We start from the raw sequence: 112,890 nt of genomic DNA on the forward strand, positions 1-112,890 counted from the left end.
GTGACCGACAACCTGTTCGGCGACATGCTGTCCGACATCGCGGCGATGCTGACCGGCTCGCTCGGCATGCTGCCGTCGGCCTCGCTCGGCGAAGTCGACTCGAAGACGAAGAAGCGGCGCTCGCTGTTCGAGCCGGTGCACGGCTCGGCGCCCGACATCGCCGGCCAAGGCCTCGCCAACCCGATCGCGATGATCTCGTCGTTCGGCATGGCGCTGCGCTATTCCTTCGACATGGGCGAACTCGCCGACAAGGTCGATGCCGCGATCGCGGCGGTGCTCGCCAGCGGCCTGCGCACCGCCGATATCAAGTCGGAAGGCGCCACGCCGGCCAGCACGAGCCAGATGGGCGAGGCGATCCTGAAGGAATTGCAGAAGCTGCACGCGTGACAGCTCTGCCGTCATTCCGGAGCGATGCGAAAGCATCGAACCCGGAATCTTGAGATTCTCAGATGCGCAATTGCGCATCTGAGGTCTGGTCCTTCGGACCATCCCGGAATGACAGCGAATAAAAAATGCCCGGCCGGAGCCGGGCATTTTCGTATCGGCTGCTCGCCGAAATTCTCAGTACAACGGGAAATTCCGCGGATAGCCGCCGAGATCGGCCGGCGGGCTGAGCGGCTGGCGATCGATCGGGCGGTTGTTGTTCTCGCGCGCGAACGTGGGATAACCGATCTCCGGCGGATAGGCGTAGTCGTTGAACTTGCGGTCGCCCGGCAGCACTTCGGTGCCGGCGTCGAGCCAGGAGCGCGTGGTGACGTAAACGCGGGTGCGCGGACCCTGCTGATAGACACGGTTCGGACCTTGGGCGCCGTAATAGCGGCGGCCGTCGCGGTCATACTGCTCCTGCTGCTTGCGCTTGGCCGGGCTCTGCGCGCTGGCCGCGGTCATGCCGAACGCGGTTGCGGTGACGGCAGCCGCGGCAAGCAACACCACGAGCTTGTTCGCGGCAGGGAATTTCAAGGTCATCGCATCCTCGTCATTACGGCCCCATCGGGGCTGGCGCGTCCGCCAAAATCACTCGGAACACATTGTAGCCATGGTGGGGAGGTCGTCACTAGGTCAATTGCGCCACACCGGCTGAGATAATGCGTGTCCAAGCGCAAAAGTTTCATGAAAACCAGTGCCTTGCCACGGTCTCGCCATCAAAGGGCGCCGCGCAGGCGTGGGTTCTCGCTGCCCATGACCCAGTCGGCCGACAGGGCGGGCGCGCCGGAGGTAACGCAGTCGGTGCGCTTGAGCTCGGCATGCGCGAACAGGGCGGCGAGCCGCGGATCGTTGCCCGCGGCCAGCAGGGTCAGGCGGTTCAGCATGCAGACGATCGCGGCGCGCCGGGCCGGCAGGCTGGCGCCCTGGCAGGTCCAGCCGGAGATCCGGAGGTCAGGCGCGTCGGCCTGCTTGAGGAAGCCGAGGCAGGCGCGGTCGCCGTCCTGCCGCGCCGGGCGCAGCAGGGTGACGCTGCCGAACTTGCTGTCGACGATGCCTGCAGCCTCAAGCTCGCGGACGCCGCTCGGGTCGAGCCGCTCGGCAATCTCGGTGACCGCGGGCCCCATGGCCTCGCCGCCGGGGCGGTAGATTTCCAGCTCGGCGACCGCTGCACCGGTGGCATCGGCCCAGCGGAAGACGTCCTTGCGGCCGCCCTCGGGGTGCCGGAGGATCTCGTAAATCTCTGTTTTATCTCGAAGATCGAGCCGGCTCACGGCAAACGCTGGGGCGGTGCGGCCGGCCGGGCTCCAGCCTGCGGCGGCAGGGGCCACCATCGCCGTTGCGTCGGGCAGCTGCTGCCATAGATAGTTGCCGAGGACGACGAACAGCGCGAGAACGGCGACATAGGCGAACAGCCGGGAGAGCGTGGCGTACACCTCGTCGACGAAGCTCGTCAGTGCTGACGGAATTCTCGTATGATGGGGCGCGGCCGGATCGGCCCGAAATAAACGCATCAAAACGCTCAAAAGCTACGCAACGTTGTCTTGACGGGGTTTCTCGCATAGAAGCGCTGCCTCTTCCCTTTCCGCAGCTGGCGGGGGAACGGGCATTTTTCGTCGGAGAGTGAACGATGGGTTACAAAGTCGCGGTGGTCGGAGCGACCGGCAATGTCGGGCGCGAAATGCTCAACATTCTCGACGAGCGCAAATTCCCCGCCGACGAGGTCGTCGTGCTGGCCTCGCGCCGCAGCGTCGGCATCGAGGTTTCCTATGGCGACCGTACGCTGAAGGTGAAGGCGCTCGAGCACTATGACTTCTCCGACATTGACATCTGCCTGATGTCGGCTGGCGGCTCGGTCTCCAAGGAATGGTCGCCCAAGATCGGCGCCGCCGGCGCGGTCGTGATCGACAACTCCTCGGCCTGGCGCATGGACCCGGACGTGCCGCTGATCGTGCCGGAGGTCAACGCGGATGCGACCGCCGGCTTCACCAAGAAGAACATCATCGCCAACCCGAACTGCTCGACCGCGCAGCTCGTGGTCGCGCTGAAGCCGCTGCACGACAAGGCGACGATCACGCGCGTCGTGGTCTCGACCTATCAATCGGTGTCGGGCGCCGGCAAGGACGCGATGGACGAATTGTTCTCGCAGACCAAGGCCGTCTACACCAATGACGAGCTGGTCAATAAGAAGTTTCCGAAGCGCATCGCCTTCAACGTCATTCCTCAGATCGACGTCTTCATGGAAGACGGCTACACCAAGGAAGAGTGGAAGATGATGGCGGAGACCAAGAAGATCCTCGATCCGAAGATCAAGCTCGCCGCGACCTGCGTGCGCGTGCCGGTCTTCGTCGGTCACTCCGAAGCCGTCAATGTCGAGTTCGCCAATCCGATCACGCCGGACGAGGCGCGCGACATCCTGCGCCGCGCGCCAGGCTGCCTCGTGATCGACAAGCACGAGCCGGGCGGCTACGTCACGCCCTATGAGGCGGCCGGCGAGGACGCGACCTATATCAGCCGCATCCGCGAGGACGCGACGGTGGAGAACGGCCTGTCGTTCTGGTGCGTGTCGGACAACCTGCGCAAGGGCGCGGCGCTCAATGCCGTGCAGATCGCCGAAGTCCTGATCAACCGCAAGCTGATCACCGCCAAGCAGAAGGCGGCATAAAAGCTGCCGCGGGAATACGGTGTCAGGAAGCGCGTGGCATGGCGGAAGCGGAACAACCGGGGACCTATCGGCCCAATCCGACGCTGAAGCGGATTGAACGTCGTTTCGAGAACCTGCTGTTCAACAGCCGCTGGCTGATGGCGCCGTTCTATTTCGGCCTCGTCATCAGCCTCGCGGCGTTGCTGTTCAAGTTCTGCATGGAGCTGTGGCACTTCATCCTGCATGTGCCGGATGCCAAGGAATCCGACATCATTCTCGGCGTGCTGGCGCTGATCGACATCTCGCTGACCGGCAATCTGATCCTGATCGTGGTGTTCTCGGGCTACGAGAACTTCGTCTCGAAAATCGATCCGGAAGGGCATCCGGATTGGCCGGACTGGATGACCAAGGTCGATTTCGGCGGCTTGAAGCAAAAACTGCTCGCCTCGATCGTCGCCATCTCGGCGATTCAGGTGCTGAAGGCGTTCATGAACCTCGATACCGCGTTCGATCCCAGCAAGCTCGCCTGGCTGGTCGGCGTGCACCTGGTATTCGTGGTGTCGTCTTTCATGCTCGCGATCTCCGACCGCTGGGGCAGCGGCCATCACGGCAACGAGTAGATCTACTCGCCCGATTTCAGCTCGTCGCGGACGCTGATGAATTCCTTCGCGACCCGGTCGAGCACGAACAGCGAGCCCTCGGCGACGCCGAAATAGGCGCCGTGCAGCTGCATCTCGCCGCTCTCGACGCGTTCGCGCACGAACGGGAAGGTCATCAGGTTCTCCAGCGAGCGGAACACCGCGGCCTTCTCGATGCGGGTGACGAAGTCCTGCATGGTCTCATGGTCGCGCTGCTCGACGACCTCGCCTGGCTTGATGAACATCTGCATCCATTTGCCGATGAAGTCGCCCGGCGTGAGCGGCTTGATCTTGTCGACGAAGGCGCGGATGCCGCCGCACTGGGCGTGGCCAAGCACCACGATGTTCTTCACCTTCAAAACGGTCACGGCATATTCCAGCGCGGCCGAGACGCCGTGGGCGTTGCTGTCGGGCTGATAGACCGGAACCAGATTGGCGATGTTGCGGACCACGAACAATTCACCGGGGCCGGCGTCGAAGATCACCTCCGGCGAGACGCGGGAGTCGCAGCAGCCGATCACCATGGTCTCGGGAAACTGGCCGCGCTCCGACAGGTCCCGGTAGCGCGACTGCTCGGTCGGCAGTCGCTGGGTCGCGAACGTCCGGTAGCCGTCGATCAATTGTTTCGGAAAGAATTTCATGGCCTCTGGCTAACCACATGCGGGTAACGGGAACAAGACTTTCGGCGCGTGGCCTGAGATGATACGGCAGCCTTGAAGAATGGTTCCCGCCCGATGCCCAAACAATGGACACCGGCGGAGCCCGAGCCCCCAAGGAGAATGTCGATGACCCGTCCGCGCCGCAGCCTGTTGTTCATGCCGGGATCGAATGCACGGGCGCTGGAAAAGGCCCGGACGCTGCCGGCTGACGGCATTATCCTCGACCTTGAGGATTCGGTCGCCCCCGACGCCAAGGCCACAGCCCGCGAGCAGATCGCCACGGCGGTCGCGGCCAAGGGCTTTGGCAAGCGCGAGGTCCTGATCCGCATCAACGCGCTCGACACGCCCTGGTGGGTCGACGACATCGGCATGGCCGGCAAGGCGCAGCCCGACGGCATCCTGGTTCCCAAGATCTCGACGGTCGACGATCTCAACGCCGTCGCCGATCGTCTCAGCGACATCAATGCGCCTGCCTCGATCCGGGTTTGGGCGATGATCGAGACCGCGCGCGCGGTGCTCGACGCCGACAAGCTGGCCGCGGCATCGAAGGATTCCGAAACCAGGCTCGCCGGCTTCGTGTTCGGGCCGAACGACATTGCGCGTGAGACCCGGATCCGGATGAAGCCGGGCCGCGCGGCGATGATCCCGATGATCACGCATTGCATCCTGGCGACCCGCGCGCACGGCCTCGAGATCCTCGACGGGCCCTACAGCGACATCAGCAATGTCGACGGCTTCGCCGAGGAATGCGCGCAGGGCCGCGATCTCGGCTTCGACGGCAAGACGCTGATCCATCCGAGCCACATCGATGCCTGCAACGCGATCTTCACGCCGCCGGAGGCCGAGGTCGCCGAGGCGCGCAAGATCATCGCCGCCTTCGAAAAGCCGGAGAACGCCTCGCGCGGCGCGATCCAGCTCGACGGCCGCATGGTCGAGCGCCTGCACGCCGAGATGGCCAGGCGCACGATCGCGATCGCCGACGCGATCGCGGCGATGGGGCATTAATTCCACCCTCCCCTGGAGGGGGAGGGTCGGATCGCGTCGAGCGTAGCGAAATGCGAGCCGGGGTGGCGTGATCTCTCAACACGAGCAGAGTATGCGTGGAGAGACTGTCACCCACCCCGCCGCTCACTTCATTCGCGTCGACCCTTCCCTTCCAGGGGAGGGTGATTATCGCGCCCCAAACCTCTCCGCCGCCCACGCGTAGAGACTGCCCGGGATCGGCGCCTCCTTGCCGCGTCCTTTCGGCGAGATGTGCAGGCCGATGATCCCGGGATCGTTCAGGTGGCGCGAAAAATCCGACGGCTCGAAGAACAGCTTTGGCTCGGCATGCACGGCGTAGAACGATCGCTTCGGCAGCGCGTGCTGCAATTCGCCTGCGCGGCGCGCCAGCGCGGTGAGCGCCGCCGGGCCGTAGATCGCGACACGGATGTCGGCGAGGCGGTTGGATTTGCCGCGCAGCCGGCGCATCGCAAAGGTCAGGCGGTGGCGCAGCGCCAGCCAGTCCGGGATCAGCTCGTCCTGCTGCATCAGCGCCTCGAAGGCGCGCACGATCGGATCGTCGGGCGGCAGATACAGCACGGAGTTGCCGAGCTGCCGCGGCCGCTCCCAGGCAAAGTAGGGCTTTGCCAGGTCGAGCTGGACGCCCTTCAGCAGCAGCACGTCGGCGTCGAGCCAGAGACCGGCGCGCCGCGCCATCAGCCGCATGCGGAAGAAGTCGCTGAACTGCAGCATGGTCCAGTCGCGCCACGAGCCGTCGGGCTGCGCCGGGCGCAGCTTCTCCGCGAACGAGTGCGGCAGCACGGCTTCGGCTTCGGCATTGCCGATACCGTCGGGCAGGCCGGGAATCGGATCGAAGCTGTAGACGGTGACCTTGTGCCCCGCCGCCGCCTGCGAGCGCAGGCAGGTCTGGCGCAGCGCGTCCATCGAGCCGTGCCAGAAGGTGACGATGTCAGGCAGCATGCGCGTCAGCTATCAGCGGGTTTGTGGCGAGCGAATTTGGCAAAGAAAAGCCCCGGCGCCTGACGGCACCGGGGCACGATAATGCGCTGAGCCTCAAGCCCAGGCGCGTTCCTTGAGCTTGGTCTCGTAGCTGTCGATCGACGATTTCTTTTCCATCGTCAGGCCGATGTCGTCGAGGCCGTTGATCAGGCAGTGCTTGCGGAACGGGTCGATCTCGAACTTGACCTTGCCGCCGTCGGGACCGCGGATCTCCTGGTTGGGGAGGTCGATGGTCAGCGTCGCGTTGGCGCCGCGCTCGGCGTCGTCGAACAGCTTGTCGAGGTCCTCCTGCGACACGCGGATCGGCAGGATGCCGTTCTTGAAGCAGTTGTTGTAGAAGATGTCGCCGAACGAGGTCGAGATCACGCAGCGGATGCCGAAGTCGAGCAGCGCCCAGGGCGCGTGCTCGCGGCTCGAGCCGCAGCCGAAATTGTCGCCGGCGACCAGCACCTTCGCGTTGCGATAGGCGGGCTGGTTGAGGACGAAATCGGGGTTCTCGCTGCCGTCATCCTTGTAGCGCTGCTCGGAGAAGAGCCCCTTGCCAAGGCCGGTGCGCTTGATGGTCTTGAGGTACTGCTTCGGAATGATCATGTCGGTGTCGACATTGATGATCTTCAGCGGCGCCGCGACGCCTTCCAGCGTGGTGAACTTGTCCATCGGTGCTCTTCCCGGGCAAAAAATAGCGGATATCGGCCGGATGTTTATCGCGAATGTGACAGCGGTAAAAGGGCCATTTCTGCAGGGCTGGAGCCCTTTTCCGTTTTAGCCCGCATCGGCCTCAATCGCCTCCATATCGGCGTCGGAGAGGCCGAAATGGTGCCCGATCTCATGGATCAGCACGTGGCGGACGATGTGGCCGAGGGTCTCGTCGTGTTCGGCCCAGTAGTCCAGGATCGGCCGGCGGTACAGCCAGACCAGGTTGGGCAGCCGGGCCACGTCGCCATGGCTCTGCTGCGGCAGGCCGATGCCGTGAAACAGGCCGAGCAGATCGAACTCGCTCTCGGCCTGCATCTCGTCGAGCACCTCGTCGGTCGGAAAGTCGTCGACGCGGATGATCAGACCCTCACAGAGGGCCCGGAACGTCTTGGGCAGGCGCTCGAAAACCTCGTGCGCCATGGCCTCCATCTCAGCGAGCGAGGGGGCTTTTTCTGTGGTCCACATGACACTCCTTTAGCGCGAGTGCTATCGGCGGCGCCAGCGCAGTTGACCTTGGCGGCGCAATGGGAGACCGTGCCGCCCACGAATGGGGCTCAAGAATCGAGCTTGGGTGGGCGTAATGAAACGGATCGTGGCGGCAGCGCTGTTGGCTGTAGCAGTCGGGCTCTCGCTCCCGGCGACAGAGGTGCAGGCTCAGAGCGCGGCGGCTGAGGCGCGCGTCGGCGAGGCGGCACCGGTCGCGCGCGCGCGCGTCGTCGAGCGCCGCCGGCTGAAGCGGGTGCCGATCTACCGGTCGCAGCCCGATCATTGGGAACCCGATGTCATCCCGCGCTACAACCCCGGTCCGAACGCCGTGCGCGACTGCACCGCGACCTATGTGCAGGAGCACCGGCCGAGCGGTACCGTGATCACGCCGCGCATGAACTGCTTCTGGCGGCCGGGCTAGTTGCGCATACGTCGGCGCGTCGCGCCGATCATCGCAACAGCCGCGATCAATCCTGTCGTTCCATAGACCACCGCCGCCATCAGCATCTGCATGAGATGGCTCGCGGTCCCCATGCCGCCGCCCGGTCGCGAGCGCGACATCGGCGAGCATGATGGAACCGCTCAGCGCCGCGAGGGCTGTTCGAAGCAGCCACCTCCGTGTGCTTGTTTGTGTCGCGGCAATCTCCTGCAACGGACAGAACGCCAGATACGACCATCGTCTATGTCGTTTGCATACGAACGCGAAAAATCGCACGGAGTGCCGGAACCTGATCGCGCCAGCAGCATTCATGTTCGTGGCGCAGTCATTCACTTCCCATTCACGTCGTCTGCATTCTGCTAGCGATCTGCGTCGCGGCAACGGGGTCGATTCGAAAGCTCGAGCGTTTTCCAGCGGAGCCTGTCCCGCGTGTGATGCGGGATGGACACCGGTTCGCGTGAGGAAAGCGCATCAAGCAGAGGTTCGAGTCGTCGTTGCAAGACGTGACTTAAAGGGATCAAGGAGACAATTCATGAAGGCGATGAAGGTTCTGGGGCTCGCGGCTGTCGGTGCCGTGTTGGTGTTGGCGGCGCCGGCCGAGCGTGCAAGCGCGATGTCGCTCGCCACGCCGGGTACAGCCGCAACGGTTCAGGACGACGCGAACCAGGCGACCACGCAGGTACGCTGGGGCGGGCGCGGCTGGCATCGTGGCTGGCATCGCGGACATCACCGCGGCTGGGGCTGGGGGCATCGTCGCCACTGGCGCCGTTGATCGCGCGGCGTATCAGCGCAGTTGAGACACAGGCCCGTGAGCAGCGGGCCTGTTGTCGTTCTCAGCCATCAAACCAGCAGATTCAGCCACGCGAGATGATATCCATCGCAATCTGCAGGAGTTGATCATGATGAGATGGATCGGTGTTGCGGCTGTCGCGTGTGCATTCGCGTTGACGGCGCCGGCATCGGCAACCGCCGCGGCATCAGCCACGCCGCAGGCCGCGGCACCACAGCGGCAAGCGGGCAAGGCGACTGATATCAGCGCGCAGCGCCATCATCACCACTACCATCGTCGCTACTATCACCGCGGCTACCGTCCCTATTACCGTCCGTATTATCGGCCCTATTCCTACTATCGTCCGTACGGCTCCTATTATTACGGGCGGCCTTATTACTATCGGCCGTACCCCTATGCTGCGCCGGCGCCATTCACTTTCGGCTTCGGGTTCGGCCCGTTCTGGTGATGCGTGCAGTCGCGCAATGCGCGACACCAGCGCTGCAACGAGAGAGCAGCTCCGATCGGAGCTGCTCCGTCCGTCTCAGGGCGCGAAGCCCTTCGCCAGCAGCACAATGCCTTGCGCACCCGCCTTGCGATCCCTCGAGATCTCGACATATTCGGGCGATTCCGACCATGCACGGAATGCGGCTTCGTCAGGGAATGACATCAGCACCAGCTTGTCGCGATCCCAGCTGCCCTCGAGCACCGCGGGCCGTTCGTCGGCCGACAGCAGGCGTCCGTTGAACTTCCTGAACACGTCGAAGAAGCGCGCCTGATACCGATCATAGGCGGCGCGATCGGTCATCTTGAGTTGCACGATCACATAGACAGTCACTGACGTTTCTCCCGGACGTTTCGCCGCAGCGTTTTGCGCGTTCATGGCGCATTCACGTCGGCATTTCTAGCGTCATGCCGGGAGCGACTGCAATGAACGCAATGAAACCGGCTGCCGAGCAGCGTGGTGCTCATTGCCGTTGTCAGGGAGGTTCAGAGATGAGGGAGAGCTATTTGCGGCGCGGATTGGTGCGCCGTCTCGGCGTTGCGGCGGCCGCGGTCTTCGCATTGTCGGTCGCTTCGCAGCAGCGCGCCGAAGCGCTGTCGCTGGTGAGCCCGGGCGCCGCGCCCGCGGCAAAGTCTGCGGCCGATGCCATGACGACCCAAGTCCGGCATGGCGGTGGCGGCCATGGCAGCGGCGGTTTTCATGGCGGCGGCTTCCGCGGTGGTGGATTCCACGGCGGCGGATTTCACGGCCGCAGCTTCCATGGTGGCGGCTTCCGCGCCGCGCCGGCGTTCCATGGCGGCTATCGCTATGGCGGCTTCCATCGCCATTATGGTGGCTACCACCGCTTCTACGGCGGCGGTTACCGCTACGGCTATCGGCCCTATTACCGCCGGCACTTCTATCACCGGCGCTTCTTCTACGGATCGTCCTACTATTACCCGGCCTACTATCATCACCGCCGTTGCCGGGTGGTCTGGACCTATTACGGTCCGCGCCGGATCTGCCGGCCGTGGTGGCACCATCGCCACTACTGGCGGCCGTACCGGGTCTATTGGTAAAGTTTGAAATGACAGCGGGCCCCACGGCGCCCGTCTTGCTGGGTCCCTCTCTTTGCGCGCTGGAGCGTGTTCGAGCAAAGTGCGCGCCGGTTCGCGTGAAGAAAACGCGTCAAGAAAGGGGCGCTAATCCCAGTTCTTCAGCTTCCAGGACTTTATCTTCCACGGCGTCAGGTTTTCCATCCGCCATTGCGTCCAGCGCTCCGGCGGCCAGTGGCTGAGGCGCGAGGTTTCCTTCCCCTCGGAAAGCGGATCGATGATGCGCGCCACGGCACGACGGCGCTTCTGGCGCGTCGCGTCGCTGATCATGTCGACGAATTCGGGTTTATCGGCCACGGCACGCGCTCCTTGCGAAGGCTGGTTTTCGCAAGGAGGCAGTGTGCGTGCGCCCCGTTAACGAGCCGTTTCCGAAACGGCTCGAGCTTGAGACGAAGCAATAGCGTTTTCGAGCGAAGTGGCCCGGTTCGCGTGAAGAAAACGCGGCAAAGAGAATCTGGCGCTTGCCCTAGCGCCAGTCGCGGACGTCGACGAAGTGTCCGGCGATCGCGGCGGCCGCGGCCATCGCGGGCGACACCAGATGGGTGCGGCCCTTGAAGCCCTGGCGGCCCTCGAAGTTGCGGTTCGAGGTCGAGGCGCAGCGCTCTTCCGGCTTCAGCTTGTCCGGGTTCATCGCTAGGCACATCGAGCAGCCCGGCTCGCGCCAGTCGAAGCCGGCCGCAATGAAGATCTTGTCGAGGCCTTCGGCTTCCGCCTGCTCCTTCACGATGCCCGAGCCTGGCACGATCATCGCGTTGACATTGGCGTTGACGGTCTTGCCCTCGGCGATCTTCGCAGCGGCGCGCAGATCCTCGATGCGGCCGTTGGTGCAGGAGCCGATGAAGACGCGGTCGAGCTTGATGTCGGTGATCTTCGTGCCGGCGGACAGGCCCATATATTTCAGCGCGCGATGCTTGGAGATGCGCTTGGCCTCGTCCTCGATCTTGTCCGGATCGGGGACGAAGCCGGTCACCGAGATCACGTCCTCAGGGCTCGTGCCCCAGGTGACGATCGGCGGCAGCTTGGCGGCGTCGAGCCGGATCTCGTGGTCGAAATGCGCGCCCTCGTCGGAGCGCAGCGTCTCCCAGTAGCGCATCGCGGCGTCCCAGGCGGCGCCCTTCGGCGCCTTCGGGCGGCCGCGCAGGAAATCGAACGCCTTCTGGTCGGGCGCAACCAGGCCGGCGCGCGCGCCGCCTTCGATCGACATGTTGCAGACCGTCATGCGGCCTTCCATCGAGAGCGCACGGATCGCCTCGCCGGCATATTCCAGCACGTAGCCGGTGCCGCCGGCGGTGCCGATCTCGCCGATGATCGCCAGGATGATGTCCTTGCCGGTCACGCCTTCGGGCAACTTGCCGTCGACGATCGCGCGCATGTTCTTGGCCTTCTTCTGGATCAGCGTCTGCGTCGCCAGCACATGCTCGACCTCGGAGGTGCCGATGCCGTGCGCGAGCGCGCCGAACGCGCCATGCGTCGAGGTGTGGCTGTCACCGCAGACGATGGTAGTGCCGGGCAGCGTAAAACCCTGCTCCGGGCCGATGACGTGAACGATGCCCTGGCGCTTGTCGAACTCGTTGTAATATTCGATGCCGAACTCCTTGGCGTTCTCCGCCATCACCCGCATCTGCTCGATGCTTTCAGGATCGGGGTTCGGCTTCGAACGATCGGTGGTCGGGATGTTGTGGTCGACGACGGCGAGCGTCTTCTCGGGCGCGTGCACCTTGCGGCCGGCGGCGCGCAGCCCTTCGAACGCCTGCGGCGAGGTCACCTCGTGCACCAGGTGGCGATCGATATAGAGCAGGCAGGTGCCGTCGTCGGCCTCGTGGACCAGATGGTCGTTCCAGATCTTGTCGTACAGCGTGGTCGGTTTGGACATGAGCTTCAGCTCCAGAAGAAATTCAGTGGTGGGATGGCATGAGCGCGTCTTAAGCGCGCGAGCAGGCGAAAGCGTCCAGGCAGCGTTACGCTGCGCTTCTAAGCTCAGACGTTGCCGACGTTGCAAAGCGCCCGAAGAAGCGGCCGGGCAGCCGCGAGCGATCGTCAATCACGACGCGCTGGCAGGGCTGGCTTGCTTGATCCGGAACCATTCTAAATTTCTAACACAGGGCTCGCGCCCGCGACAATCGATCCATGCGCGGGCCTGCAAGTCAGATAAATATGCCGCAACAAAAAAGCGCGGGGCAGGCCCCGCGCTTTTGGTCACATCCCCTGAGGGAAACGTTACTCGCCGACGGCGGTCTGGCGGTCCTGCTTCTCGACGATGCGGGCCGACTTGCCGCGCAGGTTGCGCAGATAATAAAGCTTGGCGCGACGAACCTTGCCGCGACGCACGACCTTGATCGAGTCGATCATCGGCGACATCACCGGGAAGACGCGCTCGACGCCTTCGCCGTAGGAGATCTTGCGCACGGTGAAGCTCTCGTTGAGGCCCTGACCGGAGCGACCGATGCAAACGCCCTCATAGGCCTGCACGCGGGTGCGCTCGCCTTCGACCACCTTCACGTTGACGATGACGGTGTCGCCGGGTCCGAATTCCGGGATTTCCTTGGTGGCGGCGAGCTTGTCGAACTGCTCTTTTTCGAGCTGCTGAATAAGGTTCATTGAAATCTCCATCGGCGGCGCGCCCAGCCTTTCGCGGGCTGCGCAAACGTCCATCTATCCTGCGCGGGTGCGGATTTGGCCGCCCGTATAAGGCAAAGCGCAGGGTTTGTCACCCGTCTGTCGTGTTTTTTGTCCGGCGCGGAGCGGCTTTTTGGCCGGCCTTGCGGGCCCAGAGATCGGGCCGCCGGACCGCCGTCAGGGCCTCGGATTGGGCCAGTCGCCATGCCGCGACCTTAGCGTGATCGCCGGAAATCAGGATTTCCGGGATTTGCCGGCCCTCGAACTCCTGCGGGCGAGTGTATTGAGGGTATTCCAGTAGTCCTTCGGAAAAGCTTTCCTCGGTTCCCGAGGCCTGCTTGCCCATCACCCCCGGCAGCAGGCGGACGCAGGCGTCGATCAGGGCCATCGCGGCGATTTCGCCGCCGGACAGCACATAATCGCCGATCGAGACCTCCTCGAGGCCTCGCGCCTCGATCACCCGCTGGTCGATGCCCTCGAAGCGGCCGCAGACGATCAGGGGGCCGGGCCCGGCCGCCAGCTCCGCGACCTGGGTCTGGGTCAATGGCCGACCGCGCGGGCTCATCAACAGGCGCGGACGGTCAGGCACGATATCGGCGGCGTCGATCGCCGCCGCCAGCACATCGGCCCGCAGCACCATGCCCGGACCGCCGCCGGCCGGCGTGTCGTCGACGCTGCGGTGCTTGTCGGTGGCCGAGGCCCGGATGTCGCGCGCCTCCAGCGCCCAGAGTCCGCCAGCCAGCGCCTTGCCGGCCAGGCTCACGCCGAGCGGCCCCGGAAACATGTCCGGGAACAGGGTCAGCACGGTGGCGCGCCAGAGTGTCGCCTGGGCCGGTGTCTCTTGCGATGTCATGGCCTCTGGTTACGGCACCACGGCCGTGAGGTCGAGGCTCTGCATCATCGCGGCCGCATCCACTGCGCGGCGGAAGTCGGCGAGCTTGAAGGTCGCGACGTTGATCTTGCGCAGGTCCAGCAGGCCTTCGGCGGCAAGGCCGGCGAGCTGGCCTGGTGCCGTGCGGTCGTACATGAACTGCCCGACCACCTCCCAGTCATTGGCCAGCATCTCCCGGAACGAGAGTTCGAGCGGCACCTCGGCGCTACCCATCAGCACCATCCGGCCGCCACGCCTGAGCGCGCGCAGAGAGGACAGTGTGGTCGAGGTGCTCTTGGCGGCGCCGAGCAGATCGAGCGCAACATCGGCGGTGCCGCCGGCGGCGCGGCGGATGACCGCAAGGTCGGCTGCCGCATCGCCGCTGACGACGGCGGGAATGACGCGCGGGCCGAACGCGTCGCGCAACTGCTCGAGCGCGGCTTCCTTGCGTCCGACGGCGACGACGCGGCCCGCGCCCATCGCGACCGCGAGCATCACGCCGCCCGAACCGAAATAGCCGGTCGCGCCGTTGACGATGATGGTCTGCCCGCCGCGCAGGCCAGAGCGCTGCAATCCGCCGAACGGCACGATCAGTTTTGCGAGCCCGATCAGCTCGGCGGCCGGCTTGTCGTCGAGATTGGCAAGCGGCGTGACGCAGGCGGCCGGCCAGTGCGCGATCTCGGCGAACACGCCGTCGCGCCAGCGCGCCTGCAGTGCGAACGCCTCCGGCGTCGTCACCGTGGCGGTGAGGCCGATCAGGATCTGCGGCGGATCGCGATCCGGCACGTCGCCGCGCAGATGCGGGCTGAGGAACACGCGGTCGCCGCCCCGCACATGCGTGACGTTCTCGCCCGCGGCGACGACGCGCGCGATCGCGTTGGTGCCCGGCACGAACGGCATCGGCGGCAGGCTGTAGGGCAGCGCGCCCGACAGAAGCTTGTTGGTGTAGGACAGCACCATGCCGGCCTCGATCCGCACCACGACGCCGTCGGGCGCAGGCCTCGGCGTCGCAACATCCTCGAAGCGCAGATCGTTGTGGGCGTGCAGCCGCCAGGCCTTGTGCGTGCTTGTCATTATTGTCCTCCGTGGCACCATTGCTTAGGTAACCCGGATGGAGCGAAGCGCAGTCCGGGCACAGCGCCAACCTCCCCTTGAAAAGGGGAGGTCGCTTTGCTCGTCAGAGCAAAGCGGGTGGGGATTTGCTCTGTCAGCTTGCAGCGTCGCCCGCGGCTGACCCCCATCCCGACCTTCCCCCTTTCAGGGGGAAGGAGAAGACAGGCAGTCGCGCGGACTTAGGCATGCTATGCGTCACGCCTTCGTCGCATCATCCGCGAGATGCCGCGCCAGCACGACCGCAAGCGGACAGATCGCCAGCGCCGTGAGCGCGGTTGCTGCGGTCGCGAGCCTCGGGCCGAGCGCGTCGCCAAGCAGGCCGTAGATAACAGGCGCGATCGCGCCCGATCCGATCGTTCCGGTATAGAACAGCGCGAAGGCGCGCTCGGTCTGATGCGCGGGGGTGAGCTCGGGCACGGTGCCGTAGAGCACCGATGACGTGCCGTTGAGCATCACGCCGAGCAGCGGCAGCAGCACGATGGCCGGTGCGAGCGGCAACGCCAGCACCGCGACGATCAGCGCCGCCGTGCCGCCTTCGGTGATCAGCACGGTGCGCAGCGTGCCGACCCGCGCGCCGAGCCAGCCGCAGGTGAATTTTCCCGCGGCGCCGCCGATGAAGACCAACGCCAGCGCGAGGCCGTTGGTCGGCAGCGAGGCGCCCTTATCGCGCAGCAGGAACGGCAGGAAGGTGAGAAAGCCCATCCTGACCGCGGTGTCGAGAATTCCGATCGCGAGCAGCCAATGAAAGCCGCGGCCTGTGCTGGCGCCGCGCGATGCTGATGTCGCCTTGTGCTCGGCGCCCCTGCCGACGGCCGGCATCCAGAGCGCAATGCAGACCGCGACGAGCAAGCCTGCGAGAGCGAGCACGAGCAGCGTGTGCCGCCACGACATGATCACCAGCAGGATCGAGGTCAGGGCCGGGATCGCCGCCTTGCCGAGATCGCCCGAGAAATTGTAGATGCCGAGCGGCCCGCGCGCCGCCGCGCCATAGGCACGCGACACCGCGGCGGATGCGATCGGATGCTGCGTGCTCGAGCCCGCGCCGGAGAGCGCGAGCGCCAGGCCGAGGCCAATGACACCGCCGGAGAATCCAGCAAACGCGTAGCCGAGCGCCGACAGCGCCGTGCCCGCAATCAGGATGATCTTGCCGTCGATCCGCTCTGCCATGCGTCCGACCGGAATCTGCAGCCCGGCCATGGCGCCGGCATAGAGCCCGCGCAGCAGCGCCAGCAGCCCGTAGCTCAGCGCAAATTCGGCCTGCCAGACCGGCAACAGCACGTAGATGACGTCGGTGTAGCCGTCGTGGAGGGCGTGGTTGAGCCCGGTCACGGTCAGGGTGCGGGTTGACCGGGCACGGTCGGGCCGCGTCGTGCCGGTTTCGGCCGACACGCTCATTGCCGCCCTCCAATGCAAGAAAATCTAAAAATTGGGTGGGCGAGCATCAGGAGGGGACCTCAGAAAAGAAAAGCTATGCAAGGAGCTTGCATGGCAGTATGCGCCGCCAAGGCGCTTGTCACAAATCAGTAATAATCGGATCATGCGTTAGAAAATCTTGTATTGAGGGATCATGTTCGTCCCGCGCCGCAGCCTGCCGCCGCTCAATGCGGTGCGTGCCTTCGAGGCCGCCGCCCGGCTCGGCAGCTTCAAGGAAGCCGCCGCCGAGCTCAGCGTGACCCATGGCGCGGTCAGTCAGCAGATCCGCCTGCTCGAGGAATGGCTGGGCGCGCCATCGCTGTTTCGGCGATCGGTGCGGCGCGTGGTGCTGACGCCGGCAGGCGCGGCATTGCTGGCAGAGTTCGCACCTGCGCTCGACCGGATTTCCGCCGCCGTGCAGCAGCATCGCGAGCGGCGCGGCGATCTGGCGGTCGCGGTGTTGCGCGTCAATGCGCTCGCGACCTTCAGCCTGCGTTGGCTGCTGCCGCGGATGAGCCGGTTTCGCGCCGAGCATCCCGATATCGAGGTACGCCTGAGCACGTCGAACGATCCGGTGGACGCGTTGTCTGAATCATTCGACGTCGTGATCCGCGGTGGCCCCGACACCTTCCACGGCTTCTCGTCACGTTTCCTGGTGTCGGAGCGCAGATTGCCGGTGTGCAGTCCGTCGCTATTGGCGCAGTTGCCGCTCAATGAGATCGCGGATCTCTCCAGGCACACGCTGCTGCATGTCACGTCGATGCCGCGGCTGTGGCGCGACTGGCTCACCGAGGCCGGGCAATCCGCGCTGGAGCCGGCGGCCGCGCTGACCTTCGATCACTTCTATCTGACGATCCAGGCCGCGCTCGATGGTCTCGGCGTCGCGATGGGACCGACCGCGCTGATCGCGGACGATCTCGCGGCCGGGCGCCTGGTGACGCCGTTTCCGGATGTCAGCCTGCCGGCGCGGAGCTACTTCGCTTACTTCCCGGCGGGGCGCAGCAACGATCCGCACAGCGCGGTGTTCTGCGACTGGCTCGAGCAGCAGGGCCGGATGACAGGTTGAAGATTATTCTCGGTCAGGCCGCCGACGGATCGTCGCCGTCGCTCTCACCGTCGATTTCCTTGGGCAGGTCGATCACCACGCGGCCGCCGTCGAGATCGACGGTCGGCACCACGGCATTGGTGAACGGCAGCAGCATCGTCGCGCCCTGCGGCGGGGCGATCTCGATGATGTCGCCGGCGCCGAAATTATGGATCGCGATCACCTTGCCGAGCGGCTGATCCGTCGTGGTCACCGCGGCGAGCCCGATCAAATCGGTGTGGTAGTATTCGCCGTCGTCGGTGTCCGGCAGCCGGTCGCGCGGAACGTAGAGCTCGAGACCGTTGAGCCGTTCGGCATCATCGCGGCTGGCGACGCCCTTCAGCGTCACCACCAGATGGTCCTTGGCCTCACGCACATGCGTGACCTCGAACTGGCGCGTGCCGTCCTTGGTCATCAGCGGACCGTAGTCCTTCACGGCCAGCGGATCTTCGGTGAAGGTCCAAAGCCTGACGGCGCCGCGCACGCCATGCGCAGCGCCGATACGGGCGACACAGACCGGTGCAGCCACCGTGGTCGCCGTTCAGCCTTAAGCCTTGGCGGCGGCTTCGGCCTGCGCCTTGCGCTCCTTGCGCGGCACGGCCTTTTCCGGGTTGTTGCGCGGTGCGCGCTTCTTGACGCCGGCGGCGTCGAGGAAGCGGGTCACGCGATCCGACGGCTGCGCACCCTTGGCGAGCCAGGCCTTCACCTTGTCCATGTCGAGCTTCAGGCGCGACTCGTTGTCCTTCGGCAGCAGCGGGTTGAAGTGGCCGAGACGCTCGATGAAGCGGCCATCGCGCGGGAAGCGCGAGTCGGCGACGACGACGTGATAGACCGGACGCTTCTTGGTGCCTGCGCGAGCGAGGCGGATAACAACGGACATTCAGTTCTCCTTCAAAGGTCGATGTGTTCGATTGATTGGCATTCCGCGTCGCGCCGGCCGTATGCGAGCCGTCGCGACGAATCCTCATTTCTTCTTGCCCGGGAAACCGCCGAGGCCCGGCAGCATCGGCTTGCCGGAAAGGCCGGTCAGGCCCGGCACGTTCGGCAGGCCGCCGCGCAGCCCGGCCGGCAAATCCTTCGGCAGATTGGGCAGGCCGCCGGCGCCGCCCTGCATCTTCTCGGCGAGCGCCTTCATCTCCTCGGCCGAGGGCGGCTTCATGCCGCCGCCAAATCCCATCGCCTGCGCGATGCCGGCGAGCGGGCCGCGCTTGCCGCTGCCCATGGCCTTCATCATGTCGGCCATGTTCCGGTGCATCTTCAGCAGCTTGTTGACGTGCTCGACGCTCTGGCCGGCGCCCGCCGCGATGCGCTTCTTGCGGCTCGCCTTCAATATGTCCGGGTTCTTGCGCTCCTGCCGCGTCATCGAATCGATGATCGCGACCTGGCGCTTCAGGATCTTGTCGTCGATGCCGGCCGCCGCGATCTGGTTCTTCATCTTGGAGATGCCGGGCATCATGCCCATCAGGCCGCCGATGCCGCCCATATTGGCCATCTGCTGCAGCTGCTCGCGCATATCGTTGAGGTCGAACTGACCCTTGCGCATCCGCTCGGCCGTGCGCGCGGCCTTCTCGGCGTCGATATTGGCGGCGGCCTTCTCGACCAGCGAGACCACGTCGCCCATGCCGAGGATGCGGCCGGCGATGCGGTTCGGATGGAAGTCCTCCAGCGCGTCGGTCTTTTCGCCGGTGCCGATCAGCTTGATCGGCTTGCCGGTGACGGCGCGCATCGACAGCGCCGCGCCTCCGCGGCCGTCGCCGTCGACGCGCGTCAGCACGATGCCGGTGAGGCCGACGCGCTCGTCGAACGAGCGCGCGAGGTTGACCGCGTCCTGGCCGGTGAGGGAGTCGGCGACCAGCAGCACTTCATGCGGGTTGGCGGCGGCTTTGATCTCGGCCGCCTCCTTCATCATGTCTTCGTCGAGCGTGGTGCGGCCGGCGGTGTCGAGCAGCACGACGTCGTAGCCGCCGAGCTTGCCGGCCTCTAGCGCGCGCCTTGCGATCTGCGGCGGCATTTGGCCGGCGACGATCGGCAGCGTCGGAATGTTGAGGTCGCGGCCGAGCACCGCGAGCTGTTCCATCGCCGCCGGGCGGTAGACGTCGAGCGAGGCCATGAGCACCTTGCGCTTGTCGCGCTGGACCATGCGGCGCGCGAGCTTCGCGGTGGTGGTGGTCTTACCGGAGCCTTGCAGACCGACCATCATGATCGGCACCGGCGGCACGGAATTGATATCGATGGTCTGGCCGTCGGAGCCGAGCGTGGCGACGAGCTCGTCATGGACGATCTTCACCACCATCTGGCCCGGCGTCACCGACTTGACGACGGTGGCGCCGATCGCCTGCTCGCGGACCCGGTCGATGAAGCTGCGGACCACCTCGAGCGCGACGTCGGCCTCGAGCAGCGCGCGGCGCACCTCGCGCATCGCGGCATCGACGTCCTTTTCGGTCAGCGCGCCGCGCCCCGTCAGACGATCGAGAATGCCACCAAGCCGTTCCGACAGATTGTCGAACAATGCCGTTGTCCTCTTTTACCTCTCCCCGCCTGCGGGGAGAGGTCGCCGCGCACGTGCGCGGCGGGTGAAGGGGGTACCGGGCTATCCACACGCATAGTGCGCGGAGAGAGCCCCTCACCCCGCAAGAGCGGGGGAGGGAGAAGGAAATCCAAACACTTTCGCGCCCGAGGGCGCATCGCGCTGTCGGGCGTTGGCCTCTGGCCTCCAGGACCAGTCGGCGGGTCGAAAAGACGGAGCTTTCCGAGAAAGTGGCCGCGTTAAACGCTGCCGGGGCGGCAAAGTCAAGGAAAGTTTCGCTGAAATCCGCTCAGTTCGGACAGTAAGGTACTGAAATTACGTCGATTTGCCGTCTTGGTTCCGAAATTCGCCGGCGCCACCCATATAACCGGAGCCTGCCTCCTATTCCGGAACCCGCGTGTTGATCACCCGCCGCCGCCTTCTTGCAACCTTGACCGGAGCCGCCGCGGCGATCGGTGTGCCCTCGATCTGGATGACTGCCATGAAAACCTACGACGGCCCCGTCTCCGATCATTTCGACGGCCTGCACTTCTTTGATCCGGACGGCTCGCCGCCGAAATCGCTTGGTGAGGTGCTGCGCTGGCAGTTCGGGGGCGGCCGGAAGCGCGCGGTCTGGCCGGAATGGGCGCCGAGCCCCCATGCCGATACGCCGCCGTCCCGCGTCGAGGGCGACAAGGTGCGGCTCTGCTTCGTCGGCCATGCCAGCTGGCTGATCCAGACCGCGGGCCTCAACATCCTGTTCGATCCGGTCTGGTCGATGCGGGCCTCGCCGTTCAGCTTTGCCGGGCCGAAGCGGCACAACGATCCCGGCATCGCGTTCGAGAAACTGCCCAGGATTGATGTCGTGCTGGTGTCGCACGGCCATTACGACCATCTCGACGTCGCGACGCTGTCGAAGCTTGCGGGGGCATTTGGACCTCGCGTGATCACACCGCTCGGCAACGACGTCACGATGCGCGCATCCGATGCCGCGATCAAAGCCGAGGCCTTCGACTGGCATCAGCGCGTCGAGCTCGGCAGTGGCCTTGCCGCGACGCTGGTTCCGACGCGGCACTGGTCGGCGCGCGGGCTGTTCGATCGCAACAAGGCGCTGTGGGCGAGTTTTGTCTTGGAGACGCCGGCCGGAAAGCTCTACATCGTCGGCGATTCCGGCTACGGCGACGGGGGACATTTCCGCCGGGTGGCCGAGGCGCACGGTCCGTTACGGCTGGCGATCCTGCCGATCGGCGCCTATGAGCCGCGCTGGTTCATGCGCGACCAGCACATGAACCCGGAGGATGCGGTGAAGGCGTTGGCCGATTGCGGCGCCGCCCAGGCGCTGGCGCATCACCACGGCACATTCCAGTTGACCGACGAGGCGATCGACGCGCCCGCGATCGCGCTTGGCGAAGCGCTCGATGCGGCGAGCGTGCCGCGCGAGAAGTTTCTGACGTTGAAGCCCGGGCAGGTGTTCGAGATTTAGGAAAAGAGTAGCCCGGATGGAGCGCAGCGTAATCCGGGAAAGTCCATCCGCGGAAAAGTCGGCCCCGGATTGCGCTGCGCTCCATCCGGGCTACGATTTCACCTCCCCTTGAAAAGGGGAGGTCGCTTTGCTCGTCAGAGCAAAGCGGGTGGGGATCTGTTCCCTCCACTTGCAGCGGAGCCTGCGGCAGACCCCCATCCCGACCTTCCCCCCTTTCAGGGGGAAGGAGACGAGAGATCTGTAGCCTCTTACTTCTCCTTGATCGCCCAGGAGACGCTGACATTGACCGTCAGCGTTTCCTCGCCTTGCGCCACCGGCGTCGGCGCGGCGAAGCCTGCCGTCGCCATCTTGGGACGGAACACCGGGACCGGCGCCGAGCCGACCTCCGCGATATTCACGGGCGCGCCGAGCGTGACGCCGGCGGCCTTGGCGTAGATCTCCGCCTTGCGGCGGGCGTCGGCGATCGCCTTTTCGCGCGCCTCGTCGAGCAGCTTCGAGGCCTGCGACACCGAGAAATTGAGCCCGCCGATATCGTTGGCGCCGGCGCCGACCAGCACGTCGATGACGCTGGCGACCTTGCTCACATCGTGCAGCCTGATCGTGACGCGATTGCTCGCGTGGTAGCCGACGATGCTGGGCGGGGCGTTCGGCGACGACGGCCCACGATTGGCGAATTGCGGCTGCAGCGACAACCGCGAGGTCTGAAAGTCCTTCTCCGCGATCCCGGCGCCCTTCAGTGCGGCCAGCACCTTGGCCATCGTCATATTGTTGGCTTCGGCGGCTTCGCGTGCGGTCTTGGCGTCGGTGGTGACGCCCGCGTCAAGCTGCGCCTGGTCGGGCGGCGCCGACACGGTCGCCTCGCCGGTGACCGAAATCGCCGGCGGAAAGTCGTCATTGGCCAGTGCGGGCGCAGCCAGCAGCGCGGTCGCGATCAGGGTGGCGGCGAAGGGGAGGCCAAGGGGTAGGCGATGGGTCATCTGGCTCACTTCAGGGGTACGTAGACGTTGATCACAAGCTTGTCCTCCGCGGTCTTCAGCGGATCGGTGATGTATTCCTCGATAAAGGTGTCCTTGGCTTCGAGCTTCTTGTCGTCGAGGTGGTTGGTGATCGCCTCATAGGTGTTGTCCATGTTGTCGTAGGAACCGCGATGAACGAACTTCAGCGCCTTGCCGTCGGGCGAATTGCCCATGCTCATGTTCTTGCCGAGGTTCCTGACGTCCTGATCGACCGGGATCTCGGCGATGAAGGTGAAGCCGGTGTCGTCGGTCGAGGTGTAGACGATCATCGGATTGCCCGATGCCTTGACGCCGTCCTTGTCGAGCCGCGCGGTGAGCTGCTTGAACGCCTCGATCAGCGCGTCGAAGGCGGAATCCCAATTGGCGGTGCCCTTCAGCATCACGACCTTTTTCGGCTCCAGCGTGAACGGCTCGCCGAAGGGATCGGCGGTCTGCACCGGGGCTGCCGGCGCCGGCGCCGGGGTCTGCGCTGCGGCCGGGCTGTCGGCCGGCGACTTGGTCTCGGCCGGCGGGGGCACCGGCGTCGCCGATGGTGTCGGGGCAGGAGTTGGGCTCGGGCTCGCTGCGGGAGCGGGCGAGGCTGACGGCGACTGGGCAGGGGCCGGGCTTGCCAGTGCGATCGCGGCCAAGGGCAGCAGCGCGACCAGGGCCGCGCGGAGCGTGTTGATACGGTTCATTGGTATTCTCCATCCCCTTCCTCGAACGGCCGCTCGATCTGTCCCGGCGCGCGGTCCGCGAGATGCGATATTCCTAACACGCAAGTTCTGCATTCGTCCCATGACAGATGTGTCATGGGACCATTCAGGCTGGCTAAGTGGCCACCACTCGCCATATAACCGGGCAGAATTTGGGAAAATCGATGAGCGCGCTCGCCAATCACGCATTCGCCAAGATGAACGGCATCGGCAACGAGATCGTCGTCGTCGACCTGCGCGATTCAGCGGCACAAGGTCGGGCACAGGTGTCGGCGGCGGAGGCGCGCGCCGTGGCTTCGCCGGCCGGTGTGCCCTATGACCAGCTGATGGTGCTGCAGCCGCCGCGGCTCGACGGCACCGAAGCGTTCATCTCGATCTACAACAATGACGGCTCGGAGGCCGGCGCCTGCGGCAACGGCATGCGCTGCGTGGTGCGGCGGATCTTCGAGAAGACCGGCCAGACATCAGCGACGTTCCAGACCCGCGCCGGCCTGCTCAATTGCTGGCAGGGGCCGGCGCCCGATCTCTACACCGTCGACATGGGCGCGCCGAAGTTCGGCTGGCAGGACATTCCGCTGGCTGAGGAATTTCGCGACACCCGCTACATCGAGCTGCAGGTCGGGCCGATCGACAATCCGGTACTGCACTCGCCATCGGTGGTCTCGATGGGCAATCCGCATGCGATCTTCTGGGTCGATGACGTCAATGCCTACGATCTCGAACGTTTAGGGCCGCTTTTGGAAAACCATCCGATCTTTCCGGAGCGCGCCAACATCACGCTCGCCCATATCGTCGATCGCGACCACATCACGATCCGCACCTGGGAGCGCGGCGCCGGCCTGACCAGGGCCTGCGGCTCGGCAGCCTGCGCGACGGCGGTCGCGGCGGCACGGCTGAAGCGTGCCAACCGCGTCGTCGAGATCACGCTGCCCGGCGGCAAGCTCGGCATCGAGTGGCGCGAGCGCGACGATCACGTGCTGATGACCGGCACCGCCGATTTCGAGTATGAGGGCCGCTTCGATCCGGCGCTGTTCGCCAGCGTTGCTTGATCGTTATGGGCGTCGATGTCGTCACCTTTGGCTGCCGCCTCAATTCCTTCGAATCCGAGGTGATCCGCCGCGAGGCCGAGCAGTCGGGGCTTTCGGACACCATCGTCATCAACAGTTGCGCCGTCACCAACGAGGCGGTGGCGCAGGCGCGGCAGTCGATCCGCAAGCTGAAACGCGAACGCCCGCATGCGCGCATCGTCGTCACCGGCTGTGCGGCGCAGACGCAAAGCCGGATGTTCGCCGAGATGGCCGAGGTCGATCGCGTCGTCGGGAATGACGAGAAGATGCGCGGCGACGCCTGGCAGGCGACGCGCACTGCGTTCGAGGCGCCGTTCGGCATCGATGCGAGCGAGAAGGTCGCGGTCGCCGACATCATGGCGGTGACCGAGATGGCGCCGCATCTGCTCGACGGCTTCGAACGCGGCCTGCCGCGGGTGTTCGTTCAGGTGCAGAACGGCTGCGATCATCGCTGCACCTTCTGCATCATCCCCTACGGCCGAGGCAATTCGCGCTCGGTGCCGATGGGCGCGGTGGTCGATCAGGTCCGCGCGCTGGTCGAGCGCGGCCATGCCGAGATCGTGCTGACCGGCGTCGATCTCACGAGCTATGGCGCCGACCTGCCCGGCGCGCCGAAACTCGGCCAGTTGACCCGGCAGATCCTGCGCCATGTGCCCGAGCTGAAGCGGCTGCGCATCTCGTCGATCGATTCGATCGAGGCGGATCGCGACCTGCTCGATGTCATCGCCGACGATGCGCGGCTGATGCCGCATCTGCATCTGTCGTTGCAGTCCGGCGACGACATGATCCTGAAGCGGATGAAGCGCCGGCATTCGCGGAAGGACGCGATCGATTTCTGTGCGCAGGTTCGCCGGCTGCGGCCGGACATCGCTCTCGGCGCCGACATCATCGCGGGCTTCCCGACCGAGTCTGAAGAGATGTTCGCGCGTTCGCTCGATCTGGTCGAGGAATGCGATCTCACCTTCCTGCACGTGTTTCCCTATTCGCGGCGTCCGGGCACGCCGGCCGCACGGATGCCGCAGGTCGATGGCGGCGCGATCAAGGAGCGCGCCAGGCGGCTGCGCGCGGCAGGCGAAGCCGCGCTGCTGCGCCGGCTTGATGCGGAAGTCGGCGCGACGCGCGAGGTGCTGATCGAGAGCGGCACGCAGGGCCGCACCGAGCACTTCCTGCCGGTCGCGATCGAGAGAGATGTGCAGGGCATGGTGCGCGCGATGACTATCCGCGGCCATGACAATGCGCGGCTCATTGCATCCGGCCGCTGAGAAAGTTCGCTCCCATTGTGGTCCCGGCGCAGGCCGGGACCCATTGCCGCAGATCTCAATTGTTGCGCGACGCTGGGGCCGCGATCTCGCACGGTCACCGAATGCGGTGGTTATGGGTCCTGGCTTTCGCCAGGACGACGAATATGGGGAGCCCGCGCATGGCGCCTCCGGAGCAGCGGATCACCTGTATTTCGCAGGTGATGATACTGAACGAGCTATTTGACAGGTTGAATCTCTACATGCGCATCGTGCATGACGCACTCAGTGCGTGCGCCCGCCCAGCCTTGCCGGCTGCGACGCGCGAACCTGCCAGAACCGCAGCAGGCGATCGGCGTTTTCGCGGGTCAATTTCGTGAACTGGCCCTTCGCATGGGCGAGTTCGACCGGTCCCATGGAGCCGGTGGTATAGCGACATTCCATTACCGCGGCGGCGGTATCCCAACTCAGGCCTGCCGCCCGGCACGGCACCAGCAGGCCTTCACTGCGCAGGCTTTGCATCAGGGAGCGGATCACCTCGATGTTCGACTGCGCAAGATACGCCAGCGCAACGATGGTCTCTTCATATTTTCGCTGCCTGGCGAAACCGAGCAGTGAGGCTTCGTTGAGCTCGCCGTCGTCCTTCAGCTTCGCGACGTGGTGCTTGGCCGCGGTGAAGTCGCGGACCTGCGACATGTCGCGCTCGACGCCGGCGGCGACCGCGGCGATCGCGTGCCGGATCTCTTCGAACAGATAGGGCGGGGCGCGTTCCAGCAGACGGCCGCGAACCTCTTCCGTCGCGCGGCGCAGGAGCTGAAGGCGGAGCTCCGACGGCAGGTCCGCGCGAATGCCGGTCTCGACCGCAAGCACCGGATCGTGTTCGGCCTGCGCGAGGATGACGGCAAATCCGCCCGGCGATACTTTGGCGCCGGGATTGGTGACCAGGCGGTGGCTCACGCTCGCAAAGCGACGCGCCAGAAGCGCGTCAGTGACGACCTCCTTCAGCCACCAGCGGCCGGCGACGGCGAGCAGATGCTGCTCGCTCTTGGTCCGTGCGATCTCGACCAAATCGTCCGCGCTGAGCCGCGACGATTCCTGCAGGATCGGCCGCGCGATCCTGATCTCGTCATTGCTGGCGAGACGACGAATGATCGCGGGCGGTGCCTGGGCGACCGGTGCGAGCTGCTCGCTGATGTCGGTGAGCGCCATCCGGGCGCTGATGTCGGCGAGCGCGCGCAACTCGATGGTCTTCACCAGACGCTCGAGCACGTTGTCGAACAGCTCGATCTGTTCGCTGTTGAACTTGCCGGCGGATGCGAGGAAGAGGCTGGTGACGCGTCTTGCCGTGGCCAGGCATTTATCGGCGGAGCCGGCGCGTATCGCAGCCTCGACCTCGTCGACAATAGCTTGTCCATCATTCAGCATTGCTCGTCCTGAGCCGTCGCGGCGCTTTTTCTAAGCCGCCTGCAGGACTATCCGATGGGCCTGAATGTTCCGTAAAGGATAATTGTCCGTAAAATCACGGAGGCTAAAGCGCGATGAGGTTGGGGCTGGAAAACCGCTTCGCACTTTTCCGGATCATGCTTAGTCGCCGTTCCAGCCGCAGGCCCTGAGCCGCTCCCGCATGTGTTCGGGTGCCGGCGCCACCACATGCACCGGGTCCTTGTTCCTGGAGATCGGGATGCCGATCTCGCGGGAATGCAGATGCAGGGTCGGCTCACCGAAGCGCGGACCGTTGCCGTAGATATTGTCGCCGACGATCGGCCAGCCCATCGCCGCCGAGTGCACCCGCAGCTGATGGGTGCGGCCGGTGACCGGCTCCATCGCGAGCCAGGTGAGGCCGTCGCTACGCCCCAGCACCTTCCAGTTGGTGATCGCCTTCTGGCCATCCGGGTCCGGCTTCTGCCACCAGCCGCGCTCGGCGTTGAGCCGGCCGAGCGGCATGTCAATGGTGCCTTCATCCTCGGCAGGGCCGCCCTCGACCACCGTCCAATAGGTCTTCGAGATCTTGCTGTGCTTGAACAACAGCCCGAGCGAGGCGGTCGCCTTGCGGTGGCGTCCCAGGACAAGGCAGCCAGACGTGTCCTTGTCCAGCCGATGCGCCAGCACCGGCGGCCGCGGCAGGCCGAACCGCAGCGCGTCGAACGAGGCCTCCAGATTGGGCCCGCCCTTGGGACCACGATGCACCGGCAGGCCCGCCGGCTTGTCGATCACCAGCATCAGCCCGTCGCGGTGGAGCACCCGGCCCAGGATTTCTTCCGCGGTCAATTGGGGAACATCGATCAATTCGTCGAGACTTTCGTTTATGGGCCGAAACGGCTAACACGTCCGCGCCATGAACGATACCACTGCGGGAACTCCAAAACAGAGCTGGTGGCAGCGGCTGAAGGGCGGCCTGAAGCGGACCTCGAGTTCGATCGGGACCGCGGTCGCCGACCTCGTCACCAAGCGCAAGCTCGATTCGGCCATGCTCGATGACATCGAGGATGTGCTGCTGCGCGCCGATCTCGGTACCGATGTCGCGGTCCGCATCGCGGAGGCTGTCGGCAAGGGGCGCTACGACAAGGCGATCTCGGCCGACGAGGTCAAGGAGGTGGTCGCGACCGAGGTCGAGAAGGTGCTGTCGCCGGTGGCGAAGCCGCTCGAGATCGATGCCGCGAAGCAGCCGTTCGTCATCCTGGTGGTCGGCGTCAACGGCTCCGGCAAGACCACGACGATCGGCAAGCTGGCTGCGAAATTCTCCGCCGAGGGCCGCAAGGTCATGCTGGCCGCCGGCGACACCTTCCGCGCCGCGGCGATCGAGCAGCTCAAGGTCTGGGGCGAGCGCACCAAGTCGCCGGTCATCGCCGGCGCCCAGGGCTCGGATTCGGCGAGCCTTGCCTTCAGCGCGCTGACCGCGGCCAAGGAGCAGCAGCGCGACGTGCTGCTGATCGACACCGCCGGCCGCCTGCAGAACAAGTCCGAGCTGATGAACGAATTGGAAAAGGTCGTGCGCGTCATCAGGAAGGTCGATGCGTCGGCGCCGCACGCGGTGCTGCTCGTGCTCGACGCCACGGTGGGACAAAATGCGTTGTCGCAAGTCGAGGCGTTTCATCGTACGGCGGGCGTCACGGGGCTCGTGATGACCAAGCTTGACGGCACCGCGCGCGGCGGCATCCTTGTCGCGCTGTCGGAGAAGCACAAGCTGCCGGTGCATTTCATCGGCGTCGGCGAAGGCGTCGAGGACCTCGCGCCCTTCGCCGCGAAGGATTTTGCCAAGGCAATTGCCGGAATCGATTGATGGACAAGACCCAGCCGCACCCGCTGTTCAAGCTGGCGACCGAACTCGGGCCGCTGCTCGTGTTCTTTATCGCCAACGCCAAATACCATCTGTTCGTCGCGACCGGCGCGTTCATGGTGGCGATCGTGGCCGCGATGATCGCATCCTATGTGGTCACCAGGCACGTGCCGATCATGGCGCTGGTGACCGGCGCGATCGTCTTGGTGTTCGGCACGCTGACGCTGGTGCTGCACGACGAGACCTTCATCAAGGTCAAGCCGACTATCATCTACGGGCTGTTCGCGGCCGTGCTCGGCGGCGGGCTCCTGTTCGGCCGGTCCTTCATTGCCATCATGTTCGATCAGGTGTTCAACCTGACGCCGCAGGGCTGGCGCATCCTCACCATGCGCTGGGCGCTGTTCTTCGCCGGCATGGCGGTGCTCAACGAGCTCGTCTGGCGCACGCAGACCACGGATTTCTGGGTGAACTTCAAGGTGTTCGGCGTGACGCCGCTGACCATGATCTTTGCCATCGCCCAGATGCCGCTGACCAAGCGCTATCACCTCGAGCCGGTCTCGCTGGAGGCGAGCGAGGCCGACGCGGGCGACGTGCGGAAGGGGTGATCACCGCTCTGCTCCTCGCCCCGCTCTTGCGGGGAGAGGGTTGGGGTGAGGGGTCTCTCCACGGACAGGCTCGGAGCCTATTACAAACACCGTCCAGAGCCCCTCACCCGAAATTCCCGCTTCGCGCGAATTTCGACCTCTCCCCGTAAAGGACGGGGAGAGGGAGGCCAATAAGCCGCTGTCACTAGCTGCCCGCCGCGAGCGCCTTCTCGATCTCGGCCTTGAGCACGCGGTTGACGTTGTCCGGGGTCACCGGGCCGACCAGCTTGTAGACGATGGTGCCCTCGCGCCCGACCAGGAAGGTCTCGGGCACGCCATAAACGCCCCATTCGATCGAGGCGCGACCGTTGCCGTCGACGCCGACGATGCCGAACGGATTACCGTAGCGGCCGAGGAAGCGCCGCGCGTTCTCGGGCGAGTCCTTGTAGTTGATGCCGATGATCTGGAAGCGCTTGTCCTTGCCGAGCTCGGTCAGCAGGGGCGCCTCGTCGTGGCAGGGGACGCACCACGACGCCCAGACATTGACGACCGAGACCTTGCCCTTGAAGGCGGCGGGATCGAGACCGGGGACCGGCGCGCCGTCCCGCACCAGGCCGTCGAGCGCGGGCAGCGCGGTCTGCGGCGCCGGCCGGCCGATCAGCGCCGACGGGATTTTCGAGGGATCGCCGCCATAGAGCCGCAGCAGGAACAGCCCGGCGAGGCCGAGAAAGATCAGCAGGGGCAGCACCACCAGCAGGCGGCGGGCTTGCGGCGGGCGGTTGGTCGCCTGATCGCTCATCTTGTATCTGCCGCACTGCGGCCGGAGCGGCGCGTCACGCCGCTGGCCTCGATCTCTCTGAGACGCGCCTGTTGCCGGCGATAGTCGGCGATGATCCAGACGATCAGCAGCAGCACGACCGCCGCGACCAGCGCGTAGGACGTCACGATGAAGGAGGCGTAGGGACCAAGCGCCATCGTGTCACGCCGCTCCGATTTCGTTTGACGCGGTTGCTTGCGAACCGCCGCCCGTCTCGCTCGTGAACGAGACGCGGCTCGCCTGCATCATCTGCAGGCTGCGCACGCGCCGGCGCAGGATCTCGTTGCGCATCGCCGCCAGGTGCAAGGTGATGAACAGCAGCGAGAACGCGATCGCCATCACCAGCAGCGGCCACAGGAACGCCTTGTCGAGCGTCGGCCCGCCGGCGCGAAACACCGAGGCCGGCTGATGCAGCGTGTTCCACCAGTCGACCGAGAACTTGATGATCGGGATGTTGATCGCGCCCACCAGCGTGAGCACCGCCGCCGCCCGCGCCGCGCGCGACGGGTCCTCCACCGCGCGCCACAGCGCCATCAGGCCGAGATACATCAGGAACAGGATCAAGACCGAGGTCAGGCGCGCATCCCACTCCCAATAGGTGCCCCACATCGGCCGGCCCCACAGCGAGCCGGTGACCAGCGCAAGGAAGGTGAAGGCGGCGCCGATCGGAGCTGCGGCTTTCGCGGCGACGTCGGCGAGCGGATGCCGCCACACCAGGGTGCCGAGCGCGGCCACGCTCATGACGCCCCAGACGAACATCGACAGCCACGCGTTCGGAACGTGGATGAACATGATCTTCACCGTGGCGCCCTGCTGGTAGTCGTCGGGCGCCATCGCCGATTGGTAGAGCCCGATCGCGAGCAGGATCGCGGTCACGCCGGCGAGCCACGGCAGGATGCGCGCGGTCAGCGCCAGAAACTTGGTCGGGTTGGCGAGGTCGGTCAGCGTCATGGCACCCTGATAATCGTCCGGTGTGTCGCAGGCAATTGGCCGATTTCCTCCCGGCGAGATTTGATCGGGCTCATTTCAGTCCAGCCCGTGCCGCAGGCTCGCGGCGGCGGCAAAGGGGCCGATCACGAGGCTGGCAAGCGACAGCGCGCAGAGGATCGAGAACGGTGTTCCAAACGGCAAAGGCCCCGATATTGCCGCCTGCGAGGCCGCGACACCGAAGATCAGCACCGGGATCGACAGCGGCAGCACCAGCACCGCCAGCAATAGCCCGCCGCGATGCAGCGTCACGGCCAATGCCGCGCCGATCATGCCGGTGAAAGTCAGCGCCGGTGTTCCCGCCAGCAGCGTCGCCGCAACGGCGAGCGTCGCGGTGCCGTCGAGATTGAGCAGCAGGCCGAGCACCGGGGTTGCGATGATCAGCGGCAGCCCGGCGGCGATCCAGTGTGCCAGTGCCTTGGCGGCGCAGGCGAGTTCCAGCGGCGTCCGGGCCATCACGATGAGGTCGAGCGAGCCGTCCTCGTGGTCGGCCGTGAACAGGCGGTCGAGGGTGAGCAGGCTCGCCAGCAACGCGCCGAGCCAGAGGATGGCGGGGCCGAGCCGCGACAGCAGCGCGAGATCCGGTCCGACCGCGAACGGCATCAGCACGGTGACGGTGAGGAAGAACAGCACGCCGATCAGCGCGCCGCCGCCGACACGCAGCGCGATGCGGATGTCGCGCCGGATCAAGGCGCCAAGCGCGCTCATGCCGCGCCTCCCATCCGCAGATTACGCGCATCGATGCCGAGCGGCAGATGCGTCGCCGCGACGATCAGGCCGCCTTGTGCGAGATGGTCGCGCATCAGGTCGACGAACAGCGCCTGTCCGGCCGCATCGAGCGCCGATGTCGGCTCGTCCAGCAGCCACACCGGCCGCCGCACCGAGAGCAGGCGCGCGATCGACAGGCGGCGGCGCTGGCCGGCTGAAAGGTAGGCCGCCGGCAGATGCGCGGCGTGGTCGAGCGCCACCGCGGCAAGGCAGCGGCCGGCGTCCTTGGTCTCGCCGCCGAGGAATTCCCGCCAGAAGGACAGATTTTCCGCAACGCTCAGCGCCGGCTTCAGGGCGTCGCGGTGGCCGAGATAGTGGGCCTGCTCCGGCAGGCTGAGCTCGGCGTCGCCGCCTTCGAGCGCGACCACACCCTCGGTGGGAACCAATAGCCCCGCCAGGACCCGCAGCAGCGAGGTCTTGCCCGCGCCGTTGGGGCCCGTGATGGCGAGCGCCTCGCTTGACGTGGCCGACAGATCGAGGCCGGAAAACACCTCGCGCCCGCCGCGCACGCATTTCAGATTTCGTCCCGAGAGCCGCATGGTTCGTCTTGTCACAGCCCTCTGAAATCTTTCGCTACCGCGTGAGAATTTTTGGGTCGCGCAACGCTGTCGCACGCTTGTCGGTGTGGCGGCGCTTCTAGAAAGGTTCTATAAGCCCGGAACTTGATGCAGCACACACAATCGGCGGCCGCAACCCACCCCAGGCCATCCCTTGGCCAGTGTCGATCGCCGGTGTTTAGTTACCCTTGCCGGGTATAACTGAGAATTGGGATTCCTCGCATGACCTCGCTCGACAGCTTCAAATGCCGCAAGACCCTGAAGGTCGGCGGCAAGTCCTACGTCTATTACAGCCTGCCCCAGGCAGAGAAGAACGGACTGAAGGGGATTTCGAAGCTGCCGTATTCGATGAAGGTTCTGCTGGAGAACCTGCTGCGCAACGAGGACGGCCGCACCGTCAAGAAGGAAGACATCGTCGCGGTGTCGAAGTGGCTGAAGAAGCGCCAGCTCGAACACGAGATCGCGTTCCGCCCGGCGCGCGTCCTGATGCAGGATTTCACCGGCGTCCCGGCCGTGGTCGACCTCGCGGCGATGCGCAACGCGATGCAGAGCCTCGGCGGCGATGCCGAGAAGATCAACCCGCTGGTGCCGGTCGATCTCGTCATCGACCACTCGGTGATCGTCAACTTCTTCGGTGACAACAAGGCGTTCGCGAAGAACGTCACCGAGGAATACAAGCAGAACCAGGAGCGCTACGAGTTCCTGAAGTGGGGCCAGAAGGCGTTCTCGAACTTCTCGGTGGTGCCGCCCGGCACCGGCATCTGCCACCAGGTCAATCTCGAATATCTGGCGCAGACGGTGTGGACCAAGAAGGAGAAGATGACGGTCGGCCGGAAGACCGGCACCTTCGAGGTCGCCTATCCCGACTCGCTGGTCGGCACCGACTCGCACACCACGATGGTCAACGGCCTCGCCGTGCTCGGCTGGGGCGTCGGCGGCATCGAGGCGGAGGCCTGCATGCTCGGCCAGCCGCTGTCGATGCTGCTGCCTGAGGTGGTCGGCTTCAAGCTCAAGGGCCAGCTCAAGGAAGGCGTCACCGCGACCGACCTCGTGCTGACCGTCACCCAGATGCTGCGCAAGCTCGGCGTGGTCGGCAAGTTCGTCGAGTTCTTCGGCCCGGGCCTCGACTATCTCTCGGTCGCGGACAAGGCGACCATCGGCAACATGGCGCCCGAATATGGCGCGACCTGCGGCTTCTTCCCGGTCGACGCCGCGACCATCGATTACCTGAAGACCTCGGGCCGCAAGGCCGATCGCGTCAAGCTGGTGCAGTCCTATGCCAAGGCGCAGGGCCTGTTCCGTACCGCCAAGTCGACCGACCCGGTGTTCACCACCACGCTGACGCTCGACCTCGGCGACGTCGTGCCGTCGATGGCCGGGCCGAAGCGCCCCGAAGGCCGCATCGCGCTGCCGGCGGTGTCGACCGGTTTCGCGACCGCGCTGGTCGGCGAATACAAGAAGCCCGAGGGCGAGCAGAAGCGTTATGCCGTCGAGGGCCGTGACTTCGATCTCGGCCATGGCGACGTCGTGATCGCGGCGATTACCTCCTGCACCAACACCTCGAATCCGAGCGTGCTGATCGGCGCCGGCCTGCTGGCGCGCAAGGCGGCCGCCAAGGGCCTCAAGGCCAAGCCGTGGGTAAAGACCTCGCTCGCGCCGGGCAGCCAGGTGGTGGCGGAATATCTCGCCAATTCCGGCCTGCAGGCCGATCTCGATAAGGTCGGCTTCAACCTGGTCGGCTTCGGCTGCACGACCTGCATCGGCAATTCCGGCCCGCTGCCGGAAGACATCTCGAAGTCGATCAACGAAAACGGCATCGTCGCCGCCGCCGTGCTGTCGGGCAACCGCAACTTCGAAGGCCGCGTCTCGCCCGACGTGCAGGCGAACTACCTCGCCTCGCCGCCGCTCGTCGTCGCGCACGCGCTCGCCGGCACCGTGACCAAGGATCTCGCGGTCGAGCCGCTCGGCATCGGCAAGGACGGCAAGCCGGTGTTCCTCAAAGACATCTGGCCGACCGCCAAGGAGATCAACGCCTTCATGAAGAAGTACGTCACCGCGACGATCTTCAAGAAGAAGTACGCCGACGTGTTCAAGGGCGATACCAACTGGCGCAAGATCAAGACCACGGAAAGCGAGACCTATCGCTGGAACATGAGCTCGACCTATGTGCAGAACCCGCCCTATTTCGAGGGCATGAAGAAGCAGCCCGACCCGGTCACCGACGTGGTCGACGCGCGGATTCTCGCGATGTTCGGCGACAAGATCACCACGGACCACATCTCGCCGGCCGGTTCGATCAAGCTGACCTCGCCCGCCGGCAAGTTCCTCAGCGAGCACCAGGTGCGCCCCGCCGACTTCAACCAGTACGGCACGCGGCGCGGCAACCATGAAGTGATGATGCGCGGCACCTTCGCCAACATCCGCATCAAGAACTTCATGCTGAAGGGCGCCGACGGCAATATTCCGGAAGGCGGTTTGACCAGGCACTGGCCCGACGGCGAGCAGATGTCGATCTACGATGCCGCGATGAAGTACCAGCAGGAGAGCGTGCCGCTGGTGGTGTTCGCCGGCGCCGAATACGGCAACGGCTCGTCGCGCGACTGGGCCGCGAAGGGCACCCGTCTGCTCGGCGTGCGCGCGGTGATCTGCCAGAGCTTCGAGCGCATCCATCGCTCCAACCTGGTCGGCATGGGCGTGCTTCCGCTCACCTTCCAGGACGGCACGTCGTGGTCCTCGCTCGGCCTCAAGGGCGACGAGAAGGTCACGATCCGCGGGCTGCAGGGCGATCTGAAGCCGCGCCAGACATTGACGGCCGAGATCGTCTCCGCTGACGGCGGCAAAAAGGATGTCCCGCTGCTCTGCCGCATCGATACGCTGGACGAGCTCGATTACTATCGCAACGGCGGCATCCTGCATTATGTGCTGCGCAAACTCGCGGCCTAAGGGCCCCTTGTTTGAGCATGGTCTATCCGGAAAACCGCTTCACACTTTTCCGGACCATGCTCCAACGCGGATTTGTGATCGGTGCCTCACTGCTTAGTGAGTAGCGGCTAAAAAGAAGGCGGCCTATGAAAAGGCCGCTTTCTCGCGTTTTGGGGCACGCAAGTTCAGGGACAGACTTCATGCTCCGTACAATTACGGATGGAAATCATCACGACTGGTTCGCAGTATGACAGCGATGATGGCCTATAACTGTATCTCGCGATGGTCGAGCGCCCTTGGCATCTGCGCAATCGTCGCGATCATCCGCCCCGCCCACGCTGATCCGCGTGCTGTCGTCGAACTCTTCACCTCACAGGGATGCTCGTCCTGTCCGCCCGCGGACAAGATCATCGGTGACCTCGCGAAGGACCCCAACGTCATCGCGCTGAGCATGCCGATCGACTATTGGGACTATCTCGGCTGGAAGGACACGCTGGCCGATTCCCGTTTCAGCGCGCGCCAGAAGGCCTATTCGCATGTGCGCGGCGATCGCGACGTCTACACACCGCAGGCTGTGATCAACGGCTCCGCGCATGTGATCGGCAGCGACCGCGCCAGCATCGAGAGCGCGATCAAGGACACCGAGAAGGGCGGTAGCGTGATGTCGGTGCCGGTGACGATGACGCTGACCGGCAAGCAGATCAATGTGTCGGTCGCCGCATCGAAGTCGCCTGCCGTGTCGCGCGGCGAGGTCTGGATCTGCTCGATCTCCAAGTCGGTGCCGATCTCGATCGCGCGCGGCGAGAACCGCGGCCGCGAGATCACCTACCACAACGTGGTGCGCAATCTCCTCAAGGTCGGTGACTGGAACGGTTCGTCCGGGAGCTGGACCGTGCCGCTGGAGAACATCACGCGTGACGGTGTCGATGCTGCCGCGGTGTACGTCCAGGACGGCAACCGCGACAAGCCGGGCCCGATGCTCGGCGCTGCCTTCACCTCACTTCACTAGCGCCTCGCCACAGTAAGGCGCGATGCGCTGGCTTCGGCCAGTCGCGTCGCTGGGCCGCACGCATGTTGTCGTCGCCCGCGCATGGCGACAAACCTGCATTTAGTGATTTGCCGAAAGGAAGGCGCCGGGGCTTGGCGCGCGCGTCTTGCTTGCGCAGGTCCCAAAAACAAAAAGGACCAACTTTCGTTGGCCCAGTGTTGGGATTTGACTCCCCTGCGAACAGGCCCGATCCCGACGGCCCCGGGGGGCTGGGGGCTGAGGAATCCGGAACCGAAAGGACCGGGCCAACGCAGGGTTTCCTTTTCGCAGGGCAGCGAGGCGGGCGATGGGCGGAAGTGGGGCAGCAATATGATTCCGCTAACGTTCCCGTGACTCTGCGGTTTTCCGGACAATCCGCCGCGCGCGGCGGTGGTTAAGGCCCGGTTGCATTGCGATTGGCCCCTTGCGGGCCCCCTAGCTTAGCGCGATCATGTCGCTCTCGTGACGATCCCGAACAGGGGCCTTCGGAACCCGATTGTCACCGAGGTGACAGGAGGCGCTCGATGAGTTTGATCTCGGAGGACACTGATCCGAGCGGGAGTCGTGCCGCGGCGCGCACCGCCGCCGCGACCCCTCAGCCCAACCGCGTGACATTCAATCGACTTGAGCTCAACCGCATTCTCAATCTCTACGGCCGCATGGTCGCCGACGGCGAGTGGCGCGATTATGCGATCGATTTCCTGAAGGACCGTGCCGTGTTCTCGGTGTTCCGGCGCGCATCCGAAATGCCGATCTACCGGATCGAGAAGGATCCCCGGCTTGCGCGCAAGCAGGGCATGTACAGCGTGATTTCCGCGACCGGCCTGATCCTCCGCCGCGGCCACGAACTGGAACGCGTGCTGTTCGTGATCGATCGCAAGCTGTCGCTGGTCTAAGCGCGTTCGCGCGACCCGTTTGGGTCCATCCGGGCTACTCTCGTTCCAACCCTCCCCTTGAAAAGGGAGGTCGCTTTGCTCGCCAGAGCAAAGCGGGTGGGGATATTCTCCCTCCACATACGCCGTCGTCTGCGGCTGACCCCCATCCCGACCTTCCCCCTTTCGGGGGGGAGGAGAAGAAACCGTAGCGCGGATGAAGCGTACGCAATCCTGGGCCGGTCTCTCCAAAGACTTATCCGGATTACGCTGCGCTCCATCCGGGCTATGCCGCATTTTGCCTCGCGCAAAAGAAAAGCCCCGGCCGTGTGGCCGGGGCTCGGATCGATCGGCTCGCTCGAGGCGCTTAGTCGCGCTGGCCGAGCAGCTGCAGGAGCAGCGTGAACAGGTTGATGAAGTTCAGGTAGAGCGACAGCGCACCAGTGATTGCCGCACGCTCTGCCATCACGCCACCCTGCGAGGCGTAGCCGTAGATGTAGTCGTTCTTCAGCCGCTGGGTGTCCCAGGCGGTGAGGCCCGCGAACACCAGCACGCCGACCACCGACACGATGAACTGCAGCGCCGAGCTCGCCAGGAACAGGTTGACCAGGCTCGCGATGATGATGCCGATCAGACCCATGAACAGGAACGAACCCATGCCGCTCATGTCACGCTTGGTGGTGTAGCCGTAGAGGCTCAGCGCACCGAACGTCGCCGCGGTGATGAAGAACACGCGCACGATCGAGGTGTGCGTGTACACCAGGAAGATCGACGACAGCGACAGGCCCATCAGCGCCGAGAACACCCAGAACAGGAGTTGGGCGGTCGCGGGCTGCAGGCGGTTGATGCCGGCCGAGATGACGAACACCATCGCCAGAGGGGCGAGGATGAACAGCCACTTCAGCGGGCTCACGAACATCGCGTAGCCGAACTGCGTCAGATAGGCGTTGCCGAACTTGGCGACGGCGGCCGACTGGTCGGTCGTCACCGCACCCATGTAGACACCGAGCGCGGCGAGGCCGGTGATGGCCAGGCCGATGCTCATGTAGTTGTAGATGCGCAGCATGTAGGCGCGCAGACCGGCGTCGACGGCCGCAGCGTCAATGCGCCCGGCGGCCCGGCCGAAAGGAGAAGCGTAGTTGCGGTCTAGGTCCGACATGGTCGAATTCCCGTGGTTGGTCCCGGTGGAGCGCAAGGGATTTGCGGCGCCGGTCGTAAATCTATCTCAGATGGCTCGGTTTGCGGAACATTAATTCCGTGTCATTCAAACCGACTATCCGACCCGATTGGTATGTGGGAAATTAACACATCCGACGCAAGCTTCCACGCGCGGCCGAATGTCGCTCTGCCCTAGCGTTATAGGCAAAAACGGGCGCTCGCGCCGCTACATTTTGTCACAAATTCCGCAACACTGAGGCCGGCTTCTGGTTTAGCGCGAGCAGCGTCCCGGCGAGCCCCAGTCCGACCGTGACGACCAGCGCGGCGACCACGACCAGCGCAGCGCTGCCGGCCTGCCAGATAAAACTCAGCGTCATCAGCCGCGTCACGATCAGCCAGGCCGCGACCGAGCCGGCGATCACCCCGAACACGGCGGTTGCAAAACCGATCATCAGATACTCCAGCGCGTAGGCGCCAAGCAGTCGTACCCGCGTGGCGCCGAGCGTCTTGAGAATCACGGCGTCATAGACGCGGTGACGGTGTCCGGCGGCCAGTGCGCCGCCGAGCACCAGGATTGCGGATATCAGCGTCACGGCGCTGGCGCCGCGGATCGCCAGCACCAGATTGCTGACGACGCTGCCGACCGTCTCCAGCGCCTCGCGGACCCGCACGCTGGTCACCATCGGGAACGCGTCGGCGACCTGCTTGATGATGCGCGCGTCGTCGGCGGAATCGGCATGTGGTTCCGTCAGGGTCGCGACATGGCTGTGCGGCGCGCCCTTGAAGGCATTCGGCGAGAACACCAGTACGAAATTGATGCCGAGGCCCTGCCAGTCGATGTTGCGCAGGTTGGCGATCTTCGCCGGCACGTCGCGTCCGAGCACGTTGACCACGATCTCGTCGCCGATCTTCAACGACAGGCCGTCGGCGATCTTCTTCTCCATCGAGACCAGCGGTGGCCCGCTGTAGTCCGGCCCCCACCATTCGCCCTCGACGATCTTCGAGCCCTTGGGGATTTCCCCGGTATAGGTCAGACCGCGGTCGCTCTGCAGCACCCATTCCGAATCGACCGACGGCTTGAGCTGGTCGGCCTTGACGCCGCGCGCGGCGACGATGCGCCCGCGCAGCATCGGCACGTCCTCGACGGTCGAGCCGGCGGCGACCTTGGACAGGAAGGCATTGAAGCGGTCGGCTTCGGTGGAGGGGATGTCGATGAAGAAGAACGACGGCGCCCGCTCCGGCAGGGCGGCCAGGAATTGCCGGCGCAGATTGCCGTCGATCTGGGTGATGGTGACGAGCACCGCCAGCCCGAGCCCCAGCGACAGCACCACCGACGGCGTCAGCGCGCCCGGCCGGTGGATGTTGGCGATCGCGAGCCGCAGCATGGTCATGCGGCTGCGCGGCAACCGCCGCGCCACCGCCATCAGGAGCTCGGCAATTCCGCGAAGCAGCAGGAACACCGCGATCGACGAGGCGACGAACACGGCGGCGACCCGCTTGTCATAGGCAAGCCCGATCGCGACGCCGATCAGCAGCGCGATCACCACGGCCATCAGCGCCAGATAGCTCCAGCGCGGGCGATGCCACTCGCTGGCGACGGTCTCGCGGAACAGTGAGGCGACCGGCACGTCATGGACGCGGCCGAGTGGCCACAGCCCGAAAGCCAGCGCGGTGAGCTGGCCATAGATGAAGGACAGCGCGAGCTCGTCGGGATGCAGCGCGGGCACCACCGGCAGCGGCAGCAGCCTGCCGAACAGGCCGACGATGACGAAGGGCAGCGCCGCGCCGAGCACGAGCCCGATCACCGAGCCGATCCCGGCCAGCACCACCACCTGCGTGCAGTAGATCGTGAAGACGTCGCGGCCGGTGGCGCCGAGCGCCTTGAACGAGGCGATGACGTCGCGACGCCGGTCGATATGGCTCTTCACCGCGTTGGCGACGCCGACACCGCCGACCAGCAGCGCCGCGAGGCCGACCAGGGTCAGGAACTGGGTGAAGCGGTTGATGGTGCGCTCGAGCTGCGGCGAGGCATTGCTGCGGCTGCGGACCTCCCAGCCGGCCTCCGGCGCTGCGCTGCGTGCACCGTCGATCAGCGCGGTGGTGGCGCGATCGTCGTTGGCGCCGTCAGGCAGTTTCACGCGGTAGATCCAGCGCACCAGGCTGCCCGGTTGCAGCAGGTCGGTGGCGCGCAGGCTGGCTTCGCTGACCAGGAAGCGCGGCCCGAGGCCGACGCCGCCGGCGAGCTTGTCGGGCTCGGCCACCACCACGCTTCGGATCTGATAGGTCGCACTGCCGATGGTGACGCGGTCACCGAGCTTCAGGTCAAGCCGCGCCAGCAACGTCGAATCGGCGGCCGCGCCGTAGATGCCGTCGCGTTCGGCGAGCAGATCGGCGACCGACATGTTCGGCTCGAGCGTCAGCTCGCCGAGCATCGGATATTTGCCGTCGACGGCCTTGAGCTCGACCAGCGCCAGCTTGCCGTCATTGCTGCGGGCCATCGCGCGCAGCGTGGCCGCGATCGAAACCTCGCCGCGCGTGCGCAGATAAGCGACCTCGTCGGGCTTGGCCTCGCGCGAGATCAGCGAGAACGCGACGTCGCCGCCGAGCAGCGTGCGTCCCTCGCGGGACAGGCCGTCGCCAAGGCTCGCGGCGACCGAGCCGACGCCGGCGATCGTCATCACGCCGAGCGCGATGCAGGCGATGAACACGTAAAAGCCGCGCAGGCCGCCGCGCAATTCGCGCAGCGCATAACGGAAGGCAAGCGACGACGCGCGGCCCTGCACCGCGACTTCGGACGCGATGCTCATGTCGTGGATGGTCCGTCGATGCGGCCGGAGCGCAGCCGCACGACGCGGTCGCAGCGCTGCGCGAGCGCGAGATCGTGCGTCACCAGCACCAGGGTCATGCCGCGCTCGGCGTGCTTGGTGAACAGCAGATCGACGATCTGCTTGCCCGTCGTCTCGTCGAGATTTCCGGTCGGCTCGTCGGCCACCAGGATCGCGGGGTCGGGCGCAAGCGCACGCGCGATCGCGACGCGCTGCTGCTCGCCGCCGGAGAGCTGCGTCGGATAATGATGCAGCCGTTCGCCGAGCCCGACCGACTGCAGCTCCTGCGCGGCGCGCGCAGCGGCATCGGGATTGCCGGCGAGCTCGAGCGGCACCGCGACATTCTCCAGCGCCGTCATGGTCGGGATCAGGTGGAATGACTGGAAGACGATGCCGACCTGGCGACCGCGGAAGCGCGCCAGCGCATCTTCATCGAGGGCATTGAACGAGGTGCCGTTGACGACCACTTCTCCACTGTCAGGACGTTCGAGCCCCGCCATCACCATCAGCAAGGTCGACTTGCCCGAGCCCGACGGGCCGATCAGGCCGATGGCCTCACCCGCCGCCACACGAAGGCTGATATCTTTGAGGATATGGACCCGTGCCGCGCCGGTGCCGAGCGAGAGATTGACGTTCCTGACGGCAATGGTGTCCGGCTCGACGTCGGTCAGTGAAGAGGATTCGATGAGACTGTCCATGGTTCGGTCATATGGCACTTCCGCAGCTGCGGTCGAGGGCCGGTTGAGAATCTTCGTGCACATACTCGTGTTGCTTATGGGCTTGATGACGGCGGCCAGCGCGCAGACGCCAAGGCTGGAGAAAGGCCCGGCGAAGCCGATCAAGATGGTGGTCCTGGGCGATTCCCTGAGCGCCGGGTACGGCCTCCCGGGCCCGGCGGCATTCCCGATCCGGCTGCAAAAGGCGTTGGAAGCCAAGGGGATAAAGGTCGAGATGAGCAATGCCGGGGTGTCCGGCGACACCGCCTCGGGCGGCCGCGAGCGGCTCGACTGGTCGGTGCCTGATGGAACCGATGCCGTGATTGTCGAGCTCGGCGCCAACGATGCCTTGCGCGGCATCGATCCCGCCGTCACGCGTGCCGCGCTCACCGACATCATCACAAAGTTGCAGGCGCGCAAGATCGCCGTGCTCTTGTGCGGTATGCTCGCGCCACCGAACTATGGCAGTGAGTATGCAGCGAAGTTCAACGCGATCTATCCGGATCTCTCGAAGACACTTGGCGTGCCGCTCTATCCGTTCTTCCTCGATGGCGTTGCCGCCGATGCCAAGCTCAACCAGGCCGACGGCATGCATCCGACGGCAGCAGGTGTGGACATCGTTGTGAAAAATATCCTGCCCACAGTGGAGGCATTTCTCGGCGCAATATCAGGGCAACGCAGTTGAAGCGCAGGCAGTGAGCCGTGTCGTGTCCGTAGGTTTACGAGCTGTTAACGGGTCATGCTTCGCAGAGTCACATATCTCGGGTACAAATAGACATCGGTGATTCGTCGCCGGGCCGTTACAGGGTGCGGGCTCCCAAAACCCGCGCCAAGCATCGAGGATTATTGCGATGCCGCGTCTGTTCACTGGACTGGAAATTCCGGCCGACATCGGCCAAACCCTCTCCAGCTTGCGTGGCGGCCTTCCCGGCGCACGCTGGATCGATCCCGAAAATTATCACGTCACTCTGCGCTTCATCGGCGATATCGATGGCATGTGGGCCAACGAGATCGCGACGATGCTGTTTCGGGTAAACCGCAAGCCGTTCGAGGTCAAATTGCAGGGCCTGTCGAGCTTCGGCGGACGCAAGCCGCGCGCGGTGGTTGCCGCCGTCGAGCCGAGCCGGCCGTTGATCGAACTGCAGGCCGAGCTCGAGCGGATGATGCAGCGGATGGGGCTCAATCCCGAGGGCAGAAAATTCACGCCACATGTCACGCTCGCGCGTTTGCATGACGCTTCGAGCCAGGACGTCGCGGATTATCTGTCCGTGCGCGGCTACTTCCCGAGCCGCACCTTCATGGCAGACCGCTTCGTGCTGTTCTCGTCGCGCGCGTCGACCGGCGGCGGACCCTATGTGGTCGAGGATTCCTACGACCTCTGCGCGTAAGGTGTTGCAGATCGCGTTTTAAGGCGCCCCGGCAAGGCTCATGCGGTCGGCCGTGGTATGCAAGGGTTTGCGCCTGCATACCTGCCTGCATAGCCACTGGCACAATTCACGGCTTGCAATTTGCCGCGCACTAGGGCCGTAAGGTAGGCTCATGCTGTCCACCTCGCCCAGTTCCTTTCTCGAGCACTACAAGTCCCTGGTCGCCTCCGGCGCGATCGAGGCGGATCCCGCGCAGGCCCGCGCCGCCGAGGCGTTCGGCGCGCTGGATGAGCGGCTCGCGAGCTACAAGCCGCAGCGCAAGCCAGGCCTGCTCGGGCGGCTGTTCGGCGGCGACAAGGACGACAAGCCGCCGCGCGGGCTCTACGTCCACGGCGAGGTCGGCCGCGGCAAGACCATGCTGATGGATCTGTTCTTCCAGCAGAGCCCGGTCGAGCACAAGCGCCGCGCGCATTTCCATGAATTCATGGCCGAGGCGCATGAGCGCATCTACGGCTATCGTCAGCAGATCGCGCGCGGCGAGATCGCGGATGGCGACGTGATCGCGCTCACCGCGCAGGCGATCTTCGACGAAGCCTGGCTGCTCTGCTTCGACGAATTTCACGTCACCGATATCGCGGATGCGATGATCCTCGGCCGGCTGTTCGCAAAGCTGTTCGAGCTCGGCACCGTCGTGGTCGCGACGTCGAACGTCGCGCCGGATGATCTCTACAAGGGCGGGCTCAATCGCGCGCTGTTCCTGCCGTTCATTGCGCAGATCTCCGACCACATGGACGTGTTGCGGCTCGATGCGCGCACCGACTTCCGGCTGGAGAAACTCGTCGGCGTCAAGATGTGGCTGGTGCCCGCGGATGACGCGGCCGATGCCGCGCTCAACGCGGCCTGGCGCAAGATGACCGGCAATGCGCCGTGCAAGGCGCGCCTCATTCCGATCAAGGGACGGATCCTGAACGTGCCCTGCTCGGCGCACGGCGTCGCGCGCTTCAGCTTCATGGACATCTGCGAGAAGCCGCTGGCCGCGTCCGACTACCTCAGGCTCGCGCACGATTACCATACGATCCTGATCGACCACATTCCGGTGATGGACTACGCTGAGCGCAATGCCGCCAAGCGCTTCATCTCGCTGATCGACACGCTCTATGACAATGCCGTGAAGCTGATGGCCTCGGCCGAGGCCGATCCGGTGTCGCTGTACCTTGCGACCGAAGGCGTCGAGGCGATGGAGTTCAAGCGCACATCCTCGCGCCTGATCGAAATGAGCTCGGAATCCTACCTGGCGCTGCCGCACGGCCGGAAGGACTCCTCCGCGAGCGGCGCGTCGACCGGCCTGGTCGAGACCTGAAATTCAGCCGCGAAATTCCGTCTCGAAATTTCGTATTGCGCGCGGTCCGGTTCGGAGCAACTTTTCGTGTCTCCGGGCGGATGTTGCTGGCATGCCTGATCGAATTCCAGGCAGGGCCCGCAATCGGGCAGGCCGCGACTTGAATGGATCATTCGAAAGGGATAACCACCCTTGCAACCGACTTCCCTCCCTCCCGTACACAGTTCAAAGGACTGATTTCCCATGGCACGCGACAAGATTGCTCTGATTGGCTCTGGACAGATCGGCGGAACGCTGGCGCACCTCGTCGGCCTCAAGGAACTCGGAGACGTCGTGCTGTTCGACATTGCCGAGGGCGTGCCGCAGGGCAAGGCGCTCGACATCGCGCAGTCGTCGCCGGTCGACGGTTTCGATTCCAATCTGGTCGGCGCCAATTCCTATGAAGCGCTCGACGGCGCCAAGGTCTGCATCGTCACCGCCGGCGTGCCGCGCAAGCCCGGCATGAGCCGCGACGATCTCCTCTCCATCAACCTCAAGGTCATGGAGCAGGTCGGCGCCGGCATCAAGAAGTACGCGCCCGACGCTTTCGTCATCTGCATCACCAACCCGCTCGACGCCATGGTGTGGGCGCTGCAGAAGGCCTCGGGCCTGCCGCACAAGAAGGTGGTCGGCATGGCCGGCGTGCTCGACTCCGCGCGTTTCCGCTATTTCCTGGCCGACGAATTCCACGTCTCGGTCGAGGACGTCACCGCCTTCGTGCTCGGCGGCCACGGCGACACCATGGTGCCGCTGACCCGCTACTCGACCGTCGCCGGCATTCCGCTGCCCGACCTCGTCAAGATGGGCTGGACCTCGCAGGCGCGCATCGATGAGATCGTCGATCGCACCCGCAACGGCGGCGCCGAGATCGTCAACCTGCTCAAGACTGGCTCCGCCTTCTACGCGCCGGCCGCGTCCGCGATCGCGATGGCCGAGAGCTACCTGAAGGACAAGAAGCGCGTGCTGCCCTGCGCCGCCTATCTCAACGGCGAGTACGGCGTGAAGGACATGTATGTCGGCGTGCCGGTCGTGGTCGGCGCCAAGGGTGTCGAGCGCATCGTCGAGATCGAGTTGGCGGGTAAGGACCGCGAGGCTTTCGACAAGTCGGTCGGTGCGGTGCAGGGCCTGGTCGACGCCTGCAAGAAGATCGCGCCCGATCTGCTCGGCAAGTAATCTGGATTGGCAATGGCCCGATAGGCGGTTTCAATCGCCTGTCGGGTGCAAGGCAATGAAATTTCGGTGGGTTTTTTAGTTGCGCGAGCTTTGGTATATGGTATGCCAGTCTCAAGGCTGACGTAAAAGGTCGCCGCACGAGGGTTTGGGAGCGTCTTTCCATGAATATCCATGAATACCAGGCCAAGGCTTTGCTGCATGAATTCGGCGTGCCGATCTCGCGCGGCGTGCCGGTGCTGAAGCCGGAAGAGGCCGACGCGGCGGCCAAGCAGCTGCCCGGCCCGATCTGGGTGGTGAAGAGCCAGATCCATGCCGGCGGCCGCGGCAAGGGCAAGTTCAAGGAAGCATCGGCCGGCGACAAGGGCGGCGTCCGCATCGCCAAGTCGGCCGCCGAGGTCAGCGAATTCGCCAAGCAGATGCTCGGCGCGACGCTAGTCACGGTGCAGACCGGTCCGCACGGCAAGCAGGTCAATCGCCTCTACATCGAGGAAGGCTCCGACATCGACAAGGAGTTCTACCTCTCGATCCTGGTCAATCGCGAGACCTCCGAAATTTCCTTCGTGGTGTCGACCGAAGGCGGCGTGAATATCGAGGAGGTCGCGCATTCGACCCCGGAAAAGATCGTCTCGTTCTCGGTCGATCCCGCGACCGGCATCATGCCGCATCACGGCCGCACTGTTGCCAAGGCGCTGAAGCTGACCGGCGATCTCGCCAAGCAGGCCGAGAAACTGACCGGCCAGCTCTATGCCGCCTTCGCCGCCAAGGACATGGCGATGCTCGAGATCAATCCGCTCGTCGTCACCAAGCAGGGCCAGCTTCGCGTGCTCGACGCCAAGGTGTCGTTCGACAGCAACGCGCTCTATCGTCATCCGGACGTGGTCGCGCTGCGTGACGAGACCGAGGAAGACGCCAAGGAGATCGAGGCGTCGAAATACGATCTCAACTACGTCGCGCTCGACGGTACGATCGGCTGCATGGTCAACGGCGCCGGCCTCGCCATGGCGACCATGGACATCATCAAGCTGTACGGCATGGAGCCGGCGAACTTCCTCGATGTCGGCGGCGGCGCCAGCGTGGAGAAGGTCGCGGCCGCGTTCAAGATCATCACCGCCGATCCGAACGTGAAGGGCATCCTGGTCAACATCTTCGGCGGCATCATGAAGTGCGACGTGATCGCCGAGGGCGTGGTTGCCGCTGTGAAGCAGGTCGGCCTCAAGGTGCCGCTGGTGGTGCGCCTCGAAGGCACCAATGTCGAGCAGGGCAAGAAGATCATCCGCGAGAGCGGCCTCAACGTCCTGCCCGCCGACAACCTCGATGACGCTGCACAGAAGATCGTGAAAGCCGTCAAGGGAGGCTAACGATGGCCGATCATCTCGACGCTCCGACACCGCTGGACGAACACCGCAAGCTCGCGGCGTTTGCGGGCGAGTGGAGCGGCGAAGAGATGGTCTATCCGTCGCGCTGGACCGCGGGCGGTCCGGCCACCTCGCATGTCGTTGCGCGCATCGCGCTCAACGGCTTCTACCTGATCCAGGACAGCGTGCAGACCCGCGACGGCAAGGAAAGCTTCGCCACCCACGGCGTGTTCACCTACGACCGCGACGACCGGGCCTACAAACTGTTCTGGCACGACTCGCTCGGCTACTACCCGCCGTCACCGGCGTCCGGTGGCTGGGCGGGCAAGTCGCTGATCCTGGTGCGCGGCTCGCTGCGCGGCAATGCCCGTCACGTCTACGAGGTCGTCGACGACAACACCTACAACATGAAAATCCAGTTCTCGCCTGACGCGGAAGGGTGGGCCGACGTGCTCACCGGCGTGTACCGGCGTATTCACTGAGCATGATCCGGAAAAGTGGTCTCCGGTTTTCCGATAAGATCATGCTCAAATCATAGAGTCCCTTCACCGATCGTCTCGCGAAAGCATCTCGAACCATGTCCATTCTGATCGACAAGAACACCAAGGTCATCTGCCAGGGCTTCACCGGCAAGAACGGCACGTTCCATTCGGAAGCGGCGATCGCTTACGGCACCAAGATGGTCGGCGGCGTGGCGCCGGGCAAAGGCGGCTCGACCCATCTCAACCTGCCGGTGTTCGACACCGTCGCCGAAGCGCGCGAGAAGACCGGCGCGGACGCCAGCGTGGTCTATGTCCCGCCGCCGGGCGCAGCCGACGCGATCTGCGAGGCGATCGATGCGGAAATCCCCCTGATCGTCTGCATCACCGAGGGCATTCCCGTGCTCGACATGGTGCGGGTGAAGCGCTCGCTCTCGGGCTCGAAGTCGCGGCTGATCGGGCCGAACTGCCCTGGCGTGATGACCGCCGGCGAATGCAAGATCGGCATCATGCCGGCCAACATCTTCAAGCCCGGCTCGGTCGGCATCGTCTCCCGCTCCGGCACCCTGACCTATGAGGCGGTGTTCCAGACCACCCAGGAGGGCCTCGGCCAGACCACCGCGGTCGGCATCGGCGGCGACCCGGTCAAGGGCACCGAGTTCATCGACATGCTGGAGATGTTCCTGGCCGACGAGAAGACCAAGTCGATCGTGATGATCGGCGAAATCGGCGGCTCCGCCGAGGAAGACGCCGCCCAGTTCCTCAAGGACGAGGCCAAGCGCGGCCGCAAGAAGCCAATGGTCGGCTTCATTGCCGGTGTCACCGCACCTCCCGGCCGCCGCATGGGCCATGCCGGCGCGATCATCTCGGGCGGCAAGGGCGACGCCGGTTCCAAGACCGCGGCAATGGAGGCCGCCGGCATCAGGGTGTCGCCGTCGCCGGCGCGCCTCGGGCAGACGCTCGCGGAGATGCTGAAGTAACCGCCGTCCGGCAAGTTCCCTTCGAGATTTGACGTGATTTGGGGCGGGTTCTCCTTGGGGAACCCGCTCTTTTATTGCGCTTTGTCGCCAGAATGCCGATCAATAAAAAATGAAAATAAATTCATTTCTTGGTTCTTTTAGGCAGGAATATCTGTCCTAGATAGGGTAAAGGGTATCAACCCAGCCGGCGCACTTCCAGACCGGCATCAGCGCCGTCTCCTACGCGCGAACCGAAAAAATCACCAGGACTGCCCATGTCTCGCCAAGACGCGAACGCCGCTTTTGCACTCTCATCATTCCTGCAGGGCACCAACGCCGCCTACATCGACGACCTCTACGCCCGCTACGAGCAGGACCCGTCGTCGGTCGACGCCGAGTGGCAGGATTTCTTCAAAAGCCTGAAGGACGCCCCGGCCGACGTCCAGAAGAACGCCGAGGGCGCCTCGTGGGGCCGCGACAACTGGCCGGTGACGCCACGCGACGAGCTGACCTCGGCGCTCGACGGCAACTGGGCCCAGGTCGAGAAGGCGGTCGGCACCAAGCTTGCGGCCAAGGCGCAGGCCAAGGGCGCCGAGCTGTCCGATGCCGACGTCCATCAGGCGACCCGGGATTCGGTTCGCGCGCTGATGCTGATCCGCGCCTACCGCATGCGCGGCCATTTCCACGCCAAGCTCGATCCGCTCGGCATCGAGGCGCCGCGCGACCGCGAGGAGCTCGATCCGCGCTCCTACGGCTTTACCGAGGCGGACTTCGATCGCAAGATCTTCCTCGACCACGTGCTCGGCCTCGAATACGGCACGCTGCGCGAGATCGTGCAGATCTGTGAACGCACCTACTGCCAGACACTTGGCGTCGAGTTCATGCATATCTCGAACGCCGCACAGAAAGCGTGGATCCAGGAGCGCATCGAGGGGCCGGACAAGGAGATCTCGTTCACGCCCGAGGGACGCCGCGCGATCCTCAACAAGCTGATCGAGGCGGACGGCTTCGAGAAGTTCTGCGACACCAAGTTCACCGGCACCAAGCGCTTCGGCCTCGACGGCGGTGAATCGCTGATCCCGGCGCTCGAGCAGATCATCAAGCGCGGCGGCAATCTCGGCGTGAAGGAAATCGTGGTCGGCATGCCGCATCGCGGCCGCCTCAACGTGCTGACCCAGGTGATGGGCAAGCCGCACCGCGCGCTGTTCCATGAGTTCAAGGGTGGTTCGGCCAACCCCGACTCGGTCGAAGGCTCGGGCGACGTCAAGTATCACCTCGGCGCCTCCTCGGACCGCGAGTTCGACGGCAACAACATCCATCTGTCGCTGACCGCAAACCCGTCGCACCTCGAGATCGTCGATCCGGTCGTGATGGGCAAGGTGCGCGCCAAGCAGGACCAGCACGGCGATCCGCCGGACATGCGCATCTCCGTGCTGCCGCTTTTGATGCATGGCGACGCGGCCTTCGCAGGCCAGGGCGTGGTGGCTGAATGCTTCAGCCTGTCCGACCTGAAGGGCTATCGTACCGGCGGCTCGCTGCATTTCATCGTCAACAACCAGATCGGCTTCACCACCTATCCGCGCTACTCGCGCTCGTCGCCCTATCCGTCCGACGTGGCGAAGATGATCGATGCGCCGATCTTCCACGTGAATGGCGACGATCCGGAGGCCGTGGTGTTCGCGGCCAAGGTCGCGATCGAGTTCCGGCAGAAATTCCACAAGCCGGTCGTCATCGACATGTTCTGCTACCGGCGCCACGGCCACAACGAGGGCGACGAGCCGGCCTTCACCCAGCCGGTGATGTACAAGAAGATCGCTTCTCACCCCTCAACGCTGGAGATCTACGCCAAGCGGCTGGTCGCCGACGGCGTGTTGACCGAGGGCGAGGTCGAGAAGGCCAAGGCCGACTGGCGCGCGCGGCTCGACGCCGAGCTCGAAGCCGGCGCCGGCTACAAGCCGAACAAGGCCGACTGGCTCGACGGTAAGTGGGCAGGCTTCAAGATCGCCGATCAGGAAGAAGACGCCCGCCGCGGCGTCACCGGCGTCGATGTCGCCGTTCTCAAGGACATCGGCCGCAAGATCACCAGGGTGCCGGACGGTTTCCGCGTCCACCGCACCATCCAGCGTTTCCTCGACAATCGCGCCAAGGCGATCGATACAGGGATTGGGATCGACTGGGCGACCGGCGAGGCGCTGGCATTCTGCTCGCTGCTGCAGGAAGGTCATCATGTGCGGCTGTCTGGTCAGGATTCCGAGCGCGGGACCTTCTCGCAGCGCCACTCCGTCCTGATCGACCAGGAGGACGAGAGCCGCTACACGCCGTTCAATCATCTCGGCGGCGAAGACACCGGCCACTACGAGGTCATCAACTCGCTGCTGTCGGAAGAGGCGGTGCTTGGCTTCGAATACGGCTACTCGCTGGCTGAGCCGAACGCGCTGGCGCTCTGGGAAGCGCAGTTCGGCGACTTCGCCAACGGCGCGCAGGTGGTGTTCGACCAGTTCATCTCCTCGGGCGAACGCAAGTGGCTGCGCATGTCGGGCCTCGTCTGCCTGCTGCCGCACGGCTACGAAGGGCAGGGACCGGAGCATTCCTCCGCGCGCCTCGAGCGTTATCTGCAGATGTGCGCCGAAGACAACATGCAGGTGGTCAATCCGACCACGCCGGCGAACTACTTCCACGTGCTGCGGCGCCAGCTGCATCGCGAGATCCGCAAACCGCTGATCCTGATGACGCCGAAGTCGCTGCTGCGCCACAAGCGCGCGGTGTCGCAGCTCGAGGAGCTCGGCAAGAACGCTACGTTCCACCGCATTCTGTACGATGACGCGCAGATGCTGCCGGACGAGAAGATCAAGCTGAAGCCGGACGACAAGATTCGTCGTGTCGTGCTGTGCTCCGGCAAGGTCTATTACGATCTCTACGAGGGGCGCGAGAAGCGCGACATCGACGACATCTATCTGATGCGCGTCGAGCAGCTCTATCCGGTGCCGCTGAAGGCGCTGGTGCAGGAGCTCGGCCGCTTCAAGGGTGCCGAGGTGGTCTGGTGCCAGGAAGAACCGCGCAACATGGGCTCCTGGCATTTCATCGAGCCCTATCTGGAATGGGTGCTCAACCAGATCCACGCACCCAACAAGCGTCCGCGCTATGCGGGCCGTCCGGCATCGGCGGCAACCGCTACCGGCTTGATGTCGAAACATCTGGCGCAGCTCAAGGCGCTGCTCGACGACGCACTGAACTAACGACTTTCATTGAAGCATGCCCCGCGAATGCGGGGCATCCGGTATCCCGCGTCATCCAGCAGAAGTGCTGTCGTCACGGAGTACCGGATCGCTCGCTTTGCGGGCGGTGGCGGACAAGTTTCACGACCGCAAATTTTGCGACCGCAGGGTTATCGAGGAAAAGACCATGACTGAAATTCGCGTTCCAACGCTCGGCGAATCCGTGACCGAGGCCACGATCGGCCGCTGGTTCAAGAAGGCCGGTGAAGCCGTCGCGGTGGACGAGCCGTTGGTGGAGCTGGAGACCGACAAGGTCACCATCGAGGTGCCCGCGCCGGTCGCCGGCACGCTCGGCGAGATCATCGCCAATGACGGCGAGACGGTTGCCGTCGGCGCGCTGCTCGGACAGATCAATGACGGCGCCGCCCCGGCCGCCAAGCCGGCTGCTGCAGCTCCCGCCAAGGTGGCCGCACCGGCTGCCGCGGCTTCTGCCGCCCCGGCCCCGGCCGCGCCGAAGGCGCCGCCGGCGGATGCGCCGCTGGCACCCTCGGTCCGCAAGCTGTCCGCTGAAAGCGGCATCGATGCGTCCACCGTTCCCGGCTCGGGCAAGGACGGCCGCGTGACCAAGGGCGACATGCTGGCCGCGATCGAGAAGGCCGCCTCGGCGCCGACCCCGGTCAACCAGCCGGCCGCCGCCGTGCAGGTTCGTGCGCCGTCGCCGGCGGACGACGCCGCGCGCGAGGAGCGCGTGAAGATGACCCGGCTGCGCCAGACCATCGCGCGCCGCCTCAAGGACGTGCAGAACACCGCCGCGATGCTGACCACCTTCAACGAGGTCGACATGACCGAGGTGATGAAGCTGCGCGCCCTCTACAAGGACACGTTCGAGAAGAAGCACGGCTCGAAGCTCGGCTTCATGGGCTTCTTCACCAAGGCGGTCGTGCAGGGGCTGAAGGACATCCCGGCGGTCAACGCCGAAATCGACGGCTCTGACCTGATCTACAAGAACTACTATCACATCGGCGTTGCGGTCGGCACCGACCGCGGCCTCGTGGTGCCTGTGGTGCGCGACTGCGACCACAAGTCGATCGCCGAGATCGAGAAGTCGATCGCCGACTACGGCCGCCGCGCCCGCGACGGCCAGCTCAAGATCGACGAGATGCAGGGCGGCACCTTCACCATCACCAATGGTGGCATCTACGGCTCGCTGATGTCGACGCCGATCCTGAATGCGCCGCAGTCCGGCATCCTCGGCATGCACAAGATCCAGGAGCGGCCGATGGTCGTCGGCGGCAAGATCGAGGTGCGCCCGATGATGTATCTGGCTCTGTCCTATGATCACCGTGTCATCGACGGCAAGGAAGCGGTTACCTTCCTGGTGCGTGTGAAGGAGAGCCTGGAGGATCCGGCCCGCCTGGTGCTGGACCTCTGAGATCGTATCGCGCGCGGCGCCCGATCGGCTCGGGCGCCGCGATCTGTTGGGTGCTCACATTTGGGGATCAAAGTGACGGATAAGGTCGTTGTCATCACCGGCGGCAGCCGCGGCATCGGCCGCGCCACCGCGCTTGCTGCCGCCGCACGCGGCTATCGCATCGTTGTCGGCTATGCATCCAACAAGACCGCGGCGGACGAGGTCGTCGCCGCGATCGAGGCCAGGAACGGCAAGGCGATCGCGGTGAAATGCGATGTCGGCAGCGAGCAGGACATCCTGGCGCTGTTCAAGGCGGCCGACGGCTTCGGCACGCTCGGCGCGCTCGTCAACAATGCCGGCATCGTCGGCAAGAGCGGCGTGCGTGTCGACGAGATGTCGGCCGAGCGTATCCAGCAGATGATGGCGGTGAATGTCACCGGCAGCATCCTGTGCGCGCGCGAGGCGGTGAAGCGCATGTCGACCAAGCACGGCGGCAAGGGCGGCGTCATCGTCAATCTTTCCTCCGTTGCGGCGAAGCTCGGTGCGCCCAACACCTATGTCGACTATGCCGCTTCCAAGGGCGCGATCGATTCCTTCACGATCGGCCTCGGCTACGAAGTCGCGAATGAGGGCATCCGCGTTGCCGGCATCCGGCCCGGCCTGATCGACACCGACATCCACGCCGCGGGCGGCGAGCCCGATCGTGCGCACCGGCTTGCCCACATGGTGCCGATGAAGCGTGTCGGCACGGCCGATGAAATCGCCAACGCCATCGTCTGGCTGATCTCGGACGAGGCTTCCTATGTCACCAGCGCGATCCTCGACGTGTCGGGCGGTCGCTAGCACACGATCAAGGGCGGGCGGCGGTCTGCCGACACGATCGCGCCCGCGTAATTGTCACAGAGCTTAGCTACAGGACGTTCTATCATGGCTTCTTACGATCTCGTCGTCATCGGCACCGGCCCGGGCGGATATGTCTGCGCGATCCGCGCGGCGCAACTCGGCATGAAGGTCGCCGTCGTCGAGAAGAACGCGACGCTGGGCGGCACTTGCCTCAACATCGGCTGCATGCCGTCGAAAGCGCTGCTGCACGCCTCCGAGATGTTCGAGGAAGCCGGGCACGCCTTTGCCAAGATGGGCGTCAGTGTCCCGGCGCCGAAGCTCGATCTGCCCGCGATGATGAACTTCAAGCAGCAGGGCATCGACGGCAACGTCAAGGGCGTCGAATTCTTGATGAAGAAGAACAAGATCGACGTGCTCAAGGGCACCGGCAAGATCCTCGGCGCCGGCAAGGTCGAGGTCTCCGGCGACGGCAAGTCCGAGACCGTCGAGACCAGGAACATCGTGATCGCCACCGGCTCCGATATCGCCCGCCTGAAAGGTATCGACATCGACGAGAAGCGCATCGTGTCCTCGACCGGCGCGCTGTCGCTGGAGAAGGTGCCGGAGAAATTGTTGATCATCGGCGCGGGGGTGATCGGGCTCGAGCTTGGCTCGGTCTGGCGGCGTCTCGGTGCGGACGTCATGGTCGTGGAATTCCTCGACCGCATCCTGCCCGGCATGGACGGCGAGGTGGCAAAGCAATTTCAGCGCATGCTCGAGAAGCAGGGCTTCGTCTTCAAGCTCGGCGCCAAGGTCACCGCGGTCGATAGCTCCGGCAAGACGCTGCAGGCCAAGGTCGAGCCCGCCGCGGGCGGTGCTGCGGAAACCATCGAAGCCGACGTCGTGCTCGTCTGCATCGGCCGGGTGCCCTACACCGAGGGGCTCGGGCTGAAGGAGGCCGGCGTTGCGCTCGACAATCGCGGCCGCGTCGAGATCGACGCGCACTTCTCGACCAACGTGAAGGGTATCTATGCGATCGGCGACGTCGTGGCCGGGCCGATGCTCGCGCACAAGGCGGAAGACGAAGGCGTTGCCTGCGCGGAGATCATCGCGGGCCAGTCCGGCCACGTGAACTACGACGTCATTCCAGGTGTTGTGTATACCACGCCGGAAGTGTCGTCGGTCGGCAAGACCGAGGAAGAACTCAAGCAGGCCGGGGTCGCGTACACCGTTGGCAAATTCCCCTTCACGGCGAACGGCCGGTCCAAGGTCAATCAGACCACCGACGGCTTCGTGAAAATTCTCGCAGATGCGAAGACGGATCGGGTGCTTGGCGTCCACATTGTCGGCCGCGAAGCCGGCGAAATGATCCACGAAGCCTGCGTTCTGATGGAATTCGGCGGATCGGCCGAGGATCTGGCACGCACCTGCCACGCGCACCCGACCCGTTCGGAGGCGATCAAGGAAGCCGCGCTTGCGGTGGGCAAGCGCGCCATCCATATGTGATGATCGAAAGTCCGGCGTAGGCCGGGTCGAGATCATAGCGATGCTGCGCCGCCTGCTTCAGCCGTTCTGGGTCCTGCTTGCGATCGTCTTCCTGGTCGAGGCCTGGCTATGGGACCATCTCGAGCCGATCGTGGCGCGGGTGGTGGCGTGGATTCCGCTCCGCGCGCTCAAGCAGTGGCTTGCCGACCGGGTCGATTCGCTGTCGCCGGCGATGACGCTGATTGTCTTCGTCGTGCCGGTGATCCCGCTGTTTCCGCTCAAGTTGATCGGGCTCTGGCTGCTGGCGAACCAATACTGGTTCAGTGCGGTCTCGCTGATCCTGTTCGCCAAGTTCGTCGGCGTTGGCGTGACGGCCTTCCTGTTCGACGTGACGCGGCCGAAACTGCTGGAGATGCCCTGGTTCGAGGCGCTCTATAATTTCGTGATGGCGCTGCGGGCCAAGGCCACGGCGCTGGTCGAGCCGATCAAGCGGCGCATTCGCGAGATGATCAGCGGCGACGGCGAGGGCTGGGCGGCGCGCACGCTGCGCGTGATCGCGCGCTTCCGCAAAAGCGTGCATCAGACCAGCAAGCCTCTCTAAGCAGGACTCTCCGTTCCGTCATCCTTCGGGGCACGCTCCGCTCGCGCCTCAGGATGATGGAGCAAAAGCCTTGCGTCTCAATGCAGATGCAGCAAGTGCGGCTGGAACAAGCCGAGCGCCGTCATCACGATGCCGGCGAGCGTCACCAGGCCGGAGACCCAGGCCAACGCGATGATGCCCGTGATGATGGTCGCCGATGCCAGCACGATGGCGATCTGGAAGGCGGCGGAGGCAAGCTCGAAATGATGATATTTCGCGGTGGCCTCGTCGCGCTCATGCTCGGCGTGCTTGGCGCGTTCGGAGAGCTGCTCCGAACCCTCGCCGGTTTCCGGCTCCGAGCGATAGCGCGCCGCGGTCTTCTGCCAATCGTCGATCTGCTTCTGCAGCGCGGCCCTTGCCGCCTCGTCGGTGGTGGTCGCGAGGTTCAGCTTGCCCTGTTCGGCCGCGGTCTGCACCGCGGTCCGGCGGATGCTCTTGGCCTGGAAGAAGGCCCACAGGTTGGAGGCCTCGACATTCTTGCTGATCGATTCGGTCTGGGCGCCCTTGCCGAGCGTTTCCGACAGCGCCAGGCACAGGGCGATCACGGCGATCAGGAGCGCGATCTTCTTGTTCTCGCCCGACGCATGCTCGGCATGCTCCGCGTGCTCCATACTTTCATGTGCGCTCATGATTCCCCTCCGGATGAAACCGCGTCACGATTGCCGAATGCGGTGCACAAGGCAAGGGCCGAACGGTTTTGGGTAACCGTCTGAAGATGAACGGCGCATGACGGCGGGCCAAAGCCCGCGCTTTATTTTTTCCGAACCGAACGTTCAACCTCGGGGATGCGCGGAGCGATAGACTTCGAGCAGGCGCTCGCTGTCGATGCCGGTGTAGATCTGCGTGGTCGACAGCGATGCGTGGCCGAGCAATTCCTGGATCGCGCGCAGATCGCCGCCGCGGCTCAGCAAATGCGTGGCGAAGGAATGCCGCAGCGCATGCGGCGTTGCGCTGTCGGGCAGGCCGAGCGCGCCGCGCAGCCGTTCCATGGTGAGCTGGATGATGCGCGGGCTCAAGGGACCGCCGCGCGCGCCGACGAACATCGGCCCCGCGGGGCTGAGTTGATGCGGGCAGATCGCGGCATAGTCCGCGATCAATTGCAGCACGTTCTGCAGCACGGGCACCATGCGGGTCTTGTTGCCCTTGCCGGTCACCACGAGCACGTCGCCCTCGCCGGGCTTCGGCACGTCGCGGCGCTTCAGCCCCAGCGCCTCGGAGATGCGCAGGCCCGAACCATAGAGCAGCGCCATGACGGCGGCGTCACGTACCAGGATCCAGGTCTCGCGGGTTTCGTCCGCGCGCTCGTCGGCGTCGGCGAAGCGTTTCGCTGCTTCCATGTGAATTGGCTTCGGCAGGCTCTTCGCCACCTTGGGCGCGCGGATCGCCGAGAGCGCGCCGACCTTGCCCTTGCCCTCGCGTTCCAGGAAACGTCCGAACGAGCGCAGGCCCGCCAGCGCCCGCATCAGCGATCGCCCGCCGATCTCCTCTGTCCGGCGCATCGCCATGAAGGCGCGCACGTCGCTCGCCTCGAGCGCGGAAAATGCCTTGAGCGTCACCCGCGCGCCCCAGTGTCCGGCCAGGAAGGCGAGGCATTGGCGCACGTCCCGGGCATAGGCCTCGAGCGTCTTCGGCGACAGCCGCCGCTCGGCACGCAGATGCGACAGCCAGCGCGTCATCTCCTGCGTGACGGATGCGTCGGCGCAGTCGAGCTCGAGCGGCTGGATGGGCTGATCGGTTCGGGCCATGTCCGTGTCTTAAGTCCGTGTCTTAAGGGCTATTGGCGCTGCTCATCTCCTGATTATATCGCACTGCCTTCGTTTACCGTTCGCTAAGAGAGCGAAGCGGTGGGAGAGCGTTTTCGAGCGAAGTGGACGCCGGTTCGCGTGAAGAAAACGCGTCAAAACAAGAAGCTGGAGATTTGGTTCTGATTCAATCAGAAACCAAATCTCTAGCCCGCTCGGATTCAGGGTTTCTGCTTCAATGGACCATACCACGCGCCCCGGCCCAGCCTCTGCATCGACGACTCGTGTCGTCGACGTGCTGGTGCCTGTCGCGCTGAACCAGACCTATTCCTACCGCGTTCCGCGCGGCATGGAGCTTGCTCCGGGCGACGTGATCGGCGTTCCGCTGGGGCCGCGCGAGGTGGTCGCGGTGGTGTGGGCGGAAAATGCCAATCCGGATCCGCGGCTGCACAACCGGCTCAAGGACGTCAGCGAGAAGCTCGATGTTCCGCCGCTGAAGCCGGAGCTGCGCCAGCTGGTCGACTGGGTCTCCAATTACACCCTGTCGGCACGCGGCATGGTGCTGCGGATGACGCTGCGGATGGGCGAAAATCTCGGGCCGGAGCGGATGCGGCTCGGCGTGCGGCTGGTCGGCGAGCCGCCGCGGCGCCTGACGCCGGCGCGCCAGCGGGTGATCGAGGTGCTGTCGGACCGCTTGCTGCACGGCAAGTCGGAGGCGGCGCGGGAGGCCGGCGTCAGTTCCGGCGTGATCGACGGCCTGGTTGACGAAGGCACCCTCAAGGTCGAGGCGATGCCGCCGCCGGCACCGCCGCCCGTTCCGGATCCCTCCTATGCGCAGCCGGATTTTTCGCGCGAGCAGCGCAGCGCCGTCGACGTGATGCGGACGCTGGCTGCGAGCGGCAGCTTTCACGTCGCACTGCTCGACGGCGTCACCGGTTCGGGCAAGACCGAAGTCTATTTCGAGGCGATCGCCGAGAATATCAGGCGCGGCAAGCAGACGCTGATCCTGATGCCGGAGATCGCGCTGACCGGCCAGTTCCTGGACCGTTTCGCGCAGCGCTTCGGCGTGCGGCCGCTGGAATGGCATTCGGAGCTGACGCCGCGCACGCGCGCGCGGAACTGGGCCGCGATCTCCGAGGGCAAGGCGCCGGTCGTGGTCGGCGCCCGCTCCGCGCTGTTCCTGCCCTATGCCGATCTCGGCCTCATCATTGTCGATGAGGAGCACGACCAGGCCTACAAGCAGGACGATGGCGCGCATTATCACGCGCGCGACATGGCGGTGGTCCGCGCCCATATCGCGAAGATCCCGATCGTGCTGGCATCGGCGACGCCGTCGGTCGAGAGCGAGGTCAATGCGCGCAAGGGGCGCTACCAGCGCGTGGCTCTGCCGTCGCGGTTCGGCGGCCAGCACATGCCGCATATCGAGGCGATCGACATGCGCCGCGCGCCGCCGCCGCGCGGCCGCTTCATTTCGCCGGTTCTGGCCGGGCAAATCCGCCATGCGATCGAGCGCCGCGAGCAGGCGCTGCTGTTCCTCAACCGCCGCGGCTATGCACCGCTGACGCTGTGCCGCGCCTGCGGCCACCGCTTCGCCTGCACGATCTGCGATGCATGGCTGGTCGATCACCGGTTCCGTCAGCGGCTGGTCTGTCATCATTGCGGCTTCTCGATGCCACGCCCGAATATCTGCCCGCATTGCGCGGCCGAGGAATCGCTGGTCGCGGTTGGGCCCGGCGTCGAGCGCCTGCAGGAGGAAGCCGCCCACATCTTCCCCGAGGCCCGGACGATGGTGCTGTCGAGCGATCTCATCACCTCGATCGAGACCATGCGCACCGAGCTCAACGAGATCGCCGAGGGCCGCGTCGACATCATTATCGGCACCCAGCTGGTGGCGAAGGGCCACAACTTCCCGCGGCTCAATCTGGTCGGCGTCATCGACGCCGATCTCGGCTTGAGCAATGGCGATCCGCGCGCCGCCGAGCGGACGTTCCAGCTGCTGAACCAGGTGGTCGGCCGCGCCGGCCGCGAGCAGGGCCGCGGCGTCGGCTTTCTGCAGACCCACCAGCCGGAGCATCCGGTGATCAAGGCCCTGATCGCCAATGACCGCGAGGCGTTCTATGCCAGCGAGATCGAGATTCGCGAGCGCACCGGCTATCCACCGTTCGGCCGGCTGGCGAGCCTGATCGTCTCCGCCGGCGACCGTCCGACCGCGGAAGGCTTTGCCCGCAAGCTCGCCGCAGTGGCGCCGCTCGACGAGCGGATCCAGGTGCTCGGCCCCGCTGAGGCGCCGCTCGCCGTCATCAAGGGCCGCTACCGCTTCCGCCTGCTGGTGAAGTCGCTGCGCAATGTCGACCTGCCGCAATATCTGCGCGAGTGGCTCGATGCAGGTCCCAAGACCAAGGGCAATCTGAAGCTCGAGGTCGACGTCGATCCGCAGAGCTTCCTGTAGAGCATGATCCGGAAAAGTGTGTAGCGGTTTTCCGGCAAGATCATGCTCAAGACAAAGAAGTAGAGCGGGATGACGGATAGAAGAGTAGTCATCGCGCTCTACTGAGCCCGCAAAAGCAAAAGCCTGCCGTCATTTGCGACGGCAGGCCTTTTTTGGGCGCGAAGCAGGCCTCGCGGCCGTTACGCAACGCAACGCTTACTGAAGGCGCTTACGAGACGACCTCGGCGGTGACGCGGCCGACGCCGGCACCGGTCAGGCCAATGGCGCGGGCTGCGCCGGTGGAGAGGTCGAGCACGCGGCCGCGGATGAACGGGCCGCGATCGTTGATGGTGACGACGACGCTGCGGCCGCCATGGGTGACGCGGAGCTTGGTGCCGAACGGCAGCGAGCGGTGGGCGGCGGTCATGGCGTTCTGGTTGAAGCGCTGGCCGGAAGCGGTGCGGCTGCCCGACTCATTGCCGTAAAAGGAGGCCATCCCAGAGAACGAGTGGCCGCCGGACGGCTGGATCGATGCATTGGCGTCGCGCCAGGACGAGCCTTCGGCGCGGGCGTGGTGATGATGGTGGTGGCGATGATGGTGGTGCCGGGACTTTGCGGACGCCTCGGTCACGCTGCCCCCGACCAGAATAGTTGCGGCTACAAACGCAAGCGCCGTACGCGAGCGGGTTACGTTGCCCGCCGCCTTCTTGATATTCAGCATTGATAAGACCCTCAGACAGTATTGCCGCTAACGCGGCAAGTGGAACCCCCGTCCCTTCGTTGACCAAGGCCGTTTGGTTTCCCAATGAGGCACGAATTGGGCAGTAAATCCCGATTGTCTCGTGCTGAAATATCTTGTTACCGACTCGGGGTAGTCGATCGAGGTTCCGTAATCTTGCTATTTAACCAATTTTTAACAACAAATATACTTACCAATACTGATTATCGAGGCTACAGTAAGTTTTCGGTAAGTAATCGCCAAATGAAACCGAAGCTCGTCCGGAGTTCCCTGCGCGCTCGGCCATAGGCCTATGCAAATTTCGATGGAACAAAATCGCGGCGGCGCGAATCGGGTCCGGCGCGCCGGATTTCCGCGCGCCAAATTTTCCGGTTTGACCGCCGGTCGCGATCGGCAAAAAGCGCATGCGACAAGGCGGCACTCACGATGCCGTCATGTTGCACCTGCGCGATTGCTATGTTAGCAAAGCCGCGATTTTAACGGTCCCGGCGCGTCCTGTGCCGGTCGAAAATCGAAGTCCCGCTTGAATTCCAAGGGCTTGGATCGCTAGGCGCTGCTTTGGTGGCGACGGTTTTTCCCTTGCGAATTTGACAGCAAAAAAGAGCGAGCTCGTGGCTGCTGAAGATCCGTCCGTTTCGGGAGTGTCCGGTCGTTACGCAACGGCCCTGTTCGAGTTGGCGCGCGACGAGCAATCCGTCGATCAAGTCCGGGCCGACCTCGACAAGTTCGAAGCCATGCTCAACGAGAGCGCCGATCTCAAGCGCCTCGTCCGCAGTCCGGTGTTCGCCGCGGACACCCAGCTGAAGGCGCTGACCGCGGTGCTCGACAAGGCCGGCATCGCCGGCACGTCGGCCAAGTTCCTCAAGGTGCTCACCGCCAATCGCCGGCTGTTCGCCGTTACCGATGTGATCCGTGCCTATCGCGCGCTGGTGGCGAAGTTCAAGGGCGAGGCGACTGCGGAAGTCACCGTCGCCGAGCAGCTCAGTGACAAGAATCTCGACGCGCTGAAGGCCGCACTGAAATCAGTGACGGGCAAGGACGTCGCGCTCAACGTGAAGGTCGATCCCTCCATTATTGGTGGCCTGGTGGTCAAGCTCGGCAGCCGCATGGTGGATAGTTCGCTTCGCACCAAACTCAATTCGATCAAGAACGCGATGAAAGAGGCAGGCTGATGGACATCCGCGCCGCAGAAATTTCTGCGATCCTCAAGGACCAGATCAAGAATTTCGGCCAGGAAGCCGAGGTCACCGAAGTTGGCCAGGTGCTGTCGGTCGGTGACGGTATCGCCCGCGTCTACGGTCTCGACAACGTTCAGGCCGGTGAAATGGTCGAGTTCGAGAACGGCACGCGCGGCATGGCGCTCAACCTCGAAACCGACAACGTCGGTATCGTGATTTTCGGCGCCGACCGCGAGATCAAGGAAGGCCAGACCGTCAAGCGTACCCGCGCGATCGTGGACGCGCCGGTCGGCAAGGGCCTGCTCGGCCGCGTCGTCGACGCGCTCGGCAACCCGATCGACGGCAAGGGCCCGATCCAGGCCACCGAACGCAAGCGCGTCGACGTCAAGGCGCCCGGCATCATTCCGCGCAAGTCGGTGAACGAGCCGATGGCGACCGGCCTCAAGGCGATCGATGCGCTGATCCCGATCGGCCGCGGCCAGCGCGAGCTGATCATCGGCGACCGTCAGACCGGCAAGACCGCGATCGCGCTCGACACCATCCTGAACCAGAAGCCGCTCAACGCCCAGCCGGACGAGACCCAGAAGCTGTACTGCGTCTACGTCGCGGTCGGCCAGAAGCGCTCCACGGTCGCGCAGTTCGTCAAGGTGCTCGAAGAGCAGGGTGCACTGGAATACTCGATCGTCGTTGCGGCGACCGCGTCCGATCCGGCTCCGATGCAGTACATCGCGCCGTTCACCGGCTGCACGATGGGCGAATACTTCCGCGACAACGGCATGCACGCCGTGATCATCTATGACGACCTCTCCAAGCAGGCCGTCGCCTACCGCCAGATGTCGCTGCTGCTGCGCCGTCCGCCGGGCCGCGAAGCCTATCCGGGCGACGTGTTCTATCTGCACTCCCGTCTGCTCGAGCGTGCCGCCAAGCTGGGCAAGGACCATGGTTTGGGCTCGCTGACGGCGCTGCCGGTCATCGAAACCCAGGCCAACGACGTGTCGGCCTACATCCCGACCAACGTGATTTCGATCACCGACGGTCAGATCTTCCTGGAAACCGACCTGTTCTTCCAGGGCATCCGCCCCGCGGTGAACGTCGGTCTGTCGGTGTCGCGCGTCGGTTCGTCGGCGCAGACCAAGGCCACCAAGAAGGTCGCCGGCAAGATCAAGGGCGAGCTCGCGCAATACCGCGAAATGGCGGCGTTCGCGCAGTTCGGCTCCGACCTCGACGCCTCGACCCAGCGCCTGCTCAACCGCGGCGCGCGCCTGACCGAGCTCCTGAAGCAGCCCCAGTTCTCGCCGCTGAAGATGGAAGAGCAGGTCTGCGTGATCTGGGCCGGCACCAACGGCTATCTCGATCCGCTGCCGCTCAACAAGGTGAAGGCGTTCGAGGACGGCCTGCTGTCGCTGCTGCGCGGCAAGAACGCCGATATCCTCGAGGCGATCCGCACCAGCCGCGATCTCTCCGACGACACCGCTGCCAAGCTGAAGGCGGTGGTCGAAGGTTTCGCCAAGACGTTTGCATAACGAATGGGGCGTCGCCCGGCTCGCCGCCGGGCGTGACGAACGGAGGCTTGCGATCTGACCATTGTGGTCGGATCGCCGGGGTGAACGAAGAATGGCGTCACTAAAAGACATGCGGGTCCGCATCGCCTCGACCAAGGCGACGCAGAAGATCACCAAGGCCATGCAGATGGTCGCAGCCTCGAAGCTGCGCCGTGCGCAGAACGCCGCCGAAGCGGCGCGGCCCTATGCCACCAAGATGGACGCGGTGATTTCCAACATCGCCGCCGCGGCCAACGGCACGCCCGGCGCGCCGGCGCTGCTTGCGGGCACCGGCAAGGACCAGGTGCACCTGCTTTTGGTCTGCACCGGCGAGCGCGGCCTGTCCGGCGCGTTCAACTCCTCGATCGTGCGCCTGGCGCGCGAGCGGGCGCAGTCGCTGCTCGCGCAGGGCAAGGACGTCAAGTTCTTCTGCGTCGGCCGCAAGGGCTACGAGCAGCTGCGCCGGACCTTCGAGAGCCGCATCGTCGAGCATCTCGATCTGCGTGCGGTGCGTCAGCTCGGCTTCGTTAATGCCGAGGACATTGCCCAGAAGGTGCTGGCGCGATTCGAGGCCGGCGAATTCGACGTCTGTACGCTGTTCTATTCGCGCTTCCAGTCGGTGATCGCGCAGATCCCGACCGCGCAGCAGATCATCCCGCTGGAGGTGGCTGCACCCGCGGCCAATGCGGCTCCCTCGACCTCCTACGAATATGAGCCCGAGGAAGACCAGATCCTTGGCAGCCTGTTGCCGCGCAACCTCGCGGTGCAGATCTTCCGCGCGCTGCTGGAGAACAACGCCTCGTTCTACGGCGCCCAGATGAGCGCGATGGACAGCGCGACGCGCAACGCAGGCGAAATGATCCGCAAGCAAACCCTGACTTACAACCGGACCCGCCAGGCCCAGATCACGAAGGAGCTGATTGAAATCATCTCCGGTGCTGAGGCGGTCTAAGGCAGATTTCGAAGGAGAACAGTCCATGGCTACAGCAGCCAACCAGATCGGTCGCGTTACCCAGGTCACCGGCGCCGTGGTCGACGTGCAGTTCGAAGGCCACCTCCCGGCGATTCTGAATGCGCTCGAGACCAAGAACGGCGGCAACCGCCTGGTGCTCGAAGTCGCGCAGCATCTCGGCGAGTCGACGGTGCGTACCATCGCGATGGATATCACCGAGGGTCTGGTGCGCGGTCAGGAAGTGACCGACACCGGCGAGCCGATCCGGGTGCCGGTCGGTGAAGGCACGCTCGGCCGCATCATCAACGTGATCGGCGAGCCGATCGACGAAGCCGGCCCGATCAAGGCCGAAGGCGTGCGCGCCATCCATCAGGAAGCGCCGACCTACACCGATCAGTCCACGGAAGCCGAAATCCTCGTCACCGGCATCAAGGTCGTCGACCTTCTTGCTCCGTACGCGAAGGGCGGCAAGATCGGCCTGTTCGGCGGCGCCGGCGTCGGCAAGACCGTGCTGATTCAGGAACTGATCAACAACGTCGCGAAGGCGCACGGTGGTTACTCCGTGTTCGCCGGCGTCGGCGAGCGCACCCGTGAAGGTAACGACCTCTATCACGAGTTCATCGAATCGAAGGTCAACGCCGATCCGCACAATCCGGATCCGAGCGTGAAGTCGAAGTGCGCGCTGGTGTTCGGCCAGATGAACGAGCCGCCGGGCGCCCGCGCCCGCGTCGGTCTGACCGGTCTGACGGTCGCCGAGCACTTCCGCGACCAGGGCCAGGACGTGCTGTTCTTCGTCGACAACATCTTCCGCTTCACCCAGGCGGGTTCGGAAGTGTCGGCGCTGCTCGGCCGTATTCCTTCGGCGGTGGGTTATCAGCCGACGCTCGCGACCGACATGGGCGCGCTGCAGGAGCGCATCACCACCACCCAGAAGGGCTCGATCACCTCGGTGCAGGCGATCTACGTGCCGGCCGACGACTTAACCGACCCGGCGCCCGCCACCTCGTTCGCGCATCTGGACGCCACCACGGTGCTGTCGCGCGCGATCTCGGAAAAGGGCATCTACCCGGCGGTGGATCCGCTCGACTCGACCTCGCGCATGCTGTCGGCGCTCGTGGTCGGTGAGGAGCACTACAACACCGCGCGTATGGTCCAGCAAATCCTGCAGCGCTACAAGTCGCTGCAGGACATCATCGCCATTCTCGGCATGGACGAATTGTCGGAAGAGGACAAGCTGACGGTCGCCCGCGCCCGCAAGGTCGAGCGCTTCCTGTCGCAGCCGTTCCACGTCGCTGAAGTCTTCACCGGCTCGCCAGGCAAGTTCGTCGACCTCGCCGACACCATCAAAGGCTTCCGCGATCTCTGCCAGGGCAAGTACGACCATCTGCCGGAAGCGGCGTTCTACATGGTCGGCACCATCGAAGAAGCCGTCGAGAAGGGCAAGAAGCTCGCCGCCGAGGCGGCCTAAGCTTCATGATGTCGTCATCGCCGGACTTGATCCGGCGATCCATCGCACGAGAAGTATTTTGACTGATGGACCCGCGGGTCGAGCCCGCGGGTGACAGCGCAAAGAACGGAAAGACCATGGCCACCTTCCACTTCGATCTCGTCTCTCCCGAAAAGCTCGCCTTCTCCGGCGAGGTCGATCAGGTTGACGTCCCCGGTGTGGAGGGTGATTTCGGTGTGCTCGCCGGACACGCTCCGGTCATCGCCACGGTTCGTCCGGGCATCCTGACGATCACGACCGCCGGCAAGCGCGAGAAGGTGATCGTGCTCGGCGGCCTCGCCGAGGTCTCGGACAAGGGTCTCACCGTGCTCGCCGACGTCGCGACCGCGCTTGCTGACATCGATCGCGCGAAGTTCGCCGAGACGATCAACGAGATGCAGGAGAAGCTCGCCGAGAAGGAGGGCTCCGAGCTCGACCACGCGATCGAGCGGCTCGACCACTTCAAGAGCATCCAGCAAGAGCTCAACACGACGGCTATGCACTAAGGCGCGGTTGCTGACCGGCGATCGCGCCTTTGCGTCGAGTGAGCCGACCCCCTTAGTGGAATAGCTCACACTCTTCCAGTCATCGCCTACCCAGGCTTGAATATTTCAACGCTCGCCACGCCCTGGCGAGCGTTCAATGCTTGTTGCGCGCGGGATCGTCTGGCGGCATTCTCCCCGGCATATCCGCGTTCGGGGGCTGGTACTCATGAAGCGCAAGGTCGCAGCGATCCTCGCGGCCGATATTGCAAGTCAGAGCCGGTTGATTGCCGACGATGAGGAAGAGATGCTGCGGCGGCTCGCCTCTTCTCGACAAGTCCGCATCTTCGCGGTCGGCCCGAACGAACGACCTGCAAATATGTGAAGCAGCTTACAGCAGGGATCGTGCACAAATGACAAGCTGCAGCGCGACGACGATTTGGCCCGACCGCATCGCGATTTCATTCCTGACATAACGGACAAGCTGCCGTGCTGACTTTTACCACCGATGCTCTCCGCCCGCAGGACCGTTTCGAGCACTGGTGCGAGGTGCGCGGCAAGAGCCTGTTCGGGGTCACGATCGAGCTCGAGCGCGACAAGAGGGCCGATTTCAGCGGGCGCTTCTCCGCGACGCCGGTGGGCAGTGCCGTGCTGGCGCAAATGTCGGCCTCCTCCTACCGCGTCAGCCGGACCGCATCCGACATCGCGCGCGTTCCGAGCAACAGCCTGCATCTCGCCTGGCAGGTGCGCGGCCCCGGCCACATGAATATCGGTCGCGATCGCGTCCAGTTTGTGCGCAACGGCGACCTGGTGTTCGGCCATTCCAATCTTCCGTTTGCCTCGACACCCGAACGGACCGACGGCTTTGACTTCTTCAGCCTCAAGATCCCGGTCACCGACGAGCTCGTGCTCGGCGCGCGGATCGAGGACGCGCCGCCGGTCGCGCTGGCGCGCGATGCGAGCCTGACCCGGCTTGTCGGCGCCATGTTCCGCTCGATGACGCGAGATCTCGCGCTAGCCGGGCAGTTCGCTGGCGACGTTGCTCACATGGTGCGCCTGGCGCTGCTCGCGCGCGGCCGCGTGCGGCCACGTCAGGACGAAATCCGTGCCGCGCTGCATGCCGGTTACCTTCATGCCGCCCGCGAAATTCTGTTCCGCGACCTGCATCGCGCCTCGCTCACGCCGGCCGCGGTTGCCACCGAGCTCGGCATCTCACTGCGGCAATTGCATGCGTTGTTCGAGCCGACCGGCCTGTCATTTGCGCGGACGCTGACGGCGGCAAGGTTGAAGGCGGCGAGGCGCGCGCTCTACGCCATGCGGGAGCGCAGCATCGACGAGATCGCGTTCTCGTGCGGCTTCGACAGCATCGCGACCTTCTATCGCGTCTTCCGCTCGACCTACGGCATGACGCCGGGCGACGCGCGCCGCATTCCGCCGCAGGATCAGCCGGCGAATTCAGCGAACCGGGTCGCGACCGCGCGATAGACATCGCGGCGGAACGGCACCACGAGATCGGCAACGCGGTCGAGGCGCTCCCAGCGCCATTGATCGAATTCGGCGGGCTGGCCGTTGCGCGGCGTCAACGGATCGATCTCCTCGTCGCGTCCGGTGAAGCGCAGCGCAAACCATTTCTGGCGCTGGCCGCGGAAGCTGGCCAGCCGGTGCGATGCCGGCCCGTCATAGGCGGGGAATTCGTAGGTCATCCAGTCGGTCTCGCCGAGATAGTCGGCGTTGACCGCCCCGGTCTCCTCCCACAATTCGCGCATCACGGCCTGGCGCGGATCCTCGCCGGCGTCGATGCCGCCCTGCGGCATCTGCCATTCGAGGCCGGGCAGCACGATCTCCGGACCGTCGTCCTTGATCCGGTGGCCGATCAGCACGCGTCCGGCGGCGTTGAACAGCGCGATGCCCACATTGGGGCGATAGGGCTTATCTGATGACATCTCGGTGGGTACGTCGCGCGTTGACCTGGCCGGCTACTTGGCTGCGAGACCGGCAAATTCCTTCACGACGCGCTCATAGACCGGACGCTTGAACGGTACAATCAGGCCCGGCAGATTCTTCATCGGCTCCCAGCGCCAGGTGATGAACTCGGCCTTGTGGCCGCCGCCCGGATTGGCGACGTTGATCTCGTTCTCATCGCCGGTGAAGCGCAACGCGAACCACTTTTGCCGCTGTCCGCGATAGCGGCCCTTCCAGGCGCGGCCCGCGACGGTGCGCGGGATGTCATAGATCAACCAGTCCGAGACCTCGCCGAGCTTCTCAACCGACTTGATGCTGGTTTCTTCATAGAGCTCGCGCCGCGCGGCCTGAAACGTATCCTCGCCGGGATCGACGCCGCCTTGCGGCATCTGCCAGACATGTGCGTCGTCGACATGCTCGATGCCGCCCGCGCGGCGTCCGATGAAGACTAGCCCCGCTGTATTCAGCAGCATGATGCCGACGCAGGTTCGATAGGGCAGGTCTTCATAACGTGCCATGCTGCCGCTACCTCGCACAGTTCGGGCGCCGCCCGACCCGGCCCCCCGGCAAGGTCTCGAGCAGCACCAACGGATTGATCTTTAGCCCGATTTTGATTTCAGCATCGCCGTTGTCAATGGCACAAGCATAATGCCCTTGGAGTCCAGTGTCTTGAGCCAGGCGCCGAGCCGCTCGATCGAGACCGGCAACGCCAAGGCGACGCCCACCGCCGTGCCGCGTTCCTTGGCGATCGTTTCCAGCTTGACCAGCGCGCGGTCGATTTCCGCCGACGTCGGCACCGCGTCGATGGCGAAATCGGCTTTGGCGAACGGCAATGACTGGCCCGCGGAGAGGGTCTGCGCGACGCTACGCGGGGTGGAACCGTCGTCGAAATAGCTCAGGCCGCGCTTGGCCGCTTCGCGGACGATGGGCTGCATCACGGGATCGGCCGCAACGAACCGGCCTCCCATGAAATTGGCGATCCCGGCATAGCCCTGCAGGCGGCTCAGGTGCCAATAGAAGCGGTCGAGGTTCTGCTCGCTGCTCAGCGTGGTCAGCAGGGTTTGCGGCCCGGGATCGTTGTCGGGATAGTCGAACGGCTCCATCGGGATCTGCAACAGGATCTCGTGGCGCTGGGACCGGGCGCGTTCCGCAAGCTTGCCCGGATCGGAGCCATAGGGCGTGAAGGCCAGCGTCACCGCCGGCGGCAGCTTCATGATGGCGTCGGTGGTCTTGGCGGCGCCGACGCCGAGGCCGGCGACCACGATGGCGACCACGGGCATCCGGGCGGCCTTGGCGCGGTCGGCCTCGGCCGCGTAGACCGTGAACGGCTTCAGGCCGTCGGCGACCACCGGGATCATGCCGTAGCGTGACTTTTCCAGCAGGCGCGGATCGATGCCGGTCATCGCGAGCGGCGGCGTATCGCCATCGGCCTTGTCGGCCGGATCGCCGGCGCCGATCACCACGTCCTGACGCTTGCCGCTGGAGCCGTCGATGATGGTGACAGTCCTCGCGTCGCTGGCTGTGGCCGGCGCCTTGGCGGCGGATTTGGCAGCCGGTTCGGCCGCCACCTGGCCGGCTGGAGCGTGCTTGTCGTCAGCGGCGGCGGGCGGGGGATTGCGGAGCGTGACACGGGCGATCGGCTCGCCCCCGAGCGGGTTGTCGTTGAATAGCGCGATGCCGACAAAGCCGACCAGCACGAGCCCGAGCAGCACGGCGAACGCCTGCATCGCCGTGAATGGCAGACGAAACCGGCGCGTCCTGCCCACGGCCTTCTGCCCAAGCGGCGTGCTCAGTTCGTCGGCCGCTTCTGCCATGACCCTCCCCGAATCAACAGCGCGAACGATAGCACGATGCGGTGCATTCCCGCGCGCCGGGCTCCCCGGCAAAGCACGGTTACGGGTGGACACCGAAAGCAGAAAGGGCGGCCCGCGGGCCGCCCTGTTCGCCGAATCGATCGGATTAAATCAGTTCGCGGCCTTGTTGCCCGGCTTGTCGACCGCGGCCTTGTCGCGCGCAGCCTCCGGCGCCGCCGGCGCGCTCGAGGTCGACTTGATGCCATGCAGCAGGTCGTCGGCCATCTTCAGCGCCTTGTCGTCTTTGGCGTCCGGCGGGACGTAGGACTGCGAGCCGGTCTTCTCGTCGCCGTCGTTCTTCAGATGGCCGCGCAGCGAGGCTTCGCCCTTGGTGTCGGTGCGCGCCTTCAGCTCTTCCGGCACGTCCTGCAGCACCTCAATGTCGGGCACGATGCCCTTGGCCTGGATCGACTTGCCCGACGGCGTGTAGTAGCGCGCGGTGGTCAGGCGCAGCGCGCCATTGCCCGAGCCGAGCGGGATGATGGTCTGCACCGAGCCCTTGCCGAACGAACGGGTGCCGACCAGCGTCGCCCGCTTGTGGTCCTGCAACGCGCCGGCGACGATTTCGGAGGCCGATGCCGAGCCGCCGTTGATCAGCACGATCACCGGCTTGCCCTTGGTCAGGTCGCCCGGATGGGCGGCGCGGCGCTGGGTTTCCTCGGCATTGCGGCCGCGGGTCGAGACGATCTCGCCACGCTCCAGGAAGGAGTCGGACACCGTGACCGCCTCTTCGAGCAGGCCGCCCGGATTGTTGCGGAGATCGATGATGTAGCCCTTCAGCTTGTCGCCGATCTGGCCCTGCAGAGTGGCGATCTCCTTCTTCAGGCCTTCGGTGGTCTGCTCGTTGAAGGTGGTGATGCGGATATAGGCGATGTCGTCGGCTTCGACGCGCGCGCGCACCGAGCGGACGCGGATGTTGTCGCGCACCAGCGTGACGTCGATCGGATTGTCCTGGCCCTTGCGGATGATCTTGAGCTTGATCTTGGTGTTGACCGGACCGCGCATCTTCTCGACGGCCTGGTTCAAGGTCAGGCCCTGCACGGCCTCGTCGTCGAGGGTCGTGATGATGTCGTTGGCCATGATGCCGGCCTTCGAAGCCGGGGTGTCGTCGATCGGCGAGACGACCTTGATCAGGCCGTCTTCCATCGTGACCTCGATGCCGAGGCCGCCGAACTCGCCGCGGGTCTGCACCTGCATGTCGCGGAAGCTCTTGGCGTCCATGTAGCTCGAGTGCGGGTCGAGGCCGGTCAGCATGCCGGAGATTGCGGATTCGACCAGCTTGCTGTCGTCGGGCTTCTCGACATAGTCGCTGCGCACCCGCTCGAACACGTCGCCGAACAGATTGAGCTGGCGATAGGTGTCCGACGTCGCGGCGCGCGCGCTCGATCCCATCAGCACAGCGCGGGGCTGCGTGACGAAAAGCGTCAGGGCCGCGCCGGTGGCGGCGCTAAGGAGAATTACCGAAGTCTTGCGCATCATCCGCGAACCTTTTCGCCTTCATTTGCGGCCCACCATGGACCTGGATCGATTGGAGTGCCGTCTTTCCGGAACTCGACATAGAGCACTGGCTGGCTCGCATTTGTCGCGAGAATGGATGCAACTTGGGACGTCGACCCCATGGTCGCAACCGGCTCCCCCGTAAGTACAAACTGGCCGATGTTTACCGAAATACGCTCCATCCCGGCGATCAGGACATGATACCCGCCCCCGGCATTGAGGATCAAGAGTTGTCCATAGCTGCGGAAAGGACCAGCGTAAACAACCCAGCCGTCACACGGGGTTGTGACCTGCGCGCCCGGCTTGGCCGCCAAAGAAATGCCTTTTTGTACGCCCCCCGCGCCGTCGGAACCGCCAAATTCGCGAATCTTGGTGCCGTTCACGGGATAGGAGAACAGGCCTCTGGCCGAGGCGAAAGCGACCGCCGGGCTCATGCGGGCCGGGTCCTTGAGCGCCCCCAGATTCGGCTTGCCGTTAACCGTCGCCGGCGCCCCCTGGAGGCTGGCGGTGGCGGCGGCCTTGGCCGCGCTCTTGAGGTCCTGCTCCATCTTGGCGATCAGGGTCTGCAGATTGTCGGCCTGCTTCGACAGCGCGATGGCGCGGGCGCCCTCGGCCTCCATGTCCTTTTCGGCCGCGCTCTGCTGCCGCTGCCGCTCATCGACCAGCGCCGCCAGGCGAGTCTGGTCTTCCCTCAGCTTGTCGCGGTCGGCCGCCAGCGCGTCGCGCTCGGTCGAGATGGTCCTGCGCAGCGCCACCAGCTCGGCGAGATCGGTCGCAAGCTTCTCGGCGCGGACGCGCAACTCCGGCACCACGGCGCCGAGCAGCATCGCGGTGCGCAACGACTGCAGCGCGTCCTCGGGCCGCACCAGCAGCGCCGGCGGCGTGCGTCGTCCGGCGCGCTGCAGCGCGGCCAGCACCTCGATCACCTCGGAGCGGCGTGAATCGAGCGAGGCGCGGATCTCGCGCTCACGGCCGTCGAGCGGCTGCAGGCGCGCCTCGGCGTCCGCGATCCGGGTCTCGACGCCGCGCACCTGGCCGGCGATGTCGATCAGCTGCTGATTGAGCTTGCTGCGGTCCTGGCCGATCGCGGCGATGTCGGCCTTCAGCTTCTCCTGCAGCTCGGTCGCCTTGCGCTGCTGCTCGCGCGCGGCCTCGAGTTCCTGCTCGCGTTGCTTGATTGCATCGGGAGATGTCTCCGCGGTTGCGGCCTGCTGTGCGGGCGGCGCGGGCTGTTGTGCGGGTGGTGTCGCCTGCGCGTGCGCCGCGGCCAGCGGATATGCGGCGAATATCGCGATCGACAGCGGCAGCGATGCCGGCAGCCGGCGGCGGCGCGCGGTGCCGGCATGCGAAGCCGAATACGAAGCTGTGTCCCGCTTGTGCTGCATTCGCGTGAGTTCAGTGGTTTCGACTGTCCGTCACCACGCCTTACGCGCGATGATAGGGGTGGCCGGCCAAAATGGTTGCGGCGCGATAAATCTGTTCCAGAAGCATGACGCGGACCATTTGATGCGGCCAGGTCGCGGAGCCGAATGCAATTCGCAACAAAGCCTTGCGCTGCAATTCAGGCGAAAGTCCGTCCGCACCGCCGATCACGAAGACAGTATGTGCTGTTCCCTCGTCGCGCCAGCGGCCGAGCTGCTGGGCAAAGCTCGCGCTGTCGATGCTCTTGCCGCGTTCGTCGAGCGCGACCAGCGCGTACTTCTCAGGCAGCAATGCGGAGATCGCCGCAGCCTCCTCGGCGATCCGCGTTCCCGCGTCGCGCGCGCGGCTTTCCGCGATCTCGTGGATCTCGAGGCCGCGAAACCCGAGCTTGCGACCGATATCCTCGAAGCGCTCGCGGTAACGCTCGGCGAGCTCCCGTTCAGGGCCCTGTTTCAGACGACCGATGCAGATCACGACGAGACGCATCAACGCAGACTAGCTGCGCTGCAGCCGATTCGCATCGGCTTCGATACCCCTTAGACCGCCGCGACCGCCGGGTTCTGAGTCCACAACCGCTCGAGGTTGTAGAACTCGCGCACCTCGGGCCTGAACACGTGCACGATCACCTCGCCGGAATCGATCAGCACCCAGTCGCAGTTGGGCAAGCCCTCGACATGGATGTTCTTGATCCCGTTCTCCTTGAGGCTCTTCGTCACATTTTCCGCGATCGCGCCAACGTGCCGGTTAACCCGGCCGGTGGTGACGATCATGTAGTCGGAATATGCGGATTTGCCCCGAAGGTCGATGGTGACCGTCTCTTCCGCCTTCATGTCCTCGAGGCGGGAGAGGATCAGGCTCAGCGTCTTGTTGGCATCCGGTTTGTCGGCGTCCGGTTGCGCCTGCAAGGCCGCGGTTTTCGTCGATGTTTTACGCGCAGTCTTTGGAACCTTGGGTAAAACAGACTTTGACAATACAGATGTGGCCAGGGACCATTCCTTTCACTGTATCGCGGGTGCCGAATCCTCGGCCCCACGCGCCATACTACGCATGTGGGGTTAATGGTTTCAATATTCCAGTAACCCTTTTGCGCTTCATGCCGTTCTCCAGCTCCCGTCCGGGTTCCGAAGGCCGGTCGAAGACAGATTGGATTTCATTCCTGTCAGGAACACCCACGCCGGCGCCTGCTGGTCGGCCAACCGTGTCGCCTGATTTTCGGGCATGCGATAGCGCGTGAGCGCCTGCGCCGCCGGTGCGGCAAGGGCGCGGAAGCTCTGGGGCGGACGGTCGATCACGGCAATCGGCACATCGGATGCGATGCGCCGCCAATCTTTCCAGCGATGAAATTGCGCGAGATTGTCAGCGCCCATGATCCAGACGAAGTGCACACCGGAGACACGGCGGCGCAAGTGGATGATCGTGTCCACAGTGTAGCGGGTGCCGATGACAGCTTCGAGACAGCTGATGTCGATGCGCGGATCGTCGGCAACGCGGCGCGCGGCCTCGGCGCGCTCGGCAAGCGCGTGCAGGCCGTCATGGTTCTTCAGCGGATTGCCCGGCGTCAGCAGCCACCACACGCGGTCGAGCTGCAGGCGCTTGAGCGCGAACAGGCTGATGGCGCGATGCGCGGCGTGCGGCGGATTGAACGAGCCGCCAAGCAGCCCGATGCGCATGCCGTTGGTATAGAACGGAAGCGCCTGGGCTGCGGATAACGACACGGTCGATGCTTGCTGCAATGGCTTACCGTGCGCGTGCGACAATGATCACGGCCGCGTCTGCCCGGTGCCGTGGACGCGGTACTTGAAGCTCGTCAGCTGCTCGGCGCCGACAGGCCCGCGGGCGTGGAATTTGCCGGTGGCAATTCCGATCTCCGCGCCGAAGCCGAACTCGCCGCCGTCGGCGAACTGCGTCGAGGCGTTGTGCAGCACGATCGCCGAATCGACCTCGTTGAGAAATCTTTGCGCGGCCGCGGCATCCTCCGTCACGATCGCATCGGTGTGATGCGAGCCGTGATTTTGAATATGCGCAATCGCTTCATCGAGACCGTCGACGATCTTCGCCGAGATGATGGCGTCCTCATATTCCGTGTCCCAGTCCTCGTCGGATGCGGGCTTCACCCTGGCATCGACGCCCTGCACGACGTCGTCGCCGCGCACCTCGCAGCCGGCATCGATCAACAGCTCGACCAGCGGTTTCAGCTGCGTCCCGGCAGCCTTGCGATCGACCAGCAGGGTCTCGACGGCGCCGCAGACACCTGGACGGCGCATCTTGGCATTCAGCACGACCGCCTTGGCCATATCGAGCCTTGCGCTGGCATCGACGTAGATGTGGTTGACGCCCTCAAGATGCGCGAACACCGGAACGCGTGCCTCCGCCTCGACGCGTGCGACGAGACTCTTGCCGCCGCGCGGTACGATCACATCGATGCCGCCGTTCAATCCCGTCAGCATCAGGCCGACGGCCGCGCGGTCACGGGTCGGCACCAAGGTGATTGCGGCCTCGGGCAGGCCGGCTTCACGCAAGCCCTGCACCAGGCAATCATGGATCGCTCGGCAGGAGCGGAAACTGTCCGAGCCGCCGCGCAGGATCACGGCGTTGCCGGACTTCAGGCACAGCACGCCGGCGTCGGCGGCGACGTTGGGCCGGCTCTCGAAGATCACGCCGATGACGCCGAGCGGCACGCGGACGCGCTCGATGGTCATGCCGTTCGGCCGCTGCCAGCTTTCGGTGACGGCGCCGACCGGATCAATGATCTCGCGTACGGTCGCGACGCCATCGGCCATGCCGGCGACGCGCGCCTGCGTCAGCGTCAGGCGGTCGACGAAGGCAGAGGTCATGCCGCTCGCACGCGCCTCGGCGACATCCTCGGCATTGGCGGCGAGGATGGCCGCCGCATTGGCGCGGATCACGCGCTCGATCGCGGCGAGCGCCCGTTCCTTCTGCTCCGGCGGCGCCAGCGCCAGCACGCGCGCGGCGGCGCGCGCCTTGGCGGCGAGGTCGGTCATCAGGGCGGTGAGATCGGCGTTGCCGTCGATCGCCTTCAGGGGGGCGCTCATGAAACTACCAGCTTTGGACTAAGGCCATGTTCTAGCATGGCAATTGAAGGGTGGCGAGGCGCGGAACCGGCATGGCAGGTGGGCGGCAGGCCGCCCGCTCGGCCCAGCAAGTTATTTGGGCCTATTTGGGCGGGATCGCCCCGGCCGGGCCGATCACAAGGTCGTCGCGATGGATCATCTCGGATCGGCCGCTGATGCCCAGAATGGCCATCACATCGGGCGAGGAGCGGCCCATGATCTTCTCGGCGTTCTCGGCGTCGTAGGCGACCAGGCCGCGGCCGATCTCATGGGTGTCGGGGCCGCGCACCACCACGGCATCGCCGCGGGCGAACTGGCCGTCGACCCGGATCACGCCGGCCGGCAGCAGGCTCTTGCCGGCGCGCAGCGCCGCGACCGCGCCGGCATCGATGGTCAGCGTGCCCTTCGGCTCGAGCGAGCCCGCGATCCAGCGTTTTCGCGCGGTAACGGGATTGGCGGGGGTCAGGAACCAGGTGCAGCGGCCGCCATCGGCGATCGCAGCAAGCGGATGCTCGATCTTGCCGGAGGCGATCAGCATGTGGGTGCCGGCCGTGGTCGCGATCTTCGCGGCTTCGATCTTGGTGGTCATGCCGCCGCGCGACAGTTCGGACCCGGCCGAGCCGGCCATCCCCTCGATCTCCGAGGTGATGCTTTCGACCACCGGGATCAGCCTGGCGTCGGGATCGACCGCGGGCGGCGCGGTGTAGAGGCCGTCGATATCCGACAGCAGGATCAGCAGATCCGCACTCGCCATGGTGGCGACGCGGGCGGCGAGGCGATCATTGTCGCCATAGCGGATCTCTGTCGTGGCGACCGTGTCGTTCTCGTTGATGACGGGCACCGCGCCCCATTCCAGCAGCTTGGCGATCGTCGAGCGCGCGTTGAGATAGCGGCGGCGCTCCTCGGTGTCCTGCAGCGTCACCAGGATCTGCCCGGCGCCGATGCCGTGATCTCCGAGTACCTCCGACCAGATCCGCGCCAACGCGATCTGGCCGACCGCTGCGGCGGCCTGGCTCTCTTCCAGCTTCAGCGGGCCGCGCGGCAGCTTCAGGCGGCTGCGGCCGAGCGCGATCGAGCCCGACGACACCACCATGACCTCGCAGCCTCGCTTGTGGAGCTTTGCGATGTCGTCGACCAGCGCGGCGAGCCAGGACGCGCGCACCTCGCCGGCCTGCGAATCGACCAGCAGCGACGAGCCGACCTTGACGACGATGCGGCGAAAGTTCTTGAGCGCGGGGCGTTTCATGGGTTCGGTCTGGCAGGGAGGTGGAAGCAAGAGGCGCCACGAGGTGGCTCGGAAAATCGATGTGTGCCGTTCAACCCTGCGGCACCGGCGTCGCCCACGGCTCCGCCTGACCCTTGGCCTTGTTGGACACCGGCGCCTCGCCGATCACGTCGACCAGCGCGCGCAGCGCATCCTGCACGCCTTCGCCGGTCGCGCCTGACAGCAACAGCGGGGTCTTCTTCGCCGCCCGCTTGAGGCGGTCCTTCTGCTTCTTCAGTTCGTCGGGCGCGACCGCGTCGATCTTGTTGAGCGCGACGATCTCGATCTTGTCGGCGAGCTGGCCCTCATAGGCTTCGAGCTCAGTGCGCACCGTCTTGTAGGCCTTGCCGGCATGCTCGCATGTCGCATCGACCAGATGCAGCAGCACGCGGCAGCGCTCGACATGGCCGAGGAAGCGGTCGCCGAGCCCGGCGCCTTCATGCGCGCCTTCGATCAGCCCGGGGATGTCGGCGAGCACGAATTCGCGGCCGCCGAAATTCACCACGCCAAGCTGCGGATGCAGCGTGGTGAAGGGATAGTCGGCGATCTTCGGCCGCGCCGCGCTGACCACCGACAGGAAGGTCGATTTGCCGGCATTGGGCAGGCCGACCAGCCCGGCATCGGCGATCAGCTTGAGCCGCAGCCAGATCCAGCGCTCTTCGCCCGGCGCGCCGGGATTGGCGTTGCGCGGCGCGCGGTTGGTGGAGGATTTGAAATGCGCGTTGCCGAAGCCGCCATTGCCGCCCTTGGCCAGCACGAAGGTCTCGCCGAGCTCGGTGAAGTCGTGCAGCAGCGTCTCGCGGTCCTCGTCGAACACCTGGGTGCCGACCGGCACTTTCAGCACGATCGACTTGCCGTTGGCGCCATGGCGGTCCTTGCCCATGCCATTGCCGCCCTTCTGCGCCTTGAAGTGCTGCTGGTAGCGATAGTCGATCAGCGTGTTCAGTCCGTCGACGGACTCGATGATGACGTCGCCGCCGCGGCCGCCATTGCCGCCGGACGGACCGCCGAACTCGATGAACTTCTCGCGCCGGAACGCGACGCAGCCGTTACCGCCGTCGCCCGAGCGAATATAGACCTTGGCTTCATCGAGGAATTTCATGATTTTCACTAGTTAGGGCAGGGTGGCCGCGGCGGCAACCCGGAAAGGCCCTGACTTCAGCGAAAAGCCTTAATTTTCGGGCCTTTTTACGGCCCAAGCTCCTTGTTTGAGCATGATCTCCGCGCAAACGCTATGCGTTCGTCGCGGGGGAAAACCGCTTCACACTTTTCTGGATCACGCTCCTAGCCGGGTCTGCGCCGGACCAGGAATTTCTGCATCCCCTCCAGCACCAGCTCGCGGCGCTGGTTGTGCACGGTCGAGCGCAGCGTCACGACGCCGGTGGTCTTACCCGGTGACAGCTCGATCACCTCCAGCGAGGGGTAGATGGTATCGCCGGCATAGACCGGCTTCAGGAACTTGCTCGATTGCTCGAGGAAGCCGATCAGCGATTCCTCCACGACATAGGGAAACAATCCGGCGCCGGGCGCGGTGTGCACCAGGGTCTGGAGGCCGTGGGCGAGCAGATCAGGCATGCCGCGCGCGCGGCAATATTCGACGTCGTAATGGATCGGATGGGTGTCGCCGCTGGCGGTCTGGAACGCCGCGAACACCGCCGAGGTCTGGGTCCGGCTCGGAATCACGAAGCGCTCGCCGAGCACGAAATCCTCGAACCAGCGCTGCGCGGGGACCATGCGATGCTGGGTGGGGTCGAATTCGCTCATGCGGCGTTTCCTGCTCTTTTTGTTGCCGGATGAGCTACCGGTATCGCAGCGGCGCAGGTGCGGCAATCCGTTCAATTCGTCATGCCCGGGCTTGTCCCGGGCATCCACGCCTTTAAAACCTGACGACTCGGGCATAGGCGAGCGGAAGCGACGCCGTCCCTGGCCAGGCCCGACAAAAGAAAGCGCAAGTCGATTCATGAGCCTGTTCGCAAAGCTGTCCTCCTACGACGATCGATCGGCGCGGCTCGCCGGCATCGGGTTGATGCTGCTGTCGATCTTCATGTTCTCGTTCGGCGACGCGATGGGCAAATTCATCGTCGCCACCTATTCGGTCGGGCAATTGCTGTGGCTGCGCGCCTGCGCGGCGCTGCTCGTGCTGTTGCCGATCGTATGGCAGCGGCGCGCGGATTTTCTGCATCTGGAACGGCCGTGGCTGCAATTGCTGCGGGTCACGCTGTCGACGGTGGAGGTTGCGGCGTTCTTCCTGGCGACCGTCTATCTGCCGCTCGCCGACGTCATCACCTACTATCTGGCCGGACCGATCTTCGTCACCGCGATGTCGGGCCTCGTGCTCGGCGAGCATATCGGCTGGCGGCGCTGGACCGCGATCCTGGTCGGTTTCTGCGGGGTGTTGATCGCGCTCCGGCCGTCGGCCCAGACGATCAGCTGGCCGGCGATGATCGCGCTTGGCGGCAGCCTGTCGTTTGCGGTGCTGATGCTGATCACGCGCTCGCTGCGCGCGACCCCCGATATCGTGCTGGCGACGTCGCAATTCGGCGGCACCTTCATCCTGGGCCTCGTGCTCTCGCCGTTCGGCTGGGTGACGCCGTCAGCCGGCAGCCTCGCGCTGTTCTTCACCGCCGGCATCATCTCGGTCGCGGCGCTGCTTTGCGTCAATCGTTCGCTGAAACTCGCGCCGGCGAGCGTGGTGGTGCCCTACCAGTATTCGATGATCGTCTGGGCGGTGATCTTCGGCTTCGTAGTGTTCGGCGACGTGCCGTCCTGGGCCACCATCGTCGGTGCCGCTGTTATCATCGCGGCCGGCCTCTACATCTTCGTGCGCGAACAGCAGCTTGGACGCACGGACTCCGCGGTGAATCCGCCGGCCTGATTCTCACCCTCCCCTGGAGGGGGAGGGTTGGATCACATTGAGCGTAGCGAAATGTGAGACGGGGTGGGGTGATCTCTCAACACGGGCAGCCCCCGAGTGGAGAGACCGTCACCCCACCCCGCCGCTCATTGCATTCGCGTCGACCCTCCCCTCCAGGGGAGGGTGAAGATCAGAAGACTCAGCTCTCCCGCCGGGTCGAGTTGTTCCAGCGCTTCAGCGATGTCCAGACGCCGCGCGACAGGCGGAAGCAGTCGACCGGGCTCGACGAGCCCAGCGCCTCGAAGCGGTGCAGCTCGACGCCGCCCCACTGGAAGCCGCACTTCTCGAGGATATTGCGCGACGACGGATTGACGACGCGGGCGCCCGAGATCAGCTGGTCGAGATCGAACTCCTCGAAGAAGTAATCGATCACCGCGCGTGCGGCCTCGGTGCCGAAACCCTGGCCCCAATAGTCGACGCCGAGCCAGTAGCCGAGTTCGGCCGACGTCTCCTCGCGCCAGTCGATGCCGACCATGCCGATCGGCGTGTGATTGTTCTCGATCAGGAAAACGGTTTCGCGTCCGCCGGCGCCGAGCGCACGCACGAAGTCGATGGCATCATCCTGGGTATAGGGATGCGGCAGGCGGCGGGTGTTCTCCGCGATGCGGCGGTCATTGGCGAGGCGTGCGATTGCTTTTACGTCCGCGAGCGTCGGCTTGCGCAATGTCAGCCGTTCGGTCTCGAGGACGCAAGCTCTTGCCTCGCGCAAGGTCGGCGTCGGGATGTCCTGCAACATGTCGAGCTCCTGTGATGCGAAAAAATCGGTACGCAACGCTTGGAACGTCACGCGCGGTCGAAGTGGAACGCGCGCAACAAAAAGGGGAGGCCGGTTATCCCGCCTCCCCTTGGAGCCCTTTGCGACTCCGCCGGTTCAACAGGACCCGGCGGACTCGTATGTGTCCACCGTCTATTCGGCCGCTTCCGCCATCGGGATAACCGATACGAATGTGCGGCCGTTGGCCTTGGCACGGAACTCGACATGACCCTCAATCTTGGCGAAGAGAGTGTGGTCGGTGCCCATGCCGACATTAAGGCCGGGATGCCAGGTGGTGCCGCGCTGACGCGCGATGATGTTTCCGGGGATCACGCGCTCGCCACCGAACGCCTTGATGCCAAGGCGCTTGCCTTTGGAATCACGTCCGTTACGCGATGAACCGCCTGCTTTTTTGTGAGCCATGGCTCGTCTCCGACTTCGCTTTGATCTCTAGATCAATTCCTTGACGGAATCATTTCACGTTTTGTCACGCTTCACATCTGAAAGCGCGACGATCACTTCTTCTTAAGCCTTGGCCGCGGCCTTCTTGGCCGGAGCCTTCTTGGCGGCCGGCGCCTTTGCGGGCGCCTTCTTCTTGGCCGCCTTCGGCGCGGCGTCCTCGCCATCGGCGGGCGCTGCGACCTTTTCTTTCTTCGGCCGCGGGCCGACGGTCGGCTTGGCGTTATCGGCGAGGATCTCGGTGATGCGAAGCACCGTGAGCTCATCCCGATAGCCGCGCTTGCGGCGTGAATTCTTGCGGCGACGCTTCTTGAACGCAATCACCTTGTCACCGCGCTTGTGCTGCAGCACTTCGGCTGCAACGGACGCGCCTGCCACGGTGGGCGTTCCCAGCACCGGCGTGTCACCGCCGAGCACCAGAACTTCGCCAAGCTGCACGATCGTGCCGACATCGCCGGCGATCTTGCCTATCTCGAGTACATCATTCGGAACGACACGGTACTGCCGGCCGCCGGTTTTGATGACTGCGAACATCGTTTGATTCCTTCGTGTTCGATCCCGGCCTCGGACGGTTCGCCCGGGTCGGCTTTTTGTTCAGTCGCTATGGGTTGCGTGTCTCGTGCGAAGGGAATGAATTCCCAAATGGTCCGCACAAAAACGATCGGCGCGAGAAATCCCCGCGCCGGATGGGGGACTTATAGCCGTAAACGACCGAGAGTCAAGGTAAAGCAGGGCAAAAACCGGCCAAAAATGAAGGGTTTGGCATGGTTTTGGCCCGGATTGGCGACTCAAGCCTGCGCCCGGGTCGCGGTCCGCTCTGGCGACGGATGGTCTGGCACGGGCTGGCCCAGGGTGTCCGCCGCACCCGTGGAGCCGGTTTCGTCGGCAATTCCGTCCATCGAATGGGGCCGGCGCGCAAGCAACCAATCGGGTTCCCCGCCGTTAACGACCCGACCTCAAGCGGGCAGGCACGGGCAAATGGCCGAAGACACTGGATTGACCACGGGCATCGCGCACCACGGTGCCGCGCGGCTGCCGTCTGTCGACATTGACAGCTTCAACATCGAGCTGAAGGACGACGAGGGCTTTCTCGGCGATCGCGCCTCCAAGGGCGCGTTCCGCAAGATCCTCGACCGCTGGCGCAAGCCGCTGCGCAAATCCGACGAAGACCCGTTCGGCGACGAGCCGTCGGACAAGATCAGCAAGAAGAAGCTCGATGAGCTGCTGGTCGGCGACGACACCGAGGCCTCCGCGGTCGTGCACAGCGCGATCGAGGAGTTTGCCCAGGAGCTTGCCTATGTGACGCGGCGCTTCCTCAACACCAAGGCCTGGGCCAGGACCGAGCGCATCGTGGTCGGCGGCGGCTTCCGCGACTCCAGGCTCGGCGAACTCGCCATCGCGCGCACCGAGATCATCCTGAAGTCGGAGGATTTCAAGGTCGACATGGTGCCGATCCGCTTTCACCCCGACGATGCCGGCCTGATCGGCACGCTGCATCTCGCGCCATCGTGGATTTTCGAGGCCCATGACGGCGTCCTCGCCGTCGACATCGGCGGCACCAATATCCGCTGCGGCGTTGTCGAGACGCGCTGGAAGAAGGCGCCCGATCTCTCCAAGGCGGCGGTCTGGAAATCGGAGCTATGGCGCCACGCCGATGACGAGCCGACGCGCGAGGGTGCGGTGAAGCGGCTGGTGAAGATGCTGAAGGAGTTGATTGCCGCCGCCGAGAAGGAGAATCTCAAGCTCGCGCCGTTCATCGGCATCGCCTGTCCCGGCGTCATCAATGACGACGGATCGATCGAAAAGGGGGCGCAGAACCTGCCCGGCAATTGGGAGAGCAGCAAATTCAACTTGCCGGCGAGCCTGGTCGAGGCGATCCCGCAGATCGGCGATCATGACACCGCGATCGTGATGCATAATGACGGCGTGGTGCAGGGACTGGCCGAGGTCCCGTTCATGCAGGACGTCGCGCGCTGGGGCGTGCTGACGATCGGAACCGGGCTTGGCAATGCCCGCTACACCAATCGCAAGCGGGAGAACGGCAAGGACGAGAAGAAGGCCGAGAAGAAAGACAAGGACGACGAGAGCGAAAAGAGCGAGAAAAAGGCCAAAAAAGCCAAGAAGGCCGACGCCTGAGCCGCGCGGGCTGCAGCGATCGCGCGCGCTCCATCCGGGCTACGGTCTGCCTTCTCCTTCCCCCTGAAAGGGGGAGGCCGGGATGGGGGTCAGCCACAGGCGATGCTGTTTGCGGAGAGAGCAGATCCCCACCCGCTTTGCTCTGGCGAGCAAGCGATCTCCCCTTTTCAAGGGGGGGTGGAACGTGCGACGCCCGGATGAAGCCAACGGGTCGCGCGAACGCGCGCCCGATGACGGGCTCCGTGCAATCCGGGACAAATTCATCCGTGATTACAGCGGCCCCGGACTACGCGCGGTAAGGTTGATCGGTTAGGTTAAGATCGGGTTCGCGTTGCCGTTTCGGCGTCGGTCGCTACCGTGGCCCGTGTCGCTCCCGCCGACCGGCGAAGCCGCACTTCCCGGCCAGCAATATTAAGAAGCGGCACGGGACCGCCAGTTTTTGTCGCGTCCTGGCGGTCCCACCACTTCTACTTCCAATTGATCCGCTCGAAGAAGCCGGCGATCTCGGTGGCCGCGCGGTCGGGGTCCTCGCGATGCGGGAAATGCCCGACATCGGGAAACATCTTCAGATCCAGATTGGAGAAGGTCTCCCCCAGCCGGTCGGTCCAGGCATAGGGAAACAGCGGATCGTGCTCGGCCCAGCGGATGCAGGTCGGCACAGTGATCGGCGGCAGCATGGGGGCTTCGCCGTGCATCATCTTCACGCGCGCCGCATGTGACGCGCGATAATGCGCAAAGCCGCCGGCGAGATTGCCGGGCTTGAAGAAATTGTCGGCGAAGTCGTCGATCACGTCGTCGAACGCGGCCTTGCGGTGCGACCAGTGGTGCAGGAAATGGCCGATATAGGTGCGGCAGCTGTCTCTGCTGGCGCCGACCAGCGCGGGCGCCATCTCCATCTGGTGGAACGACTGGTACCAGATGTGGTTCAGCCGGTCGGGCGCGGCCATCCGCGGCCCGATGCCGGGATAGACGAAATCGAAGAAAAATAGTCCGGCGATGCGCTCGGGCGCCTTGCGGGCGAGGGGCTGCATCACGGCACCGCCGACGTCGTGGCCGACCACGCCGGCCTTGTCGACGCCGAGCGCGTCCAGCAGCGCCAGCATGTCGTCGGTATGCTGATCGGGGCCATACGCGCCGTGCGGCTTGTCGCTGTCGCCGAAGCCGCGCAGGTCGGGGGCGATCAGGGTGTAGCGGCCGGCGAGCCGCGCCATGACAGGCTTCCAGGTCAGCCAGAATTCCGGCCAGCCGTGCAGCAGCAGCAGCGGCTTGCCGCTCCCGGTCCGCGCGACGTGGAACGCCGCACCATTGGCTCGAATCGTCACATGCTCCATGGCCCGCTCCTGCTCCGGCTGGTTCGCCCGCGCGCAGATCGAACCAGAACCGTTCTGCTAGCGCTTTGTTTCCGCGCGCTTTCTTGGCGTATCCCGGTGCTTCGGTGGCACGAGGCACGGGTGACGGAAATATTATTGCAGCGCCTTGTCTGTCCCGCCATCCTCGCCTAGAACACGCCCCGACCGCGGGTGGCGCAAATCACCCGGGCCATCGGAGAGGTGGCAGAGTGGTTGAATGCACCGCACTCGAAATGCGGCATAGGTGCAAGCCTATCGGGGGTTCGAATCCCTCCCTCTCCGCCATTTGATCGCGACGTGCGAAAACCCAATAGAGCCGGGCGTTTCTCGGTCCACCGGATTTCGGACGGTGGAGAACCTCGGTGCAGACCCGGTGGGTCGCGCGACCGGTGAATTTGCCATCATTGAGCCGTTCGCGGACGCGCGAATCCTGCAAAAACACGCCCGGCTTTTGCGGGCTGCTTCCTTGGATTCAGCTTCCGCGATCCGCTTCGGCATGCTGGGGCGCGGACCAATCAAGGCGCAGCCCTAGCCCGACTGACGCAAGTTGAACGAAGGCAAGGGAGTTGGTGGCAAAGCTTTCGCCGCGCGTCGCCACCCGACGATACTGTTTGATCCTGTTGAAGGAGCGCTCAACCCGATTGCGAGCGCGGCAACACGATTCGGACTGAAGCAGATCGGGTCGCTGCGATTGCCTTTCGGCGGGCTCCTACGGCTTAAGCTGGAAAATCTCAGTCAGGAAATCCCGAACGATTAGGTGAGCCTGATTGCTCGCAGCTTCGTTGTAGGCGAGCATCGGATCCTTTTCGACGCAGGCATCGGCGTAGCTGAAGGGCTTCTGCGTCTCGTGGTTGACGATCTGATGATCGTCCGCTTCTACGAGCTGGCAATGCCGCGTCGTCGCGGCTCCCTTCAAGGTCAGCGGGGTGCGGAGAGACGGGGCGTCGAAGACGTGATAGGCGTCGGGAAACTCGATCAGCTTGACGTCCTTGTGCGCGCTCGTCAGCCGCTCCACGTAGGCGCGGCAGGGTGCCACGGGGTTGTAATTGTCCGGGGTGCCGTGGAGGATGCGGATGGGCTTGTCGCTGACGTCGCTGTCATCCCGGTACGTCGTCGTGCAATCGGGATAGAAGGCGACGTGCGCCGCGAAACGCAGCTTGTCGGCCGGACCGAGCGTCGCATACAATCGGTTCATCGCCGAGTACAATGCCGATTGTCCACCTCTGGAGAAGCCCATCACGGCTATACGATGCGGGTCGATTCGCGGATGCTTGGCCAGCAGGTCGAGGGCCCGATAGGCATCGGCAACCATGTTCAGACGACCAAGCCGCGCCTGGTCGAGGATGGTCGAAATAATTCCTCGTCCTGAAAAGCTGTCGATGGCAAATGTCGCGATACCGAGTTGGTTGAGGGCTCTCGACCACTCGTCGATCGAGCCGCCCACGCCGCCCATACCTCCCGCGCCATGGAGCAGGATAACGGCGGGCAACCTGTCAGCGCCGGCCTTCGGGATGTGCAGCTCGCCCGCGATCGTCACCGGTTGGCCGTTGCTGCGCCCCGCCAGGAAATCGGAATCAGCGAGCGTGACCGACGCAATGGGGTAGACCTCCACGCGTGTCACCTGGGCCGTGGCCGACCCAACGATTGCCACAAGAAAAGCAAACGCTATCGCAGACTGCTTGATCACATCCCTCTCCTGTGTTCGATCTGCCTTGATTTTGAGATGAACCCTTAAGGAGCCAGAGCTGCGGCGCTATCGCGCTCGGCCTGACGTTGCCGAACCATTGCCAGTTCTCGGCGACAGGCAGCGAACCCGGCTGTTCCGGACTGTGTACCGAATTGCTCGCAGAAGCCGCGATCCTCCTCCGCGATGGTCTGCGCAAGGCGCTCCCTCGCCGCTGCATGCATTGCGGGGCCGGAAATGCAAAGGATGTGCAAACCGAGAGCGAGGAATGACGCGGCGAACAGCGGGTATCCGAGCATGGCACGCGACGCTTTGCGCGGTCGGGGGTGAGAATTCGCTCGCATTCACTGCTCACATAGCCGCTTGTATTCGATGCGGATGGCGTGAAAAGGCTTGTTGCCGGTGTTCTCGATCGCGTGCTCGGCTTGAGCCGGCAGCCGGACCATCAGCGGGAGCTCGACCGATTGCTGCCCTTGCACGACCGATTGGAATACTTTGCCATCCTTGTCGTAGTTGACGTAGGGTGGGCGCGAGTCCACCACCATCACGCTGGGCCAGCGATGATGATGCGAGGCTTCGCGCTCGCCCGGAAGAACAGTCACCTCCAGCACGCGCAGGTCTGCCGTTTCGTAGATCACCCTGTGATTCCCTGGTGCAGCGGTCACCGCTTCGCGGTCTTCTGCCCACGACGCTGCGCCGGCCGGGCCTGCGCACATTGCAGTGGTCTGGGCAAAGCTGGCCGACGTCACCATCGTGCCAGCCAATGCGGCGATCGCAGCAAACGCAGGCTTCTGCATCACGCTTCCCCGACAAGCAAATTCCGGATGCAGCGTAGGCACGGAGGCCGCGTCGCGTCGAGCAGCTTGGCTGAATTTCAGTCGTGAGTTAATATCACGAATAGGGGCGCCGGCTGGCACATGGGGGATTTCGTCTTGAATCGCGGTCATCGCCTTGAGATGCTGATCAGCGCGGCCGACAGCGGCAGCTTCGCTGCGGCGGCGCGGATCATGGACTTGACGCCCTCGGCGGTCAGCCGCGGCATTGCCGAACTGGAGCGCGAGCTCAAGGTCCCCTTGTTTAACCGGACGACGCGCCAGCTCAAGCTCACCCAGGAAGGGGCCGACGTCTATCGCAGGGCTGTCGACATCGTCGCCCGAATTGCCGAGCTGACCGATGGCTTCACGAACAGGCGCGGGCGAGTCAGCGGTATCGTGCGAGTAGGCGTGCAGGCGCCGCTCAGCCGCTATGTCCTGATGCCGAGGCTGGCCAGTCTGAATGATCGGCACCCCGAGTTGCTCGTTGAAACGCGTCTGACGCAGGACCCTCGCGACATGCAGTCTGAGAACCTCGACGTTCTGCTGTACGTCGGCGAACCTCCTCCGTCTCGGCTCGTCGCGCAACGGCTAGGTCAGGGCAAGCCGGCGGCGTATGCCTCGCCGGACTATGTGCGTCGCTTCGGTGCACCGGAGCACCCTGCCGATCTCGTCAATCATCGCTGCCTGCTGTTTCGTCCAGCCTGGTCGACCGGTCCCTTCGACCATTGGAAATTCGAGCGCAAGGGGAAGCTCGAGACGATACCGGTGCGTCCTTCGTTCGTCACGCCGGATCGCGAAGGCCTGATCGTAGCGGCCTGTGCTGGCGCGGGCGTCATCTACATGGCCTGCTTCGATCCGACCATCCTGACGTCGGGCCGGCTCACACGACTGCTGCCGGAATGGTCTTGCCCGCCGAGCTTCGGCATCCACCTGATGTACCGTCGCGGCAGCACCGGCATTCCGCGCGTGGCGGCATTCTTGCGCTTTGTGCGCGAGGCCTTCGCCGACTTCGATCCTGACGAACTCACGGTGCTCCATGCCGACGCGGTAGCGAAATCCAGCTCTCCGCCGCGGGTGGCTCTGACGAAAGCGTGAATCTCCCTCGCCATCCCGTTTCCACGATCTGTTTGCTGGAGACTGGTTCGCCGTATCAGGAACGGCCTCCGCTTCACGCCGCGTATGGCCGCAAGCGAGGCAGCGCGTCGAACCGTGACATGCCCTGCGAACTTTCGTCCGGAGGAAATTACTCCAATTGACCGCCACTCAGGCCGAAGCGGCGGCCGCCGGCTCCTTTGCATGGGGTTGTTTTCGATATTTTGGCGGGAGCCCCCCGGGCGCGATCGATCCTTGCCGAAGGATGATCTCGACAATCCCATCCATCGTCACCGGGTATCGGCACCGGGGTCGAACCTGGAGCGGTGGCGTCGGTAACCTTAATTTTTCGTTTCGATTGTCGATAAAATTTTATCGATTATCCTCGTGACAGTTGAGCGGTGTGACGAACCGCACGATGAGCGGCAACAGCCGAGTGGCTGGACGACCTCTCTGAAATCGAAGGGTGGGCAGAGCGCAGTGCCAGCCACCTTTCGGGCTGTCCGGCGGCGGCCGGCGGGGCAAATCAATTTTGAAGTGCTTTTGATTGCCAGGTTGCGGCGCATATCGCTCCGCATGAAGCCTTTCAATTGGGATGTTCCAAGATGACGCTCGCGCATTTCCTGATCGCGGCCGGTGGCGGCTTTTTGTTGCTCGCTGGCTTCGTCGCATTTGCCCTTTGGAGAAACGCGCTCCATTCGACGGCGCGGATTTAGCAACAGACCAGATTCAGCTCCGACGGCCTCGCGCTTGGGGACAAGCGAGGCTGGCGGAATGGCCGCACCGCCGCGCGGCCTGACAGCCGAGCACCGCGCCTTACGACCTACCCCAAGGCGACGCGTGCTCGGCTGTTCAATTCCCGACCAATCTTCGTCGTTCGAAACATCGATTGCGCAAAAGCAATTGCTCCGCTCTCCGCGTCACCTCCACGACGCGAGATCCAGTCTGCGCGTGATCGCGATGGCCTCGAGGAAGGCCTCGTCGTGGCTCACGACCAGCAGCGCGCCGTCATAGGCGCGCAAGCCGGCCTCGACCGCTTCCAAGGATTCGATATCGAGGTGATTGGTCGGCTCGTCGAGGATCAGGAAAGGCGGAGGCCTCACGCCGCTCAGCACACAGGCAAGACCAGCGCGCAGCAGCTGGCCGCCGGAGAGGCTCGCGACGGGCTGCAGCGCGGCATCGGCGCGGAACATGAATCGCGCCAGCGCCGCGCGGCAGGCGTTCTCGTCGGCATCCGGATTGATGCGCCGGAAATTCTCCAGGATGGAGGCCGACGCATCGAGCAGGCTGACCGCCTGATCGAACATCGCAAAGCGGGTCATCACCTCGACGGTGCCGCGCGCCGCGGTCAGGTCGCCGCTGACGAGCTTGAGCAGCGTCGTCTTGCCGGCGCCGTTGGGGCCAATGATCGCGACACGCTCCGGACCCGACATGGAGAAGGTGAGATCGCGCAGGATCGGCGCGTCCGCGCCGTAGCCGACGTCGGCCGCGTCGATTCGCAGCACCATCCTGCTCGCCGGCAGATTCGTCGAGGGCAGCTGCACCGAGAACGGTTGCAGCACCTCGATGCGTTGCCGCGCCGCGCTGGCAAGTTCGAGCGCTTGCGTCCGCCGTCGTTCGGCGAGACGGGCGTTCTCGCCGCCGGTGTCCTCGCTGCGGTCCTTGCGCAGCCCGGCGGCGATGCGCGGCAGATCACCCTTGGCGCGCTTCCTTGCACCTGCGCCGTCCTTGCGCGCCTTCCGTTCGCTGGCTTCTCTGGCGTTACGGTCGATCTCGGCGACGTGCTTCTCGGCATCGGCCAGATCGTGTCGTGCCGCCGACAGTTCGATGGCCTTGCGTGCGCGGTACTGGCGCCAATTGCCGCCGTACCGCCTGGCTTCCAGCGAGGTCAATTCGACGATCGCATCCATCGTCTCCAGCAATTCGCGGTCGTGGCTGACGATGATGGCGCCATGCCGCCAGTCGGCGAGCAGGTCGATCACCGCCTTGCGCCCCACGCGGTCGAGATTGTTGGTGGGTTCGTCCAGCAGCAGAAAGTCGGGCTGCGCGAAGGTCAGCGCGGCGAGGCGCGCCCGGGTGGCCTGTCCGCCGGACAGCGCTGCCAGCGGCGCGTCCAGCAAGTCGCTCAGTCCGACGCGTTCGAGCGCGGCCGCAATACGGGTGTCGAGCGTCCAGTCGATATCCGCAAGCTCTTCAGTGCTCGCAACGCCCTGTTCGGCGCGGCGTAACGCGGCCAGTGCGCGGCGCGCGTCGAACAGGTCGATGACGCGTTCATCCGGCTTCAGCTGAACCGTCTGATGCAGCATCCCGACGCGTCCCTGAACCGAGACCGTGCCGGATTGCGGCGTGCGTACCCTCGCGATCAGGCCGAGCAGCGTCGTCTTGCCGACGCCGTTCCTGCCGACAAGGCCGGTGCGTTCGGGTCCGAAGTTCAGATCGATGTTGGAAAGGAGAACCCGGCCGTCAGGCGCAGACAGGGTCAGATGAGAGAGCGTGATCGATGCAGGCATGGATATCCCCGAGGGCAAGGCTGATGGGCGTTGCTGTCAGGGTGAAATCCATGGTCGTCGGCATCCTCAGGGATTGATGATTGACGTGATGTAGTCGTCTATTGAGCCGGGATCAAGGCGCGAAGCCAGCCATCACGCGGCTTCGGCGAAGGTCCAGCGGTCGGGATCGGGCGTGTGGCCGATCAAAGCGAGGCCGTAGGCGATCGATTCGAATTGATCCGCCGAAGTCAGCCGCGCCGCGCCAAAACGTTCGGCGAACAGGCGCTGCACGGCCGGCACGAACGAGGTGCCGCCGGTCAGGAACACCTTCTCGACGTCGCGCGCGGTGATGCCCGACTTTGCCAGCGCCTCGTCCACCGTTGTACCCAGCCGTTCGATGTCGTCGGCGATCCAGGATTCGAAATCGTCGCGCGTGACGGTCGCGCCGATATCGATGCCTTCGCGGGTGAAGCGGAACTCGACGCGGTCGCGGCTCGACAGCGCGACCTTGGTGTCCGACACGGCGCGATACAGCGCGAAGCCGAGATCGTGGTCGACAATGGTGATGAAATCGTGCAGCGGCGCCGGATCGAGCGCGGTGCGCGCGAGCTGCTGCAACTCGCGCAAATCGCCATTGCCTCGCATCATCGCGAGCTGGTGCCAGCGGGCAAGGCTCGAATAATAGTGATTGGGAATCGGCAGCACCTTGTCGAACGAGCGGTAGCTGGTGCCCTTGCCGAGCCGCGGCGAGACGATGTGGTCGACGATGCGGTAATCGAAGGTGTCGCCGGCGATGCCGATGCCGGCGTGGCCCAGCGGTTCGGCGCGCAGCACGCCGCCCTTGCGCGAGAACCGCATCACGGAGAAGTCGCTGGTGCCGCCGCCGAAATCGGCGACCAGCACGGTGGCATCGTGGTCCAGTGTGCGCGCGAAGGAGAACGCCGCGCCGACCGGCTCGTAGACGTAGCGCGCATGGCCGGCGCCGAGCCGCTCGAACGCAGCCCGGTAGCGCTGCATCGCGAGCTCGTCATTGGGATTGCCGCCGGCAAATTTCACCGGACGACCGACCATGATGGTCGGCGCGCCCAAGTCGAATCCTTCGCCGGCATGGCGCGTCAGCGTGCGCAGGAACGCCGCGAGCAGGTCCTCGAACTTGTAGCGTTGCCGGAAGATCTGGGTGGTGTTGAAGGCCGCGCTTGCCGCAAAGGTCTTGAACGACTGGATGAAGCGATGGATCGTGCGTCCCTCGAGGAACTGCTCGATCGCCCAGGGGCCGCCCTCGGCGCGCGGATGCAGGCCGGCGCCGGGCCGTTCCTCCCAGAAGCACAGCGCGGACACATAGACGCTATGCGTGCGGCCGCCATGGTCGAAACGGATCGCCTCGACGCGGCCGGCGCCGTCGGACAGCGCGACCACGGTGTTGCTGGTGCCAAAATCGACGCCAATCGAGACGGCGGGCGAAGCGCTCGACATGTCATGCTCGGATTGTCTGTGAAAGGGGGCGGACCTTTAGCGGCTTTGGCCGGATTTGCCAACCCGTCTGGGCGCTAGTCAGTTGGGCCAGTTCCACCTCCCCTTGGAAAGGGGAGGTCGCTTTGCTCGCCAGAGCAAAGCGGGTGGGGATCCGCGCCTTCCGCAGAGAGCATCGCCTGCGGCTGACCCCCATCCCGACCTTCCCCCTTTCAGAACGAAGGAGAAGGAAGATGACGGCCTCGATGACGCGGCTCAATCCTTCAATGCATAGGCGATGACGTAGTCGCCGCGTTTGGTGCCGAACGAGCCGTGGCCGCCGGCCGCGGTGACGACGTATTGCTTGCCGCCAGCCTCGTAGCTCATCGGCGTCGATTGGGCGCCGGCCGGCAGGCGATCCTCCCAGAGCACCTTGCCGTTGCGCACATCGTAGGCGCGGATCGTGTACTCATAGGTCCCGGTGTAGAACGCAACGCCGCCGGCCGTGGTGATCGGCCCGCCCAGCATCGGCACACCCATCTTGAATGGAAGCGGCAGCGGCGTGGTGTCGCGGATTGTGCCGTTGGGATGCTGCCAGACGATCTTCATCGTCTTCAGATCGATCGCGGCCATCGAGCCCCATGGCGGCCGGTAGCACGGCACGGAGAGCGGCGAGAGGAAGCTCGAGATACCGACGCCGAACGGCGTGCCATACATCGGCTGCACCCCGACCTCGCTGCCGACCGGTTTCTCGGCCGTCGGCGCCGGAGGATTGAGCGGGCCGCGCGGAATGAGCCTGGAGGCGAACGGCAACGACATCGGATTGGCGATGGCGATCTGCCTGACAGGATCGACCGCGATGCCGCCCCATTCGAACATGCCGAGATTGCCCGGGAAGACCAGCGTGCCCTGCAACGACGGCGGCGTGAAGGTGCCTTCGTAGCGCAAGCGGTGGAACATTATCCGGCACAGCAGCTGATCGAAGATCGTGCCGCCCCACATGTCGGCGCCGGTCAGCTTCGCCTCCGGGCGGAAGGTCAGTTCGGAAAACGGCTGCGTCGGTGCGGAGCGGTCGCCGGGCGCGGGCCCTTGCGGCACCGCGCGTTCCGGCGCCGGCACGATCAGCTCGCCGGTCCTGCGGTCGAGCACAAAGATATTGCCCACCTTGGTCGGCTGGATCAGCGCGGGAACAACACCCTTGGCCGTCGTCACATCGACGAGGCTCGGTTGCGAGGGAACGTCCATGTCCCAGAGATCGTGATGCACGGTCTGGTACGACCAGGCGCGCTTGCCGGTGTCGACGTCAAGCGCGACGATCGCGCTGGAATAGCGCTCGACCAGCGCATCGCGATTGCCGCCCCAGATGTCAGGTCCGTTGTTCCCGGTCGGGATGTAGACCAGATTCAATTTCGGATCGAACGAGGCCGTGATCCAGGAATTCGGTGACCCGTTGGTGTAATGCCGCGTCGGCGACGGCAGTGCGTTCTCGTCCGCCGCGCCGGAATCCCAGGCCCAGACCAGCTTGCCGGTATAGACATCGAAGCCGCGGATCACGCCCGACGGCACGTCGACCGCATAATTGTCGATCACCGCGGCGGCCACGACCAGGATCTTGTCGCTGACGACCGGCGGCGACGTTGGCTCGAAGAAGCCGGCGGTCTTGATCCCCATGCCTTGCTGCAGGTCCAGGATGCCGTGATCGGCGAAACCATCGCAGAGCTTGCCGCTGTCGGCATCGAGCGCGATCATGCGTCCGTCATTGACCGGCAGGAAGATCCGCCGCGGGCATTCGGCCGGCGCCGGATTGCCGCTGCTGTCGACGGCGCCCTGCGCGGTTTCATGGTAGGAGACCCCGCGGCAGGTCATGTGCTGGAACGTCTTGTTGTGCACAAGCTTGGGGTCGTAGCGCCAGCGCTCCGTGCCGGTCTTGGCGTCGAGCGCGAACAGCACCTGGTGCTGCGAGCAGAGATAGAGCGTATCGCGCACCTTGATCGGGGTGACCTCGAAGGTCGTCTCCCCGGAATCGTCTGGTGTCTTCACGTCGCCGGTACGGAAGGTCCAGGCGACCTTGAGGTTGCCGACATTGTCAGGCGTGATCTGCTTCAGCGGCGAATAGCGCTGTCCGAATTGTGTGCGTCCATAGGCGCGCCAGTCGCCGTCCGGCTGCGGGTCGGCTTCGCTTTGCGGCACGGCGGAGCCGGACTCGGCGATCGTGCCGTTGATGTCGTGATAGCTGGACAGCAGCCCGGCGATGAGCACCGCCGCACCAGCGACGACGCCGATCCAGAGTGGCGCCGTCGCGCGCATGTAAGACACCGGCCCGCTTCGTCTCAGGGCGCGAACGATCACCGGCGTGAGCAACCAGAGTGCCATGGGGAAGATGATGTCGCCACGCGCCGCGAGCGGCCACCAGTCGAACCGCACCTCATAGACGGCCCACGCCAGCGTGCCGAGCAGCACGATCGCAAACAGCCATAGCGCCTGATGGCGCCGCGCCAGCAACAACGCAGCCGTGGCGAGAATGCCGACGCCGAGGACAATGTAGAAGGGCGATCCACCCAGTGCGGCGAGCCAAATGCCGCCGCCGGCGAGGGCCAGGCCGATCAGGGCGTAGACGATAGCCGTGATGAAGACTGCCCTGGATCGCTGCATAGTCGCTCCGGTGCGGGGCGGGATCGGGCTTGTCCCGCACAAGCGCGACAGACCGCATCCGCCGTCGCGGACTGTCGTTCAGCCAACCGCAACTTGCAACCTGGAACTGCGATGTTGATGCACCACAAGCGCGTAAGGTTGCTATGCTAAACCCGCCGAAGCAAATTATTCAAAATGCGCGCACCTTCAACAGGGGGCAGTGGAGCTGCGGGGCTGACGCAAAGGTGAGAGGTCTTCAGCGGATTTTGAATCGGCGCGCTCTTCCAGTCCTGTGCAGGCGCTGCTCTATACCGTTCCGCGGATGGTTGGCACGCAGGAGAAGCAACAATGACACTGAACCCCACTGCCGAGAATTATCGTGTCGCGGTCGCCGCCTACGAGGCGGGCCGACCGAGCTACCCTGCGGAGATTGTCGCCGCGCTGCCGCTTGCGGCCGCGCGCTGCGTCGTCGACCTCGGTGCCGGAACCGGCAAATTCACCCGCCTGCTGCTGCAGCATTTGACCGCGACTGCGCGCCTGGTCGCGGTCGAGCCCGTCGCCGAGATGTCGGCCAGGCTGTCCAGGGAAGCCGGGGTGGAGGTCATCAACACGCGCGCCGATGCGATCAATCTCGAAACCGGCAGCGTCGACCTCGTCACCTGCGCCCAGGCGTTTCACTGGTTCGACAACGAGGCGTCGGTCGCCGAGATCGCGCGACTGCTGCATCGCGGCGGGACGCTTGCGCTGGTTTGGAACAACCGGGACGATCGCACGCCGTGGGTCGAGGCGTTGTCCGTCATGATCGAGGGCTATGCGGGCGACACGCCCCGGCAGCGGACCGGACGCTGGCGCTGGATCCTGAAGGACCCGCGCTTCGTGCTTGAGAGGGAAATCGTGCAGGACCATCCGCACCGGATGAAGCGACGGGACGTCTTCGAGCGCATCGCATCGACGAGCTATGTCGCCAATTTGCCTGATGCGGAGAAGGCGGCTCTTCGCGACAAAACCGACAATATCCTGCGCGAGGCCGGTCTCGGCGACGCCGACGAAGTGGTGTTCCCCTATGTCACGCAGCTCTTCCTGCTGAAGCGGGCATAGACCGCGCTATTGCGCGGCGCGTCCTTGCTCAACCGCCTGCTTCAGGCGCGGCAGCGTCATGCGCCAGTAGAAGGCAACATGTTTGGCGCCTGAGTCGGGCCCGATTTCCCAGCCGCTTCCGCGGCGGATCGGCGAAGGCGGCACCTGCTGGGTGACGGTCAGCACCGTTTCGCCGCCGTCAGGCACGAGCATCATCGTGATCGTCGCATAGGATTGCGGAACATCCGGCAGGCCGGAGACTCGCGACCAATAGGAGTATTCGAGCCGCATCGGCGGCTCGACATGGAGGACGCGGCCCTTGTCGCGATAGCGCTTTGCGCCGATCTCCGCCTCGATGTCGATCGGCGCGCCGATCCGCCAATCGGTCCTGAAATGCGCGTTGCGCCATCTCTCGCCCGCTTTGGGGTCCATGATCGCGTCCCACACATGCCTTGGCTCTGCGGCGATGCGGATCGTCTCGGTGACGGACTGGAAGGCCGGGGGCTCGTGCGTCATTGAACACTCACTTGTCGCCTACGACCTTCCATCTTCCATCAGCGCCGCGCCGCAGCGAGGGATCGCCGACGCGGATGTGTTGCGCAAGAAAATCGATGAAAGCGCGGACCCGCGCCGGCAGCGGGCCGGCGTGACCGACATAGACCGCGTGGATGTCCTCGCGGTCGCCGGGATTGAGATTTTGCAGCACCGGCACCAGGCGACCGGCCTCGATGTCGGGGCCGATGTGAAACAGCGCCAGCCTTCCGAGCCCGATACCGCCAAGCGTGAGCTGACGCGCGGCTTCGCCGTCGCTGACGCGGGCGACCGGCGGCGGCAGCGCTTCCTCGATCTTCTCGGCGCGGCGAAACGGCCAACCGCGGATGCTGCGCGGAAAGGTCCAGCCGATGCCGCGATGGCCGGCGAGGTCGGCCGGCGTCTTCGGCGTGCCGAAGCGGGCGAGGTAGGACGGCGCGGCGGCCACCACCATGCGGCTGGTGCCGAGCTTGCGTGCGATCAGCCGCGAGGCGCCGAGCGGACCGACCCGGATCGCGATGTCCGCGCGTGCCTGCATCAGATCGACCAGCGTGTCGGTCAGCACGATGTCGAGCGTGATGTCGGGATGCTCGCGCATGAAGCGCGGCAGCAGCGGCATCACATGCAGCATGCCGAACGGGATGTTGCTGTTCACGGTGAGATGGCCGCGCGGCACGCATGAGGCGGCCTCGCGTTCGGCTTCGTCGATATCGGCGAGGATGCGCTGGGCGCGCTGGTAGAAGACCTGGCCTTCCTCGGTGAGCTGCAGCTTGCGCGTGGTGCGGTTGACCAGCCGCGTGCCGAGCCGCGTCTCGAGCCGGGAGACCAGCTTGCTGACGCCCGACGGCGTCTGGCGCAGGCTGTTCGCGGCAGCGGTGAAGCCGCCAAGATCGACGACGCGGACGAATACGTCCATCTCGCCGGAGCGGTTGGTGTCTGTGCGGGCCATCTTGAATTCACGTCACAAATGATTGGATTGCGGCCATTCTAATCCTTCCCCGCCCGGACCGCTATCTCGCTTTGCGGAATCCTCTTGTCCGGAGCGACACATGCCTGCTGCAGTCCTTGCCTTGACCGCCGGTGCCTTTGGCATCGGCACCACCGAATTCCTCATCATGGGACTGCTGCTGCAAGTCGCCGCCGACATGCAGGTATCCGTATCCGCGGCAGGCCTGCTGATCTCCGGCTATGCGCTCGGCGTGTTCGTCGGCGCGCCGATCCTGACGCTGGCAACACGGCGGATGCCGCGCAAGGCGGTATTGCTGGCGCTGATGGCGATCTTCACGCTCGGCAATGCGGCGTGTGCGCTGGCGCCGAGCTACGGGCTTTTGATGGCGGCGCGCATTCTCACCTCGCTGGCGCACGGCACCTTCTTCGGCGTTGGCTCCGTGGTGGCGACAAGCCTCGTCCCGGAAGACAAGCGTGCGTCGGCGATCGCCACGATGTTCATCGGGCTCACGGTCGCGACCCTGCTCGGCGTGCCCTTCGGAGCCTGGTTCGGCCTGATGCTCGGCTGGCGCGCGGCGTTCTGGGCGGTGGCCGCGATCGGCGTGATTGCGTTCATCGTGCTGGCGGTGCTCGTCCCCGGCCATGTCGGCGCCAACGACAGGCCTGCGCCGCTGCGCGAGGAGCTCGCCGTGCTCGGCCGCCCGCAGGTGCTGCTGGGACTTGCCATGACGGTGTTCGGCTTCGGCGGGCTGTTCGCGGTTTTCACCTATGTGCAGCCGATCCTGACGCGGCTCACCGGGTTCTCCGACGCCGCGGTGTCGCCGATCCTGCTGGTGTTCGGTGCCGGCCTTGCGATCGGCAACGTCGCGGGCGGACGGCTCGCCGACAAGGGACTTGCGCGGGCGCTGCTGGTATCGCTCGGCGGCCTCGCCGCCGTGCTCGTCGCGCTGACGGCGGTCGTCTCGATCAAGGCATTGGCGGTCGTGCTGCTGTTCATTCTCGGCATCGCCGCGTTCGCGACCGTCGCGCCGCTGCAGCTCCGCGTGCTCGAAGCCGCCGGCGTCGAAGGGCGGACGCTGGCCTCCAGCCTGAACATCGCGGCCTTCAATCTCGGCAACGCGCTCGGCGCCTGGGCCGGCGGCGTCACCATCGATCGCGGTCTTGGCCTCGGCGCGCTGCCGCTGGTGGCCGCCGTCATCACTGCAATCGGCCTGTTGCTTGCGCTGTGGAGCCTGCGCCTCGATCGGCCGATCGCGCTCGCCGCGCAGTGCCCGGCGGAATGAATCGGATCAAGGGAGTCTGACCATGGAATACCGCAATCTCGGTGCATCCGGCCTGAAAGTCCCGGTGCTCAGCTTCGGCACCGCCACGTTCGGTGGCCAGGGGCCGTTGTTTTCGGCCTGGGGCCGCAGCGACGCCAGCGAGGCGCGACGGTTGATCGACGTCTGTCTCGATGCCGGCGTCAATCTGTTCGACACCGCCGATGTCTATTCGAACGGCGCGTCGGAGGAGATCCTCGGCGCCGCGATCAAGGGCCGCCGCGACAAGGTGTTGATCTCGACCAAGACCGGCCTGCCGATGGGCGATGGTCCGCTCGATGCCGGCACGTCGCGATATCGCCTCGTCGCCGCGGTCGACGCCGCGCTGCGCCGGCTCAACACCGACTATATCGACCTGCTGCAGCTTCATGCCTTCGATGCCTTCACGCCGGTCGACGAAGTGCTGTCGACGCTCGACGCGTTGGTGCGCGCCGGCAAGCTGCGCTATGTCGGCGCCTCGAATTTCTCCGGCTGGCATCTGATGAAAGCGCTCGGTGTTGCCAAGCGGCAAGGCTGGCCGCGCTACGTGGCGCACCAGGTCTATTATTCGCTGGTCGGCCGCGACTATGAATCCGAGCTGATGCCGCTCGCGCTCGACCAGGGCGTCGGCGCGCTGGTCTGGAGTCCGCTCGGCTGGGGCCGCCTCACCGGCAAGATCAGGCGCGGCCAGCCATTACCGACCAACAGCCGCCTGCACGAGACCGCGCAGTTCGGGCCACCGATCGACGACGAGAAGCTTTACGCGATCGTCGACGCGCTGGACGCGGTCGCCACAGAGGCCGGCCGCAGCGTGCCACAGATCGCGATTGCCTGGCTGCTGACGCGGCCGAGCGTTTCGTCGGTGATCATCGGTGCGCGTGACGAGGCGCAGCTGCGCGACAATCTCGGCGCGGTCGGCTGGTCGCTCTCGCCGGACCAGATCGCGCGTCTCGATCGCGCGAGCGCGGTGATGCCGGCCTATCCGTACTATCCCTACCGAATCCAGGAAGGCTTTGCGCGGTTGAACCCGTCACCGGTGTGAGTCCGTCGCAGACCCTGTCTCACGCCTGGACGGTGTGCTCGCAGACCTGCCGGCGGTATTCCGCCGGCGTGACGTTCATGTGCTGCCGGAACACGCGATTGAGGTGGCTTTGATCGGCAAAGCCGGCGAGCAGCGCGATCTCCTTCAGCGCGACGCGGTCCTTGCGCAGATGCTGGCACGCATGCTCCACCTTGCGCCGCAGGACATAGGCATGCGGCCGCATGCCGTAATGCACGCGGAATTTGCGGGCGAACTGGACCGGCGTGCAACTGCAGATATTCGCGAGTTCCTCCAGCGTGATGTTCCGGAAGATGTTCTGCTCGATATAGTCCTCGATCAGCCGGGCATGTGCCGGACGAAAGCGTCCTTGCGCGCAGGGCATCTTGAACTCAATCGCCGCATATTTCCGCAGGATGTGCACGCTCGCCTGCAGCGCCAGCGCATCATAGCAGAGCCGTCCACCGGGACCGCCCGCGGCGACTTCCTGGACCATTTGATCGTTGATCCAGGTCAGCATCGGGTCTTCGACCTTGAGCAGGTCGTGAATCTCGATCGTTTCGGCGTCGCGGTCGAAGGCATCGCTCGCGGTCTTCGTCATGAGGGCAGGCGAGATGTAGAAATGGCTGACCTCAATGTCGTTGTTCCAATGCCAGCTTGACGGCTCCGCGCGCGTCATGAGCGACGTGACGCCGCGACCGACGTGATCCTGCTTCCATGCGCCGGTGACGCGGCGGTTCATCGACGTCACGCCGTCGCGATAGAGCACCAGGAGGAAGTTTGCGGACGGCGGGACCCAGATGTCTGACGGCGCATAGCGGAAAATTCGCAGCCGGAAATCGCTTCTCCCGACTGACAAACTATCCAGCTTCATCTCGCCGGGAGCGTAGCGCGGCAGCTCTTCGACCGTGATCAACTGGCCCATCGCGCGAGCCTCCTCCCTGGGATTGGTGGCGCGGTTGACCGCTTGTTCTTGGCCGGACGGCTGAGCGCAGAATAGGCCGCTTTCGCCATTTGCCAAGGAGACCATTGGCCGGTCGGGCAATTGAGCGGCAGCGTTCCAGAGATTGTCGGTTTCATTCAAGCCGCGCGGCCGAACGGCCCGTAGCCTGCTCTGCGTTTCGGCGATAGCGCGAGCGGCCGAGACCCAAATTGACGCAACGCACCATCATCCGGCGACACCGCGGGTGGAAAGGTGCGTGCGAGAAGCCAGACACAGGAGGAAATCATGACCGAGGCCGTCACAAGGTCGAATGGAAGCAATGGTGCGCATGCAACGACCAAGCTCGACGCCGTGGTCGTCGGCGCCGGCGTCGCCGGTCTCTATCAATTGTTCCGCCTGCGTGAGCAGGGACTGAGTGTGAAGGCGATCGACGCCGGGTCTGGCGTCGGCGGCACCTGGTACTGGAACCGCTATCCCGGGGCGCGCTTCGATTCCGAAGGCCACACCTATCAGTACCTGTTCTCCGAGGAGCTCTACAAAGGCTGGAGCTGGAGCGAGCGATTCCCGGGGCAGCCGGAAATCGAGCGCTGGCTGAACTACGTCGCCGACCGCCTCGACCTCAGGAAGGACATCCAGTTCGGCACCACGGTGAAGAGCGCGCATTTCAATGAGGCGACGCAACGCTGGCTGGTTGCGACCGACCAGGGCGACGTGATCGATACCCAGTTCCTCGTCACCTGCTGCGGCATGCTCTCGGCCCCGCATGTGTCCTTCCCGGGACAGGAGACGTTCAAGGGCAAGCTGTTCCACACCGCGCGCTGGCCCAAGGGGCCGATCGAGCTCGCTGGCAAACGCGTCGGCGTAGTCGGCAACGGCGCGACCGGAATTCAGGTGATCCAGTCGATCGCCGGTGAGGTCGGCCACCTCAAGGTGTTCATCCGCACCCCGCAATACATCATCCCGATGAAGAACCCGAAATGGGATGCAGCGGACGCCGAAGCCTACAAGTCGAAGTTCAAGTTCCTCACCGAACGGCTGCCGAAGACGTTCACCGGATTCGAGTTCGACTTCGAGCACGCCTGGGCCGACCTGACGCCACAGCAGCGCCGCCAGGTGATCGAGGACTGCTGGAACGACGGATCCCTGAAGCTGTGGGTCTCGTCCTTTGCCGAACTGTTCTTCGACGAAGCCGTCAACGCCGAGATCACCCAATTCGTGCGCGAGAAGATGCGCGAGCGGATCAAAGACCCCAAGCTGTGCGAACTGCTGATTCCCGCCGATTACGGTTTTGGCACGCACCGGGTGCCGCTGGAGAGCAATTTCCTTGAGGCCTTCCACCGGCCCAATGTCGAGATCGTCGGCGTCAAGAACAATCCGATCGCCCGCATCACGCCTGAGGGCATCCAGACCGCCGACGGCACGGTGCACGAGTTCGACGTCATCATCCTGGCGACCGGCTTCGACGCCGGAACGGGAGCGTTGACGCGCATCGACATCCGCGGCCGCGACGGGCGATCGCTGAAGGACGATTGGGGCAGGGACATCCGCACCACGATGGGCTTGCAGGTCCATGGCTATCCGAACCTGTTCACGACAGCGGTGCCGCTCGCGCCCTCGGCCGCACTCTGTAACATGACCACCTGCCTCCAGCAGCAGGTGGAGTGGATCGCCGATTGCATCAGATATTTGCGCGGCAAGAACCTGAACGTCATCGAGCCGACCAGGGATACCGAAGATCAGTGGGTGGCGCATCACGACGAGACCGCCAACGCAACGCTGATCGCCAAGACCAACTCCTGGTACCTGGGCTCCAACGTCGAGGGCAAGCCGCGCCGGGTGCTGTCCTATTGCGGCGGTGTCGGCACCTATCGCCAGAAATGCGACGAGGTCGCCGCGAGCGGCTATAGCGGTTTTGCCACGCAGTAGGGCTGATTTCGTAGCCCGGATGGAGCGAAGCGCAATCCGGGACATATGTCGCAACGGTGACACTGGTCCCGGATTTCGCTTCGCTTCATCCGGGCTACGCCGTGTCACGCAAGCGAAGATCGGGCGGGAAGCAGCTGGTGGAATGCAGGCGTCCCGCCCGAGGCAGATCACATCACAGAGCAAATATGGGAGGACGACAATGAGCACGAATTTCAGTGCAGCAGCAGATGCGATTCTCGATGGCGTCGTGACTTCAAACTCGCGCGTTCCCGGCGTCGTTGCGATGGTGACCGACCGCCATCGCAACATCTATGAAGGTGCCGCCGGCAAGCGCCGCCTCGACCAGCCCGCCGACATGACGGCCGATAGCGTGTTCGCGATCTTCTCGACGACCAAGGCGATCACCGGCACGGCCGTCCTGCAGCTCGTCGAGGAAGGCAAGCTCGATCTCGACGCACCCGCCAGGACCTACGCGCCCGACATCGGCAAGCTCCAGGTGATCGAGGGCTTTGACGAAAAGGGCGAGCCGGTGTTGCGTGCACCGAAGCGCGACATCACCACCCGCATGCTGATGGTCCATTCCGCGGGTCTGAGCTACGACTTCATCAATCACACCTATAACCGGCTGGCGCAGGAGAAGGGGCAGCCCAGCGTCATCACGGCGTCCAAGGCTTCGCTGATGACGCCGCTGCTGTTCGATCCGGGCGAGCGCTGGGAGTACGGCACCAACATGGATTGGTGCGGCCAGATCGTCGAGGCCATCACCGGCCGCCGGCTCGGCGAGGTCTTCAGGACGCGGATCTTCGAGCCGCTCGGGATCATGGACACGACGTTCGAGCTGACCGACGCGATGCGCCGCAAGCTCGCCGGCATTCACGCCCGCAACGCCGACGGCTCGCTCACGCCGATGGATTTCGAGCTACCGGCCAATCCCGAAATCCACATGGGCGGCCACGGGCTTTACGGCACCATCGGCGACTACATGCGCTTCATCCGGATGTGGCTGAACGACGGCGCCGGCGAGCACGGGCGTGTCCTGAAGGCGGAGACCGTGCGGATGGCGGAGAAGAACCATCTCGGCAACAACAAGGTCACCGCGATCACCGGCGTGATCACATCGCTCGCCAACGACGCCGAGTTCTTCCCCGGTCAGTCGAAGTCCTGGGCGTTGAGCTTCATGATCAACGAGGAGCAGGCTCCGACCGGTCGCCCCGCCGGCGCGCTCGGCTGGGCCGGTCTCGCCAATTTGTTCTACTGGATCGATCGGCAGAACGGCTTTGGCGGATACTGGGCGACGCAGATCCTGCCGTTTGGCGATCCGACGTCCTTTATCGGCTACATCAATTTCGAGACGGCGTTCTACGAATCCCTGAGGCTGCGCAAGGCGGGTTAAAGCATGGTCCGGAAAAGCGCGAAGCGGTTTTTCCCTCGCGACAAACGCGGGACGCGTTTGCGCGGAGATCATGCTCAAGCAAAGAGCTAAGGCGCGATGACGATTCAACCTAATCTCATCGCGCTTTAGTCACAGCTCTTCGGAGCGCGCCAAAGCTAGCCCGCTCCGAGCAGCTCCGTGATCAGCCCCGCCGCCTTGATCCCGGTGCCGCTGATGATGACGACGGTGCGCTCCGCCGGCCGGATCGCGCCGCGCGCCTTGAGGACGTCGAGCGCGGCGGCGGCCGTGGCCGAGGTCGGCTCGACGAACAGGCCGGTCTGCGCCAATCGCTTCAACGCCGCCACGATGCCGTCCTCGGGAATTGCCACCGTGCCGCCGCCGCTCTCCTTCAGCGCCGCGATCATCTGCTTCAGCCGCAGCGGATGCTTGATCGCGGTGCCTTCGGCGATGGTCTTGCGGACCGCGCGATCGACCGGCGTATCGACGCCGGCGGCAAAGCTGGCATCGACCGGCGAGCAATTGAGCGGCTGGGCCGCGAACAGGCGCGGCAGTCGCGCGATCTGCCCGGCCGCGAGCAGTTCCTTGAAGCCGATATAGCAGCCGAGCAGGCTGCTGCCGGCGCCGACCGGCATGATCACGTTGTCGGGCGCGGTGAAGCCGAAATCTTCCCAGATCTCGTAGGCCAGCGACTTGGTGCCCTGCAGGAAGAACGGCTGCCAGTTGTGGCTGGAGTAGAAGATCTGCTTCGACTGGCGGATCGCTTCCGCCTCGGATTCCTCGCGCGGGCCTTCGACCAGCTGCACCTCGGCGCCGAAGGCGTGCATCTGCGCCACCTTCATCGGCGACGTCGTGGCCGGCGCAAGGATCCTGACCCGCATGCCGCCCGCCGCGCCATAGGCTGAAACCGACGCGCCGCCATTGCCGGAGCTGTCCTCCAGCACCGCATCGACGCCGAGCTGGCGCAGGAACGACAGCATCACCGTGGTGCCGCGATCCTTGAAGCTTGCGGTCGGATTGAACCATTCGAGCTTGAAATGCGGCCGCAGGTCATCCCACGCCTTCTCGACCGCGGGCGTGCAGCCTTCGCCCATCGTGATCGGCTGCCCGATTTCGACCGGCAGCACCGCGCGATAGCGCCACAGCGACTGCGTCGCGCGATCGATGTCGTCGCGGGAGATGCCCGGCAGCGGCGTTATCAGGAGCGGCTTGCCTTCGTCGGAGCACCAGCGCGGGATATCCAGCGGATACAGTTTTCCGTTGAGCGGGTCGATGTAGCTGGGTGAAGACATGTCGTGAGATCCCAAACGCGAATGGCATTCAGCGGCCGTCACGCCGCGCCGGCCTGCTTGCTCAGATAGCTCTTTGCAAAGTCGAGATACCAGTCGAGGCATCCGGGATTGGCCATCGCATCGCGATTGATGACCTTCTCGACGGGATGGCCGAGCAGCAGCTTCTTGACCGGCAGCTCCTGCTTCTTGCCGGACAGCGTGCGCGGAATTTCCGCCACGACGAAGATGTCGTTGGGCAGGAAGCGGCGCGACAGCCCGGCCTCGACCGCCTTGTTGATCTTGGCTTTCATCGCGGCATCGAGCGCAATGCCCTCGCGCAGCACCACGAACAGCGGCATGTAGCTGTCGCGGCCGAGATATTCGAGGTCGACCACCATCGAATCCAGCACCTCCGGCAGCGCCTCGATCGCGGAATAGAGCTCGCTGGTGCCCATCCGCAGGCCATGGCGGTTGATGGTGGCGTCGCTGCGGCCATAGATCACGCAGGAGCCGTCGGGGTTGATCTTGAGCCAGTCGCCATGTCGCCACACCGGGCCGCGGCCACTTCCGTCGAAATTGTCGGGGTAGGTCTCGAAATAGCTGGAAAGGTAGCGCGCGTTGCCGGGATCGTTCCAGAAGCGCAGCGGCATCGAGGGCAGCGGCTCGGTGCAGACGAGCTCGCCGACCTCGTCGATCACCGCGCGGCCCTGCTCGTCGAACGCTTCCACCGCGCAGCCGAGCAGGCGGCATTGCATGATCCCCGGCGTCTGCGGCAATTCGCGATTGCCGCCGATGAAGGCGCCGGCGAAGTCGGTGCCGCCGGAAATATTGGCCCACCACATATCGGCCTGCGCGGCGTTGCCGTTGTGCTTCGCAAGCGCGGCGAAGCGCTCGTTGAACCAGGCCTGGGTGTCGGCGCTGAGCGGCGAGCCGGTCGAGCCGAGCGTGCGCAGGCCCGAGAGATCGCCGACGGCAGCAAGATCGATCTCCGCCTTGGTGCAATTGGCAAAGAACGCCGCGCCGGCGCCGAAGAAGGTGGCCTTGGCGTCGGCGACGAAGCGCCACAGCGTGGTCCAGTCCGGCTTGTCCTTGGTGCCGCCGGGACTGCCGTCGAAAATGCAGCAGGTCGTGCCGTTGAGCAGGCCGTTGGCCTGGCAATTCCACATGATCCAGCCGGTCGAGGAGTACCAGTGGAAGCGTTCGCCGAACGAGTTTGGCTGATAGCTGCAGCCGATATCGTTGTGCAGCGTCGAGAGCGGCAGCGCCACCACGATGATGCCGCCATGGCTGTGCAGGATCGGCTTCGGCAATCCGGTGGTGCCTGAGGAATAGACGATCCAGAGCGGATGATCGAACGGCAGCCATTCCGGCTCGAAGGCGTCGATCGCCGCGCTCCGGCCCGCGAGGATCGATGACAATCGCGTCTCGGACGGCGCGGCGTCGCTGTGCAGGATGACATGCTGCACGGTCGGCAGCGCGCGCCGCAATTCCTCGATCACACCTTGCCGATCGTGGCGGCGGCCGGCATAGGTCACGGCGTCGCAGGCGATCAGCACCTTCGGCTCGATCTGCTTGAAGCGATCGATCACCGCGGGCGCCGCCATGTCGGGCGCGCAGACGCTCCAGACCGCGCCCAGGCTCGCGGTCGCGAGGAACGCGATGATCGTCTCGGGAATGTTCGGCAAGTAGGCGGCGACCCGGTCGCCGGCGCGCACGCCGTTAGCCTTCAGATGCAGCGCCAGCGCGGCCGATTTGCGCTGCAGCTCGGGCCAGCTCGTCTCCGAGAGCTTGCCGTCCTCGCCGCTCGAGATCAGGGCCGGCAGGCCTGCGGCATGCGCCGGCGCGACATGGCGGAAGACCTGGCGCGCGTAGTTCACCGAAGCGCCGGGAAACCACACCGCGCCCGGCATCTTGCGCTCGGCCAGCACCGCCGAATGCGGCGTCGGCGAGCGCAGGTCGAAATAATCCCACACGCTCTGCCAGAAGCCGTCGATATCGGTGACCGACCAGCGCCGCATCGCCTCGAAATCCGCAAACTCAAGGCCGCGCGTCTGCTTCAGCCACTGGCGGTAAAGGGCCATTTGCGGGACGTAAGCTGCTGTCATGGGCGTTTCCGAAAGTCCTTGTGTCGTGGCGGCGAGCGAGGCCCGCCGGCGTGTCTTAACATAGTGATGCGAGCACGGGGAACGCAGTCGAACTGCTGCCTGCGTCATATTCTTACCGCCGCCGCAGCGTGCTATTCCATCGGGCACGGCTGATTCCATGCGGCAACCGAATCGAGCGGCCATGTCCGTCGGCGAACTCTTCATCCTCGGCTTCCACGGCAAGGTCGTTCCGCCTTGGCTGAAGGAATTTGCCGCGCAATTCGGGCTCGGCGGGGTGATCCTGTTCGACTATTCCTGCCAGACCCGGCAATACGACAACAACATCGCCTCGCCCGCGCAGGTGCAGTCGCTTTGCGCCGAGATCGCGGTGCTGCCGTCGCGGCCGCTGGTCTTCATCGACCAGGAGGGCGGCCTGGTGCGCCGGCTCAAGGACACCTGCGGTTTTCAGCCGCTGCCGAGCGCGAAGGAGTTCAATCTGCTCGCGCGCGCGGAAAAGCAGACGGTGCTGGCCGCAAGCTACGGCGAGTTGCACCGGCTCGGCATCCGCTACAATTTCGCGCCTGTCATCGACGTCGACTACAATCCCGACAATCCCAACATCGGCAAGATGAAGCGGTCCTATTCGCCCGATATCGGTGAGGTCGAGGCCAATGCCCGGCTGGTCGACGCTGCGGCGCGGCAGGCGGGAGTAGGCCTCTGCCTGAAGCATTTTCCGGGCATCGGCGGTGCAAGCGTCGATTCGCACCTGGAGTTCATGGACATTTCCGATGCGCTGCGTCCCGAGCAGGAGGAACTGTTCTACGCGTTGGCGCCGCGCACCTATGGCGATGCGGTACTGGTCAGCCACGCCATTGTCCGGCAGTGGGACGCGCAGCATCCGATGACATTGTCATCGGCCGGGCTCGGCCGGCTTCGCCGTCGCCTGCCCGAGACGCTGCTGATCACCGACGACATGCAGATGCAGGGGCTGCAGAAGGCGCTCGGCACAAGCGCGGCCAGCCTGCAGTCGATCGCCGCCGGCATGGACATGATCTGCATCGGCAACAATCTGTTCGACCAGGAGCAGGAGATGGCCGGCATCGCCGCGGCGGTCGCGGGTGCGGTGCAGGATGGATCACTCGATCAGGTCGCGGTGCGGCGATCCATTGCGCGCGTGCAAAAGCGCAAGGCGCTGTTCGCCTGACGGCGTTGAACCAAATTTTGCGTCGGGCGACCACAAGCTGTGGAACCAAATTTCATTGCCGCGATTTAACAATGACGCTCATCGGGGCTGACAACCATGAAGATGCTCAAGCGTCTCTTCCGATTGACCTGGCTACGCCGTGTCGCACGCAACCCAGCCGATTTTCCGCCCGCCTCCATAGATCCTGACGAATTCAGCCGCCTGCTTTGCAGCGGGCGCGCCGAGGATTTGCGGACGCTGGCAAAGCGATTGAGCCAGCGCTCGCGGGCCCACGCATAGGCGGTGGATCGGATCCAATCGCTAGCCCGGTCTTCGGCCAAAACCGGCAACTCCGGCGCGCAGCCGTGACTCCCGGCAGGGTCTCGATGCGACCAGCTACTGCTTTGCTTTTTCGTGATTGCCGATCCCGACCGCCTTGTAGTCGTAGGTCGGGTAGAACTCGGTGTGGTAGGCGCCCCAGGCGCTGTTCTCGATGACGCGGTTGACCTCGCGCAGCCGCGATGCCGGCAACCGCAGCGTCACCACCTGGCCGATTCCCATCATCACGTACCAGCTGACGACCTCGACACCCTCGGGCGGAAACGCCTTGTAGAAGCCCTGCCGCTCAAGCTGGGCATTGAGCTCACCGAGCGGTCGCGACTGATCATGCTTGAAGAAGATGGTGAGCATGACCGCGTTGTCGGGCGTCGGCGCGGCACTGCTGGTCGGCTCGGTCTGCGCATGCGCGCCGGCGCCAAGCAGCAGTGCCGCGGCGAGCGCCGCAATCGTCATCCAGGAAATCCAGGATCCGTTCCGCCCTCGCTTCATGGCCGCGCCCTTATTGCTGATCGAGAGGCGGTGATCATCGCGACGCCCGTCGGGGCTGTAAATTGACATTCGCCTGATCCGATCCCTGCCCGATGCGCACCCTGCTCGGTTGATGTGAACCGTCTCATAGGTGCGGGCGCCCGCGTGCGGTATGCCGACGCCATCCCGATGCTCGAGAGGGATGATCGATGACGACCCGGCGAATGGCGTATTGGTGGTTCAGGTTCGTTCTTTCGGGGCGGTTCCTGCAGAAATTTCTTCGGCTCCGGCGCCCCTGAGGCGATGCCGGCCGTGAAGTCCTGCCATGTTCAACCCGGAACCAACGAGCCGGGAAACGCCGGCCGAACCGTTGAGGTCGGGCCGCGAATCCCGCCGGCGACGACCTCGCCACCCGTCCCGTAAGAATACTGTAATTCGACTCAAATATGCGAGATTCGTTGCCAAATCAGCGGTAATCTGCGCCTGCTTGGCAGGTCGGGGCCCAAGGTCACAGTTGCGTCACCCGTAGTTTTACGGAGTCCCGTGTTAACGCGGCCACAAGTTCACCTTTGGTAAACCATACTTATGACGCAACATGACAACCGAGCCGAGGCGCGCCTTCCGGCATGGATGGGTGGAACCGCGACGCTCGAGCCGCAGCCGCTTGAGACTCAGGAACCCGCAACGCCGCGGCCGCAGGCGGACGCCGGTGCCGCAATCGTCCGGCAGTTCAATGGGCCGGTGACGGCGCTGCTGCTCTATATGAACGAGCTGAAACAGCACAGTCAGCAATTCGCGCACGCGCCCGGCAATGGTGTCTATCTGCGGCAGGTGATCGAGAACGCGCTCGAGCAGACCGAGCGCGTGTCCGCGATGCTGAAGCAGATTTCCGACCTCTATCCCAATGCCGTCCCGGCCGCGGAACTCAAGCCGCCGGGCGACGACAAGCCGGCAGGCTCCCGGTCGCCGGATGTCATGTTCGCGCCGGAAGCCGGCCGCAAGCCGTTGACCAAGCGCGAGCGTGAAGTGCTCAGCCTGATCAGCGACGGCTATTCCAACAAGCAGGGCGCGCTGCGGATGAACATCAGCCCGCGCACCTTCGAGAGCCACCGCGCCGAGGCGATGCGCAAGCTCGGCGCGCGCAACACCGCCGACCTCGTCCGCAAGGCCCTGTTGCATTCCGCATAGAGCGTTTTCAAGCGAACTGGTTCGCGTAAAGAAGACGCGTCAAAACTGAAATCCGGAGCCGCGTCCCGATTCCATCGAAACGCTCTGAGCGACGTTCGGTTCGCTAGAACCCGGTTCTCAGAAGCCGTCTTCCGCGGCGAAGCACAGGCGCGGCGCGAGCCGCGCGGCCGGCGCGGATGCCTTCGGTTCATCCGGAACGATCGTGACCAGCCACGCCGCCGTCGCGCCAGACTTGCTTTCGACGATCGCGCGCACGCGTCCCGTGACGGTCGCGCCGGCCGACCGTACGGTGGCGGTCCGGCCGTTGAACTGGGCCATGCGGAAGCGCCGCGCTTCTTTCCGATCGGTCGTCTGGTACGTGAACATCGGCTCCCCCGTGCGTCCACGTGAATGTGGGGAAACAGCGTTATCCGACGGTGAAAATCGCACGCCGTAGAAGTACGGCTTGCACAGCGGTCGGAGCGCTTTCGGGCGAAGCGGGTGCCGGGTCGCATGACGACAACGCGGCAAGATAAAAAGCTCTAGCGGCCGACTTCCTGACAACTCAGCAGTCCCGCATATTGCGCCTTGACCGCGGCGTAGCATTCGCACGCCGTCTTGATCAGCCCATCCGCGTTGGTGATCTCGATGTGTCCGCGGCTGTAGTGGATGAAATTGGCCTGTTGCAGCGTATGCGCGACCAGCGACACGCTGTTGCGGCGCGCGCCGATCATCTGCGCCATCGCCTCCTGCGTCAGGACGATCTTGTTGCTGCCGGAGAGATCGCGCGTGTGCAGCAGGCATCGCGCCAGCCGTGACTCCACGGTGTGCGCGGCGTTGCAGCCGGCCGTTTGCTGGATCTGGGCGTAGACGGCGAGCCCGTGCCGGATCAATCTCGCGCGAAGCGTCGGGCTCTGGCCGGCAGCTGCGCGCAACGGCTCGAGTTCCACGGTCGAGGCGACGCCGGGCACCAGCACCGTGGCGTTGTTGAGGACAGGCCCTTCGACGAGCGGGGCGAATGCGCCATAGATGCTGTCGCGGCCGACCATCGCGACCTGCACGCGCTCGCCTCTTGCCAGCTTGACCACCAGCGAGATCACGCCCTTGTGCGGCATGTATGTCCTCTTGAGCATCTCGTCGGTCTCGACCAGGACCGAGTCGGCCGCGAGGTCGACCGTCCGCAGATGCGGCCGAATCAATTCGAAATCGCTCGCCGAGAGCGACGCCAGGAATCCGTTGGGTGATCGCGGAACCGTTTCCAAAGCAACCTCCAGCCTGCCGGCAAAGCTTGTCTCTGGGCCCAGGGCTGACGCGTGCAGCTTGACGTCGTTGCAACCTATTCTGGCACGTCAGGGTTCCAATGGAAACATGTCTTGGTTCCAATAGGAATAGACCTATCGCCGCACATTCGGGTTGTGTGGTCGGTCACAGTTGGGGCTGGGCGGCGCGCGGTCAGTCTTCCGGCCCGATCAATTGTTCGGCGTGCGCCTTGACCGTCGTATAGCATTCACACGCCGCCTTCCGCAGCCCGTCGATATCGGTGATCTCGATATGACCGCGGCTGTAACGCAGGATGCCGGCCTGCTG

General features: G+C 64.9%; 109 protein-coding genes, 1 tRNA gene and 1 pseudogene (2 of these 111 cut by a window edge). 49 read left to right on the plus strand and 62 right to left on the minus strand.

Translation table 11 applies throughout. The annotated features are described in order from the left end of the window. A protein-coding gene (leuB, locus tag QA639_RS01845; protein WP_157347514.1) for a 3-isopropylmalate dehydrogenase crosses the window boundary here: on the plus strand, positions 1-387 show its 3' end. Its footprint begins 726 nt before the window's first position; the window shows 387 of its 1,113 coding nt (coding positions 727-1,113); the start codon falls outside the window, past its left edge; the stop codon is at positions 385-387. Positions 388-561: 174 nt separating this feature from the next. Here leuB and QA639_RS01850 read toward each other — a convergent pair whose 3' ends face one another. After that, positions 562-966, minus strand: coding sequence for a hypothetical protein (locus tag QA639_RS01850; RefSeq protein WP_028337879.1), 405 nt, complete (start codon positions 964-966; stop codon positions 562-564). 176 nt (positions 967-1,142) lie between these two features. Then, positions 1,143-1,937, minus strand: a complete 795-nt coding sequence (locus tag QA639_RS01855) for a hypothetical protein (protein ID WP_157347512.1) — start codon at positions 1,935-1,937, stop codon at positions 1,143-1,145. 116 nt (positions 1,938-2,053) lie between these two features. Here QA639_RS01855 and QA639_RS01860 point away from each other — a divergent pair, with 116 nt between their 5' ends. Together QA639_RS01860 and QA639_RS01865 are read left to right on the plus strand one after the other, a co-directional pair. Continuing rightward, the gene (locus QA639_RS01860) at positions 2,054-3,088 is read left to right on the plus strand and encodes an aspartate-semialdehyde dehydrogenase (RefSeq protein WP_028337877.1); all 1,035 of its coding nucleotides are present in this window, start codon (positions 2,054-2,056) and stop codon (positions 3,086-3,088) included. A gap of 38 nt (positions 3,089-3,126) precedes the next feature. Beyond that, on the plus strand, positions 3,127-3,687 hold the full coding sequence (locus tag QA639_RS01865; protein WP_028337876.1) for a TIGR00645 family protein: 561 nt from the start codon (positions 3,127-3,129) through the stop codon (positions 3,685-3,687). Positions 3,688-3,689: 2 nt separating this feature from the next. Here QA639_RS01865 and QA639_RS01870 read toward each other — a convergent pair whose 3' ends face one another. After that, a complete protein-coding gene (locus QA639_RS01870) occupies positions 3,690-4,346 on the minus strand; it encodes a carbonic anhydrase (RefSeq protein WP_028337875.1) in 657 nt (218 codons plus the stop codon). Between the two features lie 144 nt (positions 4,347-4,490). Between QA639_RS01870 and QA639_RS01875 the strand changes: the two genes are divergently transcribed. Continuing rightward, positions 4,491-5,369, plus strand: coding sequence for an HpcH/HpaI aldolase/citrate lyase family protein (locus tag QA639_RS01875; protein WP_157347510.1), 879 nt, complete (start codon positions 4,491-4,493; stop codon positions 5,367-5,369). 165 nt (positions 5,370-5,534) lie between these two features. Here the strand turns inward: QA639_RS01875 and QA639_RS01880 are convergent, their stop codons facing one another. The 3 genes from QA639_RS01880 to QA639_RS01890 form a co-directional block, all read right to left on the minus strand. Then, a complete protein-coding gene (locus tag QA639_RS01880) occupies positions 5,535-6,326 on the minus strand; it encodes a hypothetical protein (protein WP_157347508.1) in 792 nt (263 codons plus the stop codon). 93 nt (positions 6,327-6,419) lie between these two features. Further along, a complete protein-coding gene (leuD, locus tag QA639_RS01885; RefSeq protein WP_057020954.1) occupies positions 6,420-7,022 on the minus strand; it encodes a 3-isopropylmalate dehydratase small subunit in 603 nt (200 codons plus the stop codon). A gap of 105 nt (positions 7,023-7,127) precedes the next feature. Next, positions 7,128-7,526, minus strand: coding sequence for a metallopeptidase family protein (locus QA639_RS01890; protein WP_028336270.1), 399 nt, complete (start codon positions 7,524-7,526; stop codon positions 7,128-7,130). Between the two features lie 115 nt (positions 7,527-7,641). Between QA639_RS01890 and QA639_RS01895 the strand changes: the two genes are divergently transcribed. The 3 genes from QA639_RS01895 to QA639_RS01905 all read left to right on the plus strand — a co-directional run bounded on the left by QA639_RS01895 (position 7,642) and on the right by QA639_RS01905 (position 9,224). Continuing rightward, positions 7,642-7,968: a hypothetical protein gene (locus tag QA639_RS01895; RefSeq protein WP_050386478.1), complete on the plus strand. Its 327-nt coding sequence runs from the start codon at positions 7,642-7,644 to the stop codon at positions 7,966-7,968. 550 nt (positions 7,969-8,518) lie between these two features. Then, entirely contained in the window at positions 8,519-8,758 is a 240-nt protein-coding gene (locus QA639_RS01900) for a Slp family lipoprotein (RefSeq protein ID WP_028336272.1), read from the plus strand. A 127-nt stretch (positions 8,759-8,885) separates the two neighbouring features. After that, complete coding sequence (locus QA639_RS01905; RefSeq protein ID WP_028352299.1) at positions 8,886-9,224, plus strand: hypothetical protein; 339 nt, start codon at positions 8,886-8,888, stop codon at positions 9,222-9,224. Positions 9,225-9,299: 75 nt separating this feature from the next. On the opposite strand, the gene QA639_RS01910 is transcribed toward QA639_RS01905, so the two are convergent. Then, complete coding sequence (locus QA639_RS01910) at positions 9,300-9,593, minus strand: DUF1330 domain-containing protein (RefSeq protein WP_028336273.1); 294 nt, start codon at positions 9,591-9,593, stop codon at positions 9,300-9,302. A gap of 158 nt (positions 9,594-9,751) precedes the next feature. On the opposite strand from QA639_RS01910, the gene QA639_RS01915 reads away from it, so the two are divergent. Next, positions 9,752-10,318 carry a hypothetical protein gene (locus tag QA639_RS01915; RefSeq protein WP_050386476.1) on the plus strand — a complete coding sequence of 189 codons (567 nt, stop codon included), beginning with the start codon at positions 9,752-9,754 and terminating at the stop codon, positions 10,316-10,318. 123 nt (positions 10,319-10,441) lie between these two features. Here the strand turns inward: QA639_RS01915 and QA639_RS01920 are convergent, their stop codons facing one another. The 6 genes from QA639_RS01920 to QA639_RS01945 form a co-directional block, all read right to left on the minus strand. Then, a complete protein-coding gene (locus tag QA639_RS01920; protein ID WP_283089056.1) occupies positions 10,442-10,651 on the minus strand; it encodes a hypothetical protein in 210 nt (69 codons plus the stop codon). 169 nt (positions 10,652-10,820) lie between these two features. Next, complete coding sequence (gene leuC, locus QA639_RS01925) at positions 10,821-12,227, minus strand: 3-isopropylmalate dehydratase large subunit (RefSeq protein WP_028336276.1); 1,407 nt, start codon at positions 12,225-12,227, stop codon at positions 10,821-10,823. Positions 12,228-12,571: 344 nt separating this feature from the next. Next, positions 12,572-12,952: a 50S ribosomal protein L19 gene (gene rplS / locus QA639_RS01930; RefSeq protein ID WP_028336277.1), complete on the minus strand. Its 381-nt coding sequence runs from the start codon at positions 12,950-12,952 to the stop codon at positions 12,572-12,574. A gap of 109 nt (positions 12,953-13,061) precedes the next feature. Next, on the minus strand, positions 13,062-13,823 hold the full coding sequence (gene trmD, locus QA639_RS01935; protein WP_283089057.1) for a tRNA (guanosine(37)-N1)-methyltransferase TrmD: 762 nt from the start codon (positions 13,821-13,823) through the stop codon (positions 13,062-13,064). 9 nt (positions 13,824-13,832) lie between these two features. Next, the gene (locus tag QA639_RS01940; protein WP_050386474.1) at positions 13,833-14,915 is read right to left on the minus strand and encodes a quinone oxidoreductase family protein; all 1,083 of its coding nucleotides are present in this window, start codon (positions 14,913-14,915) and stop codon (positions 13,833-13,835) included. 234 nt (positions 14,916-15,149) lie between these two features. Then, positions 15,150-16,349, minus strand: a complete 1,200-nt coding sequence (locus QA639_RS01945) for an MFS transporter (protein WP_283089058.1) — start codon at positions 16,347-16,349, stop codon at positions 15,150-15,152. A 172-nt stretch (positions 16,350-16,521) separates the two neighbouring features. On the opposite strand from QA639_RS01945, the gene gcvA reads away from it, so the two are divergent. Continuing rightward, a complete protein-coding gene (gcvA, locus tag QA639_RS01950; protein ID WP_157347496.1) occupies positions 16,522-17,433 on the plus strand; it encodes a transcriptional regulator GcvA in 912 nt (303 codons plus the stop codon). Positions 17,434-17,446: 13 nt separating this feature from the next. Here gcvA and rimM read toward each other — a convergent pair whose 3' ends face one another. The 3 genes from rimM to ffh all read right to left on the minus strand — a co-directional run bounded on the left by rimM (position 17,447) and on the right by ffh (position 19,960). Next, positions 17,447-17,980: a ribosome maturation factor RimM gene (rimM, locus tag QA639_RS01955; protein WP_283089059.1), complete on the minus strand. Its 534-nt coding sequence runs from the start codon at positions 17,978-17,980 to the stop codon at positions 17,447-17,449. 18 nt (positions 17,981-17,998) lie between these two features. Then, positions 17,999-18,331: a 30S ribosomal protein S16 gene (gene rpsP, locus QA639_RS01960; protein WP_016847621.1), complete on the minus strand. Its 333-nt coding sequence runs from the start codon at positions 18,329-18,331 to the stop codon at positions 17,999-18,001. 84 nt (positions 18,332-18,415) lie between these two features. Next, positions 18,416-19,960 carry a signal recognition particle protein gene (ffh, locus tag QA639_RS01965; protein ID WP_283089060.1) on the minus strand — a complete coding sequence of 515 codons (1,545 nt, stop codon included), beginning with the start codon at positions 19,958-19,960 and terminating at the stop codon, positions 18,416-18,418. 415 nt (positions 19,961-20,375) lie between these two features. Between ffh and QA639_RS01970 the strand changes: the two genes are divergently transcribed. Further along, entirely contained in the window at positions 20,376-21,440 is a 1,065-nt protein-coding gene (locus QA639_RS01970) for an MBL fold metallo-hydrolase (RefSeq protein WP_283089061.1), read from the plus strand. A 248-nt stretch (positions 21,441-21,688) separates the two neighbouring features. On the opposite strand, the gene QA639_RS01975 is transcribed toward QA639_RS01970, so the two are convergent. Both QA639_RS01975 and QA639_RS01980 read right to left on the minus strand, forming a co-directional pair. Beyond that, on the minus strand, positions 21,689-22,417 hold the full coding sequence (locus QA639_RS01975) for an SIMPL domain-containing protein (RefSeq protein ID WP_157347494.1): 729 nt from the start codon (positions 22,415-22,417) through the stop codon (positions 21,689-21,691). 5 nt (positions 22,418-22,422) lie between these two features. Beyond that, positions 22,423-23,133 (minus strand): GyrI-like domain-containing protein, encoded by a 711-nt coding sequence (locus QA639_RS01980; RefSeq protein WP_283089062.1) that lies wholly within the window; start codon positions 23,131-23,133, stop codon positions 22,423-22,425. 182 nt (positions 23,134-23,315) lie between these two features. Between QA639_RS01980 and dapF the strand changes: the two genes are divergently transcribed. Next, positions 23,316-24,200 (plus strand): diaminopimelate epimerase, encoded by an 885-nt coding sequence (gene dapF, locus QA639_RS01985; protein ID WP_157347490.1) that lies wholly within the window; start codon positions 23,316-23,318, stop codon positions 24,198-24,200. A gap of 5 nt (positions 24,201-24,205) precedes the next feature. Further along, positions 24,206-25,480, plus strand: a complete 1,275-nt coding sequence (gene mtaB / locus QA639_RS01990; protein WP_157347529.1) for a tRNA (N(6)-L-threonylcarbamoyladenosine(37)-C(2))-methylthiotransferase MtaB — start codon at positions 24,206-24,208, stop codon at positions 25,478-25,480. Between the two features lie 261 nt (positions 25,481-25,741). On the opposite strand, the gene QA639_RS01995 is transcribed toward mtaB, so the two are convergent. Both QA639_RS01995 and QA639_RS02000 read right to left on the minus strand, forming a co-directional pair. Further along, positions 25,742-26,881, minus strand: a complete 1,140-nt coding sequence (locus QA639_RS01995) for a DUF2336 domain-containing protein (RefSeq protein ID WP_028336289.1) — start codon at positions 26,879-26,881, stop codon at positions 25,742-25,744. Positions 26,882-27,040: 159 nt separating this feature from the next. Continuing rightward, entirely contained in the window at positions 27,041-27,742 is a 702-nt protein-coding gene (locus QA639_RS02000; protein WP_198400267.1) for an RluA family pseudouridine synthase, read from the minus strand. 49 nt (positions 27,743-27,791) lie between these two features. Between QA639_RS02000 and ftsY the strand changes: the two genes are divergently transcribed. Then, on the plus strand, positions 27,792-28,736 hold the full coding sequence (ftsY, locus tag QA639_RS02005; protein ID WP_028336291.1) for a signal recognition particle-docking protein FtsY: 945 nt from the start codon (positions 27,792-27,794) through the stop codon (positions 28,734-28,736). Continuing rightward, the gene (locus tag QA639_RS02010; protein ID WP_038384708.1) at positions 28,736-29,338 is read left to right on the plus strand and encodes a septation protein A; all 603 of its coding nucleotides are present in this window, start codon (positions 28,736-28,738) and stop codon (positions 29,336-29,338) included. The genes ftsY and QA639_RS02010 overlap by 1 nt, the downstream gene beginning before the upstream one ends. 184 nt (positions 29,339-29,522) lie before the next feature. On the opposite strand, the gene QA639_RS02015 is transcribed toward QA639_RS02010, so the two are convergent. From QA639_RS02015 to ccmA, 5 genes are all read right to left on the minus strand, one after another. After that, the gene (locus QA639_RS02015) at positions 29,523-30,116 is read right to left on the minus strand and encodes a DsbE family thiol:disulfide interchange protein (protein WP_028336293.1); all 594 of its coding nucleotides are present in this window, start codon (positions 30,114-30,116) and stop codon (positions 29,523-29,525) included. Then, positions 30,113-30,292 (minus strand): heme exporter protein CcmD, encoded by a 180-nt coding sequence (gene ccmD / locus QA639_RS02020; protein WP_028336294.1) that lies wholly within the window; start codon positions 30,290-30,292, stop codon positions 30,113-30,115. The genes QA639_RS02015 and ccmD overlap by 4 nt, the downstream gene beginning before the upstream one ends. A 4-nt stretch (positions 30,293-30,296) precedes the next feature. Then, positions 30,297-31,085: a heme ABC transporter permease gene (locus QA639_RS02025; protein WP_028336295.1), complete on the minus strand. Its 789-nt coding sequence runs from the start codon at positions 31,083-31,085 to the stop codon at positions 30,297-30,299. A 75-nt stretch (positions 31,086-31,160) separates the two neighbouring features. After that, positions 31,161-31,829: a heme exporter protein CcmB gene (ccmB, locus tag QA639_RS02030; protein ID WP_028336296.1), complete on the minus strand. Its 669-nt coding sequence runs from the start codon at positions 31,827-31,829 to the stop codon at positions 31,161-31,163. Next, positions 31,826-32,428 (minus strand): heme ABC exporter ATP-binding protein CcmA, encoded by a 603-nt coding sequence (gene ccmA / locus QA639_RS02035; RefSeq protein WP_028336297.1) that lies wholly within the window; start codon positions 32,426-32,428, stop codon positions 31,826-31,828. The genes ccmB and ccmA overlap by 4 nt, the downstream gene beginning before the upstream one ends. A 240-nt stretch (positions 32,429-32,668) precedes the next feature. Here ccmA and acnA point away from each other — a divergent pair, with 240 nt between their 5' ends. From acnA to QA639_RS02050, 3 genes are all read left to right on the plus strand, one after another. Beyond that, on the plus strand, positions 32,669-35,389 hold the full coding sequence (acnA, locus tag QA639_RS02040) for an aconitate hydratase AcnA (RefSeq protein WP_157347488.1): 2,721 nt from the start codon (positions 32,669-32,671) through the stop codon (positions 35,387-35,389). Between the two features lie 226 nt (positions 35,390-35,615). Further along, a complete protein-coding gene (locus QA639_RS02045) occupies positions 35,616-36,377 on the plus strand; it encodes a DUF1223 domain-containing protein (RefSeq protein WP_028336299.1) in 762 nt (253 codons plus the stop codon). Between the two features lie 542 nt (positions 36,378-36,919). Further along, positions 36,920-37,291 (plus strand): DUF2794 domain-containing protein, encoded by a 372-nt coding sequence (locus QA639_RS02050; RefSeq protein WP_028336300.1) that lies wholly within the window; start codon positions 36,920-36,922, stop codon positions 37,289-37,291. A 343-nt stretch (positions 37,292-37,634) separates the two neighbouring features. Here QA639_RS02050 and QA639_RS02055 read toward each other — a convergent pair whose 3' ends face one another. The 3 genes from QA639_RS02055 to QA639_RS02065 form a co-directional block, all read right to left on the minus strand. Beyond that, positions 37,635-38,426, minus strand: coding sequence for a Bax inhibitor-1/YccA family protein (locus QA639_RS02055; RefSeq protein WP_021078796.1), 792 nt, complete (start codon positions 38,424-38,426; stop codon positions 37,635-37,637). A 235-nt stretch (positions 38,427-38,661) separates the two neighbouring features. Next, entirely contained in the window at positions 38,662-41,232 is a 2,571-nt protein-coding gene (locus tag QA639_RS02060; protein WP_283089063.1) for an ABC transporter permease, read from the minus strand. Then, the gene (locus QA639_RS02065; protein WP_050386458.1) at positions 41,229-41,948 is read right to left on the minus strand and encodes an ABC transporter ATP-binding protein; all 720 of its coding nucleotides are present in this window, start codon (positions 41,946-41,948) and stop codon (positions 41,229-41,231) included. The genes QA639_RS02060 and QA639_RS02065 overlap by 4 nt, the downstream gene beginning before the upstream one ends. Before the next feature lie 55 nt (positions 41,949-42,003). Between QA639_RS02065 and QA639_RS02070 the strand changes: the two genes are divergently transcribed. From QA639_RS02070 to QA639_RS02125, 12 genes are all read left to right on the plus strand, one after another. After that, positions 42,004-42,651 carry an arylesterase gene (locus tag QA639_RS02070; protein ID WP_050386457.1) on the plus strand — a complete coding sequence of 216 codons (648 nt, stop codon included), beginning with the start codon at positions 42,004-42,006 and terminating at the stop codon, positions 42,649-42,651. 166 nt (positions 42,652-42,817) lie between these two features. Then, the gene (gene thpR, locus QA639_RS02075) at positions 42,818-43,354 is read left to right on the plus strand and encodes an RNA 2',3'-cyclic phosphodiesterase (protein ID WP_157347482.1); all 537 of its coding nucleotides are present in this window, start codon (positions 42,818-42,820) and stop codon (positions 43,352-43,354) included. Between the two features lie 151 nt (positions 43,355-43,505). Continuing rightward, entirely contained in the window at positions 43,506-44,693 is a 1,188-nt protein-coding gene (gene zapE / locus QA639_RS02080; RefSeq protein ID WP_157347480.1) for a cell division protein ZapE, read from the plus strand. A gap of 222 nt (positions 44,694-44,915) precedes the next feature. After that, positions 44,916-45,884 carry a malate dehydrogenase gene (gene mdh, locus QA639_RS02085; RefSeq protein WP_028336306.1) on the plus strand — a complete coding sequence of 323 codons (969 nt, stop codon included), beginning with the start codon at positions 44,916-44,918 and terminating at the stop codon, positions 45,882-45,884. Positions 45,885-46,045: 161 nt separating this feature from the next. After that, entirely contained in the window at positions 46,046-47,242 is a 1,197-nt protein-coding gene (sucC, locus tag QA639_RS02090; protein ID WP_028336307.1) for an ADP-forming succinate--CoA ligase subunit beta, read from the plus strand. A gap of 2 nt (positions 47,243-47,244) precedes the next feature. After that, complete coding sequence (locus tag QA639_RS02095) at positions 47,245-47,721, plus strand: DUF1579 family protein (RefSeq protein WP_016845086.1); 477 nt, start codon at positions 47,245-47,247, stop codon at positions 47,719-47,721. 95 nt (positions 47,722-47,816) lie between these two features. Beyond that, a complete protein-coding gene (sucD, locus tag QA639_RS02100; protein ID WP_028336308.1) occupies positions 47,817-48,698 on the plus strand; it encodes a succinate--CoA ligase subunit alpha in 882 nt (293 codons plus the stop codon). A gap of 254 nt (positions 48,699-48,952) precedes the next feature. After that, a complete protein-coding gene (locus tag QA639_RS02105) occupies positions 48,953-51,913 on the plus strand; it encodes a 2-oxoglutarate dehydrogenase E1 component (protein WP_283089064.1) in 2,961 nt (986 codons plus the stop codon). 166 nt (positions 51,914-52,079) lie between these two features. After that, on the plus strand, positions 52,080-53,324 hold the full coding sequence (odhB, locus tag QA639_RS02110) for a 2-oxoglutarate dehydrogenase complex dihydrolipoyllysine-residue succinyltransferase (RefSeq protein WP_028336310.1): 1,245 nt from the start codon (positions 52,080-52,082) through the stop codon (positions 53,322-53,324). Between the two features lie 72 nt (positions 53,325-53,396). Further along, positions 53,397-54,146 carry an SDR family oxidoreductase gene (locus QA639_RS02115; protein ID WP_028336311.1) on the plus strand — a complete coding sequence of 250 codons (750 nt, stop codon included), beginning with the start codon at positions 53,397-53,399 and terminating at the stop codon, positions 54,144-54,146. 84 nt (positions 54,147-54,230) lie between these two features. After that, on the plus strand, positions 54,231-55,631 hold the full coding sequence (gene lpdA, locus QA639_RS02120) for a dihydrolipoyl dehydrogenase (protein ID WP_157347473.1): 1,401 nt from the start codon (positions 54,231-54,233) through the stop codon (positions 55,629-55,631). Positions 55,632-55,671: 40 nt separating this feature from the next. Continuing rightward, on the plus strand, positions 55,672-56,211 hold the full coding sequence (locus QA639_RS02125; RefSeq protein WP_028336313.1) for a hypothetical protein: 540 nt from the start codon (positions 55,672-55,674) through the stop codon (positions 56,209-56,211). 77 nt (positions 56,212-56,288) lie between these two features. Here the strand turns inward: QA639_RS02125 and QA639_RS02130 are convergent, their stop codons facing one another. Further along, a complete protein-coding gene (locus tag QA639_RS02130) occupies positions 56,289-56,879 on the minus strand; it encodes a DUF4337 domain-containing protein (protein ID WP_028336314.1) in 591 nt (196 codons plus the stop codon). Positions 56,880-57,023: 144 nt separating this feature from the next. Further along, entirely contained in the window at positions 57,024-57,995 is a 972-nt protein-coding gene (locus QA639_RS02135) for a tyrosine recombinase XerC (RefSeq protein WP_028336315.1), read from the minus strand. A 235-nt stretch (positions 57,996-58,230) separates the two neighbouring features. Between QA639_RS02135 and QA639_RS02140 the strand changes: the two genes are divergently transcribed. After that, positions 58,231-60,441, plus strand: coding sequence for a primosomal protein N' (locus QA639_RS02140; RefSeq protein WP_283089065.1), 2,211 nt, complete (start codon positions 58,231-58,233; stop codon positions 60,439-60,441). A 208-nt stretch (positions 60,442-60,649) separates the two neighbouring features. Here the strand turns inward: QA639_RS02140 and QA639_RS02145 are convergent, their stop codons facing one another. Continuing rightward, positions 60,650-61,141, minus strand: coding sequence for a septal ring lytic transglycosylase RlpA family protein (locus QA639_RS02145; RefSeq protein ID WP_016843825.1), 492 nt, complete (start codon positions 61,139-61,141; stop codon positions 60,650-60,652). 629 nt (positions 61,142-61,770) lie between these two features. On the opposite strand from QA639_RS02145, the gene QA639_RS02150 reads away from it, so the two are divergent. The 7 genes from QA639_RS02150 (at position 61,771) to QA639_RS02180 (ending at position 68,283) form a co-directional block, all read left to right on the plus strand. After that, positions 61,771-62,331: a F0F1 ATP synthase subunit delta gene (locus QA639_RS02150; RefSeq protein ID WP_283089066.1), complete on the plus strand. Its 561-nt coding sequence runs from the start codon at positions 61,771-61,773 to the stop codon at positions 62,329-62,331. Further along, positions 62,331-63,860: a F0F1 ATP synthase subunit alpha gene (atpA, locus tag QA639_RS02155; protein WP_283089067.1), complete on the plus strand. Its 1,530-nt coding sequence runs from the start codon at positions 62,331-62,333 to the stop codon at positions 63,858-63,860. Before QA639_RS02150 ends, atpA begins: the two co-directional genes overlap by 1 nt. Before the next feature lie 91 nt (positions 63,861-63,951). Beyond that, positions 63,952-64,830, plus strand: a complete 879-nt coding sequence (locus QA639_RS02160) for a F0F1 ATP synthase subunit gamma (RefSeq protein ID WP_028336319.1) — start codon at positions 63,952-63,954, stop codon at positions 64,828-64,830. Between the two features lie 25 nt (positions 64,831-64,855). Beyond that, positions 64,856-66,298 carry a F0F1 ATP synthase subunit beta gene (atpD, locus tag QA639_RS02165; protein WP_028336320.1) on the plus strand — a complete coding sequence of 481 codons (1,443 nt, stop codon included), beginning with the start codon at positions 64,856-64,858 and terminating at the stop codon, positions 66,296-66,298. A gap of 116 nt (positions 66,299-66,414) precedes the next feature. Continuing rightward, entirely contained in the window at positions 66,415-66,822 is a 408-nt protein-coding gene (locus QA639_RS02170; protein WP_028336321.1) for a F0F1 ATP synthase subunit epsilon, read from the plus strand. Positions 66,823-67,027: 205 nt separating this feature from the next. Then, the gene (locus QA639_RS02175; RefSeq protein ID WP_283090722.1) at positions 67,028-67,183 is read left to right on the plus strand and encodes a hypothetical protein; all 156 of its coding nucleotides are present in this window, start codon (positions 67,028-67,030) and stop codon (positions 67,181-67,183) included. Positions 67,184-67,287: 104 nt separating this feature from the next. Further along, positions 67,288-68,283, plus strand: a complete 996-nt coding sequence (locus tag QA639_RS02180; RefSeq protein ID WP_283089068.1) for a helix-turn-helix domain-containing protein — start codon at positions 67,288-67,290, stop codon at positions 68,281-68,283. On the opposite strand, the gene QA639_RS02185 is transcribed toward QA639_RS02180, so the two are convergent. From QA639_RS02185 to QA639_RS02240, 12 genes are all read right to left on the minus strand, one after another. Continuing rightward, the gene (locus tag QA639_RS02185; protein ID WP_028336324.1) at positions 68,241-68,741 is read right to left on the minus strand and encodes an RNA pyrophosphohydrolase; all 501 of its coding nucleotides are present in this window, start codon (positions 68,739-68,741) and stop codon (positions 68,241-68,243) included. The genes QA639_RS02180 and QA639_RS02185 overlap by 43 nt on opposite strands. A 33-nt stretch (positions 68,742-68,774) precedes the next feature. Continuing rightward, positions 68,775-69,278 (minus strand): RNA pyrophosphohydrolase, encoded by a 504-nt coding sequence (locus QA639_RS02190; RefSeq protein WP_028336325.1) that lies wholly within the window; start codon positions 69,276-69,278, stop codon positions 68,775-68,777. A gap of 81 nt (positions 69,279-69,359) precedes the next feature. Beyond that, the gene (locus tag QA639_RS02195) at positions 69,360-70,574 is read right to left on the minus strand and encodes a divergent polysaccharide deacetylase family protein (protein ID WP_283089069.1); all 1,215 of its coding nucleotides are present in this window, start codon (positions 70,572-70,574) and stop codon (positions 69,360-69,362) included. Between the two features lie 150 nt (positions 70,575-70,724). After that, positions 70,725-72,092 (minus strand): S41 family peptidase, encoded by a 1,368-nt coding sequence (locus tag QA639_RS02200; protein ID WP_283089070.1) that lies wholly within the window; start codon positions 72,090-72,092, stop codon positions 70,725-70,727. Next, positions 72,089-73,495, minus strand: a complete 1,407-nt coding sequence (locus QA639_RS02205; RefSeq protein ID WP_283089071.1) for a murein hydrolase activator EnvC family protein — start codon at positions 73,493-73,495, stop codon at positions 72,089-72,091. Before QA639_RS02205 ends, QA639_RS02200 begins: the two co-directional genes overlap by 4 nt. Positions 73,496-73,535: 40 nt before the next feature. After that, positions 73,536-74,018, minus strand: a complete 483-nt coding sequence (gene rlmH, locus QA639_RS02210) for a 23S rRNA (pseudouridine(1915)-N(3))-methyltransferase RlmH (protein WP_283090716.1) — start codon at positions 74,016-74,018, stop codon at positions 73,536-73,538. 50 nt (positions 74,019-74,068) lie between these two features. After that, complete coding sequence (rsfS, locus tag QA639_RS02215) at positions 74,069-74,437, minus strand: ribosome silencing factor (RefSeq protein ID WP_050386445.1); 369 nt, start codon at positions 74,435-74,437, stop codon at positions 74,069-74,071. Positions 74,438-74,623: 186 nt separating this feature from the next. Beyond that, complete coding sequence (locus QA639_RS02220) at positions 74,624-75,202, minus strand: nicotinate-nucleotide adenylyltransferase (protein WP_244978726.1); 579 nt, start codon at positions 75,200-75,202, stop codon at positions 74,624-74,626. A gap of 90 nt (positions 75,203-75,292) precedes the next feature. Further along, positions 75,293-76,585, minus strand: a complete 1,293-nt coding sequence (locus QA639_RS02225) for a glutamate-5-semialdehyde dehydrogenase (RefSeq protein WP_157347448.1) — start codon at positions 76,583-76,585, stop codon at positions 75,293-75,295. Between the two features lie 121 nt (positions 76,586-76,706). After that, entirely contained in the window at positions 76,707-77,849 is a 1,143-nt protein-coding gene (gene proB / locus QA639_RS02230; protein WP_028336332.1) for a glutamate 5-kinase, read from the minus strand. 70 nt (positions 77,850-77,919) lie between these two features. Beyond that, positions 77,920-78,969 (minus strand): GTPase ObgE, encoded by a 1,050-nt coding sequence (gene obgE / locus QA639_RS02235; RefSeq protein ID WP_028336333.1) that lies wholly within the window; start codon positions 78,967-78,969, stop codon positions 77,920-77,922. A gap of 182 nt (positions 78,970-79,151) precedes the next feature. Continuing rightward, complete coding sequence (locus tag QA639_RS02240; protein WP_283089074.1) at positions 79,152-79,631, minus strand: MaoC family dehydratase; 480 nt, start codon at positions 79,629-79,631, stop codon at positions 79,152-79,154. Positions 79,632-79,827: 196 nt separating this feature from the next. Between QA639_RS02240 and QA639_RS02245 the strand changes: the two genes are divergently transcribed. Beyond that, the gene (locus QA639_RS02245; protein WP_028336335.1) at positions 79,828-80,742 is read left to right on the plus strand and encodes a DMT family transporter; all 915 of its coding nucleotides are present in this window, start codon (positions 79,828-79,830) and stop codon (positions 80,740-80,742) included. Positions 80,743-80,920: 178 nt separating this feature from the next. Here the strand turns inward: QA639_RS02245 and QA639_RS02250 are convergent, their stop codons facing one another. From QA639_RS02250 to rplU, 3 genes are all read right to left on the minus strand, one after another. Further along, positions 80,921-81,517 carry a GNAT family N-acetyltransferase gene (locus QA639_RS02250; RefSeq protein ID WP_028336336.1) on the minus strand — a complete coding sequence of 199 codons (597 nt, stop codon included), beginning with the start codon at positions 81,515-81,517 and terminating at the stop codon, positions 80,921-80,923. 171 nt (positions 81,518-81,688) lie between these two features. Further along, complete coding sequence (rpmA, locus tag QA639_RS02255; protein WP_028336337.1) at positions 81,689-81,958, minus strand: 50S ribosomal protein L27; 270 nt, start codon at positions 81,956-81,958, stop codon at positions 81,689-81,691. Positions 81,959-82,060: 102 nt separating this feature from the next. Then, positions 82,061-82,528 (minus strand): 50S ribosomal protein L21, encoded by a 468-nt coding sequence (gene rplU / locus QA639_RS02260; protein ID WP_050386439.1) that lies wholly within the window; start codon positions 82,526-82,528, stop codon positions 82,061-82,063. Between the two features lie 444 nt (positions 82,529-82,972). Between rplU and QA639_RS02265 the strand changes: the two genes are divergently transcribed. After that, positions 82,973-84,130, plus strand: a complete 1,158-nt coding sequence (locus QA639_RS02265; protein ID WP_283089075.1) for an ROK family protein — start codon at positions 82,973-82,975, stop codon at positions 84,128-84,130. 467 nt (positions 84,131-84,597) lie between these two features. Here QA639_RS02265 and QA639_RS02270 read toward each other — a convergent pair whose 3' ends face one another. Continuing rightward, positions 84,598-85,461: an alpha/beta fold hydrolase gene (locus tag QA639_RS02270; protein ID WP_283089076.1), complete on the minus strand. Its 864-nt coding sequence runs from the start codon at positions 85,459-85,461 to the stop codon at positions 84,598-84,600. Between the two features lie 213 nt (positions 85,462-85,674). Here QA639_RS02270 and QA639_RS02275 point away from each other — a divergent pair. Together QA639_RS02275 and QA639_RS02280 are read left to right on the plus strand one after the other, a co-directional pair. Then, positions 85,675-85,764: transfer RNA gene (locus QA639_RS02275), tRNA-Ser, on the plus strand. Positions 85,765-85,828: 64 nt separating this feature from the next. Then, positions 85,829-86,011: a hypothetical protein gene (locus QA639_RS02280; protein WP_283089077.1), complete on the plus strand. Its 183-nt coding sequence runs from the start codon at positions 85,829-85,831 to the stop codon at positions 86,009-86,011. On the opposite strand, the pseudogene QA639_RS02285 reads toward QA639_RS02280, so the two are convergent. From QA639_RS02285 to QA639_RS02295, 3 genes and pseudogenes are all read right to left on the minus strand, one after another. Then, positions 85,952-86,184, minus strand: a pseudogene (locus tag QA639_RS02285) (hypothetical protein); the annotation flags it as partial. The gene QA639_RS02280 and the pseudogene QA639_RS02285 sit on opposite strands and share 60 nt — an antisense overlap. A gap of 4 nt (positions 86,185-86,188) precedes the next feature. Beyond that, a complete protein-coding gene (locus QA639_RS02290; RefSeq protein ID WP_283089078.1) occupies positions 86,189-87,166 on the minus strand; it encodes a dienelactone hydrolase family protein in 978 nt (325 codons plus the stop codon). A 341-nt stretch (positions 87,167-87,507) separates the two neighbouring features. Beyond that, the gene (locus QA639_RS02295) at positions 87,508-88,110 is read right to left on the minus strand and encodes a cupin domain-containing protein (RefSeq protein WP_283089079.1); all 603 of its coding nucleotides are present in this window, start codon (positions 88,108-88,110) and stop codon (positions 87,508-87,510) included. On the opposite strand from QA639_RS02295, the gene QA639_RS02300 reads away from it, so the two are divergent. After that, on the plus strand, positions 88,096-89,073 hold the full coding sequence (locus QA639_RS02300) for a LysR family transcriptional regulator (RefSeq protein WP_283089080.1): 978 nt from the start codon (positions 88,096-88,098) through the stop codon (positions 89,071-89,073). The genes QA639_RS02295 and QA639_RS02300 overlap by 15 nt on opposite strands. 917 nt (positions 89,074-89,990) lie before the next feature. Here the strand turns inward: QA639_RS02300 and QA639_RS02305 are convergent. From QA639_RS02305 to QA639_RS02315, 3 genes are all read right to left on the minus strand, one after another. Then, complete coding sequence (locus tag QA639_RS02305) at positions 89,991-91,580, minus strand: ABC-F family ATP-binding cassette domain-containing protein (RefSeq protein ID WP_283089081.1); 1,590 nt, start codon at positions 91,578-91,580, stop codon at positions 89,991-89,993. A 132-nt stretch (positions 91,581-91,712) separates the two neighbouring features. After that, positions 91,713-93,032: an Hsp70 family protein gene (locus QA639_RS02310; protein WP_028336344.1), complete on the minus strand. Its 1,320-nt coding sequence runs from the start codon at positions 93,030-93,032 to the stop codon at positions 91,713-91,715. Between the two features lie 252 nt (positions 93,033-93,284). After that, entirely contained in the window at positions 93,285-95,660 is a 2,376-nt protein-coding gene (locus QA639_RS02315) for a glucose/quinate/shikimate family membrane-bound PQQ-dependent dehydrogenase (protein WP_283089082.1), read from the minus strand. Between the two features lie 327 nt (positions 95,661-95,987). On the opposite strand from QA639_RS02315, the gene QA639_RS02320 reads away from it, so the two are divergent. Then, entirely contained in the window at positions 95,988-96,737 is a 750-nt protein-coding gene (locus QA639_RS02320) for a class I SAM-dependent methyltransferase (protein WP_283089083.1), read from the plus strand. Positions 96,738-96,743: 6 nt separating this feature from the next. Here the strand turns inward: QA639_RS02320 and QA639_RS02325 are convergent, their stop codons facing one another. Both QA639_RS02325 and QA639_RS02330 read right to left on the minus strand, forming a co-directional pair. Next, positions 96,744-97,232 carry an SRPBCC family protein gene (locus tag QA639_RS02325; protein WP_283089084.1) on the minus strand — a complete coding sequence of 163 codons (489 nt, stop codon included), beginning with the start codon at positions 97,230-97,232 and terminating at the stop codon, positions 96,744-96,746. Between the two features lie 7 nt (positions 97,233-97,239). Continuing rightward, the gene (locus QA639_RS02330; protein ID WP_283089085.1) at positions 97,240-98,196 is read right to left on the minus strand and encodes a LysR family transcriptional regulator; all 957 of its coding nucleotides are present in this window, start codon (positions 98,194-98,196) and stop codon (positions 97,240-97,242) included. Between the two features lie 100 nt (positions 98,197-98,296). Between QA639_RS02330 and QA639_RS02335 the strand changes: the two genes are divergently transcribed. After that, entirely contained in the window at positions 98,297-99,478 is a 1,182-nt protein-coding gene (locus QA639_RS02335) for an MFS transporter (protein WP_283089086.1), read from the plus strand. Positions 99,479-99,500: 22 nt separating this feature from the next. Continuing rightward, positions 99,501-100,535 carry an aldo/keto reductase gene (locus QA639_RS02340; protein WP_283089087.1) on the plus strand — a complete coding sequence of 345 codons (1,035 nt, stop codon included), beginning with the start codon at positions 99,501-99,503 and terminating at the stop codon, positions 100,533-100,535. 19 nt (positions 100,536-100,554) lie between these two features. Here the strand turns inward: QA639_RS02340 and QA639_RS02345 are convergent, their stop codons facing one another. Then, positions 100,555-101,457: a helix-turn-helix transcriptional regulator gene (locus QA639_RS02345; RefSeq protein WP_028336351.1), complete on the minus strand. Its 903-nt coding sequence runs from the start codon at positions 101,455-101,457 to the stop codon at positions 100,555-100,557. A gap of 303 nt (positions 101,458-101,760) precedes the next feature. On the opposite strand from QA639_RS02345, the gene QA639_RS02350 reads away from it, so the two are divergent. Beyond that, positions 101,761-103,401, plus strand: coding sequence for a flavin-containing monooxygenase (locus QA639_RS02350; RefSeq protein ID WP_283089088.1), 1,641 nt, complete (start codon positions 101,761-101,763; stop codon positions 103,399-103,401). A 199-nt stretch (positions 103,402-103,600) separates the two neighbouring features. Then, entirely contained in the window at positions 103,601-104,794 is a 1,194-nt protein-coding gene (acmB, locus tag QA639_RS02355; protein ID WP_283089089.1) for a methyl acetate hydrolase AcmB, read from the plus strand. A gap of 155 nt (positions 104,795-104,949) precedes the next feature. Here the strand turns inward: acmB and QA639_RS02360 are convergent, their stop codons facing one another. Next, positions 104,950-106,083 (minus strand): threonine synthase, encoded by a 1,134-nt coding sequence (locus QA639_RS02360; protein WP_283089090.1) that lies wholly within the window; start codon positions 106,081-106,083, stop codon positions 104,950-104,952. A 38-nt stretch (positions 106,084-106,121) separates the two neighbouring features. Continuing rightward, entirely contained in the window at positions 106,122-108,167 is a 2,046-nt protein-coding gene (locus QA639_RS02365; protein WP_283089091.1) for an acetoacetate--CoA ligase, read from the minus strand. Between the two features lie 181 nt (positions 108,168-108,348). Here QA639_RS02365 and QA639_RS02370 point away from each other — a divergent pair, with 181 nt between their 5' ends. Beyond that, the gene (locus QA639_RS02370; RefSeq protein WP_283089092.1) at positions 108,349-109,350 is read left to right on the plus strand and encodes a glycoside hydrolase family 3 N-terminal domain-containing protein; all 1,002 of its coding nucleotides are present in this window, start codon (positions 108,349-108,351) and stop codon (positions 109,348-109,350) included. Positions 109,351-109,725: 375 nt separating this feature from the next. Here QA639_RS02370 and QA639_RS02375 read toward each other — a convergent pair whose 3' ends face one another. Next, on the minus strand, positions 109,726-110,121 hold the full coding sequence (locus QA639_RS02375; RefSeq protein WP_283089093.1) for a hypothetical protein: 396 nt from the start codon (positions 110,119-110,121) through the stop codon (positions 109,726-109,728). A 600-nt stretch (positions 110,122-110,721) separates the two neighbouring features. Here QA639_RS02375 and QA639_RS02380 point away from each other — a divergent pair. Further along, positions 110,722-111,324: a helix-turn-helix domain-containing protein gene (locus tag QA639_RS02380; RefSeq protein ID WP_157347411.1), complete on the plus strand. Its 603-nt coding sequence runs from the start codon at positions 110,722-110,724 to the stop codon at positions 111,322-111,324. 117 nt (positions 111,325-111,441) lie between these two features. Here the strand turns inward: QA639_RS02380 and QA639_RS02385 are convergent, their stop codons facing one another. The 3 genes from QA639_RS02385 to QA639_RS02395 form a co-directional block, all read right to left on the minus strand. Beyond that, a complete protein-coding gene (locus QA639_RS02385) occupies positions 111,442-111,690 on the minus strand; it encodes a hypothetical protein (protein ID WP_028336359.1) in 249 nt (82 codons plus the stop codon). Positions 111,691-111,845: 155 nt separating this feature from the next. Further along, positions 111,846-112,565, minus strand: a complete 720-nt coding sequence (locus QA639_RS02390) for a Crp/Fnr family transcriptional regulator (protein ID WP_157348972.1) — start codon at positions 112,563-112,565, stop codon at positions 111,846-111,848. A 190-nt stretch (positions 112,566-112,755) separates the two neighbouring features. Beyond that, a protein-coding gene (locus QA639_RS02395; RefSeq protein WP_244978918.1) for a Crp/Fnr family transcriptional regulator crosses the window boundary here: on the minus strand, positions 112,756-112,890 show its end. It continues 576 nt past the right edge of the window; the window shows 135 of its 711 coding nt (coding positions 577-711); the start codon falls outside the window, past its right edge; the stop codon is at positions 112,756-112,758.

It is taken from the genome of Bradyrhizobium pachyrhizi, from assembly GCF_029714545.1.
Taxonomy (GTDB): domain Bacteria; phylum Pseudomonadota; class Alphaproteobacteria; order Rhizobiales; family Xanthobacteraceae; genus Bradyrhizobium; species Bradyrhizobium pachyrhizi.

Excerpts from the sequence above, each read along its gene's own strand:
- leuD (WP_057020954.1), bottom strand. The coding sequence starts at position 7,022 with ATGGACAAGTTCACCACGCTGGAAGGCGTCGCGGCGCCGCTGAAGATC.
- QA639_RS02145 (WP_016843825.1), bottom strand. The coding sequence starts at position 61,141 with ATGCTGAATATCAAGAAGGCGGCGGGCAACGTAACCCGCTCGCGTACG.
- QA639_RS01855 (WP_157347512.1), bottom strand. The coding sequence starts at position 1,937 with ATGCGTTTATTTCGGGCCGATCCGGCCGCGCCCCATCATACGAGAATT.
- QA639_RS02335 (WP_283089086.1), top strand. The coding sequence starts at position 98,297 with ATGCCTGCTGCAGTCCTTGCCTTGACCGCCGGTGCCTTTGGCATCGGC.
- dapF (WP_157347490.1), top strand. The coding sequence starts at position 23,316 with ATGAGCGCGCTCGCCAATCACGCATTCGCCAAGATGAACGGCATCGGC.
- QA639_RS02130 (WP_028336314.1), bottom strand. The coding sequence starts at position 56,879 with ATGAGCGCACATGAAAGTATGGAGCACGCGGAGCATGCCGAGCATGCG.
- QA639_RS02250 (WP_028336336.1), bottom strand. The coding sequence starts at position 81,517 with ATGTTGCAGGACATCCCGACGCCGACCTTGCGCGAGGCAAGAGCTTGC.
- ftsY (WP_028336291.1), top strand. The coding sequence starts at position 27,792 with ATGAACGATACCACTGCGGGAACTCCAAAACAGAGCTGGTGGCAGCGG.
- QA639_RS02060 (WP_283089063.1), bottom strand. The coding sequence starts at position 41,232 with ATGAGCATCGCGTCCGAAGTCGCGGTGCAGGGCCGCGCGTCGTCGCTT.
- acmB (WP_283089089.1), top strand. The coding sequence starts at position 103,601 with ATGAGCACGAATTTCAGTGCAGCAGCAGATGCGATTCTCGATGGCGTC.
- QA639_RS02350 (WP_283089088.1), top strand. The coding sequence starts at position 101,761 with ATGACCGAGGCCGTCACAAGGTCGAATGGAAGCAATGGTGCGCATGCA.
- QA639_RS01850 (WP_028337879.1), bottom strand. The coding sequence starts at position 966 with ATGACCTTGAAATTCCCTGCCGCGAACAAGCTCGTGGTGTTGCTTGCC.
- QA639_RS02385 (WP_028336359.1), bottom strand. The coding sequence starts at position 111,690 with ATGTTCACGTACCAGACGACCGATCGGAAAGAAGCGCGGCGCTTCCGC.
- QA639_RS02170 (WP_028336321.1), top strand. The coding sequence starts at position 66,415 with ATGGCCACCTTCCACTTCGATCTCGTCTCTCCCGAAAAGCTCGCCTTC.
- proB (WP_028336332.1), bottom strand. The coding sequence starts at position 77,849 with ATGAAACGCCCCGCGCTCAAGAACTTTCGCCGCATCGTCGTCAAGGTC.
- lpdA (WP_157347473.1), top strand. The coding sequence starts at position 54,231 with ATGGCTTCTTACGATCTCGTCGTCATCGGCACCGGCCCGGGCGGATAT.
- trmD (WP_283089057.1), bottom strand. The coding sequence starts at position 13,823 with ATGACATCGCAAGAGACACCGGCCCAGGCGACACTCTGGCGCGCCACC.
- QA639_RS02295 (WP_283089079.1), bottom strand. The coding sequence starts at position 88,110 with ATGACCGCGATTCAAGACGAAATCCCCCATGTGCCAGCCGGCGCCCCT.
- QA639_RS02360 (WP_283089090.1), bottom strand. The coding sequence starts at position 106,083 with ATGTCTTCACCCAGCTACATCGACCCGCTCAACGGAAAACTGTATCCG.
- gcvA (WP_157347496.1), top strand. The coding sequence starts at position 16,522 with ATGTTCGTCCCGCGCCGCAGCCTGCCGCCGCTCAATGCGGTGCGTGCC.
- QA639_RS02105 (WP_283089064.1), top strand. The coding sequence starts at position 48,953 with ATGTCTCGCCAAGACGCGAACGCCGCTTTTGCACTCTCATCATTCCTG.
- leuC (WP_028336276.1), bottom strand. The coding sequence starts at position 12,227 with ATGTCCAAACCGACCACGCTGTACGACAAGATCTGGAACGACCATCTG.
- sucD (WP_028336308.1), top strand. The coding sequence starts at position 47,817 with ATGTCCATTCTGATCGACAAGAACACCAAGGTCATCTGCCAGGGCTTC.
- QA639_RS01880 (WP_157347508.1), bottom strand. The coding sequence starts at position 6,326 with ATGCTGCCTGACATCGTCACCTTCTGGCACGGCTCGATGGACGCGCTG.
- QA639_RS01940 (WP_050386474.1), bottom strand. The coding sequence starts at position 14,915 with ATGACAAGCACGCACAAGGCCTGGCGGCTGCACGCCCACAACGATCTG.
- QA639_RS02340 (WP_283089087.1), top strand. The coding sequence starts at position 99,501 with ATGGAATACCGCAATCTCGGTGCATCCGGCCTGAAAGTCCCGGTGCTC.
- odhB (WP_028336310.1), top strand. The coding sequence starts at position 52,080 with ATGACTGAAATTCGCGTTCCAACGCTCGGCGAATCCGTGACCGAGGCC.
- QA639_RS01905 (WP_028352299.1), top strand. The coding sequence starts at position 8,886 with ATGATGAGATGGATCGGTGTTGCGGCTGTCGCGTGTGCATTCGCGTTG.
- QA639_RS02315 (WP_283089082.1), bottom strand. The coding sequence starts at position 95,660 with ATGCAGCGATCCAGGGCAGTCTTCATCACGGCTATCGTCTACGCCCTG.
- QA639_RS01995 (WP_028336289.1), bottom strand. The coding sequence starts at position 26,881 with ATGCTGAATGATGGACAAGCTATTGTCGACGAGGTCGAGGCTGCGATA.
- rplS (WP_028336277.1), bottom strand. The coding sequence starts at position 12,952 with ATGAACCTTATTCAGCAGCTCGAAAAAGAGCAGTTCGACAAGCTCGCC.
- QA639_RS01860 (WP_028337877.1), top strand. The coding sequence starts at position 2,054 with ATGGGTTACAAAGTCGCGGTGGTCGGAGCGACCGGCAATGTCGGGCGC.
- QA639_RS02065 (WP_050386458.1), bottom strand. The coding sequence starts at position 41,948 with ATGGACAGTCTCATCGAATCCTCTTCACTGACCGACGTCGAGCCGGAC.
- QA639_RS02220 (WP_244978726.1), bottom strand. The coding sequence starts at position 75,202 with ATGCGCATCGGGCTGCTTGGCGGCTCGTTCAATCCGCCGCACGCCGCG.
- mtaB (WP_157347529.1), top strand. The coding sequence starts at position 24,206 with ATGGGCGTCGATGTCGTCACCTTTGGCTGCCGCCTCAATTCCTTCGAA.
- QA639_RS02265 (WP_283089075.1), top strand. The coding sequence starts at position 82,973 with ATGGCCGAAGACACTGGATTGACCACGGGCATCGCGCACCACGGTGCC.
- QA639_RS02015 (WP_028336293.1), bottom strand. The coding sequence starts at position 30,116 with ATGAGCGATCAGGCGACCAACCGCCCGCCGCAAGCCCGCCGCCTGCTG.
- QA639_RS02205 (WP_283089071.1), bottom strand. The coding sequence starts at position 73,495 with ATGCAGCACAAGCGGGACACAGCTTCGTATTCGGCTTCGCATGCCGGC.
- QA639_RS02305 (WP_283089081.1), bottom strand. The coding sequence starts at position 91,580 with ATGCCTGCATCGATCACGCTCTCTCATCTGACCCTGTCTGCGCCTGAC.
- obgE (WP_028336333.1), bottom strand. The coding sequence starts at position 78,969 with ATGAAATTCCTCGATGAAGCCAAGGTCTATATTCGCTCGGGCGACGGC.
- rpsP (WP_016847621.1), bottom strand. The coding sequence starts at position 18,331 with ATGTCCGTTGTTATCCGCCTCGCTCGCGCAGGCACCAAGAAGCGTCCG.
- QA639_RS02325 (WP_283089084.1), bottom strand. The coding sequence starts at position 97,232 with ATGACGCACGAGCCCCCGGCCTTCCAGTCCGTCACCGAGACGATCCGC.
- QA639_RS02135 (WP_028336315.1), bottom strand. The coding sequence starts at position 57,995 with ATGGCCCGAACCGATCAGCCCATCCAGCCGCTCGAGCTCGACTGCGCC.
- QA639_RS02055 (WP_021078796.1), bottom strand. The coding sequence starts at position 38,426 with ATGTCGGACCTAGACCGCAACTACGCTTCTCCTTTCGGCCGGGCCGCC.
- QA639_RS02380 (WP_157347411.1), top strand. The coding sequence starts at position 110,722 with ATGACGCAACATGACAACCGAGCCGAGGCGCGCCTTCCGGCATGGATG.
- QA639_RS02375 (WP_283089093.1), bottom strand. The coding sequence starts at position 110,121 with ATGACGATTGCGGCGCTCGCCGCGGCACTGCTGCTTGGCGCCGGCGCG.
- QA639_RS01900 (WP_028336272.1), top strand. The coding sequence starts at position 8,519 with ATGAAGGCGATGAAGGTTCTGGGGCTCGCGGCTGTCGGTGCCGTGTTG.
- QA639_RS02160 (WP_028336319.1), top strand. The coding sequence starts at position 63,952 with ATGGCGTCACTAAAAGACATGCGGGTCCGCATCGCCTCGACCAAGGCG.
- QA639_RS02125 (WP_028336313.1), top strand. The coding sequence starts at position 55,672 with ATGCTGCGCCGCCTGCTTCAGCCGTTCTGGGTCCTGCTTGCGATCGTC.
- QA639_RS01875 (WP_157347510.1), top strand. The coding sequence starts at position 4,491 with ATGACCCGTCCGCGCCGCAGCCTGTTGTTCATGCCGGGATCGAATGCA.
- QA639_RS01980 (WP_283089062.1), bottom strand. The coding sequence starts at position 23,133 with ATGAACCGTATCAACACGCTCCGCGCGGCCCTGGTCGCGCTGCTGCCC.
- QA639_RS02330 (WP_283089085.1), bottom strand. The coding sequence starts at position 98,196 with ATGGCCCGCACAGACACCAACCGCTCCGGCGAGATGGACGTATTCGTC.
- QA639_RS02240 (WP_283089074.1), bottom strand. The coding sequence starts at position 79,631 with ATGAGCGAATTCGACCCCACCCAGCATCGCATGGTCCCCGCGCAGCGC.
- zapE (WP_157347480.1), top strand. The coding sequence starts at position 43,506 with ATGCTGTCCACCTCGCCCAGTTCCTTTCTCGAGCACTACAAGTCCCTG.
- atpD (WP_028336320.1), top strand. The coding sequence starts at position 64,856 with ATGGCTACAGCAGCCAACCAGATCGGTCGCGTTACCCAGGTCACCGGC.
- ccmB (WP_028336296.1), bottom strand. The coding sequence starts at position 31,829 with ATGAGCGCGCTTGGCGCCTTGATCCGGCGCGACATCCGCATCGCGCTG.
- QA639_RS01975 (WP_157347494.1), bottom strand. The coding sequence starts at position 22,417 with ATGACCCATCGCCTACCCCTTGGCCTCCCCTTCGCCGCCACCCTGATC.
- QA639_RS02185 (WP_028336324.1), bottom strand. The coding sequence starts at position 68,741 with ATGTCATCAGATAAGCCCTATCGCCCCAATGTGGGCATCGCGCTGTTC.
- QA639_RS02050 (WP_028336300.1), top strand. The coding sequence starts at position 36,920 with ATGAGTTTGATCTCGGAGGACACTGATCCGAGCGGGAGTCGTGCCGCG.
- thpR (WP_157347482.1), top strand. The coding sequence starts at position 42,818 with ATGCCGCGTCTGTTCACTGGACTGGAAATTCCGGCCGACATCGGCCAA.
- QA639_RS02320 (WP_283089083.1), top strand. The coding sequence starts at position 95,988 with ATGACACTGAACCCCACTGCCGAGAATTATCGTGTCGCGGTCGCCGCC.
- QA639_RS02370 (WP_283089092.1), top strand. The coding sequence starts at position 108,349 with ATGTCCGTCGGCGAACTCTTCATCCTCGGCTTCCACGGCAAGGTCGTT.
- QA639_RS02195 (WP_283089069.1), bottom strand. The coding sequence starts at position 70,574 with ATGGCAGAAGCGGCCGACGAACTGAGCACGCCGCTTGGGCAGAAGGCC.
- ccmD (WP_028336294.1), bottom strand. The coding sequence starts at position 30,292 with ATGGCGCTTGGTCCCTACGCCTCCTTCATCGTGACGTCCTACGCGCTG.
- QA639_RS02225 (WP_157347448.1), bottom strand. The coding sequence starts at position 76,585 with ATGAGCGCCCCCCTGAAGGCGATCGACGGCAACGCCGATCTCACCGCC.
- QA639_RS02045 (WP_028336299.1), top strand. The coding sequence starts at position 35,616 with ATGACAGCGATGATGGCCTATAACTGTATCTCGCGATGGTCGAGCGCC.
- QA639_RS02270 (WP_283089076.1), bottom strand. The coding sequence starts at position 85,461 with ATGGAGCATGTGACGATTCGAGCCAATGGTGCGGCGTTCCACGTCGCG.
- QA639_RS02025 (WP_028336295.1), bottom strand. The coding sequence starts at position 31,085 with ATGACGCTGACCGACCTCGCCAACCCGACCAAGTTTCTGGCGCTGACC.
- QA639_RS02190 (WP_028336325.1), bottom strand. The coding sequence starts at position 69,278 with ATGGCACGTTATGAAGACCTGCCCTATCGAACCTGCGTCGGCATCATG.
- atpA (WP_283089067.1), top strand. The coding sequence starts at position 62,331 with ATGGACATCCGCGCCGCAGAAATTTCTGCGATCCTCAAGGACCAGATC.
- QA639_RS01895 (WP_050386478.1), top strand. The coding sequence starts at position 7,642 with ATGAAACGGATCGTGGCGGCAGCGCTGTTGGCTGTAGCAGTCGGGCTC.
- QA639_RS02310 (WP_028336344.1), bottom strand. The coding sequence starts at position 93,032 with ATGTCGAGCGCTTCGCCCGCCGTCTCGATTGGCGTCGATTTTGGCACC.
- QA639_RS01865 (WP_028337876.1), top strand. The coding sequence starts at position 3,127 with ATGGCGGAAGCGGAACAACCGGGGACCTATCGGCCCAATCCGACGCTG.
- QA639_RS02345 (WP_028336351.1), bottom strand. The coding sequence starts at position 101,457 with ATGGGCCAGTTGATCACGGTCGAAGAGCTGCCGCGCTACGCTCCCGGC.
- sucC (WP_028336307.1), top strand. The coding sequence starts at position 46,046 with ATGAATATCCATGAATACCAGGCCAAGGCTTTGCTGCATGAATTCGGC.
- QA639_RS01915 (WP_050386476.1), top strand. The coding sequence starts at position 9,752 with ATGAGGGAGAGCTATTTGCGGCGCGGATTGGTGCGCCGTCTCGGCGTT.
- rplU (WP_050386439.1), bottom strand. The coding sequence starts at position 82,528 with ATGTTCGCAGTCATCAAAACCGGCGGCCGGCAGTACCGTGTCGTTCCG.
- QA639_RS02245 (WP_028336335.1), top strand. The coding sequence starts at position 79,828 with ATGAGCCTGTTCGCAAAGCTGTCCTCCTACGACGATCGATCGGCGCGG.
- QA639_RS02175 (WP_283090722.1), top strand. The coding sequence starts at position 67,028 with ATGAAGCGCAAGGTCGCAGCGATCCTCGCGGCCGATATTGCAAGTCAG.
- QA639_RS02200 (WP_283089070.1), bottom strand. The coding sequence starts at position 72,092 with ATGATGCGCAAGACTTCGGTAATTCTCCTTAGCGCCGCCACCGGCGCG.
- QA639_RS02095 (WP_016845086.1), top strand. The coding sequence starts at position 47,245 with ATGGCCGATCATCTCGACGCTCCGACACCGCTGGACGAACACCGCAAG.
- mdh (WP_028336306.1), top strand. The coding sequence starts at position 44,916 with ATGGCACGCGACAAGATTGCTCTGATTGGCTCTGGACAGATCGGCGGA.
- QA639_RS02140 (WP_283089065.1), top strand. The coding sequence starts at position 58,231 with ATGGACCATACCACGCGCCCCGGCCCAGCCTCTGCATCGACGACTCGT.
- rpmA (WP_028336337.1), bottom strand. The coding sequence starts at position 81,958 with ATGGCTCACAAAAAAGCAGGCGGTTCATCGCGTAACGGACGTGATTCC.
- rlmH (WP_283090716.1), bottom strand. The coding sequence starts at position 74,018 with ATGCGTCTCGTCGTGATCTGCATCGGTCGTCTGAAACAGGGCCCTGAA.
- QA639_RS02010 (WP_038384708.1), top strand. The coding sequence starts at position 28,736 with ATGGACAAGACCCAGCCGCACCCGCTGTTCAAGCTGGCGACCGAACTC.
- QA639_RS02365 (WP_283089091.1), bottom strand. The coding sequence starts at position 108,167 with ATGACAGCAGCTTACGTCCCGCAAATGGCCCTTTACCGCCAGTGGCTG.
- QA639_RS01890 (WP_028336270.1), bottom strand. The coding sequence starts at position 7,526 with ATGTGGACCACAGAAAAAGCCCCCTCGCTCGCTGAGATGGAGGCCATG.
- ccmA (WP_028336297.1), bottom strand. The coding sequence starts at position 32,428 with ATGCGGCTCTCGGGACGAAATCTGAAATGCGTGCGCGGCGGGCGCGAG.
- QA639_RS01870 (WP_028337875.1), bottom strand. The coding sequence starts at position 4,346 with ATGAAATTCTTTCCGAAACAATTGATCGACGGCTACCGGACGTTCGCG.
- QA639_RS01945 (WP_283089058.1), bottom strand. The coding sequence starts at position 16,349 with ATGAGCGTGTCGGCCGAAACCGGCACGACGCGGCCCGACCGTGCCCGG.
- acnA (WP_157347488.1), top strand. The coding sequence starts at position 32,669 with ATGACCTCGCTCGACAGCTTCAAATGCCGCAAGACCCTGAAGGTCGGC.